Consider the following 113,517-nt stretch of genomic DNA (forward strand, 5'->3'; position numbering starts at 1 on the left):
AGAACGGGCATGTCGTCTACCGCGAATTGATCGCGCGCGGCGTACATCCCGACGAAGCCAGGCGAGTGGCCATCAACAGACGGCGCTGGTGGCGCACCTCGAAGGTGGCGCTCAACAAAGCGTTGCCAAATGAACGCTTCAGACGGCTGGGAGTCCCCTCCCTCGCAAGCTAACCTCAACCCATCGAACCGCCCGGTGCGGACCCGCATGCCGGGTGGTGTGGCAGGGGACGTGGAGCCAAACTCCACGCCTCTATGCCGATCGCCCTCTTCACCGAAGAGGGGCACGGAATAGAGCAAAACTCGGGCACTTCACGCCGCGAGAACGCCTTGTCATGTGTGGAACACTGGTGCTGCCGGACAGGATTGAACTGTCGACCTCTCCCTTACCAAGGGAGTGCTCTACCACTGAGCTACGGCAGCAAATGCTGGCACAGAATCGGGCCGCGACTGGGCCCGCCAAGCGGGGCGATGGATGCCACAAGGCCCCCTCATGTGCAAGCTTGCCGGCCCCGCCAAATCGAGAAAATCGGCCCGCTGCCTGGCGGAGACGGCCTTTTTGCCCCGAAATGACCGATTTTGGACGATTTTGGTCCCAGTGCCGTCCCCAGCCAATTGGCCAGTTGGCTGTGCGGTCAGATTCGGCCCATTTTGAAGTTCGCACGATCGGATCGCGCGGGCCTCTTGAGCTGTCGTATTCCTTGGGCATGCTAAACCGCGACGCGGCCCCTTCTTGATGAGCCCGGATGATGATCGACGAGACCGATAAAGCCGCAGCACGCGGCCATGACGGACGACAGGACCGGCTGAAATCCGCCCTGCGCGAAAACCTGAAGCGGCGGAAGGTGCAGGCGCGCGAACGCGCCGCAATGGCCGAGCCCTCGCACAACGACGACGAGTCCCTAAATGAGGGGCCCGCCGGCAAGGCCGACGGCTAACATTTTGGAGTGCATGACAGTGGCAATGGGGCAGGACGGACAGCAACGAACCGATCGCGACGCGCTGATGTCGCGGTTCACCCGCCCCGAGCAGACCTTTCCGGCGCTGACGCCTGCCGAGATCGAACGTATCAGGCATTTCGGCGAGGTCCGCCGCTATGCCGACGGCGAGTTCCTGTTCGAGACTGGCAAGCCGGGACCCGGCATGTTCGTCGTGCTGAAGGGCCATGTCGCCATCACCCAGCGCGATGGCCTTGGCCATGTCACCCCGGTGATCGACCAGGGGCCGGGGCAATTTTTGGCCGAGCTCAGCCAGCTCTCGGGACAGCCGGCGCTGGTCGACGGCCGCGCAGAGGGCGATGTCGAGACGCTGCTGCTGGCGCCGGAGCGGCTGCGCGCGCTGCTGGTCGCCGAGGCCGAGCTTGGCGAGCGCATCATGCGGGCGCTGATCCTGCGCCGGGTCAATCTGATCCAGGGCGGCATCGGCGGTCCCGTGCTGATCGGTCCGTCGCATTCGGCCGGCGTGGTGCGCCTGCAGGGCTTTCTCACCCGCAACGGCCAGCCGCATCATCTGCTCGATCCCGAAAACGATCGCGATGCGGCCGAATTGATCGCGCGCTATTCGCCCAAGCCGGAGGACTGGCCGCTGGTCGTCGCCGCGAGCGGCGCGGTGCTGCGCAATCCCGATGAAACCGAGCTTGCGCGCGCCATCGGCATGATCGGCGGAGCAAAGGGTGACCGCATCTACGACGTTGCTGTCGTCGGCTGCGGACCGGCCGGGCTCGCTACCGCCGTGTATGCGGCGTCCGAAGGCTTGTCCGTCGCCGTGCTCGACACCCGCGCGTTCGGCGGCCAGGCCGGCGCCAGCGCGCGCATCGAAAACTATCTGGGCTTTCCGACCGGCATTTCCGGCCAGGCATTGACCGCGCGCGCCTTCACCCAGGCCCAGAAGTTCGGCGCCGACATCATGATTCCTGTGACGGTGAAGTCGCTCGACTGCACGCGCAAGGACGGCGCATTTTCGGTGGCACTCGACGGCGCCGATCCCTTGCGCTCACGCGCGGTGGTGGTCGCGAGCGGCGCGCGTTATCGCCGGCCGGAGATCGCGAACCTCGACAAGTTCGAGGGACGCGGCGTCTGGTACTGGGCCTCGCCGGTCGAGGCGCGGCTCTGCGCCGGCGAGGAGGTGGCGCTGGTCGGTGCCGGCAATTCGGCAGGCCAGGCCGCCGTGTTCCTGTCGGGTCATGCGAAGAAAGTCTTGATGATCATCCGTGGCGGCGGCTTGGGGGCCAGCATGTCGCGCTATCTCATCGAGCGCATCGAAGCGACGCCGAACATCGAATTGATGTTCAACACCGAGATCACGGCGCTCGAAGGCGATGAGGCCGCGCTGCTGCGGCGCATCCGCTGGAAGAGTCGCTTGTCGGGCGACGAGGACGCCGCCGATATCCGCAATCTCTTTTTGTTCGTCGGCGCGGATCCCGCAACCTCCTGGCTCGACGGCTGCGGCGTCACGCTCGATCGCGGCGGCTTCGTCGTGACAGGCGCGCAGTCCGAGCAGAACCAGGGCAAGCTGGTGGCGCCGCTCGAGACCTCGGTGCCCGGCGTCTACGCCGTCGGCGACGTCCGCTCCGGCTCGGTCAAGCGCGTCGGCGGCGCTATCGGCGAAGGCGCGCAGGTCGTGGCCTCCTTGCACGGCTATCTCGGCGACGCCGCAAAACCGGCGCTTTAGGCAAGGACAAGACAAGGGAATGGCAAGACGAATGTGGCTTGCCATCGCGCCGCTTGGTGCAGACTATCCCCTCGTCGCGAGGCGTATTGCTCGTGGAACGAACAAAAGATTCATTGGGAGGACTAAATGGCTGAAATCGTCGTGCTCTACAAAACGCCCAAGGATGCTGCTGCCTTCGACAAGTACTATGCCGAGACGCACATTCCACTCGCGAAGAAACTTCCCGGCCTGAAGAAATACGCCGTCAGCAAGGGACCGGTCAGCTCCCCCACTGGGCCTTCCGGAATTCATCTCGTCGCCGTTCTCACCTTTGACAGCGTGGCCGACATCCAGGCCGCATTCGGCAGCCCGGAAGGCAAGGCGACCGGCGCTGACGTGCCGAAATTCGCCAGCGGCGGTGCCGACCTCCTGATCTTCGACACCAAGGAAGTGTGAGCCGCGTCGCATCGGCCCGCCGATCGCGGGCCGATGTTGCAACGATCGATTGAAAGCTCGTAGCCCGGATGGAGCGAAGCGTAATCCGGGACAGCAGCATCTACAAGCGAGATCCCCGGATTTCGCTGCGCTCCATCCGGGCTACAAACTGCCGTCGTTCGTGACAGCGCTGCAAGAAATCGGAACATGCGTTTGTCAATTCGCACGATGACGCATGGCTGCGCGCACATGTGGGACACCAACGCACGTGACAATCCCATGAGGACCGTCATACTACTCTGATCGTCTCAATGCGGAGAGTAGGAGAGATGCCATGGTGCTTGGATTGAGCCTGCCCGCGCTTACACTGATCCATGTCATCATCAGCCTGATCGCCATCGCCGCCGGCCTCGTCGTGATGTTCGGCCTGCTCGGCTCGAAGTCGATGCCCGGCCTCACCGCGATCTTCCTGCTGTTCACGATCCTCACCAGCGCAACCGGCTTCCTGTTTCCCTTCAAAGAGCTGCTGCCCTCGCACATCATCGGTATCATCTCGCTGGTGCTGCTCGCGATCGCCTGCATCGCGCTCTACGGCATGAAGCTCCAAGGCGTCTGGCGCCCGGTCTACATCGTGACCGCGATGGTCTCGCTCTACTTCAACGTCTTCGTGCTCGTGATCCAGTCGTTCCTGAAGGTGCCGGCGCTCGCCGCGCTTGCACCCGCCGTGCCGCCGGCGCCGCCGTCGGGGCCGGTCTTCGCCGTGGTGCAGGGCATCGTGCTGGTGTTCTTCGTGCTACTGACCATCGGCGCCTGGCGCCGCTTCAGGCCGATGGCGTTTGCCTGATCACACGATTCTCAACGTTCCCAGTTGACGCGATGCATCGCATTCGGAGTCTCGCGCAACTATCTGCGGATCATCGGCGCGTGCTTGTTCGCGCGTCGCGCAGATGATTTTCACCGAAAGAGAGCAATCCATGCCCACCATCACCACCAAAGACGGCGTCGAGATTTTCTACAAGGACTGGGGCTCGGGCCAGCCGATCGTGTTCAGCCACGGCTGGCCGCTCTCGGCCGACGACTGGGACGCGCAGATGTTGTACTTCGTCACGCACGGCTACCGGGTCATCGCCCATGACCGCCGCGGCCACGGCCGCTCGACGCAGGTCGCCGACGGCCATGACATGGATCACTACGCCGACGACCTTGCCGCGCTCACCGCGCATCTCGACCTCAAGAACGCCATTCATGTCGGCCACTCCACCGGCGGCGGCGAGGTCGTGCACTACATCGCGCGTCACGGCGAAAGCCGCGTCGCGAAGGCGGCGATCCTGTCCGCTGTGCCGCCGCTGATGGTGCAGACCCCTGCCAATCCCGGCGGCCTGCCGAAGAGCGTGTTCGACGGTCTCCAGGCGCAACTCGCCGCTAGCCGTACGCAATTCTATCGCGACCTCCCCGCGGGTCCTTTCTATGGCTACAACCGTCCCGGTGCCAAGCCGTCGGAGGCGGTGATCCAGAACTGGTGGCGCCAGGGCATGATGGGCGGCGCGAAAGCGCATTACGACGGCATCGTCGCGTTCTCGCAGACCGACTTCACCGAGGATTTGAAGAAGATCACGGTGCCGGTGCTGGTGATGCACGGCGATGACGATCAGATCGTGCCTTACGCCGATTCCGCGCCGCTGTCGGCCAAGCTGCTGAAGAAGGGCATCCTGAAAACGTACAAGGGCTTCCCGCACGGCATGCCGACCACGCACGCCGAGACCATCAACGCGGACCTCCTGGCCTTTTTCAAAGAGTGAGCTTCACGACTCTTACCCTCTCCCCTTGCGGGAGAGGGTGGCATAGGCGGCCTTCGGCCGCCGTCCTTAGAACGCCGATGCTTCGCATCGGCTATGGCGTAGCGGCGAGACGGGTGAGGGTTGCGTCGCCCGGGAGGGCTATCCGCTGAACGTGCTGGAGATGGGAGGATATCAATAGCCTCAAGTGTACGGGACAGTTAGCTTGCAGCGGAAATTTCGGCGCCCGCGCGCGTTGAGTCCTGTCCGCCCTGAAGGAGAAGCGCCGGCGATGTGTCCCCAACTCAAACTGATCGCACTCGATGCTGACGATCTCGCGGTGATCTCGACCCATGTCCAGGACGCCCGTGTCCAGGCCTCCGACATCATCTGGCGGCAGAGCGAGAAGCGGCTTGTCATCGGCATGAGCCGGCTGGACTGGGAGCAGACGCTGGAAGGCGAGGCCGAGCCGCGCCGGCTGGTTGCCGCGCTCCGCTTCGATCGCGTGCTTGCCTGCAAATCGCGCAACATCGACCTCGCCACGCCGGACGAGATCCTGGACCTCGTCGGCATCGAGTTTCACCCCCAGGACGGCCGCAGCGAGGAGCCCGGCGGCAGCGCCCTGCTTTTGTTCGCCCAGGGCGGCGCCATCCGCCTCGACGTCGAATGCCTGGAATGCGAGCTGACCGACCTCGGGGCGGACGCGCTGGGAACGGGACCAGGGATCGCGGGGGAGGGGTGAGGTGGCATGCCAAGGCCACGCAATCCGCTGTCGTCCTGGCGAAAGCCAGGACCCATAACCCCAAGGCTTCGTTGTTGAAACGAGATGTGGCCCAATTGCGCCTCCACACATCCGCTGGTGGTAATGGGTCCTGGCCGTCGCCAGGACGACGCCGGAGGGGAACGGCCGGGCCCAAGGGTTGACGCCGCTTCCCGGCCGCGCCATTGAGCAGGGGGTCGGGTGAGCCAATCCCCCCAAAAGACCAGCCAGAAGCCAAGCCAATATGCCCGTTCGTCTCGACCGCAGCAGCGCCGATTTTGACCAGCGATTCGCGGCCTTCCTCGCCGCCAAGCGCGAGGTCTCGGCCGACGTCGAGGCCGCCGCGCGCGCGATCGTCGACGATGTCGCCAGGCGGGGCGATGCAGCCCTGCTCGAGGCCACGGCAAAGTTCGACCGGCTGACGCTGGATGCATCGGGGCTGCGCGTCACCGCCGCCGAGATCGAAGCCGCGACAAAGGCCTGCGATGCCGCGACGCTGGATGCGCTGAAGCTCGCGCGCGACCGCATCGAGACCTATCACCGCCGCCAACTCCCGGCGGACGAACGCTTTACCGACCCGCTCGGCGTCGAGCTCGGCTGGCGTTACACCGCGATCGAATCCGCCGGCCTCTACGTGCCCGGCGGTACCGCGGCCTATCCGTCCTCGGTGTTGATGAACGCCGTGCCTGCGAAGGTCGCCGGCGTTGCGCGGCTCGTCATGGTGGTGCCCTCGCCCGACGGCAAGCTCAATCCGCTGGTGCTGGCGGCGGCTTCGCTCGGCGGCGTCACCGAGATCTACCGGGTTGGCGGCGCCCAGGCCGTGGCCGCGCTCGCGCACGGCACCGCGACGATCGCGCCGGTCGCCAAGATCGTTGGCCCGGGCAACGCCTATGTCGCTGCCGCCAAGCGGCTGGTGTTCGGCAAGGTCGGCATCGACATGATCGCCGGTCCCTCCGAGGTGTTGGTGATCGCCGACGACACCGGCAATGCCGACTGGATCGCCGCGGACTTGCTGGCACAGGCCGAGCACGATGCCAGCGCGCAATCGATCCTGATCACCGATTCCGCGCGGCTTGCCGCCGACGTCGAGAAGGCGGTCGCAGCGCAGCTGAAGACGCTGCCGCGCGCCGCGATCGCAGTCGCCTCGTGGGCCGATTTCGGCGCCATCATCATGGTCAAGGATCTTGCTGACGCCATCCCGCTCGCGGACGCGATCGCCGCCGAACATCTCGAGATCATGACTGTTGATCCCGATGCGCTCGCCGCAAAGATCCGCAACGCCGGTGCGGTGTTCCTGGGGGCGCATACGCCGGAGGCGATCGGCGACTATGTCGGTGGCTCCAACCACGTGCTGCCGACTGCGCGTTCGGCGCGATTCTCCTCAGGGCTGTCGGTGCACGACTTCATGAAGCGCACCTCGATCCTGAAATGCGGCCCGGATCAGCTGCGTGCGCTGGGCCCGGCCGCGATGACGCTCGGCAAGGCGGAGGGGCTGGACGCCCATTCGCGCTCGATTGGATTGCGCCTCAATCTGTCATGACAAAGCCGCCCGAACAGGACGACTCCAACAATCGCATCGTCGGCGTCACGCTCGACGAGGACTCGATCGGCCGTTCCGGGCCTGACATCGAGCACGAGCGCGCGATCGCGATCTACGACCTGATCGAGCAGAATTTGTTCGCGCCCGACGGCGCCGACGGGCAGGGCCCGTTCACGCTGCATATCGGCATCACCGGCAACCGGTTGATGTTCGACATCCGCCGCGAGGACGGCACGCCTGTCGTCGCGCATCTGTTGTCGCTGACGCCGTTCCGGCGGATCGTGAAGGACTATTTCATGATCTGCGACAGCTACTATCAGGCGATCCGGACCGCGACGCCGGACAAGATCGAGGCCATCGACATGGGCCGCCGCGGCATCCATGATGAGGGATCGCGCACGCTCCAGGAGCGGCTGAAGGGCAAGGTGCGGGTCGACTTCGAGACCTCGCGCCGGCTGTTCACGCTCATTACCGTCCTGCATTGGAAAGGATAAAAGCGGATGGCTGCGCCCCCACGCGCACGCGATCCGCAATCGGTGCTGTTCGCCTGCGCGATGAACAGCGTGCGCTCGCCGATGGCTGAGAGCCTGTTGCAGCACATGTTTCCGCAGGGCCTCTACGTGAGGTCGGCCGGCACCAGGAAGGGCGACCTCGATCCGTTTGCGGTGTCCGTGATGGCCGAGCTCGGCCAGGACATCTCCGCCCATAGGCCGCAGACCTTCGAGGAGCTGGAGGACTGGGAGGGATTGAACTTCGACCTCATCATCACGCTGTCGCCGGAGGCGCACCACAGGGCACTGGAGCTGACCCGCACGCTCGCCGCCGACGTCGAATACTGGCCGACGCAGGATCCCACCACCATCGAAGGCAGCCGTGACCAGAAGCTCGCCGCCTATCGCGAGGTCTGCGATCAGCTCTTGATGCGCATCCGCCGGCGATTCGCAAAGGCGGGTGCGGCGAGCGGGTAGCATGCGGCGACCGTAACACCCGCGTCACAGAGCGCAGGCACACGCGTGTTGGCAACCTCGAATCACCAAACCTCCGGTTCCCGGGTTGTGAAACCGGCCCCCTTCCGATAGGTTCCGCGCGAAATTCACTCCCTGCTTCATCCCCCAAATCACCTGATGCTCGGCCGCCCCAAATTCGTACTTGCCTCCGGTTCGCCGCGACGCCTGTCGCTGCTCAACCAGGCCGGCATCGAGCCGGATGCGCTCCGGCCGGCCGACGTCGACGAGACGCCGAAGCGGGGCGAGCTGCCGCGCGCCTGCGCCAACCGCCTCGCCCGGGCCAAGGCCGATGCGGCGCTGAAATCGGTGCAGCTGGATGACGAGCTGCGCGGCGCCTTCATCCTCTCTGCCGACACCGTGGTGGCGGTCGGCCGCCGCATCCTGCCCAAGGCCAACCTCGTCGACGAAGCCGCGCAGTGCCTGCGGCTGCTGTCGGGCCGCAACCACCGGGTCTACACTGCGATCTGCCTCGTGACGCCGCGCGAGGCCTTCCGCCAGCGCCTGGTCGAGACCCGCGTCCGATTCAAGCGCCTCTCGGAAGACGACATCCAGGCCTATATCGGCTCCGGCGAATGGCGCGGCAAAGCCGGCGGCTATGCCGTGCAGGGCATCGCCGGCTCGTTCGTGGTCAAGATGGTCGGCTCCTACACCAACGTGGTCGGCCTGCCGCTGTACGAGACCACGGCCCTGCTCGGCGGCGAGGGCTTTCCGACCCGCTTCGGCTGGCTCAACGGCACCGCGGTGTGAGCACCACAGCGCCGCCGACAAAAAACGCGAAAACAACCCCATGCATGCGCCCTCGCCCGAGGAACTCGTTTGCCGGCCGGCGCTTGACCTGCCTCACCTCGTGTAAGCTGCTCCGACCATGAACGATCACGTCAAAACGCCCGCCGCCCCCCTCAAGACCTGCCCGATCTGCGGCAAGCCGCAGTCAGAGGCCACCCGCCCGTTCTGCTCCTCGCGCTGCCGCGACGTCGATTTGAACCGCTGGCTGAAAGGCTCCTACGTCATCCCCGGCCGCGACGACGAGACCGATGACGTGGAATAACAAGCGATATCAATGATTTGGTGAGCTCAAGAAGCGCCGCGTGCCAGCCGCGGCGAGCCCGCCCCACCTTGTGCACAGCCGGGCCACGCCCGGCGCAGCCTTCAGGCGAAGCCGGGTGGACAGGCCGCTTCTAGCCCACTATAAACCGCCCGCTCGATGGGCTTTGGCCCCTCTCTTGGAGCACGCCCAGGTAGCTCAGTTGGTAGAGCATGCGACTGAAAATCGCAGTGTCGGTGGTTCGATTCCGCCCCTGGGCACCACGATCTTCGTGCGGCTACCACGCCGAAATAGATGAATCGCAACTCGCGGACAGCTCCGTAGGTGCATTCGCTCCGCCTTAATGCGTCAGAAATGGGCTTTCGTAGACCGCCGCAGGGCCAAGTTCGCGCTCGATTTCGAGCAGGCGATTGTATTTTGCGAGCCGCTCGCTGCGGGACAGTGATCCAGCCTTGATCTGTCCACCGCCCATGGCAACCGCAAAGTCGGAAATGAACGTGTCCTCGGTCTCGCCCGATCTATGCGAGATTACGTAGCCCCAACCAGCATCGCGGCACATCTGCACCGCCTTCATGGTCTCGGTAACCGTGCCGATCTGGTTCAGCTTGATCAGAACCGCATTGGTCGCTCTGCTATCGATACCCTTCTGGATAAAACGAGGATTGGTGACGTAAAGATCGTCGCCGACGATCTGGATTCGGTCGCCGCAAGCGGCCATCTGCAGGCGGAATCCGTCCCAGTCATCCTCGGCGAATCCATCCTCGATCGAAACGATAGGATAAGCGTCTAACAGGCCGTTGTAGAGAGAAAGCAGCTCGTCTCGCGAGAGGGTCTTGTCACCGGATTTGGCGAAGACGTACTTGCCATCATTTGCAAAGGTGCTGGCTGCGGGATCGAAGGCAAGGGCAACGTCGGTGCCGGGCTGCAACCCCGTCTTGCGGATCGCTTCAACGATCAATTCGCAAGCCTCTTCGATAGTCCTCAAGTTGGGCGCAAACCCTCCCTCGTCGCCGACCGCAGTCGAGTGCCCCGCCTTGTGTAGGAGCTCGTGGAGCGCGTGGAAGGTCTCGGCCCCGTAGCGGACGGCTTCCGCAAAGTTTGGGGCGCCATGGGGCACTATCATGAATTCCTGGAAGTCGAGCGAATTCTGGGCATGCCGCCCGCCGTTGATGACGTTCATCATGGGGACGGGGAGCCTCGTTGCTGAGACGCCGCCCAGATAGCAGTAGAGCGGCACACCTGCCGCCGAAGCCGCGGCACGCGCGATGGCCATGGAGACACCAAGGATCGCATTCGCACCCAGCTTGATCTTGCTCTCGGTGCCGTCGAGCACGATCAATGCCGTGTCGATGGGCTCCTGGGGGCAGGCAGCCATCCCCATGAGGCGATCCCGAATGATCCCATTGACGTGAGAAACGGCCTTGAGCACGCCTTTGCCGCCGTACCGCGCCATATCGCCATCGCGCAGCTCCAGCGCTTCGTAGCGTCCAGTCGAGGCGCCGGACGGCACCGAAGCCGTGCCGGCGTGCCCATTGTCGAGCCTTGCCACGACGCGAAGCGTGGGATAGCCGCGCGAGTCGAGAATTTCGAATGCATCGAGAGCTTGGATGGCCGGAAGCGGACTATTCATCTTTGTCTCCATGATCGACCGAACTCCAGGTGAGTGAAGAGTGCTCGGAATTGTCGGCGTGCATCGACCGCGAATTCGCTTCGGCCTGGTCGCGGGGCATCTCAAGCGACAGCGAGCGTTCGAGTGCCGCCTCCTGCGCGCGCAGCCAGTCGAACAGGTCGCTTCGCTGGCCGCCGAGGGGGCGCGCCCATCGCAAGTTCTTGAACGGCGTAGCCTCCGGTCCGGCCCACCAATACTCCTTCGTGACCATCAGCGACCAGCCGGGGCGACCTGACCGGGACAAGGTGAAGATCTCGATGACGATTCCATGTCTGGAGCTCGAAAAACTATGGCGCTCCCGCTCGAATTCGACACCATCATGCGTCCAGCGGGATCGTTTCATGCCCGGATTCGTGCTGGTTATGAGGAGGTCGAACATCCGGAAGAATGAGGGGCGTGCCAGGCTTCTCATGGCTCTGTGCCCCCATCTTGGTCCGCCTCGCTACGTGAGCAGACGACCATGGACGCGGAAAAAAGCACGCGTGGGCGCTCCGCTTGCGAAGGCCGGCAACCATCAGATCCTAAGGGAACGCCGGCCATTGTGTCTCCTACCACCGAGATGGTGCGCGGTAGGAGTCATCAGCCTGCGGCGGTTTCGGGGGCACTCCATCCCCGTCGATATCGTGCATAGTCTAATTGCGCCGCCCGCTTGGGGCAAGAAAATGGAGGGGCGGCTAGTGGCTCGTTGACCGGAACCAGATCGGACGTATACTCGTTTGCAATGTTGGCGATGGGGTTCGCCTGAACCGCCCCGAGGGGCTGATGACTCCTACCGAAGCACGGCTTTGGAGGAGTTTTATTGTGTCTTATCCGCGCCCCCAACCACCGCTTACGGCCGAGTCTGACGGACGCGAACGCCATCCAAGCGCGCCGGATATCGTGCCAAGCGTCCTCTTCGATCGGCCCGAGGACTCTACGGCCGCTCCGGAAAGTGCAGCGCCAGAATTCTTCGCTGATCTGAATCTGGATCAGCTGGTGGCCGCGATAACGGCCGGCTTTGAAGAATACGCCATCAAGCCTGTTTTTCACGTCCCGCTGCAGCGGGTTGAAGCCATTGAATATCGTCACGAAGTCTTCCGCGATCTCGAAGACCCGGCTCTCCTCGACAACATCAGACACTTCGCCGAGCGAATGAGGGATGCCCGGATCCACAAGGCGCTATCGGCCAAGCTCTACGACCGATTTCACAAGCAGATGTGGTTTCTCCACGCAATAGAGATCTACTGCAATGCGGTCGATCAATTGGCGACGGATCTGACGCGATCTCAGATGAAGTCCCGAGCGCTCCTGAGCATTCGCGACTATCTGACCGGCTACATTGCGCAGGACAATTTCGTTGCTCTCCGCGATGAAGCCAAGAGCATCTCTGACCAACTGTCGCAGGTCAGATACGGCATCGTGATACGTGAGGCCTCGTTCACGGTGAAGAACCTCCAGGATGAGCCGGACTACAGCGCGGAAGTTGAGGCGACGTTCGCGAGATTCAAGCAAGGCGCCGCCACAGACTACCGCTCGAAATTCAACGATGCGCCGGAGGACATGAACCACATCGAAGCCAAAGTGCTTCAGTTGGTGGCGCGCCTCAATCCGGAGCCGTTTGCTCGCCTGCTAGCGTTCTGCGCTCGGCAAGTCGAATTTCTCGACAAGGCCATCGTAGGATTCGATAGGGACGTCCAGTTCTATCTCGCTTACTTGAAACAGACGACGAGGCTCGAACAGGCCGGACTACGGTTGTGCCTGCCCGAGGTTTCCGACAACTCCAAACAGGTCCATTGCCGGGAGGGGTTCGACCTTGCGCTCGCGCTGAAACACGTCGGTGAGCAGAAACCGGTTGTCTGCAACGATTTTGATCTGACGGGCAGGGAGCGGCTCATTGTGGTGTCCGGACCCAATCAGGGCGGCAAGACGACCTTCGCCCGCATGGTCGGACAATTGCACTATCTTGCAAGCCTGGGATGCCCGGTCCCGGCGCGAGGGGCCAAGCTTTACCTGGTCGACCAGATCTTCACGCACTTCGAACGGGAAGAGAAGGTCGAAAACCTACGCGGCAAACTGGAAGACGACCTGGTTCGGATCCGTTCGATCCTGAAGCGGGTCACGCGGCGCTCCATCGTGATTTTGAATGAGATCTTCACCTCCACGACGATTCGCGACGAGACATTCCTCAGTCAGAAGGTCATGACGAAGCTCGCGGCCATGGATGTGCTCGGCGTCTGGGTCACGTTCGTCGACGAGCTGTCGACGTTCGGTCCGGAGACCGTTTCGATGGTGAGCACGGTTGTACCGGACCAGCCGGCAGTCCGCACGTTCAAGATCGAGCGGCGGACTGCCGATGGCCTGGCTTATGCGATGGCGATCGCCCAGAAATACGGTCTGACGCATCAGCGCGTAAAGGAGCGCATCAAGCCATGAAGGCGTTCCTGCTGTATCCAGCGCGATTTCGACCCGACGCTGCTGCTATCGCGGCGAGATCGATCCTATGCCCGGCAGAAGGAGCCGGGACTGGATCTCAATCAAGCCTTGCCCTGGAATCATGCCGCCCTGAACCAGGATCTCGGACTTGATATCCTCTTGAACACGATGGCCGGTGGTGACGCCTTCCTGTTGGAAGTGGCCTTGGTCGGGCTGCTCAACGGAGTTTGCGAACTCGACGTGATCGAATATCGCCAGGACGTGCTGCGAGACTGCCTGCAGCACGGGCCGACTCTCAGACGGGCATACGACATCGTGGTCGAGGCATTGAAAGCCGAAAGAAAGCACTATTGGTCGCCGATGTCGCGCTACCCTACCGGCACGCTGTCGCATGCCGTCGAAATATTGGACATCTTCGTTCCGGCCTTACGGAAGCTCCGAGCCTTGGCCGACCGGAACATTGGACGGTTCAACTCACGAGGATTCTCCAGATTATTCGAAATGCTCCGGGCTGAACTGAGCGATCCGTATTTTGAGGAGATCGAGGATCATCTGAAGCGGCTGAAATTCAAAGGTGGGGTTCTGGTCAGCGCCCAACTAGGTAAGGGCAATAAGGCAACCAACTACGTCCTGCGCAAGCCGCATAGGAAGGATCTCGGCTGGTTCGCCCGGCTGTGGCCGACCACCGAAGGATACACGTCCTATCTGAATCCGCGAGACGAAGCCGGCGCCCGCGCTCTGTCCGAATTGCGGGATCGGGGTATCAACCTGGTGGCAAATGCGCTCGCCCAGTCAATGGATCACATTTCGAGCTTCTTTCAGATGCTGCGGACTGAGCTTGCTTTCTATGTGGGCTGCTTGAACCTTTACGAACACCTTCAAAAGCTCGGCACGCCCACCTGTCTTCCAAGGCCCGTGGAGCTGGACGGCAGCGTATTGTCGTTCTTGGGTCTCTACGACGTTTGTCTTGCGATCAGCATGAACCGAGTGCCTGTCGGCAACGATCTGGTGACCGCCGGCAAAGATCTCATCGTGATCACGGGCGCCAATTCGGGAGGCAAATCGACGTTCCTGCGTAGTCTGGGCCTCGCCCAACTGATGATGCAGGCGGGCGTGTTCGTCCCGGCGGAGACGTTTTCGGCCGAGGTCCGGACCGCGCTGTTCAGCCATTTCAAGCGCGAAGAAGATGCCGCGATGGAGAGTGGAAAGCTCGACGAAGAGCTGAGCCGGATGAGCGAGCTCGTTGAGCATCTTGGTCCGGGCGCGATGATGCTCATGAATGAGTCGTTCGCGGCGACCAATGAACGGGAAGGATCGGAAATCGCGATGCAGATCACGACCGCCTTGCTGGAGAAGGGAGTGAAGGTCGGCTACGTGACGCATCTGCACCAGTTCGCGCATCGTATGCATCAGAAGAAGCTTCCGAATGCGCTGTTCCTGCGGTCGGAGCGCCAGCCGGACGGCACGCGGACGTTCCGGCTGATCGAAGCCACGCCGCTGCAAACGAGCTATGGGGAAGATCTCTACGCGAACGTATTTGGAGGGGACGAGCAGTCGACGCAATCCCGTCGGCTGTCAGCGGCTCAATAACCTGGGCGAGAAGAGGCGGTGTGCTGAGCTAGGCCGGATCGATCCCGTCTAAATGGGCGGTCTCGTTGATCGCAAGAACACGAATCCGATCGCTGGTTATCTCGATCTCGTTGATGCAACAGGGCTCTTGCGTGAGCCGCCAGTAGGAGGAGAGCGGCAGGTCCGCGACCTGCAAAAGCAGCGCCCGGTTCACGCTATCATGCGAAACCAGAACGACGGTGCCAGAGGGGTGTCGTTCGAGCGCGAGCCGGACTGCGTCCGCTGCGCGCGCAACGACGTCCTGAAGGGAGTCGCCTCCCGGAAATCGCATCAGGTGGGGCGTATTGAACCAGGTCGCGTGAAGCATCGGCTCGGAAGCTGCCATTTCCTCATGGGTCTTCATCCTCCACGCGCCGTAATCGATGTCGTTGAGCGCTTCAATGCTCTCCGCCTCGATCTCGCACGCAGTGGCGATGGCCGCGCCGGTGGCGACGCAGCGCGACAGCGGGCTGGTGTAGACCCGCTCCGGCCGCCATTTGGACGCGATCCGCTGCGCGACAGCGAGCGCTTCGGCTTGGCCTCGCCCGGTCAAAGGCAGGTCCTCTCGTCCGCGAAAGCGGGCAGGACGAATACCTTCGACGTGACCGTGACGGACCAGCAGGATTTTGGTCAAGTTCAACCCCGTAAGTGACGCTCGCATTTTACCTCTTCCATTCGCGAGCGCGAAGGATCGTTCAGCGCCTGGTCGGAGCCTTTCGTGGTATCGTCCTGATCCTGACGGCGGCTTTCCGCGCTTGCTATGGCCTGATTCCCAGTTACAATTGACGAAAATTCAGGGGATGGGGTCCCCCGTAACCGCCGATGAGGCTGATGACTCCTACCGGACGCTTGCCGTCGGTGGGAGCGCTTGCTTCAAATCCTTCCAAGCATCCAGCACGTGAGTTCTCCGGACGGCGCATCGCCGTCGTGTTCTTGGAGGCGCTGATGACGGGTGTTTGGGCTCTGGCGGCATTGTGGTTGGGCTTGGCGCTGATCGCCAGCCTTCTGTCGATCTGGCTCCGGATCTCGACCGCTCTGTCGGAGATCGTGGTCGGAACGATCGCACAACTCATCATCGGTGCCGCCATTGGATCGGCGGTGCTCGGGACCGAAGAGTCCTGGGTCAAATTCCTTTCGGGCGTCGGCGCGATTGTGCTGACCTTCCTAGCAGGTGCGGAACTTGACCCCGTCGTATTCAAGCTGAAGTGGAAAGAGGCGGCAGCCGTGGGGCTTGCCAGCTTCTTTTTTCCATTCATCGGATGCACCGCTGCGGCGCACTACTTGCTCGGCTGGGACGTTATGCCGAGTTGGCTTGCAGGTGTCGCCATGTCGACCACCTCGGTGGCGGTGGTTTATGCCGTGATGATCGAATTCGGCTTCAACACCACCGAGTACGGCAAGACAGTTCTGGCCGCCTGCTTTGTCACGGACCTCGGGACGGTGGTTGCGCTCGGCCTGATCTTTTCTCCGTTCACGATAAAGACACTGATCTTTCTCGGTACTGGCGTGGTGGTCTTCGGCGTGCTGCCCTGGCTGACCCCCCGGTTCTTCCGGCTGTATGGGGGACGCCCGTCCGAACTGGAGACGAAATTTCTGCTGCTCTGCCTGTTCGGAATGGGGGCGCTGGCGACGTGGGCGGACAGCGAGGCCGTTCTTCCGGCCTACCTGATCGGGATGGTACTCGCAGGCACTGTTGGAAAGGACCACGCCCTGGTGCGCCGGCTGCGCACTCTTACCTTCGGATTGCTGACGCCGTTCTACTTCATCCGAGCCGGTTCGTTTGTGTCTGTGCCGGCGCTGATTGCTGCACCGGCGGCATTCCTCTTCTTCCTGGTGATCAAGATCGCAACCAAGGTCGTGGGTGTCTACCCCGTCACCAAGTATTTTGGCTCTCCCAACAGAGAGGCGATGTACACGACGCTTTTGATGTCGACCGGGCTGACCTTTGGGACGATCTCGTCACTCTTTGGCCTTTCACATGGCATCATCAACCAGGGCCAATATTCCGCGCTCGTCGCCGCAGTCATCGGCAGCGCCGTGATACCCACAGTCATCGCCAATGCATTCTATCTTCCTCACCATCTGCTGCCCGACACCAGTTCGCAGCACGCTGAGGAGGAGCCCCTAAGACCTCTTCGGCCCGCTGCGCGCCGCGCCGAATGATGGAGGCAGCTATGTTCAGCAGAATTCTGCATGCCAACGACGGTTCCGAGCACGCATTCCACGCCTTGGCGTTTGCCATAACGATGGCCACACAGAACAGCGCCGAACTTCACATGATCTGCGTGGAGGAGATTGACTACATGCCCGAATTTATCGAGGAGGTTCGGGAGGAGACCGGCACGGCGGCGCGCCGCTATCACTCGGTCATTCAGCGGGCGCGAAGCCTGGCCGAACAGAGCCACGTCGAGCTTCACACCCATGTGGTGGCCGGCCATCCGGTGCGGGACATCGTGGACTTCGCAGCCAAGCTGAAAGCCGATCTACTGGTCATTGGCGCCACGGGACACTCGGCGCTCTACGAGCGGCTCATCGGCAGTCGAGCCGATCGCATCGTGCAACTCGCCGCGTGCCCGGTGCTGGTCGTGAAATGAGAGGGTCTTGACGCAGCAATGGGGTTTGAACATGCAGCTACCGCGAGAAGCCGTCCTACTCAGGATCTTCTTTGGTGAAAATGATCACGCGGGCCATCACCCGTTGCACGAGGCGATCGTGCTGAAGGCAAGGGAGATGCACTTGGCCGGCGCGACAGTGCTACGAGGCGGGCTGGGGTTCGGCCATTCCGCACGCCTGCACACGGCGAAGATACTGCGTCTGTCGGAGGACCTTCCGCTCGTTGTCGAGATCGTCGACACCCAGGAGAAGATCGATGCCTTTCTCCCCGTCCTCGACGGCATGATGAGCAGCGGGCTGATCACGATGGAGAAGGTGCAGGTCCTGCAGTACGGGACCGAAATGAGACCCGTGCCAGGTTGAAATTCCGCCGCGGAGCAGGAAAGCAGGGCTCCTGCGATGGCGGTGCAGCCGGCCACTATGTCAAGCGCTCACGCCACCAAACCTAGGATAAATAGCGGTTCGTCGCGTCGGTGATTGCGTCTGGTTCCCTGAGTGGACCAGCGCCCGGTGCTCCCCGCTGCGCCTCAACTCGCGTAGAGATAGTTCGGCAACCACAGCGTCATGCCGGGCCAGAGATACATGATCACCATGCACAGGATCACGATCAGCATGTAGGGCATCATGCCGGCGAAGATCTGGTTGAGCGTAACGTGCTTCGGGGCGACGCCCTTGAGATAGAACGCCGACATCGCGACCGGCGGCGACAGGAACGCGGCCTGCAAGTTCACGAACACCAGCGTGCCCCAAAGGATCGGATCGATGTTGAAGTGCTTCAGCATCGGCAGGAAGATCGGCACGAAGATGATGATAATCTCGGTCCATTCGAGCGGCCAGCCCAGCACGAAGATGATCGCCTGCGACAAGATCATGAACTGCACGGGCGTCATGTTGAGCGACAGCACCCAGCTTTCCAGCAGCGCCTGACCGCCGAGAATGGCGAATACCGCCGAGAACAGCGCCGAACCGACGAACAGCCAGCACACCATCGCGGTCGTCTTTGCGGTCAGGAACACTGCTTCCTTGGTGCGCTTCCAGTCGAGCGTCCGGGCGTGGATAGCGAGGATGAAGGCCCCGGCGGCGCCGACTCCGGCGGACTCGGTCGCGGTCGTGATGCCGAACAGGATCACCCCCAGCACCACGACGGTGAGGATGCCGAGCGGCATCACCGACGACGTCAAGAGCTTCAACACTTCGAAGCGCTCGCCGTCCATGCGCAAGTAGGAGCGCGCCGTCCACGCCGCCAGCACGGCGGCTGATATCGCGAACCAGATGTAGAACTGGGTGTCCGGTCCCTTTTCGGCGGGCGACAGCTCCTTCGGCTCGACCGGGCTGCCGAGCTGCTGCAGGCCTTCGACGGCTTCGCTCGCGGCGCCGGGCTGCTGGTGGATCACGACGTACCACCAGACCGTGCCGAGCGCGGCTGCGGTCATCAGGAACGGCACCAGCGAAATGAGGAAGTGTTGCACGATCGCGCCATAGCCCATCGGCTTGCCGTCGATCTGGAGCATCTTCGCCTTTGCGGGCGAGAGCAGCGCCTTGAACAGGCCGACGAACAGGTTCGGCGAATACAGCGTCGCGAAATTCCTGATCCATTCCGGCACCTTGACGCGGGTCTGTTCCTCCGGCAGCGCCGGGGCGATCTTCGGGTTGATCATCGCCCAGGCCACGACATAGACGAGGTAGAGGAAGGCCAGGAAGAAGCCGGGAAGCATCGCCGCCGCATAGAGCTTGACCACGGACTGGCCGGCGACCGCGGCATAGACGATGATCATCACCGAAGGCGGGATCAGGATGCCGAGCGTGCCGCCCGCGGTGATGACGCCGGAGGCGAGCTTCACGTCATAACCGGCGCGCAGCATCGGGTTGAAGGCGATCACGCCCATCAGCACCACCACCGCGCCGACGAGCCCGGAGGCGATGCCCCAGAACGTGCACACGATCAGGGTCGTGACCGCGAGCGAGGCGGGCAGGCGGCGGAAGGCGAGCTGGATCGAATAGAACATCTTGTCGACCAGCGCGCCGCGCTCCATCACATAGCCCATCAGCACGAACAACGGGATGGAGATCAGTACGTCGTTGGTCATCGCGCCGTAGCTGCGCTGGACCATCAGCTCGAAGACCTTGTTGTGCGTCCAGTTCTGCGACGGGTCGTAGAAGGCGATGAAGCCGAAGAACATGCCAAGGCCCATCAGAGTGAAGGCCGTGGCGAAGCCCATCATGATGACGACGACGATGAGCGTCAGCATCAACAGGCCGAGTGCCGGATCGCTCATGTGTTCAGGTCCCCGCCCATGCCGCGCTGCCGCGCCAATTCATCGATGCGCTGCGCGCCCTCGATGGCGAGCTTGCGTGATTCCTCGTCCACGAATTCAGAGTGCGCGAGCTGCTCCTCGATGACGTCGGTCTCGGCGACGTCGGCAAGTCGGCTCGGCCATTCGCCGGTCTTCAGGCACACGATGCAGCGGATGATCTCGGCGATCCCCTGCAGCATGATCAGCGCGCCCGCGATCGGGATGACGGTCTTGAAATGGTAGACCGGCGGCCCCTCAGCCGTGACGTTGGAATGCTCGTTGATGGCCCAGGAATCCGCGGCGTAGAAGTAGCCGGCATAGATCAGCGCGGCGATGCCCGGGATGAAGAACACGAAGTAGAGAACGAGGTCGAGCGCGGCCTGCGTGCGCGGACGCATCGAGGAGTAAAGGAAGTCACCGCGGACATGGGCGTTCTGCGCCAGCGTATAGGCGCCGGCCAGCATGAACAGCGACCCGTACATCATGTTCTCGGCGTCGAAGATCCACGCCGTCGGCATGTTCACGGCGTAGCGCTTGAACACTTCGATGCAGACCACGCTCATCAGCAGGATCATCAGCCAGGCTGTCGCCTTGCCGACCCAGGTGGAGATGCCGTCGATCGTGTGCAGTAAGCGCCGTACACTCATGTGATAAGGTTCGGCATTAAATATGACCCCCAACATAGCACAAGGCACCGTCCGGCGGGTGGTCCGGACGGCGCCTTGCCAGCTTTATTTCGTCATCAGATCTTCTTGGCCGCAGCGTTCGGCCCGAAATAATGATCGTAGGCCATGCGGCGGTTCACTACGGTATCCTGCTCCCACTGCGTGGCACGCTTGGCGAACTCGATCTGCGACTGCACGATCTCCTTGAACAACGGGTTCTCCGCCGCCTTCTTCTTCGCCACATCGTCATAGATCTCGAGTTGCCGCTTCAGGATGGCGTCGGGGGTCTTGTAGAACTTGACGTTGTCCTTGGTCTGCAGCTCGACATAGTCCTTGGAGTAGCGGTCGATCGCCTTCCACGACATGTCGGCCGAAGCCGCGTCCACCGCATTGGCGATGATCGCCTTCATCTTGTCCGGCAGCGCGTTGTACTTGTCCTTGTTGAACATGATCTCGAGCTGCTCGGCGTTCTGGTGGAAGCTCTGCAGCATGCAGACCTTCGAGACGTCGGGGAAGCCGAGCACGCGGTCGGAGGTGGCGTTGTTGAACTCGGCCGCGTCCAGGAGGCCGCGGTCCATGGCAGCTACGATTTCGCCGCCGGGCAGCGCGTTGACGGCTGCACCCATTCCCGAATACACGTCGATCGAGATGCCGACGGTGCGGAATTTCAGGCCCTTGACGTCCTCGACCTTTGCGACCGGCTTCTTGAACCAGCCGAAGGGCTGGGTCGGCATCGGACCGTAGGGGAACGAGACAACGTTGGCGTTGATCGACGCGTAGAGCTTTTCCAGGAGCTCCTTGCCGCCGCCATAGCGGTGCCAGGCCAGCAGCATGTTGGCGTCCATCGCAAAGCCCGGTCCCGAGCCCCAGAGCGCCAGCGCCGTCTGCTTGCCGTAGTGATAGACCAGCACGCCATGGCCGCCGTCGAGCACGCCCTTGGACACGGCATCGAGCAGGCCGAAGGCGGGCACGACAGCGCCTGCCGGCAGCACTTCGATCTTGAGATCGCCGCCGGTCATGTCGTTGACCTTCTTGGCGTAGTCGAGGGCGTATTCGTGGAAAATGTCCTTTGACGGCCAGGTGCTTTGCCAGCGCATGCTGATCGGCCCCTGGGCGCTGACGACGCTCGGCGCGGCTACCGTCGCGGCGGCCCCCGCAGCAGCGACCTTGAGAAAGCCGCGGCGACTCGAAGTGCTGCCCTTCTTTGATTTGGTCATGGTTGCCTCCTCCCCTTTGGAATAGCGATCCCTTGCGGATCAGCTGCTTTTTTATTGGAACAAGTCAAAGTCTTGCGCAGGGGGTTTGGCAAGAATGTTCCGAATGATGCGACGCTACGACGCGGACTGCGGCGATGACGCGCCGCAGCGCTCGCCGCCGAGTGCGGCGAAGCCGAACTGCGGTGAACAGTGCGCTCAATGCAGGCTCGAGAGAACTCGGCGCGCGCCGGATCTGCGAGCGATCCGACGAAGGTTCGGAATCGAGCCGGCGTTGCCCTCAATGATGATGGGCCGACACGCTCTTGACGCATTGCGTCAACAGATCAGGGGTGGCGGATTGGCCGATATCACCGAGACTGATCATGCCGACCATCCGCTTGCTCTTGTTGATCACGGGTAGCCTGCGGACTTTCAGCGTCTCCATGTGATGCACGGCTTTCGCCAGATCATCGTCTTCCCGGCAGCAATGGATACCTTCGGTCATCACATCCCGCGCCGTCATGCGCGCGGCGTTGAAGTCCCTGCTCGCAAGACCTTTGCAGACGATGTCGCGATCGGTCACCATTCCGACCAAATGGTCGCCTTCGCCGATCGGAATGCAGCCGATGTCGTGCCCTTGCATCAACTTCGCGATCTCGATGATCGGGGTGTCGGGGCTGACCCAATCGACGCCCTTGTGCATCACGTCTCTGACTTTCATGGAGGACCTCCGTTGCGAACGCAGCCCCCGCTGAATTGACTATACATCGAACCGGACGCGGCCGCACGCACGCCGTGACGGTGCGTACCGGGATTATCTTGCCGCCACGCCGCGTCAGTCATGCATGCTGAAGCGTCCATGCGGTGCACTGGCCGTCAGGCGCTCGAACTGCGCATGGGTGAGCTGGAGCAGCGTCTCGTGATCGCCGGCTTCGATATAGACCTCGGGCTGGGCCCGGATGCTGTCATCGACGATGAGATCGAGCCCGTAACACCGACCGACCGCCGGAATGGCTCCGTGCGCGCAGTCCATGAACAGCTGGTTGATCTCGGTTTCGTTGGCCATGGCGAGATCCTCGCCAAGCCTCTCCTTCAAGTCCGGCAGGTTGAGATGGTGCGATGCCGGCACGACCGCGAGCATATAGCCGCCGTCGTGCCGCAGCACGACGGCCTTGGCGAGACGATCGCCCGAGACGTGGCAAGCCTGCGCCGTGCGCGTGGATGACATGGTGAGATCGTGCGGGATCTCGGCATACTGGATGTTCTCGGCAGCCAGATACCGATGCAGTGTGGGGGCGATGGACATGGCTTCGCCTTTCGGATGGATGCAACCATCCACCGTGAAGCTGCCCCCGCCGCACGATGGGCGGCTGCGTGATTGCCGGCCTTCAGCATAGGCCTTGCCCTCGAATGCCGCAACTGAGTCGGACGTTCGAAGCGCGCCGCGCTCACCTCATCCGTGATCTCAGGCGCGGCGGCCGCAACGCACGCGCCACGCCAGCGCTATCCAAGCACGCCGCCGCTGCACGGACTTTTTTGCCAGGGACGGTTCGGTGTGATGGCAAGACGAGGCCAATCCCGCCTTCATGGAAAGCACTCGCCGTCGCTACGGCCGTGAGCGGGGAGGCGGTTGGTTGGAATTATTTAGATATTTCAATCGCATGGGAGTTCGCAGCCTTATTTTAAATGGAGCTCCATTCCTCTGATTTCGGACGTCCTAAAAGCCCGGCTGCTCTGCCGCGTCCGTTCGCTGTACGCGCCCGGCTGCCGCTGATATGCTCTTGGCCATAGGGACAGTGAATGGCAGCTGGCCACAGACTTTCCCGCGATGCCGGCCTTCTGATCGGACTCGATCCCGCTCGCGCTTTTTCGCATTGCCTCGACATAACGCTGAACAAAATCCTCTACGGCTGCCGCGTTCCCCGCTCACATTGGGAGATGTGCCATGGCTGCATCGGACTGGCGTCTCGAAGGCGAATGGATGAAGAATTGCAACTGCGCGTTTGGCTGCCCCTGCGATTTCAATGCTCCCCCCACCCACGGATACTGCAAGGGCATGGTCGGCATGCGGATCACCGCGGGACATTTTGAGGGCGTCAAGCTCGATGGCCTCTGTTTCGCCGTGGTCGTAGATTTCCCCGGCGCGCTACATGAAGGCAACGGCAAGATGCAGCCCATCGTCGACGAGCGCGCCACACCGGAGCAACAGCAGGCGCTGTTCAACATTCTGTCGGGCAAGCATTCGGCCGAGGGCACGCTATTCCACATCTTCAGCCTGATCGTGACCACCATTCACGATCCGATTTTTGCGCCCTTCGAATTTTCCTTCGACAAGGACGGACGCGTCGCAAAACTCGTCGTCACGGGCGTGCTCGAAACCGACGTCGAGCCGATCAAGAATCCGGTGACGGGTCAGCCGCACCGCATCCAGGTGGTGATGCCCGAAGGGTTCGAGCACAGGGCTGCCGAGGTCGCGTCCGCCAACATCCGCTCGACCGGTGCGATCCCGTTCGAGACCAAGGGCACGCACAGCTCGCTCGCCAATGTCGTGCAGACGCCCGAGGGCGTTGCGGCATGATGCGGCGCTGACATCGAGACAAGATCTCGGTGTCAGCTCCTCATCACTATGCTGGACAAGTCCATGCAGGGGCGCTTGATGCTGGAACACCTGCTCCACCGCGACCGGCTGATCGTCGCGATCGGGACCGCCGCAGTGGTGGCACTCGCCTGGGCCTATCTCGCCGGCGGCGCCAGCATGGACACCGAGATGATGGCCGACATGCCGGACATGGCGCCAATGCCGTGGACGCCGCTCTATGCCGCGCTGTTGCTCGTGATGTGGTGGGTGATGATGATCGCGATGATGGCGCCGAGCGCGGCGCCCACTGTTCTCTTGTATGCGACCGTCAAGCGCAAGCAGGAGACTGCGTCCCGGGCGGCAATCGATGCCTGGATCTTTCTCGCCGGCTATCTCGTGACATGGGCCGGGTTCAGTGTCGTTGCGGTCCTGGCGCAATGGGCGCTCGAATATTTCGGGTTGTTGTCGATGGCGATGGCCAGCACCAGCGCGGTTTTGGGCGGCATCATCCTGCTTGCCGCCGGCCTCTATCAGTTCACGCCGCTCAAACATGCCTGCCTGCGCTACTGCGAGAGTCCGCTGCTGTTTCTCAGCCGGCATTGGCGGCCCGGCACGCGCGGAGCATTCCGCATGGGACTTCGCCATGGCAGCTACTGCGTCGGCTGCTGCTGGTTTCTGATGGTATTGCTGTTCGTCGGCGGCGTGATGAATATGGCCTGGATCATCGGCATCGCGCTCTATGTCGCCGCCGAGAAACTGCTGCCGTTCGGCCAACGATTGAGTCATGCGGCAGGCGCGGTCCTCATCCTGTCCGGCACGATCGTTCTTGCGCGCGCGGTGTGAGCGGCCGGTACAGACGACCAAAGATATCGCCCTGCCAATACCGCGTGGTTGCTCAAAAACAGCCGACCTCCGTGGTCATACGGATGTTGTAAGCTAAAGAATTGAGCATTATCAAAACAGAAACTTAAGGCTGTCCCGCCTAGCTTCGGGCTATGAACAGCACCCGCGCCGCTTCCGGCCGCGGCGGTCTCAATCGAGGCGGAGACAGGCGATGCCATCACTGGCGGCGAGCGCAGTTCTGCCCTGGCGGCTGAGGCGAGGGCGCGTGTCGTGATTCCCGCAAGTTCCGTCCGCAAAGCCGGAAGAACGATCCTGCGGAATGCTCCGCTGCAGATCGCATTGTTCTTCCTGCCCCTGGTCTGGATCGGCTATTTCGCGATCACGTCGTCGGAACGGACGGATGCGGTCCAGCAGGCGCGGTCGCACGGCAACAGCGTCGCCGAATTGTTCGAGGAAAACACCGAGCGCATCTTCGAGCGTGTGGACCAGTCGTTGCTGGTGGTGCGAGCGCTCTACGCCCAGGATCCGTTGACCTTCAGCCTGAAGTTCTGGTCCGAGAAGACCCGCATCGCCACCGGCGACGTGGTCCAGTTCGCCCTGATCGGGTCGGATGGCTACATGACGGATACGACGGTGGGCTATTCCGGTCCGCCGCTCTATCTCGGCGATCGCGAGCACTTTATTCAAACCATGTCGCAGGCCGACGATCGCCTCTACGTGGCGAAACCGGTTCTGGGCCGCGCGTCCAACAAATGGACCATACAGCTCGCAAGAAAGCTCTTCGATCTTGCCAGGAATCCCGTGGGCGTGGTCGTCGGCTCGATCAGCGTCGATGTCGTCGGTCGATTCTACGACACCGCAAAGCTCGGCGCAGGAGGAACGCTGGTCCTCAGAAATGCAAACCAGGTCGTGCTCGCCGCGCGGGGCATCAACCAGGACGCGGTGTTGGGGCAGCGTGCGCCGAACCGCGTCGAAGGCGAGCTGCGGGGCGGCTTCTACGCCCAATATTGGAACGAGAACCATCCCAACCGCGATGACCGGCTGGTGACAGCGCGCAGATCGCGGCTGTTTCCACTCATCTTCACCGTAGGAATCTCGGAGCGCGAGATCTATTCGCGCGCGGATACCAGGCAGAAGGTCTATCTCGGCGGCGCGCTACTGCTCACGTTCATTATCCTGACTGCGACGATGTTCCACTGGCGACGCCGACAGGCGCTGGATCGCGCCCAGCGCGAGCTGCGCGAATTCGCCAGCAAGTTCGAAGACGCGCTCAGAAACCTTCCCCAGGGCTTGAGCATGTTCGACGGCAGCGACCGCCTGATCGCATTCAATCAACAATGGCTCGAACTCTATGGCCTCGTGCCGGAGGAGATTCGGATCGGCATGGACTTCCGCAAGGTGTTTGCAAAGCAGACCGCCGTTCTCGACGTCGAGGCTTACCTGGTCGATCTGAAGAATCGGCTCGCCAAGTCGGAGCAAACCTCGAACACCGTGCAGTTTCCGGATGGGCGGGTTGTCTATATCTCCTACGGACGGCGCGAGGGCGGTGGCTGGGTCGCCACCCATGAAGACATCACCGAACGCAAGGCATCCGAGGACCGGATCGAAAGGCTCGCCCATTACGACAGTCTGACCGGATTGGCCAATCGCAATCTGTTCAAGGAGCGCATCGACGAAGCACTCGCGACGTCCGGCTCCTCGGGAGCTCCTTTGGCCGTACTCCTGCTGGATCTCGACAAGTTCAAGTCCGTCAACGACGTGCTTGGTCACCAATGTGGCGATGCCTTGCTGAAGCAGGTCGCGGGCCGGATCAAGGCGCAGATCCGTGACGCCGACACGGCGGCGCGGATCGGCGGCGACGAGTTTGCCGTGATCGTCGCGCCGGGCCGGGGCGCGATGCAGGACGGCGCCGCCAGCCTCGCTGCGCGGCTGGTTCAGGCCATTGCCGAGCCTTATCAGATCGACGATCATCCCATCGTGATCGGCTGCAGCATCGGCATCGCCGTGGCTCCCGAGCATGGCAGTCGCGTCGATGAGATCCTTCGTAACGCCGACCTTGCGCTCTACAAGTCGAAGAACGCCGGCCGAAACTGCTTCCACACCTACTCGGTGGAGCTCAAGGCTGAAGCGGATCAGCGCAACGTGCTCGAGATCGAGCTTCGTGAGGCGATCTGGCGCGAGGAAATCGAAGTGTTCTATCAGCCTGTGACCGAGCTCGGCACCGGCCGTGTGAAATCGGTCGAGGCTCTTGCGCGTTGGCATCACGGCACCAGGGGCTTCATTTCTCCCGCCGAGTTCATTGCGGTTGCAGAGGCGGGTGGATTGATCGTTGAACTCGGCAATCAGGTGCTGACCAAGGCGTGCCGGGATGCGATGACCATGCCGGACGACGTCAAGGTCGCGGTCAACCTGTCCGCCCTGCAGTTCGCCAGCACCAACCTCGTCGACACCGTGACGTTCGCACTGGCGCAGAGTGGACTTCCGCAAACCCGGCTCGAGCTCGAGATCACCGAGAGCGTTTTCCTCGCCGATACCCAGGAAAATCTCAAGACGCTCCAGCGCCTCAAGGCGCTCGGCGTCTCCATTGCGCTTGACGACTTCGGTGTCGGTTACTCGTCATTGTCCTATCTGACGGCCTTTCCGTTCGACAAGGTCAAGATCGACAAATCCTTCATCGACAGGATTGACCGCCGCGAGACCGTCGCCGTGCTGAAATCCATCGTGCAGCTTGCCGAGACCCTGAAGCTCTCGATCGTCGCCGAGGGTGTCGAGACCTCCGAACAGCTCAGACAGCTCCATTCGCTCGGAATTCCGCTCGGCCAGGGCTACTACTTCAGCAAGCCCGTGCCGCTCGCCGGCTTGTCGTGGCAAGCTCCCGCCACGCGGCGGAGGCGACGGGCGGCAGCGTGAGGAGAAGGGCAGGGCGCGGATCTTAAATTCGCGTGTGCTATCCTCCCCTTCGGGGATGGAATTGACCGTCCCGGCTTCGCTGCCTTGGCGAGCTCCTTCCCACAACCGTCTGCGCGTGGCGCCTATGTCCATTCGCAATTGTGAGACTTGAGCACGAGCCGCGTTCCCGCCTCCGTGCTATTGCTGCCCTCGCAATCTACGCGAGGACATCCATGCTTCCCCTTCCTGCCGACATCTTCACCGAGCCCGAGGACGTCTCGCCCGACGGCCTTGCCAATCTCGGCCCGCTCCGCTGTCTCGCCGGCAGCTGGCAGGCGGACAAGGGCATCGACGTCAATCCGAAGGCAGAGGGGCCGGAGCGGCGCACCTTCATCGAGCGCATCCGCATGGATCCCATTGATCCGCAGGCCAACGGGCCGCAGCTGTTCTACGGGCTGCGCTATCACATCCACATCAATACGCCCGAGGAGGACATCACCTTCCACGACCAGGTCGGCTACTGGCTGTGGGAGCCCGCGACCGGGTTGATCATGCAGACGCTGGCGATCCCGCGCGGACAGGTGCTGCTGGCCTCGGGCAAGGCCGGGCCGGACGACAGGAAGATCTCCGTCACGGCAAAACGCGGCGATACCGCTTACGGGATCTGCTCGACCGACTTCCTTGAGCAGGCCTTCCGCACCGATTCCTATCGCTGCGACATCAGCTTCAACGACGACGGCAGCTGGACCTATCTGATCCAGACCGAGTTGTTCGTGCGCGGCGCGCCGTTCAATCACCACGACACCAACACGCTCAAGCTGGTCGCGCCGCCAAAGCTCAATCCGCTCGCCGTGATCGTGAACGATCGCGCCGAGGGCGGCGGATCGGCGGCCTGAGATCGGAGATTCACATGAAGCCTTATGTCATCTGCCTGATGCACGCCAGCCTGGATGGCCGCACGCATCCCAGCCGCTGGCGCCCGAAGGGTGCGGGCACGGACTGGTTCGAGAAGATCCATGACGAGCTCGGCGGCGATGCCTGGGTGATCGGCCGCGTCACCGGCTCGGAATTCGCCAAGGGCAAGCCGTACCCGACCGGGACGCGCGAGAAATTTCAGCGCGAGAGCTGGTTCGCACGACGCGATGCGAAAACCTATGGCGTCGTGCTCGACGCGCAGGGCAAGATCGGCTGGGGCCGCTCCGACATCGGCGGCGATCCAATTGTCGTCGTGCTGACCAAGAGCGTGCCGGATTCGCATCTCGCAGGGCTGCGCGGCGAAGGCGTGTCCTACATCTTCGCCGGCGAGTCCGAGATCGATCTGGCGCTGACGCTGGACATTCTCAGCCGTGAGCTCGGCGTGAAGCGTCTGCTGGTGGAGGGCGGCGGCGTTGCCAATGGCGCGTTCCTGCGCGCCGGCCTCATCGACGAATTCAACCTGATCCTCAGCCCCGCGGTGGATGGCGCGAGCGGCGCACCGTTCGTGTTCGATTCGACGGCAGCGGACAGCGACAAGCGCGCGCCGATCACGGCGATGACGCTGGAGAGCACGCGGGAGCTCGGCGGCGGCGTCCTGCTGCTGCGCTATCTGATCAAGAACGATCCGCAGGCCGCGGTCAAGTAGCGCGCCGGCATGTCGGGACCCTCGGAGCACATCGTCATCGTCGGTGCCGGCGCCGCCGGCCTGATGGCGGCGCGGGAGCTAGCGCTTGGGGGTAGACGCGTGACCATCCTGGAGGCGCGCGAGCGCTGCGGCGGGCGCATCCATCCGCTGCCGGCGGCGCAGTTCGGCTACCCCGCCGATGGCGGCGCCGAGTTCGTCCATGGCGAGGCACCGGTCACGCGGGCTTTGCTGCGTGAGGCCGGGCTGTCGCTTCAGGCGATCGAAGGCACGCAATGGAGCTTTGACGGCGCAAGCCTCTCGCGTGAGGACCGCCACGATCCGCACGAGGCGGAGCTCCAAGCCGCGCTGCGGGACTTGAAGGACGATCTCGCTATCGCCGATTTCCTGCGCCGCCATTTTGCCGGAGAGGACTATGCGCGGCTGCGCCATTCCATCGGGCGGATGGTCGAGGGCTATGATGCGGCGGACCCCGCGCGTGCCTCGACGCTGGCGTTGCGCGAGGAGTGGATGGACGGCGGTCACTTTCCGCAGGCGCGCATCAACGGTGGCTATGGCGCGCTGATCGATTTTCTGGCGGCCGAGTGCCGCGCCTGCGGCGTTGCGATCCGACTCGGTTGCGCCGTGTCGGCGATCGTGGAAGAAGGCGGCGCTGTGGTGGTTCGCTGCGTCGGCGGCGATGGGCTTGCGGGCGACCGCGTCATCCTCACCGTGCCATTGCCGCTGCTGCGCGAGATCGCGCTGCCAGCACACGTCAGCGCGAGGCTTGCTGCCGCCGACGATATCGGCTTCGGCAACGTCATCAAGATTCTGCTCCGCTTCGCGCGGCCATGGTGGCGCGACCGACAGGACGACCTCGCCGACATGACCTTCCTGCTGTCGAACGAAGTGATTCCGGTGTGGTGGACGCGATATCCGGACCAGCATCCGCTGCTCACCGGCTGGTTCGGCGGCCCGCGGACGGCGGAGCTGTCGCATCTCGAGCCGCAAGGACTGATCGAGGCCGGACTCGATTCGCTCGCCACCATCTTCAAGCGGTCACGCGATGATATCGCGCGCGATCTCGTGGCGGCGGCTGCAACCAATTGGGCGCAGGATCCCTTCGCCCGCGGCGCCTATTCCTGGGCGACGCCGCGGACGCGAGAGGCGCAGACGATTCTCGCGCGCGCCGACGGCTTGGTGCTGTTGTCCGGCGAAGCGCTCTATCGCGGCCGCGACATGGGCACGGTCGAGGCGGCGCTGGCGAGCGGCCTGGAGACGGCGAGGACGATCTTGCGGAGCTAAGAAAGAAGGCCCGCATCTCTGCGGGCCTTTTGTCTCACCAGCGTCCGCCGCCGAAGCTGAATGTCACGCCGGGACCGCCGCCGTAATATCCGTACGGGCCGCCGCCATAATAGCCGTGGTGCCGCGGGTAATAGCCGTAGCTGCGGTAATACGGGCGATAATGGCCGTAGTGATGGCGCCAGTGATGATGGTGCCGATGGCCATAATAATGGTGCCTGTACTGCGCGCTGATGTCGGTCGATCGGCTGTCTTGCGCGTTCTGCTTCGCGCTCGAACTATTGGCCGCGTTCGCCGCGGATCCGCCGGCGAGCGCCGCGGCACCGATGGCTATCGCGACAAAGAGATACTTCATGTCGTCACTCCAGTTGAACGTCGTGTGACAACAGATGAACATCCGGCGCGTTCCGGCCAGCGCAGGCGTCGAAACGACGCAGCATGCGACGTCCGGTTCGCGCGAAGAATTGCGTGTCGTGGGATTTATTGCCGCAGCACCGGCCTCGATCGCGATGCTGCCATCACCTCGCCTCGATTGACGCGTTGGCGACATCTTTGATGACGACGCGAGCGCGGCAAGGGTACCGTTACTTGAACGGATCCTGGATCGACGGCGCCGACTGCCGGATGCGGCGCACGCTGACCGGCGTGCCGTCGGAGACGAACAAGAGCTCGTATTTGCGGCCTTCGCTGTCGGTGGCGGAGCAGGTGACGTCGTTCACCTTCCTGGCGGCGAAATTGCCGGTCTGGCGGCAGACCCCGGTGGAGGTCTGCTCGGCCGGCACCGGCAGGCCATCGACCTTCGGACGGTCCTTGGAGTTGAGCAGCATGCGGTCGATCGGCAATTCGTAGGAATTGTCGTCGGCGCGCTTGCCGTTCTCGCCGGAGAACGACACCACGTGATTTGCGTCGGCGGGATCGTCGACCGCGACCGCGAAATTGACCCGGCCCTTGTCGCCATGGGCGTAGGCCACCGTCTTGCAGCCATAGGTGCGCCCGGCGACCTTGAGCGTCTTGCACTTGCCCGACATCAGCGCCAGCAGGTCGATAAAGGAATTTTGCTGCACCAGCGGATTGTTGACCGGGATGGCGGAAGTCTCGGCAAAACAAGGGCTTGCGAGGGCAATGAGAGCGGCACCGAGGGCGGGTCGGCGGATGCGCATCGGAAGGCTCACATGCCGGGGAACCACAGAAAAGTTCCATCCGATAACCATCGTACCGCAAATTGGTTGCGATCCCGTTTGTCTTGCCGAACCCGACTGGAATACCACCGCGCCACCCCAACGGCGATTCGCGAGATCGCCCCATATCCTTCCGGTGGCACTTGCCGTCAGGCCGGTGTTTTTTTCGTGGCAGGGCTAGCCCATCGCCGCCTGCCAGCGCCTATCGCGCAGGGACGGGCGGCGGTGCAGGCGAGCCTCAAGCAGGGCGCGGGCACGCGGCAGCTCTCCGCTGCGCATGAGGGCGACGACGTAGGTATCCTCGATCAATTCGCGCTGGGCGTGACTGCCGCCGATGCGCACGACGTCAGTGAGAACCGGCGCGAGCGTTTGCACGCAGGCCCTGTAATCCTCGTTTGCAAAGGCTAGAAGCGCGCGACAGATTGCGGGCACCACCGGGCCGGCCGGCAGCTTGCCGTCCGCGAGCCGCTGCTCGATCACCGCAAGGCGCGCGGCAAGCGCCTCGCGGTTCTGCGTTGCGGCGGCGAACAGCGCCATGTGGACGTCGGCGAACGGCAGGCCGGATTTCGGGAATAGTTTTTGCGCGGCGGCGTCGGCATCGCGCCAGAGCGCCTCGGGCACGGCATGGCCGTAGGCCGACAGGCGCCACAGCAGCGAGGCGCCGTCGGTGACGGCGTTGAGCGGAGGCGCCTGCGCGACTGACGGCTGAAGCACGTCGGCATAGATCGACAGCGCCCGCGCTGCATCGCCGTGCTCGAGCGCGCCGAGGGCCTGGTGCCAGCGGATGTGGCCGTGCAAAATTCCGGCGCGGTCGTAAGCGGGGATCCAGTCGTCGACGAGACGATCGGCGTCTTCGATCGAGCCGTCCTCGAACATCGCATGCAGCATGGCATGCGCGGCATGGGCATTGGCGCGGCGCAGATTGAAGCCGCGCTCGGTGACGCTGCGGCCATGCGCGACATCGCCGTTCTCCGTCATCGCCCAGCCATACATGGTGAGGAACCACCAATCCTCGCCATAGTGCTGCGCGACGCGCTCGCAGAACTCATGCCGGGCGCGGTCGTGATCGGCCATGCCGGAGAATGCGAACAGACCGAACGCGCCGAGTGGCAGCGACAGCACCAATGCATCGCGCGGCCATGTCTCGATGTGCTTGCGCATCGTTGCGATCGCCTCGGGCAGCCGACCCTCGATCGCCAGCGCCAGCGTCTCGACATGGGAGCGCTCGCGCTCCGTGCCGCGCTTCGCAACGAGTTCGCGCGCGACCGCCGCCTTGCTGCGCGCGAGATCGCCCTGCTGATAGAAGGCATGCACGCGGGCGCGGGCGATATGGGCCAGCGCAAAATCCGGGTCGGCCGCAATCGCGCGCTCCAGCGCCTCCGCCGTGCCGGTCCACCCCGCGAGCATGAGGTCGACACCCTCGCGATAGGCGGATGCTGCCGCATCGGATGTGGCGGAGAGTGGCAGGCCGTAGCGGTCTTCAAGCGCCATGGTCGTCTCCGGAGTTCAAGCCGTCCGCGCGCGGCGTCCTTCGATCGGATAGGCCGGATCGTTGTAGCCCGGCGTCGAGGGATGGCCCGGCACGACCAGCCGGTCGATCAGCGCCTCGTCCTCCGCGGTGAAGCGATAGTCCAGTGCGCGGATGTAGTCGTCCCATTGCTGCTCGGTGCGGGGACCGGCGATGATGGAGGTTACGAAGGCGGAGTTCAGCACCCAGGCGACCGCGAACTGGCCGGCGGTGATGCCCCTCTTCTCGGCATGGGCCTTGATCTCCTGCGCGAGCTGGAGCGATTCCGGCCGCCATTCGGTCTGCATCATGCGGGTGTCGTTGCGGCCCGCGCGCGTCTCCTTGTCTGGCGTAGCATCGGGCTTGTACTTGCCGGTGAGGACGCCACGCGCGAGCGGGCTGTAGGGCACGATGCCGAGGCCGTAATAGGCGCAGGCCGGGAAGTGCTCGACCTCGGGCATGCGGTTCATCGCGTTGTAATAGGGCTGGCTCACCGCGGGCCGGTCGATGCCAAGCCGGTCGCAGATGTTGCAGATCTCGGCGACGCGCCAGGCGCGGTAGTTCGAGACGCCGAAATAGCGCACCTTGCCCGCGCGGATCAGGTCGCCCATCGCGCGTACCGTCTCCTCCAGCGGGGTCGCATGGTCTTCCTTGTGCAGATAGTAAATGTCGATGTGGTCGGTGCCGAGCCGCGTCAAGCTTTCGTCGGCGGCCTGCAGCACCCAGCGCCGCGACAGGCCGCCGCGATTGGGATCGTCGCCCATTTCGTTGTTCATGGGGTTAGCGAGCTTCGTGGCGAGCACCCAGGCGTGACGATTGCCGGCAATGGCGCGGCCCACGACCTCTTCGGACGCGCCCTTCGAATAGGCGTCCGCCGTGTCGATGAAGTTGATCCCGGCATCGAACGCTTTCGCGATGATCTGCTTGGACGCGGCTTCATCCGTCGGCCCGCCGAACATCATGGTGCCCAAACAGATCGGCGACACTTTCAGGCCGCTGCGGCCGAGCTGGCGGTATTGCATGGGCTGCTTCCTCAACGCTTGCGTTGGTGCCAGCATAGCCAGCTACGTCAGTCATTGCGAGCGCAGCGAAGCAATCCAGAGCTGCGTCCGCGGAAACATGCTGGATTGCTTCGCTGCGCTCGCAATGACGGTGTGGGGTACGCTCATGCCTCACAATCGGTGTCATCGCCCGCGAAGGCGGGCGATCCAGTACTCCGAGACGCCTGCAATTGATCGAGACGCCGCGGCGTACTGGATTCCCCGCCTTCGCGCAGGGCTGTCCGGGGAATTCTATGCATAACAGAAGCTGATCTGGTCGGGGGAGCTTCTGTCGCGGGCAGCGGATGGGTTCACCTTGGGAGGTCGGTCGATGTCGGCGATTGGTTTTCGTGCGAACAGCGACGCGGCGACAAGACCTGCGAAGCGGATAGCCGGCATGATTAGACGACTTTCGCGTGCGGCGATCCGCAGCAGCAGATAGGCGATCATGGCGGCGAGGATTTGCAGACGGACCGCGTTCTCGGAGCGGCCGAGAAATTTGCGAAGCTTGAGGTGCTGCTTGATCCAGCGGAACAACAGCTCGATCTGCCAGCGTGTTTTGTAAAGCGCAGCGATTTCGATGGCCGAACGCTTCAGATCGTTGGTGATGAGGGTCAGTTTTGTACCGTCATCGCGTTTGAGGCGTATGCGGCGCATCGGAACAGCAAGTTTGGAGCTGCTGAGGAGCTTTACCTCAGCATCGTCGATGATTTTAAAGCCCTTCCCCTTTTGTTTCCGCAGCTTCCGCCAGCGTGTAGCTCTGAAGCGCAGATTCTTCTTCTGGCGGGTGACGAAGCAGGCGCCCGCGTCGTGAAGCCGTGTCCACCAGGCATAACTGCAATAGGCCTTGTCGAACACATAGGTGGCGCCGGCCTCGATCGGGAATTGCTGGGCTGGTGTGACGTCATTGACCGTCGACGGCGTGATCGCCAGACGGCGCGGATGATCCGAGCCGGGATCGTAAACCACGTGAAGCTTGAGACCACGGGTACGTCCGTTCCAACCGGCCCAGGTGCTGAGTTGATCCAGCGGCACCGGCGTCGCATCGATCAGCCGCAGCATCTCGGCACCCTCCCGCTTCAGCGCTCGGTCGGCATGCCCAGACAATCGCTCAAAGACTTCTGCGAAGATACTGACCGGCCGTCGGGCATTGGCATCCGCAAGCGTCGAGCGCGCCAATTTGCCGACACCAAGATGGTAGTGATGATGCGAATTGGCGTTCCAGATCGCCTCAAGGGCACGCAAGCTGTCGACGCCACTGAGCTGGGAGAATATCAATGCGACAAGATGATCCCAGCTGTCGAACGTCTTGTCGTAGGCATCGCCATCCAAACGATCCACAGTCGTCTGAAACTGCCGCCGATTGATCGGTTCAAGCAGCCTTCCAAAAATGCTATCGCTAAACCGCATGCCCGGCCCCTTTCTGAGTCTCGACAACCAGAAAGTACCTGCTTCAAGCCGGGAAAACCCGGGCATGCTCCGCGACACAGTGAATCATTCCCCGGACAGCCCTGCGCCTTCGCGGGGAATGACAGCGGTGGGTGTGGTGCGCAGCGGCGGTCCGACGAGACGCGCTTTACCCCGGCCCCTTCAAGATCTTGAACACGCCATTGGCCATCACGATGCAGCGATCATCCACCGTCACCTCGGTGCTCATGAAGATGAGGCTGCGGGTCGAACGCACGGCGCGCGGGCGGGAGATCAGGATGTCGCCGATCTGGCCGGCCTCGACGAAATGGGTGTCGAGCTGCACCGTCGCCATGAACTCCTTGCCGGAGAGGTAGCGGGCGGTCATGCCGCAGGTGCGGTCGGCGAAGGTCATCATCACGCCGCCCTGGACCATGCCGCGGCGGTTGTGGTGCTTGTCTTCGGTGGCGAGGGCGAACTCGTAATGGCCGTCGATCTTGCGCTCCCACAACGGGCCGATCAGGTGCATGAAGCCCGTGGTCTCGAGGATGGTCCAGCCGTCTGATTTCAGCCTTGCGGCGGCCTTGTTGGTCATGTCGTCGTCCATTCCGGTGCGGACCTTCGATCTCATTTCATCGAGGCCGGACGTGGTGTAGTCAAGCATCATGAGACCGTTCGACGATGCCACACGGCGGAATATCGCGGATGCCTGCGCGGCCTTTGCGCGGCTGCCTGAGGAAGAAGCGCAGCCGGCATTGAAGCGTGCCGCGGTGGCGGTTGCGCTGACCGCAGCAGGCGAGGGCGACGACACTGCGCTGCTGCTCACGCTGCGCGCATCGCACTTGCGCGCCCATCGCGGCCAATGGGCCTTGCCGGGCGGACGCTGCGACGCCGACGAGACGCCGATCGAGGCGGCGCTGCGCGAGCTCGACGAGGAGCTTGGGCTTCGCCTCACCGGCGCCGACGTGCTCGGCACGCTCGACGACTATCCGACACGCTCCGGCTATCTGATCACGCCGGTCGTGGTCTGGGCCGCCGAGAGCGCCGCGATCAGGCCGAACCCGGACGAGGTCGCGTCTGTCCATCGCATCGCGCTCGCCACGATCGAGCGCGATGACGCCTTCGACTTCATCGCGATCCCCGAGAGCGCGCGCCGCGTGATCCGCTTCCATCATCAGATGAGCCTGATCCACGCGCCGACGGCGGCGCTGATCTACCAGTTCCGCGAAGTGCTGGCGGGCCGGCACACCCGCGTCACCGAGCTGGAACAGCCGGTGTTCGCCTGGAAGTGACGATGGTAAACGGCGCGTTAACGTGACGGTTACCGGATGCCTGCTAAGAGGGCAGCATGCATCACACACCGATTCGACGCGCCCTGACGCTGGTTCCATTCGCGCTCGTGCTGTTCGCGCCCGCCGCGCGCGGCGGTGGCGCCGACGCGCTGCCGCCCGCCGTCAGCAATGCCAATGCTCAGCTGCTGTCGCAGTTTTTCGCACAAGGCGGGGCCTCGCCGGCCGTGCTCGAATATCGCCGCAAGCTCGCGGAATACCAGGCGGCGCGCGCCGCCTTCGACGCCGAGGCGGGCGCCTATTGGAGCCGGATCTCCGAGAAGCGGAAAACCCGCAACGCCAAGCGGCGCAGCGGGCAGCAGGTGACCCTCGATGATTACGTGCTGGAGCATCCGCCGCTTTATACCGGGCCGAAGCGGCCGGTGAACCCGGAGCCGGAGGAAGCGCCAGAGCGTCCGCCCCGAAAACCCATTCCGGTGGTCGCTGATTTCCTGCGCGCGGCGCAGGAGCTCTATCAGTTCACGCCGCAGCGCCCGACCAGTGAGGTCGAGTTCAAGCGCGCCTATGCGCGCTATGCGCTCGCCTCGGGGCTGACGCGCGAGCAGGCGGTGCGGGTCTATTCGTTCGAGACCGGCGGCACCGGCAGTTACGACGTGCAGGCGGGCATCGAGCATGGCGGCAAGCGCGCGATCTCGACTGCGATGGGCTACAACCAGCTCCTGACCACCAACAGCGTCGAGCTGCTGGCTGAGCAGGGCCATGAATTCGTCCGGGCGCTTTCGGACAGGGTGGCGCGCAGCTCAGGGCCGGCGCGCCAGTCGCTCGAGCACAAGCTCGCAGTGCTGAAGAAAATGGTCGCGCATGCGAAGTCGGTGCCCGACACCTGGTCGGAGCACGAGAAGATCGGCAATACCGCGCAGGGCTGGGCCATGCATGCGATGGTGCTCGACGTCGACGTCGGTCCGATGCTCCAGACCCACAAGCTGCTGACCTCGGTGCTGTTCGCGCGCGCCAAGGGCTATACCCGTCCGCTCACCGCGGCCGAGCTCGAGATGATGAACCTCACCGGCGACGGCACCGGCCTCGACATGGTGACGATGCCGCAGGCGATGCGCGAGCAGGTGCCGACCTCGAACTTCTTCCAGCGCGGCGGCTACGAGCGCAACCCGGTCGCGATCCGCCACAACACGGTGGCGAAGCTGCTGGCCGTGACGGATGATCGGATGGATTCGAACGGCAGCAAAGCCGGCGCAAGGGAACTGGCGGGGGTGTTTTAAGAGCGTTCGCTCTTGCCACATCTTCCGCTGTCATGCCCCGGCTTGACCGGGGCATCCAGTACGCTGCGGCATCTCCGTATTCCATCGCGGCCTCTGGAATACTGGATCACCCGCTTTCGCGGGTGATGACACCGCGTGTGTGGCGGAACGGTCTGTCTGGCGACGCTGTGGCGCGCGCAGCGTGCGTCCTATTGATCCGGCCCGAACTTGAACTTGCCGTCGCCTTCGAGATACGGACCGGTGCGCATGTAGAGCTGGCCGTTGTGGCCGATGAAGAACAGCGTGCCCTTCGGCACTTTCTTGGCGCCCTTGAGCAGCTCGCCGGCGTTGCTGGTGCCCATCTTGTAGGAATAGGTCTTGCCGTCTCTGTCATAGGCGTAGCCCATGTCGGGCTTGAGCTCCCACGGCGTTGCCGGGACTTGCGCCAATGCGGGCACGGCAAACGCGCCGAGCATCGTGACGAGTGCTGCTGAAGCAAGTGCAAATGTCTTCGTTGAAAATGCCATCATCCATCCTCCCCGTCGCTGGGGTGTCGGCTTGAACAAATCACGAACGGCATTTCCGGGTCAATTTGCGAAAGCGCCGCAGCGCATCACGTCCTGCCCAGCAGTTTGTGATTTTCCCTTCGTCCCCTCGCGACTATGTTCCGCTTTCCGTCTAGAACGCAACTCGACAAAATGATGCGTAGGGGATGATTCGGATGCGCCATGTGATCAAACTTTGCTGGGCTGCTGCATTGTCGTTGACGGCGCTGGCGCCGGCCGCGCGGGCCGATGACTACCAGCTCAGCCACAACCAGCGCATTTCGTGCAGCCGCGGCCTTGCCCCCGGTAAGCTGAACACCGCCACCTGCAAGTCCTACACCTATCTCTTCAACACCAAGACCTCGGAATATTTCCGCTGCCAGGTCTCGCTGGCGCTGACCCGCGACAACAAGGAAGTCATCAACGTGCAGACCGACGGCGGCTGCACCAAGAAGCCGCGCATCTTCGAGACCGACGGCAAATACGATTTCGACGCCACCGAGACCGAGCCGCCGAACACCAACTCGTTCTTCGGCCCCGGCGGCTATTCGGTCTGGGCCACCGACGTCAGCGCGCAAAAGGTGCGCGGCTGCATCATCATCTCCTCCGGCCTCGGCTCCGACATCTCCAAATGCCTGGACATGACGTTCCAGTAAGTCCTTTCCGGCGACGGTGTGCTCCCTCCCCCGCCTGCGGGGGAGGGTTGGGGAGAGGGTGTTTCCACGACGGGACAATCCCCTAGAAGAGAGAGCCCTCACCCGCGCCTTCGGCGCGACCTCTCCCGCAAGCGGGAGAGGTGAGCGAGCCTGCCGCGCGCGAGTGATTGAAACTCATCTCGGTTCGTTCTGCTGCGCCACCTCGCCGCACCGCCGGGTTCCCAAAAATCCAGCCGGAACGGCCATTTACCGCAGTCCTGTTTTGCCTTTTGGATGGGTTGACCCGCTGCCCTCATCCGGCCAATTTCGCCGCCGGTTTGGGGAGTACAACAACCATGAAACGGACGTTCTTCGGCGTGGCCGCGGCTCTTGCTCTGGCGGCGTCGGCGCCTTGCGCACATGCGCAATCCTTCATCAACGTGCTGACCGGCGGCACCTCCGGCGTCTACTATCCGCTCGGGGTCGCGATCGGGAAGATCTACGGCGACAAGATTCCGAACGTGAAGACGCAGGTGCAGGCCACCAAGGCGTCGGTCGAGAACCTCATCCTGCTGCAGCAGGGCCGCGGCGAACTGGCGTTCACGCTGGGTGACTCGCTGAAAGCGGCCTGGAATGGCGAGGAGGAGGCGGGCTTCAAGACCAAGCTCGACAAGCTCAGGACCATCGGCGCGATCTATCCGAACTACATCCAGATCGTCGCGACCACTGAGTCCGGCATCAAGACGCTCGCCGACCTCAAGGGCAAGAGCCTGTCGGTCGGGGCGCCGAAGTCGGGCACGGAGCTGAATTCGCGCGCGATCCTCGCGGCGGCCGGCATGAGCTACAAGGATCTTGGCAAGGTCGAATATCTGCCCTTCGCCGAATCCGTCGATCTCATGAAGAACCGCCAGCTTGCCGCGACGCTGCAATCGGCCGGCCTCGGTGTCGCCTCGCTGAAGGACCTGTCGACCTCGAGCCCGATCACGGTGGTGTCGGTGCCGAAGGAGACCGTCGACAAGATCGGCCCGCCCTTTATCTCGGCGATCATTCCAGCCAACACCTATACCGGGCAGGACAAGGACGTGCCGACGGCTGCCGTGGTCAATTATCTCGTCACGAGTTCCGCGGTATCTGACGATCTCGCCTATCAGATGACAAAACTGGTCTACGAGTCGCTCCCCGAGCTCGCCAACGCGCATGCGGCCGGCAAGGAGATCAAGCTCGAGACTGCGGCCGCCGGCAGCCCGGTTCCGCTGCACCCCGGCGCGATCCGCTATTACAAGGAAAAGGGGCTGATCAAGTAGTCAGCCTCATCCACCGACGTCATGCCCGGGCTTGTCCCGCCTGCGCGGCCGAAGCCGCTTCGGCGAGGCGAAGGCCCGGGCATCCACGTTCTTGGAGATAGCGTAAGCCGTGGATGGCCGGGACAAGCCCGGCCATGACGTATGCAGCGTCGGTGCCGATGTTATTATTGCCCGCACGGGGCTGAGGACGAATTAAATGTTGGAAAAGACAGAGGGCACCGAAGCTGCGCCCATCAAGGTCGAGTTCGACAATTTCGAGCACGGCTTTCCGGAAGGCTTTGGTCCGGGCTGGTGGGGCCATCTCGCCTACTGGATCGGCATCGCGTTTGCGACCTTCCAGCTCTATGTCGCCGCCTTCAACTATTTGCCGAGCCAGGTGGTGCGCGGCGTCCATGTCGGCTTCCTGGTTCTGCTCACCTTCGGCCTGATCGCGAATTTCACGGCGAAGAGCAATTTCGGCCGTGCGCTCGGATGGGTGATCGGCGGCGCGGGTTTCTTCTGCGGCCTCTATCAGTGGATCTTCTATGCCGATCTGATCGCCCGCGACGGCGATCCGACGCGGCTCGATCTCGTGGTCGGCACGCTGCTCGCCGTGCTGATCTTCGAGGGCACGCGGCGGCTGATGGGCGCGGCACTGCCGCTGATGTGTGGCGCGTGTCTCGTCTACTGGTTCTTCGGCCAATACCTGCCGTCGCCGCTCAACCATCGCGGCTATGATTTCGATCAGATCGTCACGCATCTGTCGTTCGGCACCGAAGGTTTTTATGGCGTGCCGATCTACGTCTCGGCGACCTACATCTTCCTGTTCATCCTGTTCGGCTCCTTCCTGGAGCGCGCCGGCATGATCCAGCTGTTCACCGATGTCTCGCTCGGTCTGTTCGGCCGCACCCGTGGCGGACCTGCCAAGGTCGCGGTGTTCGCTTCGGGCATGATGGGCACGATTTCCGGTTCGGGCGTTGCCAACGTCGTCACCGTCGGCCAGTTCACGATTCCCTTGATGATCAGGTTCGGTTACCGCCGCGCGTTCGCCGCCGGCGTCGAAGCGACGGCCTCGATGGGTGGACAGATCATGCCGCCGGTGATGGGCGCGGTCGCCTTCATCATGGCCGAGACGCTCGGCGTTCAATATTCGGAGATCGTCAAGGCGGCGGCGATTCCTGCGATCCTCTATTTCGCCTCCGCCTTCTGGATGGTGCACCTCGAAGCCGGCAAGCATGGTCTCACCGGCATGAAGCGTTCGGAGACCCCGAGCGCCTGGAAGGCGCTGGTGAAGGGCTGGTATCTCGTGCTGCCGCTCGCCGCCCTCGTCTACATGCTGTTCGAAGGCTTCACGCCGCTCTATGCCGGCAGCATGGGCCTTGCGCTGACGGTGGCACTGATCCTTGGCACCAGCATCACGGCCGGCGTGTCCGCGACGGTCATCCGCTACATCTTCTGGATCGGCCTCGCGCTGGTCGTCGCCGCGCTGTCGCGTGATGGGCTTCAGATCGTGCCGGTTGCTTGTGTCGTGGTCGGGCTGATCGTGATCACCGCCTTCGTGCGCGGCGGCTTTGCGGCGTTGCGCGCCTGCCGCGATGCGCTCGCCGAGAGCGCCAAATCCGCCATCACCGTCGGCATGGCCTGCGCCATCGTCGGCGTCATCATCGGCATGATGTCGCAGACCGGTGTCGGCACCATCTTCGGCGGCTGGGTGATTGGCCTCGGCGAAAAGAGCCTGTTTCTGGCACTGATCATGACCATGCTGCTGTCGATCCTGCTCGGCACCGGCATCCCGACCATCCCGACCTACATCATCACCGCCGCGCTCGCCGCGCCGGCGCTTGCGAAACTCGGCGTGCCCCTGATCGCGAGCCACATGTTCGCGTTCTACTACGGCATCATGGCCGACCTCTCGCCGCCGGTGGCGCTGGCTGCGCTTGCGGCGGCGCCGATCGCGAAGGAGAATCCGGACAAGATCGGCTGGGAGGCGATGCGCATCGCGCTCGCCGGCTACGTCATCCCCTTCATCTTCGTCTATTCGCCGGCGTTGATGCTGCAAGCCGGCGATCCCATGGCCGCCAAGCTCGGCTTCTACGGCGCGGTCGCGCTCGCGAGCTTGAAGGCGCTGGTGGCGATCGCGCTGTTCGGCATGGTCGCGATCGGCTTCCTGTTCACGCGGCTGACGCTGATCGAGCGGCTGGTCGCGCTCGGCGCCGCGTTCTGCCTGCTCGGCGATTTCCCGTTCAGCGATACCGCCGGCTTCGTGCTCTCCGCGGCGCTCGTGCTGTGGCAATGGCGGCAGCGTCCGCCTGTAACGGTCGAGGCGGTGTGAGCCTCTGCTTCGCAACGGCAGGCGGTGTGAAGGCGCTGGCGCTGTCCGCCTTCACGTTGGCCTGGACCCATTCGATCGCGAAGGTCGAATGGCAGGAAGACTGGCGGGTCACGCCCGCCGGCCTCGAATTGGTACAGGCCCGCGTCAAGGGCACCGGCCCCGGCATGGAGCCGCCGTCCGAAGCGCGGCTGATTGGCGGCTGGTTTCAATGGCGGCCGGACCGCGCGCCGATGCGGGAGGTCGTGCTTGGAAATTCCGGCGCGGCGGGAGAGTGGCAGCTCTGTCATGACGGCAAGTGCCGGACGTTGTCGGAGATTGTGGGGCATCCGATCGGTGCTAACGTCACCACGATGAAGATTTGCAACGATCCGTAGCCCGGATGGAGCGCAGCGCAATCCGGGGACGGTGATCCCGGACTACGCTGCGCTCCATCCGGGCTACAAGGACAACAAAGGAGAAACACGATGGATCGGCTCAAGGGCAAGGTTGCGATGGTGGTGGGCGCCGGCTCGATTGGACCCGGCTGGGGCAACGGCAAGGCGACCGCGGTGACCTTTGCGCGCGAGGGCGCGCAGGTGTTTTGCGTCGATCGCAACGGCGCGGCCGCCGAGGAGACCGCGAAGATCATCAATGACGAAGGCGGCAAGGCGACGGCGTTCACGGCCGACGTCTCGCGGTCTGCCGAGATCGAGGCGATGGTGGCGGCGTGCCTGAAGGCCCATGGCCGCATCGACGTGCTCGACAACAATGTCGGCATCGCCGAGATGGGCAGCGTGGTCGAGGTGACCGAGGAGAGCTGGGATCGCGTCTTCAGCGTCAACCTCAAGAGCGCCTATTTCGCCATGAAGCACGTCATTCCCGTCATGGTGAAGCAGGGCGGCGGGTCGATCATCAACATCTCCTCGATCGCCTCGATCCGCCACATGGGCATCTCCTACGTCACCTACGGCACCTCGAAGGCGGCGATGAACCAGATGACGCGCACCACCGCGATCGAGTTCGCGCGCCATCATGTGCGGGTCAACGCGATCCTGCCGGGCCTGATGAAGACGCCGATGGTCGAGCACTCTGCCGGCCTCGCCGCGAGCTATGCCAAGGGTGACGTCGAGGCGATGTGGCGCGCGCGTGACGCGCAAGTGCCGATGGGCCACATGGGCGATGCCTTCGACGTCGCCAACGCCGCGCTATTCCTGGCGTCGGACGAGGCGAAATATGTGACGGGGATCGAGCTGGTGGTGGACGGCGGGATCACCTGCAAGGCGGGGGCGTAGCCTCAACCTCCGCCGTCGTCCCGGACAAGCGCGCCCAAAGCGCGCGCCGATCCGGGACCCATACTCCCAGGCCGGAGTTGTTTTGCTAAACGGTAACTCCGAGTCATCGTAACCACATCTGCCTGTGGTTATGGGTCCCGGATCGGCGCTCCGCTCCAGTCAACGCTGCGCGTTGTCTGGGGCTGCGCTTGTCCGGGACGACACGGAGTGTTGGGTTGCTTACTGCGCCAGCGCCAGAATCCCACCCGCGAACGCGTGCCAGGCCGCCGTCTCGCTGACCGGCCAGTTCAGCACCTTCACCGCCAGCAGCGCGAGCGTGCCGTAGATGTAGACCGGGTGGACGCGGCCCTCGGTGCGCCAGTCGCGCACCATGGCGACGACGAGCAGAAGCGAGGCGACGACAGCCGGCGCGATCGTGACGGGCACCGGCGGCGGGCCCGGCGGTCCGGGAGGGGCGAGGAAGGTGAGGAACCAGCGCGCGATCGCGGCATCCAGAATCGAGACCGCAGCGAGCAGCATCAGGCGCTTGTGGATCTCGGGCCTGCGCGTGTTCATGATCGCGAGCACGAACACCATCGCGAAGAACGCGATCCCGCTCATGGGCACGATCGAGAATGCGATGCCGGCCTCCTTCTGCCCGAGCGCGGCGGAATGCTGCATCACATGGACGGAGGCGAGAAAGCCGAAGATCGTCATCGCGGTCGCCAGCGACACACCGGCGATGCCAAGCGAGCGGTGGTTGACCACGCGGCCGGACGCTGCGAGCCAGGTCTGAAGCACGAAATAGAGCGACCAGGTGAAGAACAACAGTCCGTGAAAATGAATCACGGGGCTTGCAGAGAACGTTCGGTTGGCGAGTGGCACCCAATAGGTCGGTGCAAAGCCCAGAAACGCGGTGGCGGCGCAAGCAAGCGCCATGTGGAGATAAAAATATCGTGCAGGCGACGCATCTCGCGCGCGGACACGACGGTCGTCGATCAGGGTCGTCATCTGGAATGAGTCTGGGGAGGAGCGGTTTGGTTCAATCCCCGCTGTCGTCCCGGACAAGCGCGCCCTCAAGCGCGCGCAGATCCGGGCCCATAACCACAGGGTTGAGTTACCGCACGAGCTGGTAACTCCGAGTCTTCGTCAAACCACATCCTGTGGTTATGGGTCCCGGATCGGCGCTCCGCTCCCGTCAACGCTGCGCGTTGTCTGGAGCTTCGCTTGTCCGGGACGACGGCCGATTTGGCCTATCCCCCCGCGCTCAATTCGGCGCGATCGAGCTCTTCCTCGAGTTTGTGGAAGGCGTCGTCGCCGATCACCTCGGTGGCGCGCAGATCGAAGATGGATTTGCGCGCGGCTTCGATGGCGCGGCGGCGCAGGGGATCGGCGGGCAGCTCGCCATTGGCGATGCCGCCGTTCGGATCGGTCTCGGCCTGCATCAGGATGGCGCTATATTCGAGCCTGAGGATCTCCGCTTCCTCCGATGGATCGCTCTCGATGGCGTCGAGCGCGGCGCGATAGGCGATGGCGCGCCCGCGCGCGACTTCGGTGCCGACCGGATCGTCGTCCTTGAGGCCGAAGGCCAGGATCAGCGGCCGCAGCGTCAGGCCCTGGATCACCAGCGATCCCAGCACCACTGCAAAGGCGATGAAGACGATGAAGTCGCGGTAAGGAAAGTTCTCCGGCAGGGCGAAGGCGGTGGCGAGCGTAACGAGGCCGCGCATGCCGCACCAGGAGATGATGAGACCGCCCTTGGCCGAGGCGACCTGTTTTGGATCCTTCGGATGATAGATGCCGCGGGCGACCAGCACGCGCAGCGTCGTGCGGTAGAACGTCACCCATAACAGCCGGACCAGGACCACGGTGAGCAGGATCCAGGCGGCGGCGACGCAATATTCCCAACGCACGTCGGCATCGAGCCGCGTCCAGATCGGCCGCATCTGCATGCCGATCAGCATGAAGGCGAGCACGTTGAGCACGAACACCGTCGTCTCCCAGACCGCATAGGATGGCACCCGCAGCCGCGCCGGGATGCGCGCCGGCGCCGTGCGCGCGACCGTGATGGCGTAGACCACGATGGTAAGGATGCCGGAGAGGCCGAGATGCTCGGCGGCGATCCAGACCAGGAAGGTGGTGGCGAACTGCACGATGATGGCACTCGGCGCCTCCGTCACCCGCTCCATGAACAGCGGAATGATGCGCCCTGCGAGCAGGCCGGCGATGACGCTGCCGACCAGCGCCAGTGCCATGGTCGGTGCGACCTGGCTCCACGTCAGGTGCTCGGTGGCGATCGCGCCGACCGCGATGCGATAGATCAGGAGCGCGGTCGCGTCGTTGAGCAGGCTCTCGCCCTCCAGGACCTTGACCATGCGGTGGGGCAGCTTCACCTGGCTCAGGATCGCGACCGCGGCTGCGGCATCCGGCGGCGCCACGATGGCTCCAAGCGCGACCGCAGCGGCCCAGGGCATGTCGGGCATGAGCCGGTGCGCGACATAGGCCACACCAACCGTGGTGAGGCCGACCGCGGCGACGACCAGGGTCGAGACCGGAACCCAATTGTTGCGCAGATCGCGCAGCGAGGTGTCGAACGCGGCATCGAGCAGGACCGGTGCGACAAAAAGCGCCAAAGCCAGGTCCGGCTCCAGCGTCCAGGACGGGCTCGACGGCACGAAGGCGATCAGCGCGCCGCCGATGGCGAGGAAGGTCGGGTAGGGGACCTTGATCCGCCGCGCCAGCGCCGATAAGCCAACAGCGCCCAGCAGAAGCACGATGATCCATTCGAATGTCGACACGATGATCCCCGAAACCGATTTGAGCGACGCCACAAGCTAGCACCAATCCGGCCGTAATGATGGATAGTGGGGCGGCAAGGCAAGATTGAAGGTGAGGCCGACCACAAGGCTGACGATAAGGCTGAAGGCAAGACTTTCCGACTGCAGCGAGCATGCGTTCTTTTCTCATTCAACTGTCAGGCGCCGGGCTGCTCTGCGCGCTCTCGCTCGCCGCAGCCCATGCCGCGACGGGCGGCGAGCCGGTCGCGGTGCCGCAGGTCGACGTCGCGCCATGCCTCGCGGCGACCGCGGCCGACGAGATGGACAAGGCCGTCACGGCCTGCGCGGCCGTGATCGACAATGAGAAGACGGCGAAGGAAGATTTGATCAAGGCGCTGATCGCGCGCGGCGCGCTTTATGCGCGGCACGACCAGGTCGACCGCGCGATCGCCGACGACAGCCGTGCACTCCTGCTCGATCCCGCCCTCGCGGACATCTTCAACGCGCGCGGTGAGCTCTGGCTGAAGAAGGGCGACAAGCCCAAGGCGGTGCAGGATTTCGGCGCGGCGCTCAGAATCGATCCCAACCACGAGAAGGCCAAGGCCAATCACAAGGCGATGGCGCGCGAGCTCGAGCGGATCGGGGCGCAGATGGCGGTCGCCGGCAAGCCCAGCTTCAATTGCGCGCGAGCGCGCCGTGCGGTGGAAAGGGCGATCTGCGGCAATCGCGAGCTCGCCGATCTCGACCGGGAGATTTTTGCATCAAATGCCCGCGCGATCCGCGAGGCGCGCAATGCGGGCGAGGCCAAGGCGCTCCAACGCGAGCAGGACGACTTCATTGCCCGCCGAAATGCCGGGTACGGCCGGCCTGGGTACGAACTGAAGAAGGCGATGCAGGAGCGGTTGCAGCGGTTGAACGGGGTGGACGGATATTGAGCCCTTCCTCTCCCCGCGTGCGGGGAGAGGCCGAAATGCGCGCGAAGCGCGGATTCCGGGTGAGGGGGACTCTCCGCGAATCTCACTGCTAGCTTCCCCGCGGAAGCTCCCCCTCACCCCACCCTCTCCCCGCAAGCGGGGCGAGGGAGAGAAGCGCCAGTGCTCCCCTGACGGCCCTCATTGAACCCATCCCTTGCCAGCCGCGACAACGGTGAGAACCCGACGTCACGGAGCCCTATGCCATGTGCGGCACGCCTTTTTCCGCGCAAATGCCCTCGTTTGCCAAAATCTCGCTGCGCGCGTTCTTCCTCGGCGCGGCAATGAGCCTTGCCCTCGTCGCTCCAGCCGCCGCCGAAACCGATTGCGTGCTAGGCAGCAAGGCTGCTCCTGCGGACCTGATCTCCGCGTGCAGCGCCATCATCGACCAGAGCGCAAATCCGGCGTCTGAACGCTCCATGGCGCTCGTCGCTCGCGCCGAAGCCAATGCGCGAACCTCCGGAGGCCAGTCGCAGGCGCTGCGCGATCTGGACCGCGCCATCGCGCTCGACGGCAAGAACGCAAAGGCCTGGCGCGTGCGCGGCAACCTCTTGCGCGAGGCCGGCGGCGACCTCAATCGGGCCGCGGCGGATCTGACCAAGGCGATCGAGCTCGATTCGCAGGGTCCGGAGGCTTACGAGCTGCGCGGCGTCGTCTACACTAACCAGCATCGTTTCGACCGCGCCATTGCAGACTACGATCAGGCCATCAAGCTGAAGGTGGATTTCGCCCAGGCCTGGTCCGACCGCGGCGCGACCTTCTATCTGCGCGGCGACTACGACAAGGCCGTCGCTGACCTCAGCGAGGCGCTGCGCCTCGATCCGAGCCGGGCGCGCAGTTACACCAACCGCGGCGCCGCCTACAAGAAGCTCGGCGAGCTCGACAAGGCGATCGCAGACGACAGTGAGGCGATCCGGCTCGATCCAAAGGTGCCGGAGTATTTCGACAACCGCGGTCTCACCTATGCCGCGATGAAGGAGTACGACAAGGCGATCGCCGATTACGATCAGGCGATCCGTCTCGAGCAGCGGGTGAACTTCCTGACCAACCGCGGCGACTCCTACCAGTTCAAGGGCGAGCTCGGTGCTGCGCTGTCGGACTACAACGACGCGCTGAAACTCGATCCGAATTTTGCCAAGACCTATAACAACCGCGCCGTGCTCTACAAGAAGATGGGCGAGCGCAAGAAGGCGCTGGCCGACTACGAGGCGGCGTTGCGGCTCGATCCCGCCAATGAGAACGCGCTCAACGGCCGCCGCGCGATGATCGCCGAGATCGCAAAATTCGGCGGCGAGCCGCGCAGTGTGCTGAACGCCGCCCCCAGCGAACCGTCGTTCGACTGCGCCTCCGCCAAGCGCGAGGTCGAGAAGGTGATCTGCGCCGATCCGCAGCTCGGCGTGCTCGACCGCCAGATCGCCGAGGCCTACGAGCGGGTGCTGAAATCCGCGAGCAAGCGCTCGGCGGATGGCCTGCGCAAGTCCCAGCGCGATTTCCTCGTCACGCGCGATGCGAGCTTCCGTCGCCCGGGCTATGATCTGAAAAAGGTCATGCAGGAGAGATTGCAGAAGCTGAATGCGATGGAGGGGTAGTCGGGTTCTCGCCTCTCCCCGCCTGCGGGGAGAGGCCGGAATGCGCGCTGAAAGCGCGGATTCCGGGTGAGGGGGACTCTCCGCGAACTCATTTCGTCTTTGCGGATGCAGCCCCTCACCCCAACCCTCTCCCCGTAAGAACGGGGAGAGGGGGCGCACCGCCCGCGCGGCCGGCAGCGTGCCTCCTCCAAAAGGCCCATCCTTTTCGGCTTGAACCGCGGCCCGTTCCCGGGAAAATAGCCTCAAACAAGGCCGGTACTTGATCCTGGTCATGGCGGGGCGCTCGTCCTGCCACAAGGGTCAGGGCCAGGCCAGAAAGGGAACGGGAGCGCGGGAATGAACATCCAGGGCAAGAGTCTCTATCACGAGGTCCATGCGCGCTCGCTGGCGGACCCTGAGGGCTTCTGGGCCGAGGCGGCCAAGGAGATCGACTGGATCGAGCCGCCGAAGGCCATCTTCGATTCCACGCAAGGAACCTACGGCCGCTGGTTCGCCGGCGGCGTGGTCAACACCTGCTACAATGCGCTCGACCGTCATGTCGAACGCGGCCGCGCCGACCAGGTCGCGCTGATCCATGATTCGCCGCTGACGGCCAGCGTCACCAAATTCACCTACGCCGAGCTCTTGAGCGAGGTGCAGGCGCTTGCCGCGATCATGCGGGATTTTGGTGTCGCCAAGGGCGAACGCGTCATCCTCTATATGCCGATGGTGCCGGAGGCGGTGGTCGCAATGCTCGCCTGCGCGCGCATCGGCGCGGTGCATTCCGTGGTGTTCGGCGGCTTTGCCGCCAAGGAGCTCGCCACCCGCATCGACGACGCCCAGCCGAAACTCATTCTCTCCGCGAGCTGCGGCATCGAGCCCGGCCGCATCGTGCAGTATAAGCCGCTGCTCGACGAGGCGATCAAGCTCGCGAGCACGAAGCCGAAGGCCTGCATCGTGCTGCAACGTCCGCAGCACACCTGCGACCTCACGCCCGGCCGTGACTATGATTGGGCGAGCCTGCGCCGCAAGGCGATGAACGACGGCAAGAAAGCTCCTTGTGTGCCGGTCGCGGCCACCGATCCGCTGTACATCCTCTATACGTCAGGCACCACAGGCATCCCCAAGGGCGTGGTGCGCGACAATGGCGGGCACCTCGTCGCGGTGAATTGGTCGATGTTCAATCTCTATGGGGTCAAGCCGGGCGAGGTCTGGTGGTGCGGCTCGGACATCGGCTGGGTGGTCGGCCACAGCTACATCGTTTACGGTCCGCTGATCCATGGCGCGACCACGATCATGTATGAGGGCAAGCCGGTCGGCACGCCCGATGCCGGCGCGTTCTGGCGCGTCATCAGCGAGCACAAGGCGGTCGCCTTCTTCACGGCACCGACCGCGTTCCGCGCGATCCGCAAGGAGGATCCCGAAGGAAAATTCATCCGGCAATATGACCTTTCGAAATTCCGCACGCTGTTCCTCGCCGGCGAGCGCGCCGATCCGCCGACGGTGGAATGGGCGGAGCAGCAGCTGAAAGTGCCGGTGATCGACCATTGGTGGCAGACCGAGACCGGCTGGTGCATCGCCGGCAATCCGGTCGGCCTCGGCATGCTGCCGGTGAAGCACGGCTCGCCGACGGTGCCGATGCCAGGCTACCAGGTCGATGTCGTCGATGAAGCGGCAAAGCCAGTGGGCCCCAACACCATGGGCTCGATCGTCATCAAGCTGCCGATGCCGCCGGGCTGCCTGCCGACGCTGTGGAATCAGGACGAGCGCTTCAAGGAATCTTACTTGAGCGAATTTCCCGGCTATTACAAAACCTCGGACGCCGGCTACAAGGACGAGGACGGCTATGTCTTCGTCATGGGCCGCACCGACGACATCATCAACGTCGCCGGTCATCGCCTCTCTACCGGCGGCATGGAGGAGATCCTGGCCTCGCATCCGGATGTGGCCGAATGCGCGGTGCTCGGCGTCAAGGACGCGATCAAGGGCGAGGTGCCCTGCGGCTTCCTGGTGCTGAAAGCGGGCGTGACGCGTGCGCCCGCCGAGATCGAGAAGGAGATCATCGCGCTGGTGCGCGACAAGCTCGGCCCGGTCGCCGCCTTCAAGCTCGCGGTCACCGTCGGCCGCCTGCCCAAGACGCGCTCCGGAAAGATCCTGCGCGGCACCATCAAGAAGATCGCGGACGGCGAGGCCTGGACCATGCCGGCGACGATCGAGGACCCCAAGGTGCTCGACGAGATCGGCGCGGCGCTGAAGGGGAGGGTGTGAGAGAGATTTGCGCCGGTCGTTCTGCCTGTGAGGCGCAATGCCGCCCTCTCCACCTTCCGCTGTCATCGCCCGCGCAGGCGGGCGATCCAGTACTCCGCGGCGGCAGTTGTGTGACCCAATGACCGCCGCGGCGTAGTGGATTCCCCGCCTCCGCGGGGAATGACAGCGAGAGGGACGGTATCCAAGGACTTACATTCTCCGCATTCCGCGCTAAACAGTGCCGGCCAATAGGGGACCTCGTATGCCACTCGCCGCCACGTCGCGTCTGCTTGCAGCCGTCACTCTCGCCATCGCTCTCTCCGCCTGCTCTGCGCGTTACCAGACGCCGGTGGCGGTGGGCGGCGACGACGACGACGCGGTCTGTCAGAGCCGCGGCTATGCGCAGGGCTCGCCGGAATACGTCGCCTGCCGCAAGGACCGCGACGTCCAGCGCAATGCGGCCACCGCGCGCGCCGACCGCCGTCAGCGCGATCTCGGCGAATACATGCTGAACCATCCGGAACGGCCGTGAACGCTGGCGCGGAATTATCATGCCGCGCCGTTTGCCTCACTCACGTTTCCCGTGACACATCTGCCACGCCGCGACCAAATCGCAGGCGGCCTGTCCTGATTTGATCGGCGTCAAATCCTTCATCATCTCCTTTCTGCTCTGACGCTCATATCGCGCAACGACGCGCGAGAGATGCTGAAGGGGAATGAAGATGGACGGAACGATAAGAAACTTGGCACGGCTCGCAGCGATTGGCGCGATGCTCGCGGCGACTTCTGCCTCAGTGCAGGCCGCCGATCTGCCGGTGTACAAGAAGGCGCCGCCACAGGTGGAAAGCTTCAATCCCTGGATGGTGCGCCTGCGCGTGCTTGGCGTGTTGCCGGATGCCGGCGGCAGCACTGTCAACGTTGCGGGCGTGCCGTCGCTGTCGTCGCCGAATTCGGGCCTCTCGATCAGCGACCAGGTCGTGCCCGAGCTCGATATCAGCTATTTCTTCACCAGGAACATCGCGGCCGAGCTGATCCTCGGCGTGACCAGGCATTCGATCAGCGGCACCGGCTCGCTCGCGAACCTGCCGATCGGCAAGACCACCCTGCTGCCGCCGACGCTGACGCTGCAATATCACTTCGACAATTTCGGCGCGTTCAAGCCGTATATCGGCGCCGGTGTGAACTACACCGTGTTCTTCAACAATTCGGCCGCCAACACGCCGGCCGCGATCGTCGGGCCGCCCGCGATCGTCGCCACCACCACGAGCCTGCACGTCAGCAATGCCTGGGGTGGGGCCGTGCAGTTCGGCTTCGACTACATGCTCGACCGGCACTGGGGTCTCAACGTCGACGTGAAGAAGCTCTGGCTGCGGCCGGACTACTCGGCGACCGTCTCTGGCCTGCCCGTCACCGGCACTGCGCATATCGACCCGTGGCTGGTTGGCGCGGGCGTCACCTACAAGTTCTGACGGCGTTTCGCGGCGCCGGGTCGGGCCCCGGCGCCGCGGTGTAGTTTCCGTTTGATTGTTATGGGATCGCCATCGCCGGGTCCTGACATTGACGGTGCGGTTGGCGTTGTCACACCAGCGAATGCGATAACGGTGGAAAGCGGCTATCCCGCGTGCGCCGTCCGCGGATGCCGCTCATGCAGCAGCTTCGCCAAATCGTCGCGATCGCCAGGGCGGTCCGTCAGGGCAATCTCGAACAGGGCTTCCTGGATATCCCGGGGCATGTCGCCCCACGCTGCCAGGACAGCGCGCCCCAGCATCAACGCAAAATGGTTCTCGTCCCGCATCGCTGATCCTCCGCGCTGGAAACAATGCGACGTCAGCTGCATCGTTCCGGGAGCGGTGTCGCGAAAGTTCCCGCCCGCAAACAAAAACGCGGCGGAGCGATCCGCCGCGTTCGAACCGGATGCGGTGCAGGGAAGGAAGCCTACTCCTCCTCGTCCTCCTGCTTCTTGCCGCCGAGCGTCTTCAGCTTGGCGAATACGGCGTCGACATTGAGGTCGTCGCTGGACTTCTCCGCGGGCTCGTACTCGTCCTTCTTGGTGGTCTCGGAGGCCGGCAGCAGAGTGGCGCCGCCATAGGCTGCGTCGATCGGCTTTTCCTTGGCGGCGCGCTGCACCTCGAAATCGAGCTCGATCTGCGAGCAGAGGCCGAGGGTGACGGGGTCGATCGGGGTCAGGGACGATGTGTTCCAATGGGTGCGGTCGCGCACGCTCGCGATCGTGCTCTTGGTGGTGCCGACCAGGCGCATGATCTGGGCGTCCTTCAGCTCCGGATGGTTGCGCAGCAGCCAGAGGATGGCGCTCGGGCGCTCGTGGCGGCGCGAGACCGGGGTGTAGCGCGGGCCCTTGCGCTTGGGCTGGGGCGGCAGCACCACCTTGCTCTCCTGGAGACGAAGCCGGTAGTCCGGGTTCTTCTCGCCTTTCTCAATCTCCTCGCGGGTCAACTGACCGTTGGAGAGGGGATCCATACCCTTAATGCCCTGGGCAGCGTCGCCGTCGGCGATCGCGCGCACTTCGAGGGGATGCATTTTGGTGAAATCGGCGACCTGGTCGAAGGTCAGCGCGGTGTTGTCGAGCAGCCAGACGGCGGTCGCCTTGGGCATCAGAGGTGCGTTGCTCATGGCAAATCTCCTTTGTGCTTCGCCCACCCCTCTGGAGGCGAAACCGGTGGTCATCAGCGATGACAGGGAATTCGCGCTATATAAGCCCGGAGGGGGTAGCCACGCAATGGTTCTGCTATAGATAGTGCCTTGACAGCGCCCGAAAGGGGGCCCAATTCCTTTTAAAGTCGCTGTAAGGTCCAAGCAGCTGTTTTAAGCCCAATTCCATCCATCGACCGCCCCCGCCAGAAGGCGAAACGGGTGATTCGGTCCCGAGATCGCTCAATGTCAGCCAAACCAGACCTCAAGATCGTGCTTTGTTCTCCCCGCGGCTTCTGCGCCGGGGTGGTCCGGGCGATCGACACCGTGGAACGGGCGCTCGATAAATACGGCGCCCCCGTCTATGTTCGCCATGAGATTGTGCACAACAAGTACGTCGTCGATGGGTTGAAGAAGAAGGGCGCCATCTTCGTCGAGGAGCTCGCCGAAATACCTGACAACACCACCGCGCCGGTGGTGTTCTCGGCCCATGGCGTGCCGAAGTCGGTCCCGGCCGATGCCCAGTCGCGCAATTTGTTCTCGCTGGATGCGACCTGCCCGCTTGTGACCAAGGTGCATCGCGAGGCCGCGATCCACTTCAAGCGCGGCCGCGAGATATTCCTGATCGGCCATTCGCATCATCCCGAAGTGGTCGGCACCCTCGGCCAGCTTCCGGTCGGCGCCGTGACCCTGATCGAGACCGCCGAGGACGCCAAGACCATTACGCCGAAGGACCCTGACAACCTCGCCTTCGTGACCCAGACCACATTGTCGATCGACGACACCGCGGAGATCGTGGCGCTGCTCAAGGAGCGCTTCCCGAACATCAACGGGCCGCACAAGGAAGACATCTGCTACGCCACCACCAACCGCCAACTCGCGGTGAAGAAGGTGGCGCCGGTGGTGGACGCCCTGATCGTGGTCGGCGCGCCGAATTCGTCGAACTCGCAGCGCCTGCGCGAGGTCGCCGAGCGCGAGGGCTGCAGAATCGCGGTGCTGGCGCAGCGCGCCACCGACCTCGATTGGGACAAGTTCGGCAACATCACGAGCCTCGGCATCACCGCGGGCGCGTCGGCGCCGGAGGTGATCGTCGAGGAGATCATGGACGCGTTCGCCGAGCGCTACACGCTGCATGTGGAGACGGTCTCGGCTGCGGAAGAGAACGAGTTCTTCCCGCTGCCGCGCTCGGTGCGCCCCGAAGCCGCCGCAGAGTAAATCTGCATGGCGGTCTACACCGACGTTGCCGCCGACGAGCTTGCGGATTTCCTGAAGCAATATGACCTCGGCGAATTGCTCTCCTACAAGGGCATCGCCGAGGGCGTCGAAAACTCCAACTTCCTGCTGCATACGACGACCGGATCGTTCATCCTCACGCTCTATGAGAAACGCGTGGCGAAGAACGACCTGCCCTACTTCCTCGCGCTGATGACGCATCTCGCCGAGCACGGCATCAACTGCCCGTTGCCGGTGAAGGCGAGGGACGGCGAGGCGCTGCGCGAGCTGTCGGGCCGGCCGGCCGCGATCATCACCTTTCTCGAAGGCGTGTGGCCGCGCAAGCCGAACGTGGTCCATTGCGCCGGCGTTGGCGAGGCGCTGGCGAAGATGCATCTGGCTGGCGTCAACTTCGCGATCAAGCGCGCCAATACGCTCTCGGTCGCTGGCTGGCGGCCGCTGTTCGATGCAGCTTCAAACCGTGCCGACGAGGTGCAGCCGGGCCTGCGCGCCTTTCTCGCCGCCGAGCTCGATCATCTCTCGAGCGGGGTCTGGCCGACCGACCTGCCGGAGGGCGTGATCCACGCCGACCTCTTCAACGACAACGTCTTTTTTCTCGGCGACCGGCTCTCGGGGATCATCGACTTCACCTTCGCCTGCAACGACATGCTGGCCTATGACATCGCGATTTGCCTCAACGCCTGGTGCTTCGAGCCGGATCATTCCTTCAACGTCACCAAGGCGCGCGCCTTCCTCAATGCCTATGGCCGGGTGCGAAAGCTTTCCGACGCCGAGGAGGCGGCGCTGCCGCTGCTCGCGCGCGGTGCTGCGATCCGTTTCCTGCTGACGCGGCTGGTCGACTGGCTCAACGTGCCGCCGGGCGCGCTGGTGAAGCCGAAGGATCCGCTGGAATATGTCCGCAAGCTGCGCTTCCATCAGAGCGTGACGAGCGTTCGCGACTATGGGCTGATGCCCTCAGGACTGGTGGCGTGAGCGAGCTTCCCAATGTCACGATCTATACCGACGGCGCCTGCTCGGGAAATCCCGGGCCGGGCGGCTGGGGCGCGATCCTGAAGTTCGGCGACAAGGAGAAGGAGCTGAACGGCGGCGAGCGCCACACCACCAACAACCAGATGGAGTTGATGGCGGCGATCTCCGCGCTCGAAGCGCTGAAGAAGCCGTGCACGGTCGATCTCTACACCGACAGCCAATATGTCCGTCAGGGCATCACGGGGTGGATTTTCGGTTGGAAGCGCAACGGCTGGCGCACCGCCGACAAGAAGCCGGTGAAGAATGTCGAGCTATGGCAGCGTCTCGATGCCGCGCTGAAGCAGCACGAGGTCCGCTGGCACTGGGTCAAGGGCCACGCCGGCCATCCCGAAAACGAGCGCGCCGATCAGCTGGCGCGAGACGGGATCGCGATGGCGCGGTTGCAGCAGAGGGTGAGGGAGTAGGGGCGCCGTCATCTCGGGCGTCGCCAAGCTCTCCGGCGTCATCGCCCGGCTTGACCGGGCGATCCAGTATCCAGAGACGGCTGTGATTGAGCCGAGAGGCCTCGGCGTACTGGATCGCCCGCCTTCGCGGGCGATGACAGTTGCGCAAGTGGCGCGAGGATGTCGTGCCCTACAGCTGCCCCAGCAGCGTATCGCCGCCGGAGACCTCGACCTTGCCGGGCATCGCCTCGAGGTTCAGCTTCTTGACCACGCCGTCCTCGACCAGCATCGAATAGCGCTTGGAGCGGATGCCGAGGCCGTTGGCGGAGGCGTCCAGCTCCATGCCGATCGCCTTGGTGAAATCGGCATTGCCGTCGGCGAGGAAGATGGCCTCGTCGCGCTGGTCGGTGTCGCGCTTCCAGGCGTTCATGACGAAGGCGTCGTTGACGGAGACGATGGCGATGGTGTCGACGCCCTTGTCCTTCATGGCGTAGGCGTTGAGGAAGATGCTCGGCAGATGCATCTTGTGGCAGGTGCCGGTATAGGCGCCGGGCACCGCGAACAGCGCCACCTTCTTGCCCTTGAAGATATCGTCGGTGGTCTTCACCTGCGGACCTTCCGCCGTCATCACGCGGAATTTCGCCTCGGGCAGCTTGTCGCCAGTCTGGATCGCCATCATCAGTCTCCCTGAATATCGGTCCCGCTTTTTAGACCGTAGCGCCGGCCTGCACAATATTGCCGGCGGCGGAAGCGGCGAAGGCAGCAGCTGTTCACCGTGATGTCATCAGCCCGTAAAACCGCCGCCGTCGAGGAAGACCTGCTCTTCCTCAGTTGTGTCACGGCCGAGCAGGCGATTGCGGTGGGGAAAGCGGCCGAACCGTCGGATGATGTCGGCGTGCTCGCGAGCGTATTTCAGGTTCACGGCATTGTCGGTGTTTTGAAACAGCGCAACGCAATGCAGCTGGTCAGCCAGGTGCTCGGAATGCATGAAGGGCAGATAGAGGAATTCGAGCAGGATGGGATCGACCCTGCGATCTATGCCCCTTTCGATGGCGCGGCGGGCAACATCGCGCGCCTGCGCGTCGCTGGCAAAAGCCTCCGGCGTGTCGCGGAACATGTTGCGGGGAAACTGATCGAGCACGATGACGAGCGCGAGCGCGCCGTCGTCGCTCGTCTCCCATGATGCAAGCTCGCCGGCGGCCGCCTTCTGCCACAGGGCGAGAAAGCGGCGCCTGACCTCTGCGTCGAAAGCGTCGTTGCGCTTGTACCAGCGCTCGCGGCCGGCCTCGCGCCAGAAGGCGAGAATGTCCGATGGCGTGATGTCGCCGGCTTCCAGCATGAATGGAAAGCGGCCTTATGCCGCCGCCGCCTTCTTCTCATCGCGAAGCTGCCGGCGCAGGATCTTGCCGACATTGGTCTTCGGCAGGTCGTTGCGGAATTCGATGTGCTTGGGCACCTTGTAGCCGGTGAGCTGCTCCTGGCAGAACTTGATCACGGCTTCCGCCGTGAGGTTCGGGTCCTTCTTGACGATGAAGGCCTTCACCGCCTCGCCCGACTTGGAATCGGGGATGCCGATCACCGCGCATTCGAGCACGCCCGGATGGCTCGCGATCACTTCCTCGATCTCGTTGGGATAGACGTTGAAGCCGGAGACCAGGATCATGTCCTTCTTGCGGTCGACGATCTTGGTGTAGCCCTTCTCGTCCATCACGCCGATGTCGCCGGTGCGGAAATATCCGTCAGCGGTCATCACCTTCGCGGTCTCCTCCGGCCTGTTCCAGTAGCCGGACATGACCTGCGGGCCCTTGGCGCAGATCTCGCCCGCCTGGCCGAGCGGGAGTTCGTTGCCGTCGTCGTCGCGGATCGAGATCCAGGTCGAAGGCACGGGGATGCCGATCGTACCCGTGAACTCCGTTGCCGTCGCGGGATTGCAGGTCAGCGTCGGCGAGGTCTCCGACAGGCCGTAACCTTCGGCGATGAAGCAGCCGGTGATCGCTTTCCATTGATCGGCCACGGCGCGCTGAACCGCCATGCCGCCGCCGTTCGAGATCTTCAGCTTGGAGAAGTCGAGCTTCTTGAAGTCGGGATGATGCATCAGGCCGTTGTAGAGCGTGTTCACGGCGGGGAAGCTGTTGACCTGGTATTTCGCCAGCTCCTTGACGAAGCCGGCGATGTCGCGCGGATTGGGGATCAAGAGATTGCAGCCGCCGGCGCGCACCGCGAGCAGGTAGCAGGCCGTCAGTGCGAAGATGTGATAGAGCGGCAGCGCACAGACGATCATGAGCTGATCGACATGCGGCGGTGCGGCGAGCGCCGGCTGGAGCCAGGCGTCGTTCTGCAAGACGTTAGCGACGATGTTGCGGTGGAGCAGCGTGGCGCCCTTGGAGACGCCGGTGGTGCCGCCGGTATATTGCAGGAAGGCGACGTCGCCCGGCGAGAGCTTTGGCTTGTTGAAGGTCATGCCGCGGCCGGCGGAGAGCGCGTCGTTGAAGGACACCGCGCCAGGCAGCGACCAGGCCGGTACCATCTTCTTGACGCGGCGGACGACGAGATTGACGATCACGCCCTTGAAGCCGAGCAGGTCGCCCATGCTGGCGACGATGACGTGCTTCACCGGCGTCTTCGCGATCACCTGCTCGACCGTGTGGGCGAAATTCTCCAGCACGATGATGGCCTCGGCGCCGGAATCCTTGAGCTGATGCTCGAGCTCGCGCGGGGTATAGAGCGGATTGACGTTGACCACCGCGAAACCGGCGCGCAGCACGGCAGCGGTCGCGACCGGATATTGCAGCACGTTCGGCATCATGATGGCGACACGAGCGCCGCGCTGCAGCCCACGGCCCTGCAAATAGGCGGCGAGCGCGACCGACATCTGATCGAGGTCGCGATAGCTGATCGACTTGTCCATGCAAATGAACGCCTTGCGGTCGGCGAACTTGGTGAAGCTCTCCTCCAAAAGGTCGACCAGCGAGGCGTATTGCGTCGGCTCGATATCGGCGGGCACGCCGGGCGGATATTGCTTGAGCCAGATGCGCTCCATGGAAACTCCCCTCATCTAACTGAGCCCGTTGTGTCTCGGGCTTGCCTCATTGCCGCCAGTATCGAGCCTGCCGGAACGGGTGGCAAGCCGTCGAGGCTTAGGGCAAAGGTCCGGGAGTAGCTACTGGAATCATCACAGACCGCGCTGCCGCAGGTGCGAAGTGCGGGCGCGGTCCAGCCTAAGGGGCCGTTAACTGTTGTTGGCCGGCTTGGTGGCGGCGGGCTTGGTCGCGGCCTTGGGCTTGGCGGGCTTGGGAGCCTGATCGCCGGTTGCCGCCGGTTTCTCGGCGGGTTTTGCCGCCGCATCGTGCTTGGCCGCGGCATGCTTGGTCCCGGCCGGCTTGGCTGCGGTCTTGGTATCGCTCTTGGTGTCGGTCTTGGCGTCAGGCTTGGCAGCCGGCTTCGCCGCCGCCGTCTTGGATTCCTTGCCCGCGTCCTTAGTCCCGTCCTTCGGCTTGTCGGCGGCGTCAGGCTTCTTGGCGACGCGCGACTTCTTGCCACGCGGCTTTGCCACCGTCTGTTGGTCGGCATCGGCCGCGACCGCTGCGATCAGGGCCGTGCCGGTGCGGGTCGGGCCGGTATAGACCAGCACGGCCTCGGCAGCGGCCGGAGCAGAGGCCATCAGCTCGGAAGCCTTCATCATGGGCGGCTGCAGACCGGCCGTGAAGAAGGTGACCTGGGCTTCGCCGCCGGTGGCCGAGGCCGATCCGGTCGGGCTGCCATTGGCCGCGATCAGCGCATCGTCGTCGTCGCTGGCCGGCCGCTTGCGGTTGGGCCCGCACATCTCGTCGCGCAAATTCGGCGGCGAGGCGTCGACCGGCACGAGATTATCGACGGTGCCGAGCGAAGGTCGCAGCCATGTCAGATTGTCCTGGCCGAAGCCGCGCTCGAGCAGCTGCGCCGCCTTCACCGCGCGCGCAGTGCCGGAATTGGCGCCCAGCACCACGGCGATCAGCCGGCGACCGTTGCGCGTGGCCGATGCCACGAGATTGTAGCCGGAGGCGCAGATGAAGCCGGTCTTGAAGCCGTCGGCGCCGGGATAGCGGCCGATCAGCTTGTTGAAATTGCCGGTGATGCGCTTGCCGAAGCGGATCGCCGGGATGTGCACGAAGTACTCGTACTCCGGCAGGTCGCGCAGGAACGCGCGCGCCAGGATTCCGAGATCACGCGCGGACGTGATCTGGCCGTCGGCGGGCAGGCCGTTCGGATTGACGTAGCTCGTCTGCGTCATGCCGAGCTTCTTCGCGGTGTCGTTCATCATCGCGGAGAAGCCATCGATCGAGCCGCCGACGCCTTCGGCAAGCACCACGGCCATGTCGTTCGCCGACTTGACCATCATCATCTTCAGCGCGTTGTCGACGGTGAGCTGCGTTCCCGGGCGGAAGCCCATCTTCGATGGCGATTGCGAGGCTGCCGTCGGCGACACCGTGAGCAGCGTGTCGAGCGTGAGCCTGCCGTCCTTGACCGCCTTCAGCGTCACATAGGCGGTCATGATCTTGGTGACGGAGGCGGGGTACCAGGGAATGGTCGCGTTATCGGCCTGCAACACCTTGCCGCTGTCGGCTTCGATCAGCAGCAGCGCTTCGGCGCGCGCTGCGCCCGGCGCGAGCAATGCGGCGCATGCGAGGCCCGCAGCGAACAGGTTGAACAGCGATTTGCGAAGCAGCGGGCGAAGGGCGTGCACTATCCGATTCCGGTCCTTGGAGACCCGCCGATTCCCTGCGGTTCTCGTGATCTGATGGTCGGTTTTGAAATCCAGCGCCGCCGCTTGCGGCGTCGCAAACCTATACCGGCTGATGCGTCGAGAATAGGGGGACCGGTGCGGTATTCCGCAATGAAATAGGCCGAATTTCGACGGGCCTATGGGGACTTGCTACTGGGATTTGACCGGAGTCGCGGCAGTCTCGGCCGCCGTCACGCTGGCCCGCGCGTTTTCCTGGACCATGAACTGGGCCCTGGCGAGCTCGGCGAAATGGCCGCCTTTGGCCACGAGTTCATCGAAAGTTCCGCTTTCGGTCACCCGGCCGTTCTCGAACACCAGGATCCGCGTGGCGTTGCGGATGGTGGAGAGGCGGTGGGCGATCACGAACGTGGTCCTGCCCTTCATCACTTCGTCGAGAGCGGCATTCACCTTGGCCTCGGTGACGGCGTCGAGCGCGCTGGTCGCCTCGTCCAGGATCAGGATCGGCGGATCCTTCAACAGCGCGCGGGCGATCGACAGCCGCTGCCGCTCGCCGCCGGAGAGCATGCGGCCGCGTTCGCCGGCGTTGGTCTCGAAGCCGCCGCTGCGCTCGATGAACTCGAGCGCCTGCGCGCGCGCGGCCGCCTTGCGCATCTCGTCCTCGGTCGCATCCGGCTTGCCGACCTGCAGATTCTCCGCGATCGAGCGGTTGAACAGCAGCGCCTCCTGGAACACCACGCCGATGTTCCGCCGCAGCGACGTCAGCGTGATCCCGCGCACGTCCATGCCGTCAATCTTGATGAAGCCGGATTGCGGGTCGAAGGCGCGGTGCAAGAGCGCGATCGCGGTCGACTTGCCGGCGCCGGTCGGACCGACCAGCGCGATGGTCTGGCCGGGCAGCGCCGTGAACGAGAGGTCCTCGACCGCAGGGCGCTTGCCGTCATAGGAGAAGGTGACGTCGTGGAACTCGACGAGGCCGGACAATCTGCCGGCATCGATCGCGTCGGGCCTGTCGTGCACCGCGGGCACGGCGTCGAGCACGCCAAAGAACTCGCGCAGACGCGGCGCTTCCATGAACACGTTGTTGATGAAGCTCACGACCTGCTCGAGCTTCTGGATCAGCAGCGTCGCAAAGCTCACGAACATCACGATCTCGCCGACCGAGGTGAGCCCCTGGTCGTGCAGCGCGATGCCGAGCGTGAAGATCGCGAGCACGGTGATGGTTGTGGAGGCGCGCGTGATGACGGTGACGAGCGCCCACCACGACAGCACCGGCATCTGCGCGGCCAGCAGCTCGTCGGCGACGGAGCGTAGCCCTTTGACCTCGGATTCGACGCGGACGAAGCTCTGCACCAGCGCGACGTTGCCGAGCGCATCGGAGGCGCGCGCAGAGAGCTCGCTGTAGTGCTCCTCGACCTCCATCTGCATACCGAAGGTCTTGCGCACCACGAAGGTCGTCAGCGCGGTGAAGACGATGCAGAGCACGAACAGCAGGATCGCGAGCCGCCAGTTCAGGTAGAGCGACAGCGGCATCAGCACCACGACCGAGAGGATCGCGGCAAAATGCTCGCGGAAGAAGCCGAGCCATAGCCGCCACAGCGCGTCGGTGCCGTTGAGCATCACCTTCATCAGCCGGCCCGAATGGGTGCCGGAGTGGAAGGTCAGCGGCAGTTGCAGGATGTGCTCGAAATAATCGGTCAGCACCGCCTGGCGCTGGCGGTGCGAGAGCCGATCGGCCTGCAAAGCCACGAGCGCGCTGCATGCGATGGTGAACAGCCCGAAGGCGACCCAGGCGGCCAGGAATGGCCAGGCCGAGTTCGAGCCGGCTACGGTCTTGCCCGAGAGCACGTCGACGATCCGGCCGAACAGCACGGGCTCGGCGAATTGCGAGCCTGCCAGCAGCAGATTGGCGACCGCGAGCAGCCAGCCCAGCCGCGCCTCCTTGCCGAGCAGCTCGAGAACACGGGTGTAGAGACGGAGGATGGACATGCGGGCAAGGAACTCGGCGACGACGGAGCCCGTATTCTAAGCAGGGATCGTACGCGAGATACAGCGGAAGCTTTCGGTTTTGCTCAGTTGATCAGCCGCCCCGCCAGCGGCGGCAGGAATTGGTCGTCGAAGATCTCGGTCGCTGTCGGTCGTTTGCGGAATTTGAAGTCCTGCGCGACCTGGCCGATCGAGCGCTCGAGGCGCGCCGGGTCGACGCCGCCGAGGCCGTTGCGCCTGACCTCGTCGGTCAGGATGTTGTCGGCGAGAGCGGTGCGCAGGCGCTCCAGCTCCAGGTTGCGGTCGCCGTCCTCGATGCGGCTCGCGGCCTCCTCCGCCGCGCGCCCCGGCTCCATGACGGTCGCGTTGATGCCCGCGATCAAGGCGCGGACGAAGCCCTTGACGCCGTCCGGCTTTGCTGCGGCGAAGGCGGGATTGACCACCACGGCAAAGCCGTAGGCTTCGCAGCCGTAATCCGCATAGCGCAGCACGACGAGATCGGCTTCGGGCACGCCGCGGTCACGCAGGTTCACCGCCGACAGATAGCTGAAGCCGGCGACCGCATCGACCTGGCCCGCGGAGAGGATCGGCTCGCGCACCGCCGCGCTGATCTTGTGAAATTTGACGTGCGATGCATTGATGCCGTTCTGCTGCGCCAGTGCGGGCCACAGCCGCATCGACAGGTCGCTGTCGGCAACGCCGACGGTTTTGCCGTCGAGATCGGACAGAAGGTGGATGCCGCGGCTCCTGCGCGCGACGATCGCGTAGGGTGCGCGGTTGAACAGCACGAACACCGCCTTGACCGGCGCTGCCTGCTCCTTGTCGCGAAAGCGGATCAACTCGTTGATGTCGACCAGAGCGAGCTCGCTGTCGCCCTTGGCGACACGCGCGAGCGCTTCCGACGATCCGGCTGCGGTGTTGAAGGACACGCTGAGATGCTCGGCGCCGAACCTGCCGTCCTTTGCGGCCAGGAAGAACGGCGCCATGCTCGCATCCAATGGCCGGTCGAAGGTGAAGTGAATCGCAACGGATGGGGCGGCGGTCTCGGCCATGCTGACATCGCGTGCAATCAGTGTCGCAAGCGAGATCACGAGAGCCAGCAGGCAACGAAGGGCGATCGTCTTGAATTCCGACATCGGGTGCGCCGGTCCCGCATTGTTATGGTTTCGTGACGCTCGCAGCGCCGGCTGGCAGTCAGTCTGTCCGCGCCAACATGAACGGCGGATGAGCGGAGGTTGCGTCACGATTACGCAACCCCGTTCAGCTTGTGTTGGGGTTGGGGAACCCAACATGGGATGCGGGTGTTTGACAGACACGAGCCTGTCTATAGGCACCATTCGAGGTCCCAAGGAGGGTCCACATGTTTGACAGTTTTTCGAAATTTGCCGGCCGCAAGGCCGTTCTTGCCACCGCCGCGGTGCTGGCACTGACCGCAATTGCCCCGACCGCGTCATACGCCGGCGGCCGCCACTGGCATGGCGGTGGAGGCGGCGCGGCCGCAGCTGCGGCTTTCGCAGCCATCGGCACGGGTCTCGCCATCGCCGCAAGCCGGGACGCCTACGCCTATGACTACGGTCCGGGCTACGGCTATTACGGCGGACCTGCCTATTACAGCGGTCCTGCTTACGGGCCCTATTATGGTCCGGGCCCCAACTACCAATATCAGCGCTACGGCGGTACGGCTCCGTCCGAATACTGCGGCCAGGGCTATTACACCAACTGCTACTAGCTCCGGCTACCAAAGGTTGACTACAACGGGCCGTCGCGCTTGCCGCGCCGGCCTGTTTTTCGCTTTTATTGTCGCGCGTTAACGCGCTCGCCATGGGTTTAGAGTAGTTTGAGTACCATGAGTGATTCGCTTGAGCGGCTATATCTGGCTGTGCTCGCGGCCAGAGATCTTGATCCGGCAACATCGCGCACGGCCCGGCTGTTTCAGCGCGGGCCTTCCAAAATGGCGAAGAAACTGGCCGAAGAGGCCATCGAAGTCGTGATCGACGCGGTCAACGGCGATAGCGAGGCCGTGATCCGGGAGAGCGCCGACCTGCTCTACAATCTCACCGTGCTGTGGGCTTCGGCCGGGGTCCGTCCCGAGGACGTCTGGCGGGAGATGACGCGGCGTGAAGATATGCTCGGCATCGCCGAGAAGCTGCCGAAATCGCGGATGAAGCTGCCCAAGGTCGCGTCACCGCGAATTGCCTCAAGGCGGCCAATTGTCGCGCTCGAGGGCCGTGCCGCGCGCAAGCGCCACTAGAAACGTCATAATTCGCCTCAATCTCGGCATGGACAAATCCGTCCCATGGTGCTTCATCGCGGCGCCATGCTGAAACGTATCTACGACTGGTGCATCGACGCCGCCCACAAGCCCTACGCGCTCTGGATCATGGGAGCCGTGGCGTTCGCAGAAAGCTCGTTCTTTCCGGTCCCGCCGGACGTGATGCTGATCCCGATGTCGCTGGCGCGCCCGCAGCGCGCCTGGGTCTATGCTGCGATCTGCACCGTGACCTCGGTGGTCGGCGGCATGGTTGGCTACGCCATCGGAGCGCTGCTGTTCGACTCGGTCGGCCAATGGCTGATCCAGGTCTACGGCCTCGGCGACAAGGTCGATGCCTTCCGCGCCTCCTATACGGAATGGGGTGCGATCATCATCCTGCTCAAGGGGTTGACGCCGATCCCCTACAAGCTCGTCACCATCACCTCGGGCTTTGCCGGCTACAATATTCTTCTGTTCATCCTGTGCTCGATCGTTGCGCGCGGCGGACGCTTCTTCGTCGTCGCGATCCTGCTCAACCGCTATGGCGATTGGATCCGCGTCAGGATCGAGAAGCATCTCGGCCTCTGGGTAGCGATCGGCGCCGCCGTGCTGGTGCTCGGCTTCGTGGTGGCGATCAAGCTGATCTAGCGTTTGCGCGAGGACCATGCTCGCTCAATAACCTCGCGGCGCTTTGCCGTCGCGCCGGCATCGGCTACGCTTGCCGTCATGATGGTTCGATCCGGCAAACCGGCCATGCGGTTCGGGACGCTGATGTCAGCAGTGCTGCTCCTGGTTTTCGCCGGCGGGACGGCATGGCCGCAAGCTGCGCCGCCCGCGCTCGGCCTCCAGGAGCAGGGGACGCAGGCCGCGCGGCCGCCGTCGACACCCGCTCTTTCGGCGCCGCCGGCGCGCGAGGAAAATCCCGGGCTGATCAACGAAATGGGCAAGCTGTTCGACAAGTTGCCCTCGATCCTGCCGCCGATCAAAAGCCCGAGCGAGACCATGAACGATTTATCGCGGCTGGCGAAGCCGTCCACCATGGTCTCGGGGCGCGTGGCCTGTCCGGCCTCCGCGAACGGCGCGCCCGACTGCAAGCAGGCCGCCGACCAACTCTGCCAGAGCAAGGGCTATCGCGAAGGCAAGAGCCTGAACGCCGACTCAGCCGAGAAATGCTCGGCCAAGGTCCTGATACCGGGCCGGCAACGCAGGCCCGACGATTGCCGCACCGACACTTTCGTGACCAGCGCGCTTTGTCAGAACTGACGTGATGGCCCGCGCGCATGCAACAAGGAGCGCCCATGAGTCGTACGGAGCAGGACTTCCTCGGACAGCGTGAGATCGCCGACGACATCTATTACGGCGTCCAGACCATCCGCGGGAAGGAGAACTTCCACATCACCGGCATTCCGATGAGCCAGGAGCCTTACTTCGTGAAGGCGCTTGGTTACGTGAAGAAAGCGGCCGCCATGGCCAACCGCGAGCTCGGCGCGATCGACGCCAAGGTCGCGGACGCGATCATTCTGGGCTGTGACCGCGTGATTGCCGGTGACATGATGGACCAGTTCGTTACCGACTTCATTCAGGGCGGTGCTGGCACATCGACCAACATGAACGCCAACGAGGTGATCGCCAACCTCGCGCTGGAATCGCTCGGCTTTGCGAAGGGCGATTACCAGCAGGTCAGCCCCAACGATCACGTCAATTACGGCCAGTCCACCAACGACACCTATCCTACCGCCTTTCGCCTGGCGCTGATCCTGCGGCTCGAGAGCTACATGACGGCGCTGCGCCAGCTCCAGGAAGCTTTCTTCGCCAAGGGCCGCGAGTTCGATCGTGTGCTGAAGATGGGCCGCACGCATCTTCAGGACGCGGTGCCGATGTCGCTCGGCGCCGAATTCCGGGGATGGGGCACCACGATCGGCGAGGAGGTGGATCGCATTTCGGAGGCCCGTGCGCTGCTGCGCGAGATCAATCTCGGCGCCACAGCGATCGGCACCTCCGTGACCGCGGCCGTCGGCTATCCCAAGCTCGCGGTCCGGCATCTGAGCGCGCTGACCGGCGTCGAGTTCGTTCTCGCCGGCGATCTTGTCGAGGCGACCTCCGACACCGGTGCCTATGTGCAGCTCTCGGGCATCCTCAAGCGCACCGCCAGCAAGCTGACCAAGATCTGTAACGACATCCGCCTGCTTGCCTCCGGCCCGCGTGCCGGCTTCAACGAGATCAACTTGCCGCAGCTTCAGCCGGGCTCCTCGATCATGCCCGGCAAGGTCAATCCGGTCATCCCCGAGGTGGTCAACCAGACCAGCTTCCTCGTCATCGGTCTCGACACCACGGTGACGCTGGCCGCCAGCGCCGGCCAGCTCCAGCTCAACGTGATGGAGCCGGTGATCTCGTTCGCGCTGTTCTTCTCGATCCGCACCATGGAGCGCGCGGTCAACAGCCTGCGCGAGCATTGCGTCGTCGGCATCACCGCCAACGAGGAGCACACCCGCAACATGGTGCTGAACTCGCTCGGTATCGTCACGGTGCTGAAGCCGCTGCTCGGCTACAAGCAATGCGCCGAGATCGCGCGCGAGGGCTACAAGAGCGGCAAGTCGCTGCACCAGATCGTGGTGGTCGAGCGCCAGCTGCTGACGCAGGAGAAGTGGGACGAGATGTTCTCGTTCGAGCGGCTGATCAACCCGGATTTGATCGGGTGAAGTCATCGCGTCGACTTCCGGTGCGCATGGGAGATCGATGCTTTTTCTGCACGTCATTGCGAGGAGCCCTTGCGACGAAGCAATCCAGAATCCTTCCGCGGAGAGAGACTGGATTGCTTCGCTGCGCTCGCAATGACGAAGAAGACGGTTAGATTGTACGGGTAAGAATTCCGCGCGTTGGAAATTGCGGTAACGGCATCCGCCGCGGCGTCACAACGCAATACTTGACAGTGGAAAGATTGCCTTGTTGGTATGATCCCAGCCTTCGTTTGACCGCTAACAGAGGACCGTTCCGCAATGTCCATGCCTGCCTTGTTCAAAGGACGCCTGTCGATCCCCGTGATCGGTTCGCCGCTCTTCATCATCTCGGTGCCCGATCTCGTGATCGCGCAGTGCAAGGCGGGTGTGGTCGGCTCGTTTCCGGCGCTGAACGCGCGGCCGCCGGAATTGCTCGACGAATGGCTGGCGCGGATCACCGAGGAGCTCGCGGCCTATGACCGCGCGCATCCCGATAAGCCGTCGGCGCCGTTCGCGGTCAACCAGATCGTGCACAAGTCGAACAACCGGCTCGATCACGACATGCAGCTCTGCGCCAAGTACAAGGTGCCGATGATCATCTCCTCGCTCGGAGCGCGCGAGGAGCTGAACCAGGCCGTGCACGGCTGGGGCGGCATCGTCTTCCACGACGTGATCAACCAGAAATTCGCGCACAAGGCGATCGAGAAGGGCGCCGACGGCCTGATCCTGGTCGCAGCCGGCGCCGGCGGCCATGCCGGCACCATCTCGCCGCTCGCCTTCGTCGCCGAGACGCGAAAGTGGTTCGACGGCCCGATCGCGCTGTCGGGTGCGATCGGCAACGGCAAGGCGATCCGCGCCGCGCGCATTCTCGGCGCCGACTTCGCCTATATCGGCTCGGCCTTCATCGCGACCAAGGAGGCTAACGCGGTCGAGAAGTACAAAGAGATGATCGCCGGCTCGAGCGCCGACGACATCGTCTATTCCAACCTCTTCACCGGCGTGCACGGCAATTATCTGAAACCCTCGATCCTCGCCGCCGGCATGGATCCGGAAAACCTGCCGACCTCCGATCCCTCCAAGATGAACTTCGGCACCGACGCCTCCGGCGAGCGCGCCAAGCCGAAGGCTTGGAAGGAGATCTGGGGCTCGGGTCAGGGCATCGGCAGCGTCGAGGGCATCCTGCCCGCCGCCGACCTGATCGCGCGCTTCAAGAAGGAATACGACGAAGCGATCGATCCGCCGTTGTGATGGGCGGCTGTTGTGGCACGCCTAGTTCTCATTCGTCGTCCCGGCGAAGGCCCTAGGGCATGCACATATCTCTGAGGCTCCATCCTGCTGCGACGGCGTGGAAGTATTCGAGGCCGTTCTTGAAGGTGATCGGGCCCGGCGGCTTGGACGATGGGTAGCCGTCCCAGCCGCCGAGGCGACCAATGATCCAGGCGGCCCAAGCGAGGCTATCGGGCGGATGTGGGTTCTTTAATCGCTTGCTCCCGGCTTCGAGTTGACGGTTGAGGGCGGTGAGCACGTTAATTTGGCCGTTGTCGAAGGCAGCGAGAATGGGTTGGCGACTGCCATTGCGGGCCTGCAGAAGTTGGATTGTGATGACGGCCGCCTTAGCGGCAATCGCGACCAGCTTGAGAAGGCGATCGGCGGTTCCGATCTGGCTGTCTTCGAGCTTGAAGCCTTGTGTCTTCAGGATGCGGAAGAACTGCTCGATGATCCAGCGTTGCTTGTACCATTGGACGATGCGCCAGGCGTCCTCGATGCCGGTAACCTCGTGAGAGGTGAGAAGCCGCCAGTGCAGCGGCTCTACCCCGGTTTCGGCATTGATCTCGCGCACATCGACCACCGCCAATGGCAAGCTTTCCGGCAGATGGCGCAGGAACTTACTCTGTGGGCGGGCGAGCTCGATTGCGCCAAAGCGAAGTTCGAGGTGAGCCAGGCGGGCGGGCCGCGCGGCGCGCGCAGGCAATTGGATCGCACGCCGATCCACCGCGGCCATGGCATCGCTGACCTCATACAAGCCGCTGCGGTCGGCAAGCTTGCGATCATGCATGCTGCGCGCGATGACGTGGAAGTGTTGCTCGGCCGAGCTGGCATAAAGGGCAAAAATATCGCTCTCGCGGTCACCCAGCACCGTCACCGCTGTGGCCTTGGTGAGGAGCGGCTTGGCCGCCATGGCAGTGGATATCCAGCGCTGCGATTCCTTGTCCGATAACTCCCGATCGTCGTGCGAGGTCGTGCGGCGACCTGTGCGCGTCCATATCTGCCCGCTCAAAAGTCCAAGACAGTTGCCGTCATCGGCATCCACAGCCAGCAGCGGATGCAGCAGCACGCCGTGGTTATTGCCTTTGCCGATTTCTCCGAGCCCGCGCCGGCGTTGCGGTGTGGTGTTGAAGTGGATCTCGCTGGTGTCCTGGATGGCCAGCACGTGGCGGCCCTCTACCGCAGCGACCGTGCTTTCGCTCCAGCTTTCGATGATCCGCTCCACCGTCACCTTGTCATGGCCAAGAAAGCGGTTGAACCGCACTTCCAGCGCGCGGTTCCCCCTGGAGAGCTGCCGAAGGCAGACAGTTTTGCCCACAACCATGCGTTCGACGAACGCCGCCCCCCTTTATCGAGACGACGATCCCCGAACCGGCCCAGCGTCCAGTCAATCCGTGACAACATCGCGGCACCCCGTCCAAATCATGGAGTGCCGCAATACGAATCACACAGAACTCTGATTCTGGAATCCTCCCAGGCCGATCCGAGTCAATCCGCCGCACCAGATATGTGCATGCCCTAGGGCGTAGGCCGGGACCCATACCCCCGATAGGTTGTTGTTGCGGCTGATATCAGCCCCGATCTCGCTTCACCAAGTTCGGTCTGTGAGTATGGGTCCCGGCCTCCGCCGGGACGACACCTGTTTTTGAACTGCGAATGTGTGCCACGGAGCGACCATGCCCCCCATCTACCGCGTCGACGGCAACAGCGTCGTCACCAGCCCGGACGCCGCGGGGCCTTGGGACCGCCGCATGCAGCATGGCTCGGCGCCGGCGTCGCTGGTGACGTGGGCGGCCGAACGCATTCCGACGCCTGTTCCGATGGAGATCGCGCGGGTCACAATCGATCTGATGCGCCCGGTGCCGGTGGCGCCACTTACGATCGCGACCGAGGTCTTGCGTGAGGGCCGCAAGATCCAGCTCTGCGAAATCAAGCTGCTCGCCGACGGCGTGCAGGTGGTCGGCGCCACCGTGCTCAAGATCAGGCGCCAGGCGCTGAGCCTGCCCGACGACGTCAAGGGGCTGCCGGTTGCGCTGCCTTCGCCCGAGGACTCCCTGATCGAGGATGGCCACGCTGCCACCAGCCCGTTCGTGCGCTCGGTCTCGATGCGTGCCGCGCGCGGCCGCTTCGGCCAGGCCGGTGCCGGCGCGATCTGGTTTCGCGTCGATCATCCCTTGATTGCAGGCGAGGCGATCTCGCAGGCGATGCGCGCCGTGGTCGCCGCCGACTTCTCCAACGGCACCGCCTCGACGCTCGACTTCCGCGCCTGGACCTACATCAACGCCGATCTCACCGTGAGCTTTGCGCGGCAGCCGGTGGGCGAGTGGATCCTGCTCGACGGCGACTCCTGGATTGGTCCCGACGGCGCGGGCCTTGCAATGTCGCGGTTGGCTGACCGGCAGGGCTATTTCGGCCGGGCGGTGCAGAGCCTGGTGATCGAGAAAAGGTCGTAGCTCGCGGGTCCGCGCCTCAATCTCGGTGTCATGCTCCGCGAAAGCGGTTCATCCAGTACGCCGCGGCCTATCGACTCCATCGCAGCCGTCTCGGATTACTGGATCGCCCGGTCAAGCCGGGCGACGACGGCCGATCGTGGATGCAGCCTCGCGCATCTCGCAGCCGTCACCCCACCATCCGGTCCCGCCCGCTCCAGAAGCCCGCGCGCAGCACCTTCTTGTCGACCTTGCCGACGCCGGTCATCGGCAGCTGTTTGACGAACTGAATCTGCTTGGGCGCGTGCGCCGAGCCCTTCCGCATCTTCACCAGGTTGATCAGCTCGTCTGGATCGGGCCTTGCGCCCTCGCGCGGCACGACGATGGCGGTGACGGCCTCGCCCCACTTCTCGTCGGGAATGCCGACGACAGCGACCATGGCGACGTCGGCATGCTGCGACAGCACGTCCTCGACCTCGCGCGGGAAGATGTTGAAGCCGCCGGAGACGATCATGTCCTTCTTGCGATCGAGGATGAACATGTAGCCGCGCTCGTCCTTGCGCGCGATGTCGCCGGTGTGGACCCAGCCGTTCTTCAGCGTCTCGGCGGTGATGTCCGGCCGCTTCCAGTACTCCGCCATCACGTGCGGCGCGCGCACGCAGATCTCGCCGGCTTCGTCCGTCCTCACCTCCTGGTCGTCGTCGTCGAGGATCTTGACCTCGCAGGCCGCGATCGGGAAGCCGCAGGACAGGAACAGCTCCGGTGTCTTGGGATCATGATCCGCCTTGCGCAGCACCGAGACGGGATAGCATTCGGTCTGTCCGTAAAGCTGCGAGAACACCGGCCCGATGCGCTCGATGCCCTCGACCAGCCGGCTCGGCGACATCGCGGAGGCGCCATAGAGCACCAGCTCGAGCGAGGACAGGTCGGTCTTGCTGAGCGCGGGATGATCGAGCAGCACATAGATCATGGTCGGCACGAGCAGCGTGAAATTGATGCGCTCGCGCGCGATCGTCGCCAGCATCGCCTCGGGATCGAAACTCTTGAGCATGTGCACGGTGCCGCCGCGCATCAAGGTCGGCAGCACCTTCGTGCCGGCGACATGGCTGATCGGTGCGACCGTGAGATAGCGCGCGGCCTCGGGGATCTCGAAGTCGGCGAGGATCGCGGCGGCGGCTCCGGCATTCTCGCGGTGATGGCGCAGCGCGCCCTTGGATTTACCGGTCGTGCCGCCGGTGTAGTTCAGCGTGGCGAGATCGTCGGGGCCGGCGAGGCACAGCGCGCTGGCGTGTCCCGCAGTCTCGATCGCCGCCAGCAGATCGACGCCGTAGCTGGCTGGTCCCATGGTGAAGACCGCCTTGAGCCGGCCGGCCTTCGCGGCGAGGTCGCCGCCGCGATCGCGGAAGGCGGCCGCGTCGACCACCAGCATCTCGGCGTCGGAATCCTCGAGTTGAAACAGCTGGTCCTCCAGGGAGCCCAGAGGATGCAGCCAGGTGATGCAGAGCCGTGACAACTGCGCCGCGACGCCGGCGCACCAGGTGTCGGCGCGATTGGCTGTGAGGAAGGCGACGCGCGCGCCGGGCTGCAATCCAAGCCGCATGAACACGCCCTGGATTCGTCCGATCAGGTCGATGGTGCCACGATAGCTCAGCGATCCCTCAGGCCAGGCGAAAGCGGTGCGGCCGGGATAGCGCGACAGCGCCCGTAGCGTCTGCGCACAAGCCGGGGACGATGCGTGGAGCGGATCGGACATATGTTTCCTCGTTGCTTTGTCATCGGCTTCTGGCGTGCCAATGTTGCTGATGACGCTAGCACAGCGAATGCGGGATGGAACGACAAAGCCCGCGCAGGGCGGCAAGAATGACAAGGAGATTGGCGTGCCATCAGACCGACTGCAGCGTTTCCGCGATCGTCTTGATCTGCCGCTGATCGCGGCGCCGATGTTTCTGGTGTCGGGCGTCGAGCTCATGGTCGCGGCCTGCCGCAACGGCGTGATCGGCAGCTTCCCAACCGCGAATTGCCGTAGCGCGGAACAGCTCGACGAATGGCTCACTGCGATCGAAACCCGGTCGCGGCAGCACGAAGAGCAAACCGGACGCAAGGCGGCGCCGCTGTGCCCGAACCTGATCGTGCACCGTTCCAACGTGCGGCTGGAGCAGGATCTCGCCGTGCTGCTGCGGCACAGGCCGGAGATCGTCATCACCTCGGTCGGCTCGCCCGCGCCTGTAGCGAAGCCGCTGCATGATGCCGGCGCATTGGTGTTGGCGGATGTCGCCTCGATCCGCCATGCCGAACGCGCGGCGGAAGCCGGTGCCGACGGCCTTGTGCTGCTGACCGCCGGCGCCGGCGGCCAGACCGGCTGGCTCAATCCGTTCGCCTTTGTCCGCGCGGTGCGCGCATTCTACGACGGCATCATCGTGCTCGCCGGCGGCATCAGCGACGGCCGCGCGTTGCACGCCGCTGAAGTGCTCGGCTGCGATCTCGCTTACATGGGCACGAAGTTCATTGCGACGCGCGAGAGCATGGCGGATGACCGTTACAAGCGGATGCTGGTCGAGAGCAGCGCCGACGACGTCCTGCTCACCACCGCCTTCACGGGACTGCAGACCAGCATGCTGAGGCCGTCGATCGTGGCCGCGGGTCTCGATCCCGACGACCTGCCGGCGCGCGGGGCGATCGACATTGCCAAGGACATCGACGTCGCCGCGCGCGAGAGCCGGCCGAAACGCTGGCGCGACATCTGGAGCGGTGGGCATTCGACATCGGGGGTGACGGACGTGCTCACTGTCGACGATCTCGTTGCGCGGACGGTTACCGAATATCGCGAGGCGGGCGGACAGTAGGCTTGTTCGCCTCTCCCCGCGTGTGGGGAGAGGCCGACGCGCCGCGCGATGCGAAGCATCGTCCGAAGCGCGGCGGGTGAGGGGGAGCCTGAATCCAACTGTCACCTTGATTGTGGAGAGAGCCCCTCACCCCGACCCTCTCCCCGTAAGGACGGGGAGAGGGAGAAGAGCCTCCGGCGCACCGCTCACGGTTAATCCCGCGCTCTTCCGCCCCGCTCACTTAACGGCAGATTAACCATCGCCCGCCAAGAATCCTCTCAAGGCCGCCAATCAGGACCGAGAGGGACAGGCGATGGACTTCAACTATCTCAACGGCAAGACAGCCGCGACGTTGGACGAAATCCGCGTTCGCGTGGCCCACGCGCTGGCCCGCCATCCGCTGTGCCGCAACGTGCGCTTCGACATCGTCAGCGTCCCCCGTACTCGCCGAGGCGGCAACTGGACGGTGGCGCTGCAATCGGTCGAGCCGCGCGCGGTCTGGGAGGCCTCGGAGATCGTGGCCGACATCCAGGATGCCTACGAACTGGCGGCAGCTGCCTGATTTCGTTGAGCTTTTCAGGCGATGTCGCCGCAGTCCGCGCGATTGCCGCCGCAATTGCACGGTTAAGCCTTAATTATCGCCCAGTTTCCGGGCAGTGATCACGTGGACTTGAAAGTTGGGCGCGGAGAGACGTTTGTCCAAAGCCATCACCATCGTCGCGCTGACCTGTTTTCTCGTCCTTGGCGCTGCGACGACCGCCATTCTCGGCCGCGACAGCGTGCCCAGTGTCAGCGCGGAGATGATCACGCAGGCACCTGCGGCCAAACCGCTCGCGACCAACCGTGCCGCCAAGGCCGACCGTCTGGTTCCGACGCTGGCGCTTGCCTCGGCCGCAATCGAGCCGGTGCAGGTCGCCGCCGACAAGCTCGCTCAGACGCCGGTGCTGACCGAGCCGCTTCGCCAGGCCTTTGCCGCCGCCACGCCTTCCGATTTTCCGATGCCGAAGGCCAGTTCGCACGAGGCGCCTGCCGCCGCGGAAGTCCCCGCCGTCGAAGTCCCGGCCAAGCCGAAGGTCGTGGCCAAGCCGCAGCCGCAGAAATCCTATGCGCTGCTGTCCGACGCACAGATCGCGGGCATCAGGGATCGCCTGAAACTCTCGTCGTCGCAGGAATATTATTGGCCCTCGGTCGAGACGGCGCTCCGCAACGTTGTCCGCAAGATTTCGGCAAACAAGCTCTCCAATCCGAACGCGCCGGGCGTGCCGATCGATCCGAATTGCGACGAGGTTCAGCAGTTGAAGTCGGCCGCGATGCCGCTGCTGTTCCAGCTGCGTGACGACCAGAAAGAGGAAGTGCGCAAGCTCGCCCGCATCATCGGGCTGGAGAAGGTCGCGCAGCAGATCTGACAGTTCCTTTGGGAACTGCCGCCGCATCAGGAACATCCGGCAATCAACGTGCGTTGCTCGCCCCAAAGAGGGAGTGGATCAATGCGCGCCTCGACAGCCTATTTCGTCGGTGCCGGAACCATTGTCGCGGCCATCGCCATTGGTCTCGGCGGCGGCATCGTCGCCGGCAACATCATGAATCCGATCGCGCCCAAGCAGGGGCCGGACACCAGCAAGCGCGCCGACGCCGCTGGCACAGCGGCGGCGATGAACGCACCGTCCGAGCGCGTGAATTATCTCACCGGTTCGCAGGCTTTTGGCGCGATCATTGCCGCGCCGGCGCAGGCCGAGGCAAAGTCTGAACCCGCCAAGCCCGATACGCGGACCACTCAAGCGACCGCTGAACCGCCAGCACCGCGGCCGTCGCAAGCAGCCGCGGTCGAGCAGTCCAAGGAACAGTCCAAGCCGGCACCAGCCGCGCCCAGGCCTGCAGAGCAGCAGGCGTCGACAGAGCCGGCCGCTTCGCCGGACAACGCCTATGCCAAGGCACGGGATTCCGACGTGAAGCGCGCCGCGTCCGAACGGCGCCGGATGGAGCGCCGCGAACGCTGGGCCGAGCGCCGCCACTATTACGAGTCCCGCGAGATGCGCGGCCCGCGCGACCGCACCGATTGGGACGACGTCGCGCGCAACATCCGAGAAGACTCCGATGCCCGCGATATCGCAAGCCGCCCACGCAGCGGCTTCCCGCAGATCAGGCTGTTCGGGCCCGACGACGACTAAAGCATGATCGGCAAAACAGAGTCCGGGTTCGCTCCGCTGAAGCGCTCCCGGACTTGAGGACCGGCTCAGCCGCCGTGAGATTCCACGACCTTGCGGCAGGAGTCGGAGAGCTTGGTCTTGTTCTGGCGCAGGCAGGCATTCATCTCCGGCGGCTTGCCGATATGTTCGGCGCAGAATTTGCTGGCATCGCCGCGGCAGGCCATCTGCTCCTGCGGCGTCGGACCGGATTGCGCGGCGGCGGACATGGCGGTGGCGGCGAGCAGCAGCGCGGCAAGAACCGAAATCTTCATAAAACACCTCTTTGGGATTGTCGTTGGTCCCGCCTGGGATCAAGCGGGCCGGACGATCTCGCGAAGGCCGGGCGCAAGTCCATGCCATGTTCATGGCACCGGGTGCGCCCTCCTGCCCGCGGCACCCCCATCTTCATGGCATGTATCCGTGCCCGGTCTTTTGCCATTCAGGCTGCACCTCGGCTGCGAAACCCGGTGATTGCACCGGGACGCCGAACGGGAAGCAGGAGAGCAAGATGTCGAAGAGAGCGGGAGCGCTGAGCGCCGGGCTGACGATCATGGCGCTGGCGGGTGCGGCGATGGTGTCGCTGGGCACGAGCCCGGCGCAGGCCGTGGTCTATTGCAAGACGGTCGGCGTGCCCAAGGGCTGCGTGGTGCGGCCGACTGCGGCAGTGGTGGTCGCGCCGGGAGCTCCGGTTGCGCGGGCCGCGGTCGCGACACCCGGTGTCGGCGCGCCCGGTGTCGGTGTGCGCGCAGGTACGCCGATGAATCGCGGCGGCCCGGTCAACCGCGTCGGCGTGCGCTGATATTCCATTCGATTGATTTGATTGCATTGCTTCGGGCCAACGGAGCCCCTGCGGACGAACACCCCCCGTCCTCCGCAGAGGACCCGGCCCGTCCCCTCTCTCCGTGCGCCCCACACGTTCGGGGAGGGGGCTTTTCAGCCCGCAGCCGCATCGCTGTCGGGAAAACACTGCGGCAATTGCAGCCGCACGCACGTGCCTGAGGCATCCGAGCTCAGGTCGAGCACCGCGCCGCACCGTGCGGCGCGGCTCCTCATGTTGCGCAAGCCCCGCGCGGTCTGGCCGGCGCTCGCGCAATTGCCGGCGAGGGCAAAGCCCTTGCCGTCGTCCGTCACGCTGATCACGCCATACGGCCCGTGATCGTCGTCGAGCGTCTCGATGCTGACCGCGATGTGGCGCGCCTCTGCGTGCTTGACGGCGTTGGTCACGGCCTCGTCGAGGATGCGGACGATCTGGATGACGTGCCATGGCCGCAATTCGGGATGCAGCGGCAGGCCCTGCGGCGTTGCCACGCGCCAGTCGAGCGCGATGTCGTGCGGCCGCAATTGCGCCGTCGCGCGCTCGCGCCAGGAGCCGAGCGCGAGCATCAGGTCGCCGCCGATGTCGTCCATGGAATCGATGACGAGGCGCAGATCCTTCAGTGCTGCGCGAGCGGCCTCCGTGATGGTCGCGCCCTCATGGCCGCGCTCGGAGAGCGCGACGATGCTGACGAGCTGGCCGCCGAGTCCGTCATGCAGGTCCCGCATCAGCCGCGTGCGCTCATTGGCGAGCGCAGCGGCGCGGGCGCGCGCCTCTTCGCGGGCAAAGCTCGCCTTCAGCCGTTCCTCGGCCTCGCCCACCCGTGCAACGAGCTGGCCGGCAAAGCTGTCGACCTGGTTCAGCGCGCGCGCGAAGCGCCAGGTCAGCCCGGCGCCGATCGCGACCAGCATCGCCGAATAGGACAGGCGCGAGACGAAGATGCGATCGTTGGTCGCGATCTCCAACACCGTGAGCATATCCTGGACCCAGCAGACCAGCACGATGGTCACGGCGCAGCCGATCGTGAAGCTTGCCGCGTCCTGCCGCCGGACCACCGCGGCTGCGGTCACGCAGGCCATCAGGAACAAGCAAAGCCCGACCGTGGGAATGCCGAGCACCAGAAAGAGAATGCGTGGCAGCGGCGGGCCCCCGATCAGCCCGACCACGAACACGACGAGGCCCGGCACGAACAGCAGCGTGCCGTAGCGTGGCCAGCGCCAGCCGAAGAACAGCATGCCGAACACGACGATCAGCGCGCTCTCGATCGGTGCTGATGCCAGCAGCACGGCGGCGAGCCGCGACGTGGTGGCCGGCGGCACCGGCGGCGGCACGAACGCCTGCACCACGCCGAGCACCATCGCCGCCGCCAGCACGCCGTAAACCGGCTCGTGGCGCCGCATCAGCCACATGATCGCAAGGATGACCGCGAGAATCGATTGCCAGGCGGAGAACACGACGGGCAGCGTGACGAACAGCAGCGTGCGCGTCTCGTAGGCGGGACGCAAGCCGGCGTCCGGCCCGACATAGACGGTATCGAGGAAGCCCTTCAGCGGCCCCCATACGAACAGCCGCACCGTGATATCGTTGGCGCCGTCGCGCAGCAGCGAGGACGGAATCGCCGCGATCTGCGGCGTGTTGCGGTCTGGCCGGTTGGCATTGGCGTCACGCCGGGAATCCAGCACCACGACGCCGTTGACGGCGACCTCCACCGCGTTGCTGAAGCGCGGCAGATACACCGACCATCCCGATCCCGCATTGCTGGGCCGGAATGTGAAGGCGGCGGTGTAGAGCGGCGGGTCGGCCAGCGAATAGCGCGATGCGGTGAAGTGCGGCAGCGTCACCGCACGCATCATGCGGTCCTCGCGCGCCGAAAAATCGTTCAGCGCGAAGTCTTCGGGATCGCCGGGTTGCAGCAGCCGGAGCCCAAGGATGGTGACGATGACGATCAGGGCCTGGAGCAGTAGATAAGGCACGAGGCGCGACACGATCAGCCGGCGCCGCGGGCGCGTTGTTGTCCTCGCCGCAACCTCGCTCACAGCTTGATCAGGCCCTGCTGCACGGCTTCGAACACGGCCTCGCTGCGGGTGTGCACCTCGAGCTTGCGATAGATGTTCTTGATGTGGCCGGGCACGGTCTGCCTGGACAGGCCGAGATGGCTCGCGATCTCGGCATAGCTGAAGCCTTTGGCGATGCCCCAGAGGATGTCGATCTCCCGCGGGGTCAGCTTGGCCGTGTTGAGCACGGGGCCGGGCGAGGGCTCCGCCGAACTCTGCGTACGCCGGACGATGAAACGGGCGATCGAGGCCGAGATCGGCGAATGGCCGGCGACCAGATCACGTACGGTGGTGGCGATATCGGTCGGGAAGGCATCCTTGAGCAGATAGCCGGTGGCGCCGACCGTGATCGCCGAGATCACGCTTTCCTCGTCGCCGAGCGCGGAGATCACCATGATCTCGGTATCGGGAAAGCGCTGCCGGGTTTCGCGAATCAGCTCGATGCCATGGCCGTCGGGCAGCCTGAGATCGGTGAGCAGCACGCGCGGCGTGCCTTCGCCGAGCGCAGAGCGGGCCTCTGCGAGCGTGCCGGCGCTACGCACCTCATAGCCGGCCTTGACCAGCGCGTCCTGGAGCCGCCAGCAAGTCGGCGCGTCGTCCTCGACGAGGAGGATGGTGATGGCCTCACCAGTCTCGCCCTGTTCGCTCATGTTCATCGTCCCGCGACCCGCGTGTCCCCCGCGGCGCGAGGCAAGTCTAACCGCAGCACGGACGCCGTGACACCCATAATCATGGGGGCGATCATGACACAGGCCCGCGCCAGGCGCGGACAGACGGTCGTGGCTTGCGCCCAGGCCAGAGCGCGTGCTCATAATCCGCGCTGCACTCAGGGCGCGGATGGAGGTCCGCTCCGCCTCTGACACCGACCCGTTACGGCAGCCAACCAGACGTCCGAGTTGGGCCAGATCCGGAAGCCGCAGCTTGGGCGGCGAAATCCCGTTCGCTCCGGAATGGCGTGCTATCGAATGTGATAAAGATGTACGCCGTAGCCTTCAAATTGGTCCTCGAAAGAACCTTGCGCGAGGGATACGCTACGATCCTCGCCGATGACACGAGCGGTGGTCTGGTGAACGTTATTGACCGTGATCCGCGCTATCGACGGTGAGTTCTGCATCGCGATGGCAAAGACATACGTATCGCCCTCGTACACCTTCACCATGGTTGCAATCGGGACCTGCGAGCTTACGGATACAGCCCCGGATACGCTTGGGCTCTTCAACGCTGGCGAGAGAGACCGGATCAACTGGTTCGTTCTCGTGACCTCCTCCACGATATCGGGGTAGCGGAAGATGGCGTCTTCCCGGAAGGTTGGTTTAAACTCATGCACGAAATAAAAAATTCCCGTCGCGCCATGAATCAATGCCATCCAGATCTCCGCCCGAACCTCCGCCGCAGTCGGTCGACGGGTCGGATCTAGTGCTGTCGTCTCGATTGCCATCCATACGCTTTGCCCATCGGCAGCCCGCTTCGCGAGATTAGTGACGCCACGTGCAACATATTCCAGCCTTCCTTTAACTTGAGGAGTAGTGGATCCCACTGGATAGATGTCGTACGACAAGATGTCTGCCCCCTGGATCGCAATATCGTAGTAACCCTGATCACCGTTGCAGCTGCCACGACCGCGCCAGAATTCGTTGGCCACACCCTGTCCGAAATTGATCATCACCGGTCGCGTTGGATCCCGCGCTTTCATCTCTTGCGTGCGCCGAGCGACTTCAATTGCTGGGACGCATGTTCCGTGCAGCCTTGGCCCGATCGGTTGAGCATTGTCCGGTTCGTCTTCTTGCATCCACGCTTTGATAACGTGGCGGTTGACCGATTCCAGCGCAAGGTCGTTTTGGCCGGCAACGGCGAACATGTGCTGCCGCGCCAATGCGGCGAGTTGCTCTTCAGTGGGGCCTTCGGGCAATCCCACAAAGGTATTGATCCCGATTGCCTTGTAATTGACAGCGCGAGTCGGCGATTGCAACCAAACGCCTATCGAGAAGAAATCGGCAGATCCATTTACCTGCAACTCGCCGCCCGATACGGAAGTGCCCACGAGGAGCAAGATTCCCACAACGATCCTACAACCGAACGGCATAGCGCGACCTCCGGCCAAGTGTGTGACACCAACGAAGCTGTCCAATTCATCGCGTCGGTCCTAGAGCGTCCGATGAAGGCTAGCATATTCAGCCTAACTTCCCGCACAGATGATGCAGGCAGAACCGTTCTGGACGCGGCGCGGCGGCCTAAGGTCCGCTAAGTGTCGGAACCGGCGGTCTGCGCCGTTGTGAGGCCTTTCGGTTCTACACCCAACAGCCGACACTTGGACCAGCATCGAGCCATGGCAGCTTCGGGGCCAAAAGCTGACTTAACCGGCGGTTGCGCGGGAGAGCGCCGCTAGATACGCGGACCAACTAAAAGCGAACGGTCCTACGTCGGTAATCTTCGTTTCGGGTTCGAAACCCATTCTCGTATGCAAAGTCGGACCACTGCACGGAAGCATCATCTCGACGCGAGACAAAAACCGTGATGGCCCGCGCAAGCGAAATCACCACATTCGGGGCAACTGAACAAAACGGCACGGTGGCCGCCTCCAATGCGCACCTCGGACGTCAGCATATTCATTGAAACGAGGATCCGAAGGGCACCCACACATGTCGGAGGTGGACGCCTGAGGAGCTCTAAAGAGGGACACGCCATTGACGACGAAATCAAAGGTGTGCCGCTCGATTGAGTCTGTCCGATGTAGGGTCGCGAGTCGGAGTTGATCAGCCATTCGCACCGCGGTCAATCTGTGTATTTGATCCAGCGTCCCCATAAACATTTTGATCGTGTATGCCCAGACCGCCAAGTCCGCTACGGGTCTTGGCCGTGTAAAAACGGCTTCAAAGGGCATCGGTCCGGAAGCTAGGAACCGCGCCTGTCTCAGGCCGCGATCGCAGTGATCAGTGGCTTGGCCCCGACGATGTTCATGACCCGTGTAAGATTATAGGCCAAGACCGAGAGTGCCATCTCGGCCGCTACTTTTGGGAGCGTTTTGGTGAGGAAGTGTGTCGCTCCCATGCGGGCCTTCATCGTGCCGAACGGATGCTCGACCGTCTCCCGACGCTGACGCATGGCTTCTGGGTTTGCGTCAAGGCGCTGCTGCACAGCCTCAAGCAGATGCTCGTGCTCCCAGCGTGTAATTCGCCGCTCTGGTCCTGTCGTGCACTGCGATTTGAGCGAACAACTTTGACAGGCAGTGGTCCAGTAGCGCCGCAGCATCTTGCCGTCTTCTTCGTTTGTGTAGCGATACGGCAATCGCTCCCCAGCCGGACAGCGATAGGCGTCCTCCTCTGGCAAATAGGCAAAGTCCTGCTTACCGAAGCGCCCCTCCGATTTGGCACCCGACGTCAGCGGCTTGGGCAGAGTTACGGTGATGCCGGCCTCGTGGCACGCGAGGATCTCCGGGCTGTTGAAGTAGCCGCGATCGGCTACAGCTTCGAGCGTCTCGGTCTCGAGAACAGCCTTCGCCTGCTTGGCCATATTGGCGAGTTGTGCCCGATCTGAGCCGCTGTTCGTCACCTCGTGCGCTACGATCAGATGGTGCTCGGTGTCGACGGCGACCTGCACGTTGTAGCCAACGGTGCCGGAGCCCCGGCCGCTTGTCGCCATCGAACGGCTGTCGGGATCGGTCAACGAGATTTGCTGATCGGGTGACGCAAGCATCTGCTTCTCGTAGACGGCAAGCTTGCCCATTTCCTCCCTCAGCTTCGTCAGCTTCTCGGTTAGCCTCGTCACCTTGGCGGCCAACGCCTCGCTCGGCTCCTGCCGGTCGGCCGTGTCCAGTTGGCTCAGATAGCGCGCGACGCTCTCCTCCAGCTGCGCGCGCCGCCGCTCCACCTTCGCGCGTGTGAAGTTCTTGTCCCGGTTGTTCACAGCTTTGAACTTGCTGCCATCGATGGCGACGCTCGACGTCGCGAGGAGACCCATTTCACGGCAGAGTTCGACGAAGCGTGCGCATACCTTGCGGAGCGCCAGGCCATTGTCTTTGCGGAAGTCCGCGATCGTCTTGTGATCAGGTGCGAGCCGGCCCAGCAGCCACATGGTCTCGACATTGCGTCCGGCCTCTCGTTCGAGCCGCCGGCTCGACTGCACCCGGTTCAGATAGCCGTAGATGTAAAGCTTCAGGAGAACCGAGGGATGGTATGACGGCCGACCGGTCGCCGCCGGCTTCACCCCCTCGAAGCTTAGCTCGGCCAAATCGAGCGCATCGACAAACACGTCGATCACGCGAACAGGGTTGCTCTCGTCAATGAAATCATCGAGGCACTCGGGCAATAGCGTCGATTGCCCACGATCCGCCTCCGCAACGAAGCGCTTCATTCCAGCCCCCCGCAAATCGTGCGGGAATCATATCGCGCGAATCACATCAAGCGCAGCGTTTTCACACAGCCAGGGTCACAAGCCGCCGAGCGCGCTCAAGCGGGGTGACTTCCGCTTTGCCTTGCGGCGCCGACGTTTATGACCCTAGCCCGGCTCACGAAAGATCATCCCGCGGCGGTGGATAGCGCAGGGCCAGCACCGACAGGGATAGATGCCGTTCGTCCTCCGGCAGTTCCAGATAAGCCAGCACGAGCGGCCGCTTCCAATCGCCGACGCCGAAATCCATAGTCATCCATTTCTGCGGCTCGGGGCCGTCGAGGCCCCGGACCCAGACGAAGAAGCGGGGCAGGTCGTCGGCGTCAATATCCGTCGTGCGTCTCCTGGCCATCGAAGCTGTCCGCTGCATCACATCAATTGCCACAGGATATAGGTACTGGCACGGCGAAGTCGAACGCGTCGCGGCGGTGCCGGACGCGTAGTCTCTCCTCCTCGTCATTGCAAGGAGCTCTTGCGACGAAGCAATCCAGACTATCTCCGCGGATGCATTCCTGGATTGCTTCGCTGCGCTCGCAATGACGATGTGGATAGAGCCGGGGCGAGAATGAGGCTATCAAACTGCTGTTGACTTAACTTTCGCGGCTTGCTCGCGCCGCCAATATTTATCTTCCGCTAAGCGGAGCGCGAGCGATTTGCCAAGTTGCCATTTATGCACCTACCGACCGCCGCTCACATTTCCTGAGCTGGACTGCGGCATCAATGGCAGGCACGTCGCAGGTGACAATCGTGTGTATCGATTGGAGAAATTGTCCGAGCGCGAGTGTGCTTCGAGAAATTCTTCGCCGTACCTACTTAGGGTGGTAGTTGCGAGCGCAAAACATTCTGTGCTTGAAACGAAAGCGCGGCCCAGTGCCGCTTGTTGTGAAGTGGCGCAACCGCATTCAGTGCGCAGGCGCGTGTGCTCACTCGGCGCGGGCCAACGCGAAATCGAACGGCGGCATATTGAGGGAAGTGGCGATGATCAGTTGCCCGGCTCCGATCTCGCTCTCCACTTATGACCAGTCGTTCGGCTTGGCACCGTCGGTCATTCGTGTGCTCAGTTAAAGATACGTGCCCGACATCGAGCGGTTCAACTTCGCACTTGGTCGGGCATTCGAAAGATTTCCGCAATTTGCGACCGCACTCGCTCGATCGCACCGTGGATCGTCTGAGCTGGTACCGCTGCAGCGCCCGCAACGCTTGATAGTACGATCGCCAGTAGACTGGGACCCCGATTCAGTTACTGCGAACCACCTTCCACTTTTCGTAACTGGGCTGGATCTGGGGCCAGGAGATCCGATTTTCACCGCAACTCTGACCCCCGTGACGGGCGGAGCTGTGATTGGATTGAGCATGTCGCACGCGGTCGGCGATGGTTATTCGTTCTATCTCTTTATGTCGTATTTGCTCGAGCAGTTGGCAGCTGCGCCTCAGTCTCGTTTGTCCGCCGAACAACAGCTAGACCACATAATCCGTTCTAATGCGCCGGCATCACAGGTCGCATCCCGACAACAAGACTTCCGCGTGAAGCGTGCGTTTAGCGTAAAGGCTTTCGGAAGGGAGTTCTTGGATTCGTTGCGCGCCGAGCTTGCGACAGATCAGTTCGTGCCGACACTCAACGAAGCACTGACCGCGTTTTTGTTTCACCGTTACGGTCCAACACTCCTGAGGGGTGCTACGGCGCTCCGTCTTCGTGTTCCGGTAAACGTGCGGGATGTACATCCAAATATTGCGCGCACGTTTATTGGCAATGCGTTTTTGGAGTCGATCGTGCCCGTTGCAGACGTGATCGACTCGCCGTCAGCGGCACGTGACACCGCGAGGAGAATACACGAGGCAGTGACTAGCGTGCGAAATCCGGACTATCTGTCATCGGCTATTCATATCCGGAATGATCGGATCGAGCTGAGCGCTCCAGATAGTTATATATTCAACAATCAAGCGGACATCGTCTCAACGAACTATGCGCGAATGCCGGTTCACACGATTGACCTTGGCAAGGGGCCGCCGGTTCGCATCTTTTGCGCACTAACTGCGCCAACCGGCTTTGTCCTTGTTCCAACATTTGATGGACTCGAGGCGCACATGTGTCATCGCGCATGACGGCGTCCACGCGTGCTCCGATCGACAGAGATCGGATCGCTGCAGTAAATCCGAAGCAACGCAACGATCTCTTGAAGGAATGGTGCCCACGCAATGACTCAACATCGCAACAATAAGATCGACAACCGTGACGTGGCATTTGCCACTCCTCCGCATTTAGATCACGTCTTTCTGACGGTGGGCGCCGAAGCGTTGAAACTGATCAACGAATGCGAATTCCTTCGCGGTGAACAGTTCAGTCGATTTGCAACGCGCTCTTCAGAGAGCTCACTGCTGTCGTCTTACACCGCAACGCGAGTCTACGGCAAAAATACAGTTGTCGAGATATTTCTCGACCGATTCGGAGGCAACGATACGTTTATTGAGCACTGTGCTGGCATTGTGCTCAGCTTTGATCACCCGGGCGAAATGACAGGAGCCCATAGAGAACTTCATTCGGCGGGAATTCCGTTTAGCAGCGAGATTGTGCAACGGGTTACGCCAACGGCTGATGGCGGCCGGAACCAAAGCCCTTGGTACGAATTCACCAGACCCGAACTGGGCGGGATCAGCCCGGTCGCTCTATTCCTGCATGAAATGCAACCCGGCTTCTTGGCAGAAATCGGTGCGAAGGCCGGGCCTGGTGGTCGGCAGGATCGGTCGGAACGTTTCAACGCAGCCCTCGGCCGGTCGCATACGCCTGACCATATTATGGAAGACATTGCCGTTGTGACTGTCCGACTGCGTCCCGCTCGAATCGAACGGGCGTCGGCCATCCTCTCGACCTTGGGATATGAAGTGTCGATCATGGAATCCGGCATCCGTGTGCGTGGAATAGATGCCGAATTTGTCTTCCTCGCGGATGAGTCCCCACGAGAAGGAGCCGTGGAGCTGACGATAAAGATGGCCAGACCGGCACCTGGCCGCCGCTTTGACTTCGGACCCGAGTCGTCCCTCGTGCTGTCGCCCGCAGGTCCTTACGATTGCTCGGCCGTGTGGACGTTTCTTCCTCACCGCAAGACGTCGTGAGGCTGTCATGACAGACCACTTGCAACCGGCTGGAGTTGATTGCGCTATTGCCGGACAAGCGCGCTCGCATGATAGAGGACCAGAGTCGCCGGCGCTGCTCTCGGCTTCGTGGGATGAGGCGCCTAGGCGGACATTGTCATCCTTGTGGTTGAGACGCATCGAGAAGAGCCCTGAAACGATCGCGCTCCGATGCGAAGATATTGCCCTTACGAATCGCACGCTTAAGGAGAGAGCCAGCGCAATCGCTGATCGTGTTTTGGCAGTTGCCCAGAACGGGCAGGAAATTGCCATTGTCGCTGGTCGAAGTCATCATCTCGTGGTTGCGATCATCGCCGCAGCCTTGTCGGGGCGGAGTAGCTCAGTGCTGTCGCCCTCGATGTGGCGACGCGATCTTGTTGCGGCGACCTCCGGAAAGATCGTTCTCACCGAACGAACCTTACTGGCGAGCTTTCCATCCTCGTCGGTCATCGGCGTAGACGATTGGGACAACATCGAGCTGTTGGATGGCGCCCCCCACATCGAAGCAGGGCTACCACAATCCGACAAGGTTTTGGCGGTCGGATCAAGCAAGGCGATCGTCGCGGATCCAATTGTGACCTTTGTTCACGGCTTGGAGCAACACCGCTTCCATCCGACGCGAATTGCACTGTTCTCGGATAGTCAATCAAAAGAGTTCCTGGCGGAGCTCTGGGCCGGATTACTTTTTGGCTCCGTCACCCATTTGATGCCAGCCGCGAACGAGTCTTTGGCGGCACTCGTTAAGACGTTCTCTTCTGGGACGGATGCGCATGGAAGCATGTCCATCTTTTTGACGCCGGCTACGGCGGATACCCTACTGGCTGCGATCCCAGATCTACTGAGGGCCACGGACGGGATTATAGTCCACGGCACCGGGCTTAATCCCGCACATTCTGCTGCGGTCGCTGCACACGCGGCAAGCCACAGCACCCTTGTCGCACTCACGGCAGTGGGACAAACACCCGTGTTTCTGCCGATCAGCGCAGCGGATGCCGACCCGTTGGTCGCGATTCACGAAGCTAACGGCGATGCATTGTTGGTTATTGCCGACAGAGTCGGCGAACCAGTCGCGCCCGGAGCGATTGGCCATGTTTGGCTGCGCTCACCTTCCGGAGCGCTCGTACAGATAGACGCGCAAGGCTGGAAGACGCCAGCCGGCCGTGAAGAGATCTTTGTTTCTGCCGAGTGGCACATCTCGCACGTATTTGAACCACAGCGGAGCCAACTGATTACCTACTGGCGCGAGCGCCTAGCAGGCCTCGCCCCGTGCATCGACCTGCCAGAAGACAGGCCTCGTGCGCCAAAAGTAAACACTGGATACGCAAGCATCACGAAAACCCTTCCCTCTGAACTGGAAGCTCGCGTCACCGCGTTTGGCAGGAGACAGAACACGTCCGTGCAGACGACTTGTCTCGCGGCTTTCGCCTTGGTTCTACAGCGATACAATCGCGATACGGATATCGCAATTGGCACGTTGTTCCCGCGGAAGCAGGGCGCTTTAATTCAATCGAACGGTGGCGTCTTCACGGATGTCGTCGTGGTGCGGCCTGCGGTCTCAATGTCGCGCTGCTTTTCGGAGTTCACCGACCGCCTGACGGCAGAGGTGATCCGCGATGAAGAACACCGAATGCCGTTTGCGGACCTCGTCGAGGTTTTGCGGCCTGATTCCGATGCCGCACACGGCGCGGTTTGCCAGGCATTCTTCGCATTTTTGCAAGACCAACCTGATCTGATAGAGGACGAAGCGACGGGCGATGGACTTCGACCCATGGGTCTGGGCGGTGCGGCCCATGGAGATCTCGCACTGAACGTTATCCGTAAAGGCTCGTCACTCATTGTTCGACTCGCCTATTCGACGGTTCTATTCGACGAAGCGACGGCAAGCCGTATCGTCGGGCACTTCGTAACTATGCTCAGCGAAGGCGTTAGCCGCCCGGAAGTCGATCTTGCACTTCTGGAGATTTTACCGGCGACCGAGCGTGATCTTCTCCTCACAGAGTGGGCCTACGGCACAGTTGAGGTGGAAAATCGCCATCTCGTTCACGAACGCATTTTGGCTCAGGTCGAGCGTACTCCAAGTGCTCCGGCCGTCGTCGATGCTGTGCGTACGATGTCATATCGAGAACTCGACGAGGCTGCGAACGCCTTGGCAGTACACCTGCAATCTCTCGGCGTTGGTCCGGACTCCGTGGTCGGCGTTTACATGGGACGCTCCGTTCAAACGGTCGTCGCGTTGCTCGGAATTCTAAAGGCTGGCGCCGCGTACCTGCCCCTCGATCCTGAATACCCGAGCGACCGCTTGTCCTTTATGATTTCCGATTCAGGAGCCGCGATCGTCGTTTCGACGGTATCAATGCTTTCTGCGGCTCGTTCCCTAGGAGCCAGCGTGGTCCCGGTCGATGCGGTCATGAATTCGAGCGTCGAACTAAAGCCCGTCAAGACCGCTTCGGCACACCTCGCCTATCTGATTTACACCTCCGGTTCGACAGGACGACCAAAGGGCGTTCGCGTCACACATGGAAACCTCGCGACATTCCTCACGGCGATGGATTCCCAATTCGGCGGCGACGCGCCAGGCACGTGGCTCGCGGTTACAAGTATCTCTTTTGACATCTCAGTACTGGAGATTTTCTGGACATTGACAAAAGGCTTTCGGGTGGTGATCCGAGCCGATCAAAAGCTCCAAAGGTCTACGTCCTCGCCACCGTTGCCTGCACGTCCGGCTTCCGCTTCGGAGCGGTCGATGGAATTCAGTCTCTTCTTTTTCGGCAATGCCACGTCTGACCAGGATATCAAAGCCGATCGTTATCGTCTGTTGTTCGATGCTGCCAAATTCGCAGACCAAAACGGCTTCACCGCCATATGGACTCCGGAGCGCCACTTCCACGCCTTCGGTGGACTCTATCCGAATCCGTCCGTCCTGTCGGCGGCGTTGGCCGCCACAACTCAGCGGATCAGCATTCGCGCGGGAAGCGTCGTGCTGCCACTCCACGACCCCTTACGTGTCGCCGAAGAATGGTCGCTCGTGGACAATCTATCCGGCGGCCGTATTGGCGTAGCCTTTGCGTCGGGTTGGCAGCCCGATGACTTCGTGCTCGCCAGCGATCAATACGAAGGCCGAAAGCAGAAGATGCTCCACAGTATTGGAGAGGTTCGAAAGTTGTGGAAGGGCGGGACGGTACGTCGGCGGAACGGTGTTGGTAAGGAGATTGACGTTTCCGTATACCCGCGGCCGATTCAGGCCGAACTGCCAATCTGGTTGACGAGCTCGCGTCACCCCGAAACGTTTATCGCTGCAGGTGAAGCCGGCGCCGGAGTTCTCACCCATTTAATCGGTCAGAGTCTGGATGAACTTGCCGGGAAAATTGCGCTCTATCGAGATGCATGGAGCCGGAGCGGCCGGCCGGGGCGTGGACATGTCACCCTGATGGTACATACCTTCGTGGGTAATGACGTGCACCGAGTTAAGGACTTGGTGCGCCAACCACTCAAAGACTACATCCGGTCTTCATATGATCTGATGGCGGGTTTGGGCGTTGCACGTGGGGTCAATATACGAGACCTCCCAGAGCAGGAATTGGAGGGTCTGCTCGACCTTGGGTTCGAGCGCTTCTTTAAGGAATATGGACTCCTCGGCTCGATCGGCGACGCCGCGACGACCGTGGCAAGGCTGTCCGAGATCGGTGTCGACGAAGTCGGGTGCCTGATCGATTTCGGAATCGACGATAAGATCGTCCTAGAGGCCCTGTCAGATTTGGCCTCAGTTAGAGAATTGTACCTGAACAAACGAGCGGCAGACAAGGCGGCGTACCAAGGTGACAGCAGTGTTGTCGACGATATGCGACGTCATGGCGTCAGTCACATCCAGTGCACCCCCACCCTTGCAAGCATGCTCTTAGCGGAGCGCGACTCGGGCGCTCAGATGCAACATCTGCACCGACTCCTAGTCGGCGGCGAAGCACTACCGCCGGATTTGGCTTCTGCCCTTGCTAATGCCGTTGGTGGCACAGTTCACAACATGTATGGGCCGACTGAGGCGACCGTGTGGGCAACCTCTTGCGCTGTGTCACCCGGTCAAGCGCCAAAGATTGGCCGACCGCTGCCAGGCTATCGCGCCTATGTCGTCGATGCCGCGATGCGGCCAGTTCCTATCGGCGTAGCGGGTCAATTGATGATCGGAGGCGGAGCCGTTGCTGACGGTTATCATGCCCGGCCCGAACTAACGAGCGAACGGTTCACACCAGGCCATCTCTCAGCCGACGGCGATGGGCGCCTCTATCACACGGGTGATTTGGTCCGATGGCGCCCATCCGGGGACCTGGAGTTCCTCGGAAGAGTTGACCAACAAGTCAAGCTGCGAGGCCGGCGCATCGAGTTGGGAGAAATCGAAGCTGCGATCGGTGCTCACGAAGCGGTTAAGCGTGTCGTCTGTGACGTGCGTGGAGACGGCGATGGACGGCGAATTGTTGCCTACGGCGAGATTGTTACCGGGCGTGCGCCCCCAACTGTTGCTGAGTTGCGCATTCTCTGTTCACGCACCTTACCGGACTACATGGTCCCGTCGGACTTTGTCTGGATTGACGCCCTGCCGCAGACGCCCAACGGAAAGATCAACCGGCAGGCGCTCCCAAATCCGGTCGTGCGTCACGATGTTAACGAGGGGGATATAGCACCGCTTGGCGATCTCGAGGAGAAGATCGCAGCGATTTGGCGAGAGGTTCTAGACATCGATAGAGTCGGTCGGAACGACAACTTCTTTAGCCTTGGTGGAAATTCCGTACTGATTGTTGGCGCTCGGAGTCTGCTACTCGACCGCGTCGGGGACATCTCTCTCGTTGATTTATTCCGCTACCCGACGGTCGCGAAACTCGCGGGCCTATTCGCGGCGCGCGCTCAACCACAAGAGGCCAATGACAGCGCGGCGTCTCGCGCTGCGGAAGCGGCGGCGCGCCGCCTCGCCGCTTCACGCGGCCGACGAACACGGATCGGTACTACAGGAGAATCAGCGTGAGCTACGAGGATATAGAGGCGATTGCAATCGTCGGCATGACAGTGCGCGTCCCCGGAGCGCGGACCACCGACGAACTTTGGCGCAACATTTACGGAAAGGTTGAATCGGTGGCATGGTTCAACCCCGCCCAATTGGAGGGTGCCGGAGTTCCGCGCCAGCTTTATAGTGATCCCGCCTATGTTCCAGCCGCGGCAGTCCTCACCGATGCCGACCAATTCGACGCGGAATTCTTTGGCATCAGCCGGAGCGAGGCGACGATGCTTGATCCGCAGCATCGGATGTTCCTGGAATGCGCTTGGGAGGCGCTTGAGGACTCTGGTTATGACCCTCACCGATTCGAAGGAATGATCGGCGTCTATGGCGGCTGCTACGTGAACCGCTACATCTTCAACCTTTATACCAACGAGGAATTCGCACGGTCGCCTCTGGTCCATTACGCGTGGCGTTACAACGACAAGGACTTCATCACGGGGCAGGTGGCCTATCAGTTCAATCTTCGAGGTCCGGCCATCACCGTCCAGACTGCCTGCTCGACCTCGCTGGTCGCAACGCATTTGGCATGTCAGGCGCTGCTTTCTCACGATTGCGATATCGCGCTGGCAGGGGGCGTTACCATACGAGTGCCGTTAAGCGCCGGCTACTTGGCGCCGGAAGGGGCGATGTTTTCGCCGGATGGCCGTTGTCGACCGTTCGATGCTGCTGCCAACGGAGTGGTTCCGGGTGAGGGCTGCGCAATTGTCGCATTGAAGCGGCTGAGCGACGCGATCGCCGATGGCGACAACATCCGGGCGGTAATCCGAGCAACGGCAATCAACAATGACGGACGTAACAAGGTCAGCTTCGCAGCACCTAACCCGGAGGGGCAGATGCGGGCGATCATCGCGGCGCACACCATGGCCGCGGTAGACCCAGACACAATCGGATATGTGGAGGCGCACGGGACTGGCACGCGTCTCGGAGATCCCATCGAGGTGTCGGCATTGACGGATGCCTTTCGCCTCCACACGAAACGCCGGAATTTCTGCGCTCTGGGTTCGGTAAAGGCCAATATCGGGCACCTCGATGCCGCAGCCGGGGCGGCTGGACTAATCCGGGCGGTGTTGGCACTCGAGCGAAAATGTATCCCGCCACAGGCGAATTTTGTAGAGCCGAACCGCGAACTCAAGCTCGATACCTCTCCCTTCTATGTGCCAACAGAACCCCAGGAATGGAATTCTGTTGATGTGCCGCGCCGAGCTGCTGTCAGCGCGTTTGCTGTAGGCGGCACGAATGCCCATATTATTCTCGAAGAAGCGCCCCCAAGAGCCGATGTCGCCGAGCGCCGCCGAACGCACGAATTACTCGTATTATCCGGGCGCGATAAGAAGGCAGTCGATGCGGTGGCAGCGCGTCTCGCCAACCACATCGATGAACATCCCGATCAGAACCTTGCGAGCGTGGCCTTCACCCTCTCGGAGGGGCGATCGAAACTGCAATCGCGACGCTTCGTCGTAGCAGCAGACGCGGCCAGCGCAGTGCGCGCCTTGCGTGAGCCCGCACAGGCGGTCACCCCCGAAGGGGCAGAGCCCCGAATCGTATTCATGTTTCCCGGGGTAGGCACCCAGTACCCTGACATGACACTCGACATCTATGAAACTGAACCTGAATTTCGGAAACAGGTTGATCTATGCGCCTCTCTTGTGTTGCAGCGTCTTGGTATGGACGTCCGCCACTACCTGTTTCCCTCTCGTTATCCGGGCGTCGAGGTGGATCGGGAGTCGGTGCCGCACGTGCTGTCGGCTATCTTCACCGTCGAATACGCCCTTGCTAGGCTTTGGCAGTCTTGGGGAGTCAAGCCCGACGCCATGCTCGGTCATAGCCTGGGCGAGTATGTTGCCGCATGCATGGCCGGAGTTTTGTCGCTACCCGATGCGCTAGGCCTAAGCGTGAGGAGAGGGCGCCTTTTTGACCTCATTCCGGAAGGCCGCATGATGGGCGTTCCTCTTTCGGCATCTGAGATCAAGCCGTTCCTTGGCGATAAGCTATCCTTTGGGGCGGTAAATGGCCCTGGACTCTGTCTGGTCTCTGGACTCAACGCCGATCTCGAAGCCCTCAGCGAGAAGCTGGCGCAGCGCGGGATCACGTGTCGCGTCTTGCCCGTGCGAATGGCAAGCCACTCCTATTTGGTTGATCCTTATCTCGAGGATTTCACGAAGACTGTGGCTGAATATCACCTTTCGCCGCCGACAATTCCCTATATCTCCTGCCTCACCGGGAATTGGATCGGACCGGAAGAAGCAACAAATCCTGGCTATTGGGCTCGACAACTTCGATCACCCGTTCAATTCGAGTCCATGGTCCGCACCGCTCTCTCTCAACCGAACACGGTGTTGCTCGAGGTTGGACCCGGCAATACGCTCTGCACGCTTGCCAGCGCACAACGTCTGGAATCGCGCCCGAATGCCATACCATCGTTGCGTCACCCCAATGATCCGCGTACCGACTTCGAAAGCCTGTTAGGTGCAGCCGGCCGGTTGTGGCAGTCTGGCGTAGCCGTTGACTGGAAATCCGCGACCGCGGCTGACACGCCGCACCGCGAATCGCTGCCGACCTATCCTTTCCAGCGCAAGCGGTATTGGATCAACCGTGGCAGAGCTATCGGCCCTGGATCAAGCGCCGACGAGTCAGGTCATACAGAAGGAACATTCTCTTCCGAAGCCAATCCGATCGATGTAGTGGATAATATCGCGAACGTACATATGTCCGAACGCGAGCGAGCTGTCGCGGAGATTTGGCGGAGCCATTTAGGTTACAACGAGATCGGTCTTGATGACCATTTCGAGTCCGTCGGCGGCCATTCGCTGCTTGCGGCCCAGATGCTGCCACATCTTCGCGCACTAAGCGACGCGCCTATCAAGGTGACGGATTTCTTCGGCTCACCAACCATCCGCAAATTAGCTGCACTGATTGATGCCGCAGGGACCCGATCCACCGTGGATTTGTCCGCGGAAGTGGTTCTAGATCCGGCAATTCGAGCATCCGGCCTTCCCGTCACCGGTCCGGGACCAGCATCAGCAGTTCTGCTCACCGGCGCTACGGGATTCCTAGGTGCGTTCCTGTTGTCTGAACTTCTTCAGCAGACGGAAGCAACCGTCTATTGCCTGGTCAGGGCGGCCGATCCGGTAGAAGGGGAACAGCGGTTGCTGGAGACATTACGAAGCAACCAGTTGCAAGCCCCGAAGCCCGGTCGGCTTGTCGCCATTCCAGGAGACCTCGAGAAGCCCAGGTTGGGCGTGCCCGCCGCAGACTACGAGGTCCTGGCTGGTCGTCTCGACGCAATATATCACTGCGGAGCACGTGTAAATTTCGTCCGGCCATATTCGGTTCTAAAGACCGCAAACGTCTTGGGAACCGAGGAGATTTTGCGCTTGGCAACTCGTCGTCGTCTCAAGACCGTCCACTACGTTTCGACGCTTTTCGTCAACACGGGAGCAATTGCAGCCGGCGCGAAGTTCGTTGGCGAAGAAGATCCGCTTTTTCCTCCGGTTGGACATTCATCGTCTTACACAGAGAGCAAATGGGTTGCCGAAGGCCTCTGTCGTCTAGCCGCTGCACGGGGCGTACCCGTCGTGGTCTATCGGCCAGGTAACATCCTTTGTCATCAGCACACCGGGGCTTGCAATCCGGAGGATTTCTTCACCAAGTTTGCTCAGGGGTGCGTCGACCTCGGCTTAGCCCCGCGCCGGCGCGCAGCTTATCCGGTCGGCGCGGTAGACGACGTCGCACGGATGGTGGTGTTGTTCTCGCTGCAAGAAGATGCGATCGGCCGCACGTTTCATCTTGTCCATCCCGAAACGCTGGAATGGGAAGACATGTTCGGTCATTTGGATGAGTTTGGATATGAAGCGCCACTCGTGTCGTGGGAAGAGTGGCACGCGGCCTTCGCCCGAAAGGTTGACTCGGGGAGTGACAATGCTCTCCTGCCTCTGACCGATATGATTGACAACGTGAAAGTCGATAATCACGATTGGCCTCGGTTCGGTGTAGACAATTCTAGACGCTTCCGAGAACGACTCGGGCAGCCATATCCGGTACTCGACCGCAGCTACTTTGCAAGAATGTTCGGACATCTTGCCGAACGAGGCCTGTTGCCTACTCCAAAGCTGAAAGCAGCGAGACGTCCACCCGTCCTCGCTCCTGTGAGATAGGCGTCCTAGATCTGAGCTGTTTCAGCGATTGAAGCCGGTTCGAGTCCAGATTCTGTTGTGCACTTGTCTCGCGTCCCGAACAGGCTTCCATCGCTTCGAATGCGTCGCCTTCCGCCTTCCGGAAGTTCTAACAACGTACATGCTCTGTGATGGATCCGCTCATCCGCCAGTGCTCCGTAACCCACACGAATGTAGTAACACCTTCAGATAGGGGACGACAGTGACCGTGGAAAGTTCGGCCCGCGCAGACGAAGCGACATCGCTGGTGAACATGTTGGTTCTTACGATTGTCGGAATGGTCTTATTCGTCGTGAATTTCGATATCACAGCGATCGTTATGGTGATGCCCCTCGTAAAACGGGATCTGGCACTCGATGTCGGCGGCTTCGCTTGGGTCATGGATTCCTACAGCATTGCACTCACGGCCTTTTTGCTAACCGCCGGCATTCTCGCTGACCGTTTTGGCAGACGCATGATGTTGCTTTGTGGCAATGCCGCCTTCCTTCTCGCGTCCCTTCTATGTGCCTTTGCAGGAGATCAACCGCTTCTCATCATTGGCCGCGTAGGCCAGGCTGTCGGTGCGGCCTTTATGATGTCCTCTGGGCTCGCAATAATTGGCAACCGCTATACGGATGCAACTAGTCGCGCGCGCGCGTTCGCCTGGACAGGAACAATGTCAGGAGCCGCAACTGCGCTGGGCCCGGCCGGCGGAGGCCTGATCGCCGACCTATTGGGGTGGCATTGGGTGTTTTTGATCAACATCCCCATATGCCTATTTATTGCAATCGCCGCGATCGCAGCAATCGACGAATCTCGCGATCCAACTAAGCGGAAGATTGATCTGCGCGGCATCGCGACGTTGAGTGCACTACTTGTCTCGGTCGTCTGGCTCCTACTCCATGGCCCACGCATCTCGACGTTCGAAGTTCCCAATTGGCTTGCAGTTCTCTTGGTGGTCGCGCTCTTTGTTGCCTTCTGGTTAACTCAGCGCTTCGGAACTCAACCGCTTATAGAACTCGATTTGTTTTCCAGCCGTACGTTTGTTGGATTTTGTCTCGTGCCAGTTGCGTTGTCGGTCGCTTACTGGGCGGTGCTGATTTATCTACCCCCCTTCCTGCAGGAGCGGTTGGGTCGTTCGTTTAGCGAAGCGTGGGTTTTGATGCTCGCTGCAACGATGCCGATGGTTGCATTGCCAATGTTTTCCGCTCGAATTGCACTGGCAGTGGAAGCGAGAGTCTTTTTTGGTGTCGGGCTTCTGATCGTCGCGATCGGGGCCTTTGTCTTGGCTGCGGCGGCACAGATGCAGCATCTCGTCATAGGCCTTATTGGCATGGCCATCGCGGGGTGTGCAAACGGTGTACTCAATCCGCAACTAACGGCGAGGATTGTCGGATCGGTACGTCGCGAGCAGGCGGGAGCGGCTTCTGCGATAAGCGTAATTCTCCGTCAGGGAGGATTCGCTATCGGGATTGCGATCTTCGGTGCTGTGCTGCGAACATCGCTGGAACAGCCCAATTCAATTTTGACCGGGTCCAATGTATTTACCACGATCTTTGCAATTGCCGCGATCGCTGCCCTGGTCGGCTCAGCGGCGGTGTTTGTCCTAATTGGACGGCATTCTTCGGATCGAGAATTGCCGTCCCCAGCGGCAGTCAGCTGCATGGATGACGATAGTCAGGGTAAGGCTCGGTCAGGGTAAGATTTATCGGGACGCGTTAGTGCAATCTTCCAGACCCAGACTCGGAAGAATCCCCAACGCCATGCGAGTGTTGGCAGTACTGCTTCAGCGACGAGTATTTCGTCGCTGTTTGGCCCGCGGCCCCCGGTACTCGGACGCCAAGTTGTTCCCTTAGCGTCCGAAGCAACTAAGGATATGCACCTCATCAGAGTTTCAGATGACGAATTGCCTGGCCATGCCTGGTGGTAAGTCATGGCGGTGTCGCGGCGATGTGTAATTCCATCCACATTCCCTCGCAGGCCATTCTTTGCAGATTTCCGTAGGATGCCGATTCTGTTGAAAAAGGCCGGCAGTATTTCGTTGTAATAGGTCGTCGCGACGTGGCCGAACTGCTTTACCGACCCTATGCGAGCCTCGGGGTAGGCATCGGGATCAGCTTGGCCATCTTTCGAAGGTTCTGGGCGGTGGCTGCGAGGATGAACTCGTCGCGCGCGCCGTTTGGACCTCGTAAACGCAAACGATCGAGCTTGAGAATGCGCTTGAGGTGCGCGAACAACATCTCGATTTTCTTGCGGAGCCGGCGCGAGGTGCCTCCCTCCCACGATCTCGCGATCTGGCGGGCCATGTCGCGAGCGCCCTCGTAGATCGAGCGCGGCACTCTCCGTGAAGCCTGCTTGGGGCAACACCGAGCCTTCAGTGCGCATCGATCACAATCGCGCTTGCTGGCGAGGTAAAGCATGGTGGCACCATCATTCACCAACGTTCCGGTCGTGGTAAGAACTTTGCCACTAGGGCAACGATAGATGTCCCCAGCATGGTCATAGGTGAAGTCGTCGCGCGAGAAGATCCCGTCTGTGCGGGCCGACTTGTCGAAGACTGTAACGTGCGGCTCGATCCCGTGCTCATAGACCAGCCAGGCGAGCATCTCGGCCGAGCCATAGCCGCTGTCACCGAGCAGCCGGCTCGGATAGAGATCAAACCGCTCCAGCGAGCGCTCAATCATGCGCTTGGCGGCCAATACCTCCGCCTGCCGGATTGCCGTCGTTGCCTCAACATCGACGATGATCGCGTTCTCGATGTCGACCAGATAGTTCGTCGAATAGGCGAAAAATGCTTGGCCGCCGTGCGCCCCCGTCCAGCGCGCCGCCGGATCGGAAGGTGATACGAACTTCGGGGTAACCTCGGTCGCGGCTCCGAAAGCGGCATCATCAAGGACAGCCAGATACTCATCGATTGCTCGGCCGGCAGCCTCCGGCGGAAGTCCCTTGTCGCCTTCGATCCCCTTCTGCCGATTGGCATCGGCCTTGATTAGGCTCGCGTCGACGGCAAATCCTTCACCCCCGACCAGTCGCTCCTCGATGCAGCGGCTCAAGACGCTCTCGAACACACGGCGGAAGAGGTCGCTCTGCCGGAAGCGGCCATGCCTGTTCTTGGAGAATGTCGAATGATCCGGCACCGCTCCATCCAGACCGAGCCGGCAAAACCACCGGTAGGCCAAATTGAGGTGAACCTCATCGCACAAGCGCCGCTCCGATCGGATGCCGAAGCAGTAACCGATCAGGAGCATCCGGATCATCAGCTCGGGATCGATCGAAGGCCGACCGATGCTGCTGTAGAAAGGCGCCAGGTCCCGCCGGACCTGTTCAAGATCGACAAACCTGTCAATCAACCGCAGCAAGTGATCAGTCGGGACATGTCTTTCGAGCGAGAACTCATAGAACAACGCGACCTGTTCGACTTGCCGATGCCCCATCATGATCTTCAGTCCTGCCAATTAGACAGACTGAATCACCGATATCTCTGCGTCGCAACAGCTGCCTTTTTCAACAGAATCTGCCGGTCAGAGAAGCGCCCCATTTTAGCTTGCAGACACGTTAGCTACTGCATGTCGTGCACGGCCGCCGGCGCAACAATGAGCCCCAGGCGGACTGCATGAAGACAAGCAGTCGTTCGAGAATTGACGCCGAGCTTTTTCATCGAGTTCTTAAGATGAAAATTAACGGTGTGGACACTTATCGACACAATGTCCGCGATCTCTGACGATGATTTCCCTTGAGCAGCCCAGTTGAGGCATTCTTTTTCTCGCGCAGAAAGACTGATGTTCATTGACGACGTCCAAACCTTCCAACTTAATGACGCACCTTATGGTTGTACACTGTGACGTGTCCAGATACCCGGTGAGGAATCATTTTCTACTCGCAGATGGTCAGCTCGAACGTCATCTGTTTTGAATACGCCAGATAGTACGTCGCCAATTGAGCGCTCATTCGCCATCTGCTGTCTTGCAAGCCGGCCCTTCTCCCCAGTAGCGAACAACCTTGCGAGAAGCCCCACGCGATTGTTACCAGTCAGGTCAACGCGATTTGTAGAGGCTTTTGGTGGGGCCGTGAGCGTAGCGGAGGCGCGATGTTCATGTGGACGGTTGCGCACATGACTTTCGCCGATGCATACAGAATAGCGCCGGTCGCGAACGAGCGCCGTTGTCAATATCTGTCGGCGAATGGACGCTCTAGCAGAAGCGCTAATATTCAACGCCGGACTGGATACGTTGATCACCTGGGTTTGGTCGGTAACTCGCGTGGAAAGGCTGACTGCAATTTCCGTCAGCTCAGCCGATGGCGCGGTGAGCTTCAATTGGGCGAACAAAAGACGCTCACGCGCGAAAAAGGCGGGTGAGGTCCCAGTTGGAGGCCGCTTAGCCCGCATCGCCTTCTGCAGTTGCATACAATGGAAGTTTGGTGACCGATGTTCGTTCGTTGAAGGAGCAATAGTCATGCGACCTTAATGCCGCACACCTCCGGGGCGAGGCGAATGATCGTTTCTCAAAACGGCATGAATCTGTATCATGCCACCGGAGGTTTCCAATGATCCGTCGCATGCCACCTTTCGGACCGCTTGTCGCGTTCGACGCAGTCGCCCGCCATCGCTCGTTTACGCGCGCGGCCGACGAACTGGGGGTTACCCAGAGTGCAATCAGTCATCAGGTGCGTCGCCTTGAAGAATTCTTCGGTACGCAACTTCTGATACGCCGCAATCCGGGGGTCGAATTAAGCGATGACGGGGCAAAGTTAGAAAGCGAGCTCGGGCCGCTCCTCAACGAGATGGCGGGTCTTGGGCCCAGTTTAAGAAATCGACCGGCCCGACAGACGCTGCGCTTGGGAGCCGGCTCATCGTTAGCCGGATGGTGGTTGGGGCGTCGATTGAGAAGCTTTCGCCATTTCAACTCGAAGATAGAGATCGATTTCCGGCTCGTCGAGTCCGAGGCTGTCGGTGAACCACCGCTAGACGTGCGGATATTGTGGACTACTCTCGCAGAGTCGCGTGCGACGCCATCGCAAGAACCGCTTGTACGCGAACGTATCTTTCCAGTCTGCGCGCCGTCTCTGCTTCCTCAGGGCATGCCTTTGTCGGATCCGACGGCGCTGCTCGATCTTCCGTTGATACAGAAAGGCCATCCCCCTGAGGGTGAATGGAGTTGGGGTTACTGGCTTGAAAAGCTCGGGCTTAAGCGAACCGAGCCGCGCGGTCTTTTATTGGGGGACATGGGCCTTTGCCTGACCGCCGCCGTGGAGGGGGCTGGCGTTGCCATCGGCCGCTCTCTCCTTGTCGCCGATGCAATCAGCGACGGGCGCCTCGTCCCGGCACTTACAAACGCTCCCCATGTGCTGTCAAACAAGGTTCACATTGTGCGTTGGAGCCAGGATCGCATTGGAGATCCACACATCAAAGTTCTGGTAAACTGGCTCGCGCAAGCCGCCGGGGACACGGATCGCGCTATCGCAAACGCCTCACATTCGTTGTAGAAATCTATTGATTTGTGAGGTGCTCTATTGCCAATTCATTGATCCGGTGGTGCCAACGAAACTAGGGAGTCGTCATTCGCCATCGGTCCCTAAACATCTCGCCGCTGGCCAGTGAGTTCCTCGATTCTTGTGACTAGGCACCTTGGTAACGAGCCGATGGGCTGAGGGATACAGTGCCGGATGTAAGTCGGGCAACAATCCTGTTGCAGATTGATGTGCTGGCAATATCCTCGCGCATCAATCTTGTTTCGTTCTTCCGCTGCAGGCAGTTTATGACGCTTGGACCGCTCACGCCTTGTTGAACAGTTTCACCATGTGCGCCGAAGCTTGCTAGAGCTTGATTTGCACATGACGTAACTCGATTGAAATTGCCACAGCTCAGTTCGCGAACTTTCGGAGCCGTTGAACTGCCTTCACTATTGGGTTTTTCTAATCCGATCTGTCTCCCGCGCGCTGTAACCAAGCGACTGCTTTCGTGACAAGGAGAGGCTATGACGGATGATCTGTTGGAAGAGGATGGGCGGAGCCCGCCCAGAAGCTCGCTTTCGTCTACGAACGATCGCGACGGGAAAGTGGTCCCGTTTCGGGAGCGACTCAGCTGCACGGTGGACGAAGCTTGCACAGTAACGGGCTTGGGACGCACGAAGCTTTATGAGTTGATTGGATCAGGCCAACTTGTCACGACAACGATCGGGCGTCGGCGCTTGGTGATAGTGCGATCGCTTCTTGAACTTGTGGGCACAACTATTTCGGCGTGACCAAGCCTTAATCAGCCTGATAGGCGCGCTCAGCGCTGCGCGCCTCCCTTGATCGAAATGACCCTCTTGGCATCGAGCCAGTGGTCGATCCGATCAGCCCAATGCTGCATCAGCTTTGTGCGCGAGCCGATCAGCGCGAGTGGGCCGTGCTTCTTGTAGAGACCTTCGACGGTAGAGTTATCGAGATGCGCGAGCTGCAGCTCGACGACATCACCATCCCATGCCTTGGCGTCCTTGATCTCTTCGTGGTGAGACAGGGTCGAGAAGGTGGTCCGGAATCCGTGGGCACAATGTTCAGTCTTGGTGTCAATGCCAAGCAGTCGCAAGCGCTTGTTGAGCGTGTTGTTCGACAGCGGCGTGTCCCTCGAACAGGAGAACGCGTACCGGCGATGGCCGGTTAGCTTCTGAACGCTCCTAAGAATTGAAAGTGCCTGGCGTGACAGAGGCACGACGTGGTCCCAGCCGGTCTTCATCTTGGCGGCTGGAACAGTCCAGCGTTCGGTGTTCCAATCGACCTCGGTCCACTCCATTTCATTGACCATCCCGGGGCGAGGAACGGTCAGCGCGTCGAAGCGCAAGGCAAGGCCAACAACGTCACTAAACCTCGCTCTCGTCCACGGTGCGCTGATGAGCTTAAAAACGCGCGTCACGTCGCGTGGTTCGGTGACGCCGGGACGTGGCGTCGAAATGTTCGTAATCATCTGCCCATTCAGGTTACGGAATGGATTGTAGCCGTCTCTTTCGACGTCGGCATAGTCGCAGATTTGCTCACCGATGCTGCGCACGCGGTCGCGGGTTTCCAGCTTCCCGTCGGCTTCATATGCACGCATGAAAGCGAGCACGTCCGGACACTTAATGTCCTGCCTGCATAGCTTGCCGAAGCGACCCTTGACTTAGCCGACGCGAAGCTCAAGCACCTCGATGGTCTTGGGATCGCGCACCGCTACGATCCTGCCGCGTTTGACTTTCTCCACTTTTTTCTTCGCAAGCCACTCGTCCGCCCATTGCCCGAAAGACCGGGCGGCCGCCTGCCTGTGCTTGTCCAGCTGCTTCTCGGTGCTCGGATCTTTTCCTTCCTTAAGCTGGTCTTTGGCCTTGTCGCGCTCGCGCCGCGCGTCAGCAAGAGAGAACGAGCCATCGCTGCCATTGCCGTAAGGGCCATGGAGTAGGTTTTCTGACGGCCGTGGAAGCGGTAGCTCATCCGCCAGAGTTTGGAAGCAGCGTGGCCGGGCCTGCTCACGTCGGGCGTGACGAATAGATAGAGGCCGCCGCCGGTCACGTCGGAAATCTTGGCCGGGCTCCACGCGCCCCCACCGAATTTCGGTCGGACGGCGCGGCAGTCGACGTCGGTCCTGATTTGTTTGGGGTTTACGTGCGCGCCGTCGTTCTTGCGGGCCATCTGCTCAATTCCTTCGTTCGGAATAGCGGAAGTCACCGTGAACGTCTGTTCTCCCGATACCAACAAAAATACCAACAAATCGAGCGGCTGGGGTCGGATGAGAACAAACGGTGACGAACACCGACTTATGCAGAAGTGCCTATTTTTCAAGGGCTTGGAGTGCTGCGCGGACGGCTGCGGACGCTGACGAATGGGCCCGAACAACCTAGTTGGTGCCCCTGGCCGGAATCGAACCAGCACTCCTTGCGGAACTCGATTTTGAGTCGAGCGCGTCTACCAGTTCCGCCACAGGGGCCTTCGGTCGGCCCAAGGGACGTCGCGAAGCCGGCGGACTATAGCCATGGACAGGACGGGGTCAACCCGCGCCAAAGTGATCCCCGCCGTTCTCGACAGCCGCATGGGCCGGCGTTAGAGGCTAGACGCGCGACCCATCGGAGAGAGGCTGCCGTGACGACCCGGAGTGCTGCCATACCAGCGTTCAAGCCGGCCAGCGCCGGTCCCGCGCTGACCGCCTCACTGCTCGTCACGCTGATCGCCGCCGCCACGATCGCGGGCGCCTGGTTCTTCCAGCTCGTGCTTGAGATCCTGCCCTGTCCGCTCTGCCTGGAGCAGCGCTACGCCTATTATCTCGCGATCCCGCTCGGTGCCCTCACGGCGCTTGGGGCCAGAAGCGGCGCGCCGCGAGCGCTGCTGCTCGCTGCGTTGGCGATCCTCGCGCTGGCGACGCTCGCCAATGCCGGTCTCGGCACCTATCACTCCGGTGTCGAATGGGGATTTTGGCAGGGGCCGACTGACTGCTCCGGTCCCGTGGTCAATCTCGGCAACGCCGGCGACCTTTTCTCGCGGCTCGACACCGTGAAGGTGGTCCGCTGCGACGAGGTGCAGTGGCGCTTCCTCGGCCTCTCGCTTGCCGGGTACAACGTGCTGATCTCGCTGCTGATGGCCGCGATCGCCGCATGGGGATTTGTGCGGACGGCGAAGCGCTAGGTAGCTGCCGTAGGGTGGCAAAGCCACTTGTCCGCCGTAGCTCGAAGAGCGAAGGCGGAAGCGTGCCCACCATCTCTAGCAACACTGCCGTAAGAATGGTGGGCACGGCGCTAATGCGCCTTTGCCCACCCTACGAGAGCTGCACCCCGTCAATCATCCACATCGTCTTGCGTGCGTCCGAACAAGTGCACGATGCCGGGTGTCGCGATCGTCACGAAGACGAAGCGCGACAGGTGATGGGCGCCGACAAAGATCGGGTCGATGTGCAGTGTCAGGGCCAGCGCCAGCATCGCGTCCATCGCGCCTGGTGCGAAGGCGACGACGACATCGGAGAATTTCACCGGCGTGGTGAGCGCGACGATGCCGACGAAGATGGCGGAGACGGCGATGGCCACTGTAAACGAGCCCAGCGCTGCGTTGATATGGCCGGCGAGCGTCTTGATCCGCATCCGCGCGAAGCGGCTGCCGATCAGGGCGCCGATGCCGACCAGCGCCACGCCGCGTACCCAGTTTGGCAGGCCGCCCTCGACCCAGCCCGCGCCATGCAACACGCTGGAGGCGATCATTGCACCGAACATCCAGCTCGCCGGAAACTTGATCAGCCGCAGGACCAGCGCCGCAGCCAGCGAGGCTGCGGCCAGCACCACGAGGCCGAGCGGCGAGGCGATCGTCGTCGTCAGCGACGGTGCTGCGGAGGGCGCCACGCCCGCGATCGCCAGCACCATCGGCAGCGCCGCGGTGAGGATGATGACGCGCATGGTCTGCACCACCGCGATGCCCGGCAGGTCGGCGCCGCGCTCGACCGCCAGGATCGTGATCTGCGACAGCGCGCCGGGACTGCCGGCAAGGAAGGCCGAGGTGCGGTCCCAGCCATGGACGCGCTGCAGGTAATAGCTCGATCCGAAGGTCGAGCAGAAGGTCGCGAGCGCAAGCAGGCCGATGGTGACGGGATAGGCGCTGACCTGCTGGATCAGATGGCGCGAGACCACCGAGCCCAGCGAAATGCCGAGCAGCACCAGCACGGTCTGGGTCAGGATCGGCGGCAGCGCCAGCTGGCGGCCGGCGATTGCGGCGATCCCGACCGCGATCATCGCGCCCGAGATCAGCCCGCCGGGAAGGCCCGCGACGAGAAACACGAGGCCACCGGCGGTGCCGATGACAAGCGTCTCCATCGTGCTCAAGACGTTGGCACGGCTCGGCCATTCGAACGGCAGGGAGGCGACGATTTGTTTCACGCCACCTTATCGCAAATCAGCGAGAGGCGCACAATTGCAGGCTCGTCATGCCGCAATGCGCATGCCTCTCACTGATGTTCGCGGAGGTCGGGACGGACTTACTTCTTGTCGGCGGCAGGGGCAGCGGGCGTGGCGGTGCCGGCCTTCGCTTCCTTCATGCACTCGCGGCGAAATTTCTTGCGCTCCTTGCCCTTCAATCCCTTGGCGTCCGCCTGCTTGGAGCATTCGAGCAATTCGGCCGAGCGCTCCTTCGGCGCCTTCTTGTCGGCGGTGGCAGCAGCGTCGGTTTTGGCGGCCGGCGCGGCGGTCTGTGCGAAGGCCGTGCCGGTGGCGAGCAGGGAGACGAGAGCGAGGGCGGCGAGGCGGGAGGTGAAGGTCATGTGTTGCACTCTTCTTGGGAAAATTGCGAAGGTTTGGGAACGTCGGCTCGCTTTGCTGAACGCGACATGAATGAGTTGAGCGACGGGATCACTATATTTTGCCGGCGCAACCCATCGCATCCTTGTCGCAAGCGGCCGACACGCTAGGATAGCAATCCTCGTTTCACTTCCCTCGAGGAAGATCAGGAGGAGACCCAGGGATGACCATTCAGACAAAATTGTTGTGTGCGATTGCAGCGTCAGGTGTCGCGGCATTGGTAGCGAGCGCGCCGGCGCAGGCACTGACCGCGCAGGAGTGCAGCGCAAAATATCAGGCGGCCAAGAAGGGCGGCTCGCTCGGCACCATGAAGTGGAATGACTTCCGCAAGGCCCAGTGCGGTGCAGACGCAACGCCTGCCGCTGCGCCCACGGCGGCTGCTCCGGCTGCGCCCGCCGCTCCTGCCGAGCCGAAGCAGGCGAAGAAGGAGGCCGCGCCCGCCGCCGCGCCGACGCTGCCGGCTGGACCCGCGATCTATCCGAACGCGGTCGATCCGAAATACGCCAAGGAGACCCCTGGCAAGGCGCGACTCCACACCTGCGTCGACCAGTACAATGCCAACAAGACGACCAATGGCAATGGCGGCTTGAAGTGGATCCAGAAGGGCGGCGGCTATTACAGCGAATGCACCAAGAAGCTGAAGGGCGCCGCCTGAACTTCGAATTGATGCAACGGCCGGAGCAACGCTCCGGCCGTTTTGTCTAGTCCAACAGCTTCTCGGCCGATTTCGCCACGAGCTGCGACCGCTTGCGCGGGCCGCGCTCGACGAACAACAGGCTCTGGCCGAAGATGAAGCAGTAGAACAGGAAGGCCTGCGCCTCGGCGTCCTCGGCCCCAAGGCCGGTCGCGCGATAGAGCTCGGCGACGTGCTTGAGCCGCGCGGCGTCCACGCTCGCCACCGCCGCCGCCGCGCCCTCATCCGAGCGGGCCCATTGCCGGATCGCGAGCTCGATCGCCATGGCTGCCGGATTGAGCCGCTCGGAATAGAGCTGGATCACCGCCTTCAGTCGCTCGCGGGGCTGTTGTCCGTCGAGACTCGTCTGTTGCGCGATCGCCGCGGTACGTCCCTCGCGCCAGCGTTCCAGAATGGCTTCGAGCAGTGCGGCCCGGTCGGCGAAGCGGCGATAGAAGCCGCCCTTGGTGACGCCGAGATTCTTGGCGAGCACCTCAACCCGCACGCCCTCGACCCCCGAGCGGGCGAGCTCGGTAAACCCCGCCTCGACCCAGACATCGCCCTTGCCGTCGCTCATGAAGGAAGCCTCGCCGGATTCTTGATACGGTGCCGTATTGCTAGCGCGACGGAGCTGTGATACGCTACCGTATCAATCCGCAAAAGGCGGAAGAAAATGCCAGGGAGCGAATTGCGATGGAGGAGGCGACCTATCGCGGCACGGTCTATCCGTGGCAATGCGATCATGTCGGCCACATGAACATCATGTGGTACGTCGGCAAGTTCGACGAGGCCAACTGGAATCTGTTCGCCCGGCTCGGATTGACGCCGAGCTATCTGCGCAGCTCGGGCCGCGGCATGGCCGCGGTGCAGCAGAACATCGCCTACAAGCGCGAGCTGCTCGCCGGCGACATCGTCGAGATCCGCAGCCATCTGCTCGAAATTCGCGACAAGACGATCCGCTTCCGGCACGACATGGCGAATGCCGAGACTGGCGAACTCGCGGCGACGTGTGAGATCATGGGCGTGCACTTGGATCGCCAGCAACGCAAGTCCATACCGTTCGCCGAAGCCATCCGAGAGATCGCCATGAGGCACCTTTCCGTGCCGGCGGAGGCGTGAATCATGGTCGCATTCGAGCCGAAAAACCCGGATTACCGCGCGGCGGCCATGGCGATGTTCGCGGCCCAGCCGGCAATGCACACGCTCGGCATCTCGATTGTCCAACTCGCCCCGGGCGAGGTGGAGCTGGCGATGCCGCATTCGGCTGCCTTCACGCAGCAGAACGGGTTTGTCCATGCCGGTATCATCACCGCAGGCCTGGACAATGCCTGCGGCGTCGCCGCCTTCACGCTGATGCCGCGTGAAGCGGACATCCTCACCGTCGAGTTCAAGACCACGCTGCTCGCACCTGCTAGGGGCTCGCGCTTCGTCTTCAGGGCCGAGGTGGTCAAAGCCGGCCGCACGCTGACTTTCTGCGAGGCCAGGGCCTTTGCCGAGCATGGGGGCAAGACGACGCTGATCGCTGCCATGACCGGCACGCTGATGGCGATGCTGCCGCGCGCTGCGGCCTCGCAAGCGCCGGCCGCGATCCGCGCATAGCATGGCGATGACATCGCGCCCGTGACGCTCTATATCAGCCGTAACAATTCCCGGTCCCGAATCGTATTTGCGGCGATGGGACCGAAACGGGACGAGATATGGCTGGATCTGGGAATAAGCGCCTTGTGACGACGCGGCGCGCGGCGTTGACGTTGATCGGGGCGGGCGCCTTGGCGGCGGGCGGGATCACTTTCGCGCGCGCCGCCGCCGATGACGACGAGGTGCTGACCGAAACCAAGGTGCTGCGCGATCCCGACACGCCGGTTGCCGGCAATCCCGACGGCAACATCACCATCGTCGAATGGTCCGACTACAATTGTCCCTATTGCCGCAAGCTCGAGCCCGAGCTGCGCCAAGTCGTCCAGGACGACGGCAAGGTGCGGCTGGTGATGAAGGATTGGCCGATCCTCGGGCCGGTCTCGGTCACGGCGGCGCGGACCGCGCTCGCGGCGAAATTCCAGGGCAAGTACCATCAGGCCCACGATGCCATGATGGGCGTCAGCTCGCACCTGACCGAGCCGCGCATCAACGAGCTTCTTGCTGGCGCAGGCGTCGACATGGACCGCCTGAAGCGCGATCTTGCCGGCCACGCCAAGGACATCGACGCCATCCTCAAGCGCAACAACGAGCAGGCCGAAGCCTTTGGCTTCCGCGGCACGCCGTCCTTCATCGTCGGCAAGTACCGCGTACCGGGCGTGCTGAGCATGAACGAGTTCGAGCAGGTCATTGCCGACGCACGCAAGGCCAAGATGAACTGAGCCGAGCGCTAAAGCATGATCCGGAAAAATGCGCAGCGGTTTTCCGAAAAGATCATGCTCAAACAATAACCTAGAGCGCGATGACAATTCATCCCAATCTCATCGCGCTTTAGTCATCACGCAACACAAAGGCGCCGCCGCGGAGTTCGCGACGGCGCCTTGTTCATGATGCGGCGTCGCTACTTCGACGAGATCCGGACCCAGTCCCTGTGCGCACGGTCGCGCAGTGCGTCCCAATCGGCCTTAGCGACATCCCAGTTCACGATGGTGCGATTGGTGATCGCGACCTCGCCATTGGCGACCGACGACGTCTGCATGGAATCATAGACGTAAACGCCGCCCGCGAGCAGCAGCGCGCCCAGGATCATTCCAAAAAAAGTCTGCATAGCGAACCTCCGGTGACCGGCGATAACGTCGGCCCGGAGCAATGGTTCCCGCGGCAGTACGGCACAGATAAGGACGGATCGTTCATGTCCCATTCAGCCACTGCAGCAGCTCCGCGTTGATTTCGCGCGGATAGGTGTGACTGAGGTCGTCGATCTCCCGATAGGTGACGTCGGCGCCAGCGGCAGAGAGCGCCGCCTGCGTCTGCCGCGCGGTCTGCACCGGAAACATCCAGTCGAGCCTACCGTGGATGATGAAGACCGGCAGGCGCTGGAGGCGCGCGGCGTCCGCCATTTCCGCCATCAGCGGATGGAAAGTCGCCGACACCGGCGCAAGATGCGTGAAGGGCGAGGCGGCGTCGAGGCCGGTGACATAGCAGAAGGTGCCGCCGTCGCTCATGCCGGTCAGCAGCATGCGCGAGGCATCGATGCTCCAGCGGCCGCGCACGGTCTCGAGGATACGCATGAGGTTCGGCGTGTCGCCATCATCGCCCATCAGCGCCCAGGTCGGGCCGGTTGCCGTCGGCGCCACCAGGATTGAGCCAAGGCTGCGCGCATCGCGCAACCAGCTCCACAGGAAACCGCGCCCGTTGCCACTGCCGCCATGCAGCGCCATCACCAGCGGCATGGCGCGATCGGGCGTGTAATATTCGGGCACATAGACCGAGAAGCCACCGCGGCTGCCGGGCTCGTTGTGATCGTGGAAGATGCCGGTATTTTCGCTCGCGCCGACTTCGAGCCGCGACAACAGGTCGGCATTTTCGCGATTGGCAGCGTTGAGAAAGAAGCTGCTCACGGGCGGAAACTGCAGCGCCAGCGGATAGAGCGCCTCCTGTGCCCGCGGCAGGTGGCGCAGCGCGCGGAACACCGCGACGAGATCGCCATTGCCGCGCTCGATCTCGCGAATGCCGGCAAAGGCGGCGAGTGTCTCGTCGCAGGCGCGATCGAGCCGACCGCGTAGGCCGGTGAACTGCTCCGGCCAGTCGCCGATCGCTGCCTGCGCCGCTTGCAGCGCCTCGTCAGGCGCGCCGATCGCGTTCATCACCGACGCGAAGGCCGGCGGATGCAGATGCCGCTGGAAGAAACCGAGCGCCTCCAGCGCATTGAGCAGCGGCGGCAGCACGGCCACAATGTCGTCCACCACGGCCTCGGTCATCGCCGCTTCCTCAAGCCTTGCGTCAGTGCAGCTTCGGCGCCTTCAGGAGCTTGAAGCGATCGGTCGAGGTCACCGTGACGTCGAAGGTGACGCCTTCGTGATGCACGGTGAGCGGCACGTCGACGCCAGCGGCGCCGAGCGCCCACATCTTCTTGTAGAAGCCGGTCTGGCTCGTGACCTTGTCGCCGTCCACGGCGAGGATGACATCGCCGGTCTTGAGCTCGGCGCGCGCGGCCGGACCGTTGGCGGAGATCCCGATCACCACCACGCGGTTGTCGATCTCGGTCGAGTAAAGCCCGAGCCAGGGCCGTGCCGGCTTGTTGACGCGGCCGAACTTGCGCAGGTCATCGAGGATCGGCTTCAAGAGATCGATCGGCACAATCATGTTGACATGCTCGGCCTTGCCGTCGCGTTCGCGCTCGAGTTGGAGCGAGCCGATGCCGATCAACTCGCCGCGTTCGTTGAGAAGCGCGGTGCCGCCCCAGTTCGGATGTGCGGGATAGGTAAAGATGGCCTCATCCAGCAGATATTCCCAATAGCCGGCGAATTCCTGCTTGGCCACGATCTGGCTCGCAACCGAGCGCGTGCGGCCGCCGGCGCCGCCGACCACGACGCGGTCGCCGATCCGCGTTTCCGCCGAGGTGCCGAGCGGCAGGGGTTCGACGTCGAGCTGGCCGAGCGCCTGTACCAGGCCGAAGCCGGTGACGGAATCGAAACCGAGCGCATGCCCTTCGACGACACGCCCGTCGGCGAGGTGCAGCCATACGGATTCCGCCTCGGTGATGAGGTAGCCGATGGTGAGCACCAGCCCGTCGTCGATCACGACGCCGTTGCCGGCGCGTTCGGTGCCCAGCGTCTCGGCGCTGAAGGCGTCCGGCGGGATGATGGCGTGCAGGCCGACGACGGAGCCGAGCGCGCGGTCGAGATCGAAACCATAATCGCTCGCACGCGGCTGATTGGCCGGCGGCACTCTCCATTCGGTCAGGGCGGGCATGGAGTTCTCCTGGCTGAGAGCATCGCTCCGCCGTGGCCGGCGGAACGAGGTGCGAAGCACGCATAATTTAGGCCGGAGGACGCCGTCTTGAAAGCCTCGTTCCCAACTATTCCAGAGAACGCCGCGTGAAATCTTCGAAAGGCTTAGCGACGGTTCGTGCACAGATGGCAGGCGGCCCTTCGATCCGGCAGCCGCCGCATGGCTGGTGTCCGGCGAGGTGCTAGGCGCCGTGCAACGAAGCTGCTAACCATTGCCGCTTCGTTT

At 62.8% G+C, this 113,517-nt stretch carries 105 protein-coding genes, 3 tRNA genes and 3 riboswitches (1 of these 111 only partly in view); of the genes, 63 read left to right on the plus strand and 45 right to left on the minus strand.

Translation table 11 applies throughout. The features are described 5' to 3' along the window. Nucleotides 1-173, plus strand: partial view of a group II intron reverse transcriptase/maturase gene (ltrA, locus tag ACR9YP_RS08095; RefSeq protein WP_474217016.1) — the final stretch only. Its footprint begins 1,183 nt before the window's first position; the window shows 173 of its 1,356 coding nt (coding positions 1,184-1,356); the start codon falls outside the window, past its left edge; it ends in the stop codon at nt 171-173. 174 nt (nt 174-347) lie between these two features. On the opposite strand, the gene ACR9YP_RS08100 is transcribed toward ltrA, so the two are convergent. Next, nucleotides 348-422 (minus strand) — tRNA-Thr (locus tag ACR9YP_RS08100). A gap of 326 nt (nt 423-748) precedes the next feature. Between ACR9YP_RS08100 and ACR9YP_RS08105 the strand changes: the two genes are divergently transcribed. The 12 genes from ACR9YP_RS08105 (at nt 749) to ACR9YP_RS08160 (ending at nt 9,473) form a co-directional block, all read left to right on the plus strand. Beyond that, complete coding sequence (locus ACR9YP_RS08105; protein ID WP_438110437.1) at nt 749-937, plus strand: hypothetical protein; 189 nt, start codon at nt 749-751, stop codon at nt 935-937. 25 nt (nt 938-962) lie between these two features. Beyond that, nucleotides 963-2,669, plus strand: coding sequence for an FAD-dependent oxidoreductase (locus ACR9YP_RS08110; RefSeq protein WP_438110435.1), 1,707 nt, complete (start codon nt 963-965; stop codon nt 2,667-2,669). Nucleotides 2,670-2,795: 126 nt separating this feature from the next. After that, on the plus strand, nt 2,796-3,104 hold the full coding sequence (locus tag ACR9YP_RS08115; RefSeq protein WP_438103302.1) for an EthD family reductase: 309 nt from the start codon (nt 2,796-2,798) through the stop codon (nt 3,102-3,104). 313 nt (nt 3,105-3,417) lie between these two features. Further along, complete coding sequence (locus tag ACR9YP_RS08120; RefSeq protein ID WP_091895184.1) at nt 3,418-3,927, plus strand: hypothetical protein; 510 nt, start codon at nt 3,418-3,420, stop codon at nt 3,925-3,927. A 130-nt stretch (nt 3,928-4,057) separates the two neighbouring features. Beyond that, on the plus strand, nt 4,058-4,882 hold the full coding sequence (locus ACR9YP_RS08125) for an alpha/beta fold hydrolase (protein WP_438103300.1): 825 nt from the start codon (nt 4,058-4,060) through the stop codon (nt 4,880-4,882). Nucleotides 4,883-5,150: 268 nt separating this feature from the next. Then, nucleotides 5,151-5,600: a DUF2948 family protein gene (locus ACR9YP_RS08130; protein ID WP_438103298.1), complete on the plus strand. Its 450-nt coding sequence runs from the start codon at nt 5,151-5,153 to the stop codon at nt 5,598-5,600. Between the two features lie 262 nt (nt 5,601-5,862). After that, on the plus strand, nt 5,863-7,158 hold the full coding sequence (hisD, locus tag ACR9YP_RS08135; RefSeq protein ID WP_474219346.1) for a histidinol dehydrogenase: 1,296 nt from the start codon (nt 5,863-5,865) through the stop codon (nt 7,156-7,158). Further along, nucleotides 7,155-7,652, plus strand: coding sequence for a UPF0262 family protein (locus ACR9YP_RS08140; RefSeq protein ID WP_091895172.1), 498 nt, complete (start codon nt 7,155-7,157; stop codon nt 7,650-7,652). Before hisD ends, ACR9YP_RS08140 begins: the two co-directional genes overlap by 4 nt. Nucleotides 7,653-7,658: 6 nt before the next feature. Then, complete coding sequence (locus tag ACR9YP_RS08145) at nt 7,659-8,126, plus strand: arsenate-mycothiol transferase ArsC (RefSeq protein ID WP_128942888.1); 468 nt, start codon at nt 7,659-7,661, stop codon at nt 8,124-8,126. Nucleotides 8,127-8,282: 156 nt separating this feature from the next. Then, the gene (locus ACR9YP_RS08150) at nt 8,283-8,912 is read left to right on the plus strand and encodes a Maf-like protein (protein WP_370989174.1); all 630 of its coding nucleotides are present in this window, start codon (nt 8,283-8,285) and stop codon (nt 8,910-8,912) included. Between the two features lie 118 nt (nt 8,913-9,030). Next, entirely contained in the window at nt 9,031-9,213 is a 183-nt protein-coding gene (yacG, locus tag ACR9YP_RS08155) for a DNA gyrase inhibitor YacG (protein WP_130215572.1), read from the plus strand. A 184-nt stretch (nt 9,214-9,397) separates the two neighbouring features. Next, nucleotides 9,398-9,473: transfer RNA gene (locus ACR9YP_RS08160), tRNA-Phe, on the plus strand. A gap of 77 nt (nt 9,474-9,550) precedes the next feature. On the opposite strand, the gene eno is transcribed toward ACR9YP_RS08160, so the two are convergent. Then, nucleotides 9,551-10,840, minus strand: a complete 1,290-nt coding sequence (eno, locus tag ACR9YP_RS08165) for a phosphopyruvate hydratase (RefSeq protein WP_474219347.1) — start codon at nt 10,838-10,840, stop codon at nt 9,551-9,553. Beyond that, nucleotides 10,833-11,291, minus strand: a complete 459-nt coding sequence (locus tag ACR9YP_RS08170) for a hypothetical protein (protein WP_474219348.1) — start codon at nt 11,289-11,291, stop codon at nt 10,833-10,835. The genes eno and ACR9YP_RS08170 overlap by 8 nt, the downstream gene beginning before the upstream one ends. Before the next feature lie 151 nt (nt 11,292-11,442). Continuing rightward, nucleotides 11,443-11,502, minus strand: a riboswitch (Fluoride riboswitch). 94 nt (nt 11,503-11,596) lie between these two features. Continuing rightward, nucleotides 11,597-11,658: riboswitch (Fluoride riboswitch) on the plus strand. Between ACR9YP_RS08170 and ACR9YP_RS08175 the strand changes: the two genes are divergently transcribed. Both ACR9YP_RS08175 and ACR9YP_RS08180 read left to right on the plus strand, forming a co-directional pair. After that, complete coding sequence (locus ACR9YP_RS08175; protein ID WP_474219350.1) at nt 11,642-13,291, plus strand: MutS-related protein; 1,650 nt, start codon at nt 11,642-11,644, stop codon at nt 13,289-13,291. (Overlaps the previous riboswitch by 17 nt.) 108 nt (nt 13,292-13,399) lie before the next feature. After that, entirely contained in the window at nt 13,400-14,881 is a 1,482-nt protein-coding gene (locus ACR9YP_RS08180) for a MutS-related protein (RefSeq protein WP_474219351.1), read from the plus strand. A gap of 28 nt (nt 14,882-14,909) precedes the next feature. Here ACR9YP_RS08180 and ACR9YP_RS08185 read toward each other — a convergent pair whose 3' ends face one another. Continuing rightward, nucleotides 14,910-15,533 carry a histidine phosphatase family protein gene (locus ACR9YP_RS08185; RefSeq protein WP_438103287.1) on the minus strand — a complete coding sequence of 208 codons (624 nt, stop codon included), beginning with the start codon at nt 15,531-15,533 and terminating at the stop codon, nt 14,910-14,912. A 153-nt stretch (nt 15,534-15,686) separates the two neighbouring features. After that, a riboswitch (Fluoride riboswitch) is annotated at nt 15,687-15,747 on the plus strand. Here ACR9YP_RS08185 and ACR9YP_RS08190 point away from each other — a divergent pair. The 3 genes from ACR9YP_RS08190 (at nt 15,731) to ACR9YP_RS08200 (ending at nt 17,875) form a co-directional block, all read left to right on the plus strand. Further along, entirely contained in the window at nt 15,731-17,062 is a 1,332-nt protein-coding gene (locus tag ACR9YP_RS08190) for a cation:proton antiporter (protein WP_474219352.1), read from the plus strand. Its footprint overlaps the riboswitch before it by 17 nt. Nucleotides 17,063-17,073: 11 nt before the next feature. Continuing rightward, nucleotides 17,074-17,493 carry a universal stress protein gene (locus ACR9YP_RS08195; RefSeq protein WP_438103285.1) on the plus strand — a complete coding sequence of 140 codons (420 nt, stop codon included), beginning with the start codon at nt 17,074-17,076 and terminating at the stop codon, nt 17,491-17,493. A 31-nt stretch (nt 17,494-17,524) separates the two neighbouring features. Continuing rightward, nucleotides 17,525-17,875 (plus strand): DUF190 domain-containing protein, encoded by a 351-nt coding sequence (locus ACR9YP_RS08200; protein ID WP_438110433.1) that lies wholly within the window; start codon nt 17,525-17,527, stop codon nt 17,873-17,875. A 164-nt stretch (nt 17,876-18,039) separates the two neighbouring features. Here ACR9YP_RS08200 and ACR9YP_RS08205 read toward each other — a convergent pair whose 3' ends face one another. The 5 genes from ACR9YP_RS08205 to ACR9YP_RS08225 all read right to left on the minus strand — a co-directional run bounded on the left by ACR9YP_RS08205 (nt 18,040) and on the right by ACR9YP_RS08225 (nt 22,973). Next, nucleotides 18,040-19,788: a TRAP transporter large permease gene (locus ACR9YP_RS08205; RefSeq protein ID WP_474219353.1), complete on the minus strand. Its 1,749-nt coding sequence runs from the start codon at nt 19,786-19,788 to the stop codon at nt 18,040-18,042. Beyond that, nucleotides 19,785-20,453, minus strand: coding sequence for a TRAP transporter small permease subunit (locus ACR9YP_RS08210; RefSeq protein ID WP_091895166.1), 669 nt, complete (start codon nt 20,451-20,453; stop codon nt 19,785-19,787). The genes ACR9YP_RS08205 and ACR9YP_RS08210 overlap by 4 nt, the downstream gene beginning before the upstream one ends. A 95-nt stretch (nt 20,454-20,548) precedes the next feature. Continuing rightward, on the minus strand, nt 20,549-21,688 hold the full coding sequence (locus ACR9YP_RS08215; RefSeq protein WP_370989184.1) for a TRAP transporter substrate-binding protein: 1,140 nt from the start codon (nt 21,686-21,688) through the stop codon (nt 20,549-20,551). Between the two features lie 277 nt (nt 21,689-21,965). Beyond that, nucleotides 21,966-22,388 (minus strand): CBS domain-containing protein, encoded by a 423-nt coding sequence (locus tag ACR9YP_RS08220; RefSeq protein ID WP_370989185.1) that lies wholly within the window; start codon nt 22,386-22,388, stop codon nt 21,966-21,968. A 114-nt stretch (nt 22,389-22,502) separates the two neighbouring features. Beyond that, nucleotides 22,503-22,973 (minus strand): aminoacyl-tRNA deacylase, encoded by a 471-nt coding sequence (locus ACR9YP_RS08225; RefSeq protein WP_128947201.1) that lies wholly within the window; start codon nt 22,971-22,973, stop codon nt 22,503-22,505. Nucleotides 22,974-23,612: 639 nt separating this feature from the next. On the opposite strand from ACR9YP_RS08225, the gene ACR9YP_RS08230 reads away from it, so the two are divergent. The 6 genes from ACR9YP_RS08230 (at nt 23,613) to ACR9YP_RS08255 (ending at nt 30,879) form a co-directional block, all read left to right on the plus strand. Further along, nucleotides 23,613-24,245 (plus strand): DUF1326 domain-containing protein, encoded by a 633-nt coding sequence (locus ACR9YP_RS08230; RefSeq protein ID WP_438103281.1) that lies wholly within the window; start codon nt 23,613-23,615, stop codon nt 24,243-24,245. A 63-nt stretch (nt 24,246-24,308) separates the two neighbouring features. Next, the gene (locus ACR9YP_RS08235; protein ID WP_438103279.1) at nt 24,309-25,088 is read left to right on the plus strand and encodes a DUF2182 domain-containing protein; all 780 of its coding nucleotides are present in this window, start codon (nt 24,309-24,311) and stop codon (nt 25,086-25,088) included. 339 nt (nt 25,089-25,427) lie between these two features. Then, nucleotides 25,428-27,998: a bifunctional diguanylate cyclase/phosphodiesterase gene (locus ACR9YP_RS08240; RefSeq protein ID WP_474219354.1), complete on the plus strand. Its 2,571-nt coding sequence runs from the start codon at nt 25,428-25,430 to the stop codon at nt 27,996-27,998. Nucleotides 27,999-28,210: 212 nt separating this feature from the next. Further along, nucleotides 28,211-28,873, plus strand: coding sequence for an FABP family protein (locus tag ACR9YP_RS08245; RefSeq protein WP_438103276.1), 663 nt, complete (start codon nt 28,211-28,213; stop codon nt 28,871-28,873). A 14-nt stretch (nt 28,874-28,887) separates the two neighbouring features. After that, entirely contained in the window at nt 28,888-29,598 is a 711-nt protein-coding gene (locus tag ACR9YP_RS08250) for a RibD family protein (RefSeq protein WP_438103274.1), read from the plus strand. Between the two features lie 9 nt (nt 29,599-29,607). Beyond that, entirely contained in the window at nt 29,608-30,879 is a 1,272-nt protein-coding gene (locus ACR9YP_RS08255) for a flavin monoamine oxidase family protein (RefSeq protein ID WP_474219357.1), read from the plus strand. A gap of 34 nt (nt 30,880-30,913) precedes the next feature. Here the strand turns inward: ACR9YP_RS08255 and ACR9YP_RS08260 are convergent, their stop codons facing one another. The 6 genes from ACR9YP_RS08260 to ACR9YP_RS08285 all read right to left on the minus strand — a co-directional run bounded on the left by ACR9YP_RS08260 (nt 30,914) and on the right by ACR9YP_RS08285 (nt 36,603). After that, nucleotides 30,914-31,231 carry a hypothetical protein gene (locus tag ACR9YP_RS08260; protein WP_438103271.1) on the minus strand — a complete coding sequence of 106 codons (318 nt, stop codon included), beginning with the start codon at nt 31,229-31,231 and terminating at the stop codon, nt 30,914-30,916. 229 nt (nt 31,232-31,460) lie between these two features. Beyond that, a complete protein-coding gene (locus ACR9YP_RS08265; protein ID WP_474219359.1) occupies nt 31,461-32,036 on the minus strand; it encodes a hypothetical protein in 576 nt (191 codons plus the stop codon). A 195-nt stretch (nt 32,037-32,231) separates the two neighbouring features. Then, nucleotides 32,232-33,545, minus strand: coding sequence for a tetratricopeptide repeat protein (locus tag ACR9YP_RS08270; RefSeq protein WP_438103267.1), 1,314 nt, complete (start codon nt 33,543-33,545; stop codon nt 32,232-32,234). A gap of 15 nt (nt 33,546-33,560) precedes the next feature. Then, nucleotides 33,561-34,583 carry an aldo/keto reductase gene (locus ACR9YP_RS08275; protein ID WP_474219360.1) on the minus strand — a complete coding sequence of 341 codons (1,023 nt, stop codon included), beginning with the start codon at nt 34,581-34,583 and terminating at the stop codon, nt 33,561-33,563. Between the two features lie 270 nt (nt 34,584-34,853). After that, the gene (locus ACR9YP_RS08280; protein ID WP_438103250.1) at nt 34,854-36,011 is read right to left on the minus strand and encodes an IS4 family transposase; all 1,158 of its coding nucleotides are present in this window, start codon (nt 36,009-36,011) and stop codon (nt 34,854-34,856) included. A gap of 166 nt (nt 36,012-36,177) precedes the next feature. After that, nucleotides 36,178-36,603: a PaaI family thioesterase gene (locus ACR9YP_RS08285; RefSeq protein ID WP_438110431.1), complete on the minus strand. Its 426-nt coding sequence runs from the start codon at nt 36,601-36,603 to the stop codon at nt 36,178-36,180. Nucleotides 36,604-36,670: 67 nt separating this feature from the next. Between ACR9YP_RS08285 and ACR9YP_RS08290 the strand changes: the two genes are divergently transcribed. Together ACR9YP_RS08290 and ACR9YP_RS08295 are read left to right on the plus strand one after the other, a co-directional pair. Beyond that, nucleotides 36,671-37,300, plus strand: coding sequence for an NUDIX hydrolase (locus tag ACR9YP_RS08290; RefSeq protein WP_438110429.1), 630 nt, complete (start codon nt 36,671-36,673; stop codon nt 37,298-37,300). 56 nt (nt 37,301-37,356) lie between these two features. Then, nucleotides 37,357-38,574, plus strand: a complete 1,218-nt coding sequence (locus ACR9YP_RS08295) for a hypothetical protein (RefSeq protein WP_474219361.1) — start codon at nt 37,357-37,359, stop codon at nt 38,572-38,574. A gap of 188 nt (nt 38,575-38,762) precedes the next feature. Here the strand turns inward: ACR9YP_RS08295 and ACR9YP_RS08300 are convergent, their stop codons facing one another. Further along, the gene (locus tag ACR9YP_RS08300) at nt 38,763-39,080 is read right to left on the minus strand and encodes a hypothetical protein (RefSeq protein WP_091895202.1); all 318 of its coding nucleotides are present in this window, start codon (nt 39,078-39,080) and stop codon (nt 38,763-38,765) included. A gap of 194 nt (nt 39,081-39,274) precedes the next feature. Here ACR9YP_RS08300 and ACR9YP_RS08305 point away from each other — a divergent pair, with 194 nt between their 5' ends. The 5 genes from ACR9YP_RS08305 (at nt 39,275) to ACR9YP_RS08325 (ending at nt 44,619) form a co-directional block, all read left to right on the plus strand. After that, on the plus strand, nt 39,275-39,754 hold the full coding sequence (locus ACR9YP_RS08305) for a hypothetical protein (protein WP_091895130.1): 480 nt from the start codon (nt 39,275-39,277) through the stop codon (nt 39,752-39,754). A 335-nt stretch (nt 39,755-40,089) separates the two neighbouring features. Then, entirely contained in the window at nt 40,090-41,037 is a 948-nt protein-coding gene (locus ACR9YP_RS08310; RefSeq protein ID WP_091895128.1) for a TAXI family TRAP transporter solute-binding subunit, read from the plus strand. A gap of 196 nt (nt 41,038-41,233) precedes the next feature. Beyond that, nucleotides 41,234-43,348, plus strand: coding sequence for a TRAP transporter permease (locus ACR9YP_RS08315; RefSeq protein ID WP_438103261.1), 2,115 nt, complete (start codon nt 41,234-41,236; stop codon nt 43,346-43,348). Next, nucleotides 43,309-43,722, plus strand: coding sequence for a DUF1850 domain-containing protein (locus ACR9YP_RS08320; RefSeq protein ID WP_438103259.1), 414 nt, complete (start codon nt 43,309-43,311; stop codon nt 43,720-43,722). Before ACR9YP_RS08315 ends, ACR9YP_RS08320 begins: the two co-directional genes overlap by 40 nt. 90 nt (nt 43,723-43,812) lie before the next feature. Beyond that, complete coding sequence (locus ACR9YP_RS08325) at nt 43,813-44,619, plus strand: SDR family NAD(P)-dependent oxidoreductase (RefSeq protein WP_438103258.1); 807 nt, start codon at nt 43,813-43,815, stop codon at nt 44,617-44,619. Nucleotides 44,620-44,838: 219 nt separating this feature from the next. Here the strand turns inward: ACR9YP_RS08325 and ACR9YP_RS08330 are convergent, their stop codons facing one another. After that, the gene (locus tag ACR9YP_RS08330) at nt 44,839-45,609 is read right to left on the minus strand and encodes a hypothetical protein (RefSeq protein ID WP_438103256.1); all 771 of its coding nucleotides are present in this window, start codon (nt 45,607-45,609) and stop codon (nt 44,839-44,841) included. A gap of 242 nt (nt 45,610-45,851) precedes the next feature. Continuing rightward, on the minus strand, nt 45,852-47,429 hold the full coding sequence (locus ACR9YP_RS08335; protein WP_438103254.1) for a cation:proton antiporter: 1,578 nt from the start codon (nt 47,427-47,429) through the stop codon (nt 45,852-45,854). Nucleotides 47,430-47,548: 119 nt separating this feature from the next. On the opposite strand from ACR9YP_RS08335, the gene ACR9YP_RS08340 reads away from it, so the two are divergent. From ACR9YP_RS08340 to ACR9YP_RS08360, 5 genes are all read left to right on the plus strand, one after another. Next, nucleotides 47,549-48,310 carry a tetratricopeptide repeat protein gene (locus ACR9YP_RS08340; protein WP_438103252.1) on the plus strand — a complete coding sequence of 254 codons (762 nt, stop codon included), beginning with the start codon at nt 47,549-47,551 and terminating at the stop codon, nt 48,308-48,310. Between the two features lie 242 nt (nt 48,311-48,552). Beyond that, a complete protein-coding gene (locus ACR9YP_RS08345) occupies nt 48,553-49,935 on the plus strand; it encodes a tetratricopeptide repeat protein (protein ID WP_474219364.1) in 1,383 nt (460 codons plus the stop codon). 336 nt (nt 49,936-50,271) lie between these two features. Next, entirely contained in the window at nt 50,272-52,182 is a 1,911-nt protein-coding gene (locus tag ACR9YP_RS08350; RefSeq protein WP_474219366.1) for a propionyl-CoA synthetase, read from the plus strand. 241 nt (nt 52,183-52,423) lie between these two features. After that, a complete protein-coding gene (locus tag ACR9YP_RS08355; RefSeq protein WP_130213412.1) occupies nt 52,424-52,693 on the plus strand; it encodes a hypothetical protein in 270 nt (89 codons plus the stop codon). Nucleotides 52,694-52,883: 190 nt separating this feature from the next. Continuing rightward, on the plus strand, nt 52,884-53,630 hold the full coding sequence (locus ACR9YP_RS08360) for an OmpW/AlkL family protein (protein WP_438103248.1): 747 nt from the start codon (nt 52,884-52,886) through the stop codon (nt 53,628-53,630). Between the two features lie 143 nt (nt 53,631-53,773). Here ACR9YP_RS08360 and ACR9YP_RS08365 read toward each other — a convergent pair whose 3' ends face one another. Both ACR9YP_RS08365 and ACR9YP_RS08370 read right to left on the minus strand, forming a co-directional pair. Then, complete coding sequence (locus ACR9YP_RS08365; RefSeq protein ID WP_091895111.1) at nt 53,774-53,956, minus strand: hypothetical protein; 183 nt, start codon at nt 53,954-53,956, stop codon at nt 53,774-53,776. Between the two features lie 140 nt (nt 53,957-54,096). Then, nucleotides 54,097-54,792 (minus strand): DUF1013 domain-containing protein, encoded by a 696-nt coding sequence (locus tag ACR9YP_RS08370; RefSeq protein ID WP_164935139.1) that lies wholly within the window; start codon nt 54,790-54,792, stop codon nt 54,097-54,099. A 264-nt stretch (nt 54,793-55,056) separates the two neighbouring features. On the opposite strand from ACR9YP_RS08370, the gene ispH reads away from it, so the two are divergent. From ispH to rnhA, 3 genes are read left to right on the plus strand one after another with little or no spacing between them, the layout of a single operon-like run. Beyond that, nucleotides 55,057-56,025, plus strand: a complete 969-nt coding sequence (gene ispH / locus ACR9YP_RS08375) for a 4-hydroxy-3-methylbut-2-enyl diphosphate reductase (RefSeq protein ID WP_091895109.1) — start codon at nt 55,057-55,059, stop codon at nt 56,023-56,025. A gap of 6 nt (nt 56,026-56,031) precedes the next feature. Then, complete coding sequence (locus ACR9YP_RS08380) at nt 56,032-57,015, plus strand: homoserine kinase (protein WP_438103245.1); 984 nt, start codon at nt 56,032-56,034, stop codon at nt 57,013-57,015. Beyond that, nucleotides 57,012-57,476 (plus strand): ribonuclease HI, encoded by a 465-nt coding sequence (gene rnhA, locus ACR9YP_RS08385; protein WP_091895107.1) that lies wholly within the window; start codon nt 57,012-57,014, stop codon nt 57,474-57,476. The genes ACR9YP_RS08380 and rnhA overlap by 4 nt, the downstream gene beginning before the upstream one ends. A gap of 169 nt (nt 57,477-57,645) precedes the next feature. On the opposite strand, the gene ACR9YP_RS08390 is transcribed toward rnhA, so the two are convergent. The 6 genes from ACR9YP_RS08390 to ACR9YP_RS08415 form a co-directional block, all read right to left on the minus strand. Next, entirely contained in the window at nt 57,646-58,131 is a 486-nt protein-coding gene (locus ACR9YP_RS08390) for a peroxiredoxin (RefSeq protein ID WP_091895200.1), read from the minus strand. A 108-nt stretch (nt 58,132-58,239) separates the two neighbouring features. Then, nucleotides 58,240-58,794, minus strand: a complete 555-nt coding sequence (locus tag ACR9YP_RS08395; protein WP_438103242.1) for a DUF924 family protein — start codon at nt 58,792-58,794, stop codon at nt 58,240-58,242. Nucleotides 58,795-58,809: 15 nt separating this feature from the next. Then, entirely contained in the window at nt 58,810-60,495 is a 1,686-nt protein-coding gene (locus tag ACR9YP_RS08400; RefSeq protein WP_474219369.1) for a long-chain-fatty-acid--CoA ligase, read from the minus strand. A gap of 189 nt (nt 60,496-60,684) precedes the next feature. After that, a complete protein-coding gene (locus ACR9YP_RS08405) occupies nt 60,685-62,178 on the minus strand; it encodes a D-alanyl-D-alanine carboxypeptidase family protein (RefSeq protein WP_474219370.1) in 1,494 nt (497 codons plus the stop codon). Nucleotides 62,179-62,367: 189 nt separating this feature from the next. Continuing rightward, entirely contained in the window at nt 62,368-64,164 is a 1,797-nt protein-coding gene (locus tag ACR9YP_RS08410; protein ID WP_438103236.1) for a glucan ABC transporter ATP-binding protein/ permease, read from the minus strand. 83 nt (nt 64,165-64,247) lie between these two features. Continuing rightward, nucleotides 64,248-65,297, minus strand: coding sequence for an ABC transporter substrate-binding protein (locus ACR9YP_RS08415; protein WP_438103234.1), 1,050 nt, complete (start codon nt 65,295-65,297; stop codon nt 64,248-64,250). A 224-nt stretch (nt 65,298-65,521) separates the two neighbouring features. Between ACR9YP_RS08415 and ACR9YP_RS08420 the strand changes: the two genes are divergently transcribed. From ACR9YP_RS08420 to ACR9YP_RS08445, 6 genes are all read left to right on the plus strand, one after another. Further along, nucleotides 65,522-65,890 (plus strand): hypothetical protein, encoded by a 369-nt coding sequence (locus ACR9YP_RS08420; protein ID WP_128931160.1) that lies wholly within the window; start codon nt 65,522-65,524, stop codon nt 65,888-65,890. A 117-nt stretch (nt 65,891-66,007) separates the two neighbouring features. Then, a complete protein-coding gene (hisE, locus tag ACR9YP_RS08425; protein ID WP_091895100.1) occupies nt 66,008-66,412 on the plus strand; it encodes a phosphoribosyl-ATP diphosphatase in 405 nt (134 codons plus the stop codon). Between the two features lie 45 nt (nt 66,413-66,457). Then, nucleotides 66,458-67,060 (plus strand): YqaA family protein, encoded by a 603-nt coding sequence (locus ACR9YP_RS08430; RefSeq protein WP_438103229.1) that lies wholly within the window; start codon nt 66,458-66,460, stop codon nt 67,058-67,060. A 78-nt stretch (nt 67,061-67,138) separates the two neighbouring features. Further along, the gene (locus tag ACR9YP_RS08435) at nt 67,139-67,675 is read left to right on the plus strand and encodes a hypothetical protein (RefSeq protein WP_438103228.1); all 537 of its coding nucleotides are present in this window, start codon (nt 67,139-67,141) and stop codon (nt 67,673-67,675) included. A gap of 35 nt (nt 67,676-67,710) precedes the next feature. Next, nucleotides 67,711-69,111, plus strand: a complete 1,401-nt coding sequence (locus ACR9YP_RS08440) for an aspartate ammonia-lyase (RefSeq protein WP_370989221.1) — start codon at nt 67,711-67,713, stop codon at nt 69,109-69,111. A 297-nt stretch (nt 69,112-69,408) separates the two neighbouring features. Beyond that, entirely contained in the window at nt 69,409-70,377 is a 969-nt protein-coding gene (locus ACR9YP_RS08445) for an NAD(P)H-dependent flavin oxidoreductase (protein ID WP_091895091.1), read from the plus strand. Nucleotides 70,378-70,429: 52 nt separating this feature from the next. On the opposite strand, the gene ACR9YP_RS08450 is transcribed toward ACR9YP_RS08445, so the two are convergent. Continuing rightward, complete coding sequence (locus ACR9YP_RS08450) at nt 70,430-71,719, minus strand: IS4 family transposase (protein ID WP_438103448.1); 1,290 nt, start codon at nt 71,717-71,719, stop codon at nt 70,430-70,432. 352 nt (nt 71,720-72,071) lie between these two features. Between ACR9YP_RS08450 and ACR9YP_RS08455 the strand changes: the two genes are divergently transcribed. Beyond that, entirely contained in the window at nt 72,072-72,848 is a 777-nt protein-coding gene (locus ACR9YP_RS08455; RefSeq protein ID WP_474219372.1) for a thioesterase family protein, read from the plus strand. Nucleotides 72,849-73,014: 166 nt separating this feature from the next. On the opposite strand, the gene ACR9YP_RS08460 is transcribed toward ACR9YP_RS08455, so the two are convergent. Continuing rightward, the gene (locus ACR9YP_RS08460) at nt 73,015-74,577 is read right to left on the minus strand and encodes an AMP-binding protein (protein ID WP_438103221.1); all 1,563 of its coding nucleotides are present in this window, start codon (nt 74,575-74,577) and stop codon (nt 73,015-73,017) included. Between the two features lie 124 nt (nt 74,578-74,701). On the opposite strand from ACR9YP_RS08460, the gene ACR9YP_RS08465 reads away from it, so the two are divergent. From ACR9YP_RS08465 to ACR9YP_RS08480, 4 genes are all read left to right on the plus strand, one after another. Continuing rightward, on the plus strand, nt 74,702-75,667 hold the full coding sequence (locus ACR9YP_RS08465) for an NAD(P)H-dependent flavin oxidoreductase (protein WP_438103219.1): 966 nt from the start codon (nt 74,702-74,704) through the stop codon (nt 75,665-75,667). A gap of 292 nt (nt 75,668-75,959) precedes the next feature. Beyond that, the gene (locus ACR9YP_RS08470; RefSeq protein WP_091895088.1) at nt 75,960-76,208 is read left to right on the plus strand and encodes a hypothetical protein; all 249 of its coding nucleotides are present in this window, start codon (nt 75,960-75,962) and stop codon (nt 76,206-76,208) included. Nucleotides 76,209-76,341: 133 nt separating this feature from the next. Further along, nucleotides 76,342-77,052, plus strand: a complete 711-nt coding sequence (locus ACR9YP_RS08475) for a hypothetical protein (protein WP_438103217.1) — start codon at nt 76,342-76,344, stop codon at nt 77,050-77,052. 81 nt (nt 77,053-77,133) lie between these two features. Continuing rightward, nucleotides 77,134-77,814, plus strand: coding sequence for a hypothetical protein (locus ACR9YP_RS08480; RefSeq protein ID WP_438103215.1), 681 nt, complete (start codon nt 77,134-77,136; stop codon nt 77,812-77,814). 65 nt (nt 77,815-77,879) lie between these two features. Here ACR9YP_RS08480 and ACR9YP_RS08485 read toward each other — a convergent pair whose 3' ends face one another. Next, nucleotides 77,880-78,104 carry a hypothetical protein gene (locus tag ACR9YP_RS08485; RefSeq protein ID WP_091895085.1) on the minus strand — a complete coding sequence of 75 codons (225 nt, stop codon included), beginning with the start codon at nt 78,102-78,104 and terminating at the stop codon, nt 77,880-77,882. Nucleotides 78,105-78,340: 236 nt separating this feature from the next. Between ACR9YP_RS08485 and ACR9YP_RS08490 the strand changes: the two genes are divergently transcribed. Further along, entirely contained in the window at nt 78,341-78,631 is a 291-nt protein-coding gene (locus ACR9YP_RS08490) for a hypothetical protein (protein WP_060737488.1), read from the plus strand. Between the two features lie 134 nt (nt 78,632-78,765). On the opposite strand, the gene ACR9YP_RS08495 is transcribed toward ACR9YP_RS08490, so the two are convergent. The 5 genes from ACR9YP_RS08495 to ACR9YP_RS08515 all read right to left on the minus strand — a co-directional run bounded on the left by ACR9YP_RS08495 (nt 78,766) and on the right by ACR9YP_RS08515 (nt 85,438). After that, nucleotides 78,766-80,682, minus strand: a complete 1,917-nt coding sequence (locus ACR9YP_RS08495; RefSeq protein ID WP_438103213.1) for a sensor histidine kinase — start codon at nt 80,680-80,682, stop codon at nt 78,766-78,768. Continuing rightward, complete coding sequence (locus ACR9YP_RS08500; protein ID WP_370989229.1) at nt 80,679-81,350, minus strand: response regulator; 672 nt, start codon at nt 81,348-81,350, stop codon at nt 80,679-80,681. Before ACR9YP_RS08500 ends, ACR9YP_RS08495 begins: the two co-directional genes overlap by 4 nt. A 308-nt stretch (nt 81,351-81,658) precedes the next feature. Beyond that, nucleotides 81,659-82,741: an alpha-amylase family protein gene (locus tag ACR9YP_RS08505; protein WP_438103211.1), complete on the minus strand. Its 1,083-nt coding sequence runs from the start codon at nt 82,739-82,741 to the stop codon at nt 81,659-81,661. Nucleotides 82,742-83,610: 869 nt separating this feature from the next. Further along, the gene (locus tag ACR9YP_RS08510) at nt 83,611-85,050 is read right to left on the minus strand and encodes an IS1182 family transposase (RefSeq protein ID WP_474217821.1); all 1,440 of its coding nucleotides are present in this window, start codon (nt 85,048-85,050) and stop codon (nt 83,611-83,613) included. Between the two features lie 154 nt (nt 85,051-85,204). Further along, nucleotides 85,205-85,438 (minus strand): hypothetical protein, encoded by a 234-nt coding sequence (locus ACR9YP_RS08515; RefSeq protein ID WP_474219376.1) that lies wholly within the window; start codon nt 85,436-85,438, stop codon nt 85,205-85,207. A 719-nt stretch (nt 85,439-86,157) separates the two neighbouring features. On the opposite strand from ACR9YP_RS08515, the gene ACR9YP_RS08520 reads away from it, so the two are divergent. From ACR9YP_RS08520 to ACR9YP_RS08540, 5 genes are all read left to right on the plus strand, one after another. Next, nucleotides 86,158-87,189 (plus strand): acyltransferase, encoded by a 1,032-nt coding sequence (locus ACR9YP_RS08520; RefSeq protein ID WP_474219377.1) that lies wholly within the window; start codon nt 86,158-86,160, stop codon nt 87,187-87,189. A 93-nt stretch (nt 87,190-87,282) separates the two neighbouring features. Continuing rightward, nucleotides 87,283-88,197: a DUF5829 family protein gene (locus ACR9YP_RS08525; RefSeq protein WP_438103206.1), complete on the plus strand. Its 915-nt coding sequence runs from the start codon at nt 87,283-87,285 to the stop codon at nt 88,195-88,197. Between the two features lie 148 nt (nt 88,198-88,345). Then, nucleotides 88,346-93,226: a MupA/Atu3671 family FMN-dependent luciferase-like monooxygenase gene (locus tag ACR9YP_RS08530; protein WP_474219378.1), complete on the plus strand. Its 4,881-nt coding sequence runs from the start codon at nt 88,346-88,348 to the stop codon at nt 93,224-93,226. Beyond that, nucleotides 93,223-97,413: a type I polyketide synthase gene (locus ACR9YP_RS08535; RefSeq protein ID WP_474219379.1), complete on the plus strand. Its 4,191-nt coding sequence runs from the start codon at nt 93,223-93,225 to the stop codon at nt 97,411-97,413. Before ACR9YP_RS08530 ends, ACR9YP_RS08535 begins: the two co-directional genes overlap by 4 nt. Nucleotides 97,414-97,633: 220 nt before the next feature. Continuing rightward, entirely contained in the window at nt 97,634-99,112 is a 1,479-nt protein-coding gene (locus ACR9YP_RS08540) for an MFS transporter (RefSeq protein ID WP_474219380.1), read from the plus strand. Between the two features lie 382 nt (nt 99,113-99,494). Here the strand turns inward: ACR9YP_RS08540 and ACR9YP_RS08545 are convergent, their stop codons facing one another. Continuing rightward, entirely contained in the window at nt 99,495-100,847 is a 1,353-nt protein-coding gene (locus tag ACR9YP_RS08545) for a transposase (protein WP_438111506.1), read from the minus strand. A gap of 122 nt (nt 100,848-100,969) precedes the next feature. Continuing rightward, on the minus strand, nt 100,970-101,197 hold the full coding sequence (locus ACR9YP_RS08550) for a response regulator transcription factor (RefSeq protein ID WP_438103198.1): 228 nt from the start codon (nt 101,195-101,197) through the stop codon (nt 100,970-100,972). Between the two features lie 758 nt (nt 101,198-101,955). On the opposite strand from ACR9YP_RS08550, the gene ACR9YP_RS08555 reads away from it, so the two are divergent. Together ACR9YP_RS08555 and ACR9YP_RS08560 are read left to right on the plus strand one after the other, a co-directional pair. Beyond that, nucleotides 101,956-102,894 (plus strand): LysR substrate-binding domain-containing protein, encoded by a 939-nt coding sequence (locus ACR9YP_RS08555; RefSeq protein WP_438103196.1) that lies wholly within the window; start codon nt 101,956-101,958, stop codon nt 102,892-102,894. A 491-nt stretch (nt 102,895-103,385) separates the two neighbouring features. Then, nucleotides 103,386-103,652, plus strand: coding sequence for a helix-turn-helix domain-containing protein (locus ACR9YP_RS08560; protein WP_438103194.1), 267 nt, complete (start codon nt 103,386-103,388; stop codon nt 103,650-103,652). Between the two features lie 29 nt (nt 103,653-103,681). Here ACR9YP_RS08560 and ACR9YP_RS08565 read toward each other — a convergent pair whose 3' ends face one another. From ACR9YP_RS08565 to ACR9YP_RS08575, 3 genes are all read right to left on the minus strand, one after another. Further along, complete coding sequence (locus ACR9YP_RS08565) at nt 103,682-104,494, minus strand: tyrosine-type recombinase/integrase (protein WP_474219383.1); 813 nt, start codon at nt 104,492-104,494, stop codon at nt 103,682-103,684. 51 nt (nt 104,495-104,545) lie between these two features. Beyond that, on the minus strand, nt 104,546-104,956 hold the full coding sequence (locus tag ACR9YP_RS08570) for an integrase arm-type DNA-binding domain-containing protein (RefSeq protein WP_438103188.1): 411 nt from the start codon (nt 104,954-104,956) through the stop codon (nt 104,546-104,548). A gap of 305 nt (nt 104,957-105,261) precedes the next feature. After that, nucleotides 105,262-105,346 (minus strand) — tRNA-Leu (locus ACR9YP_RS08575). A 152-nt stretch (nt 105,347-105,498) separates the two neighbouring features. On the opposite strand from ACR9YP_RS08575, the gene ACR9YP_RS08580 reads away from it, so the two are divergent. Continuing rightward, nucleotides 105,499-106,038, plus strand: coding sequence for a disulfide bond formation protein B (locus ACR9YP_RS08580; protein ID WP_474219384.1), 540 nt, complete (start codon nt 105,499-105,501; stop codon nt 106,036-106,038). Nucleotides 106,039-106,187: 149 nt separating this feature from the next. Here the strand turns inward: ACR9YP_RS08580 and ACR9YP_RS08585 are convergent, their stop codons facing one another. Then, entirely contained in the window at nt 106,188-107,273 is a 1,086-nt protein-coding gene (locus ACR9YP_RS08585) for an AbrB family transcriptional regulator (RefSeq protein ID WP_438103184.1), read from the minus strand. A 98-nt stretch (nt 107,274-107,371) separates the two neighbouring features. Continuing rightward, complete coding sequence (locus ACR9YP_RS08590; RefSeq protein WP_474219385.1) at nt 107,372-107,653, minus strand: PsiF family protein; 282 nt, start codon at nt 107,651-107,653, stop codon at nt 107,372-107,374. A 200-nt stretch (nt 107,654-107,853) separates the two neighbouring features. On the opposite strand from ACR9YP_RS08590, the gene ACR9YP_RS08595 reads away from it, so the two are divergent. Next, a complete protein-coding gene (locus ACR9YP_RS08595) occupies nt 107,854-108,345 on the plus strand; it encodes a hypothetical protein (protein WP_474219386.1) in 492 nt (163 codons plus the stop codon). A 46-nt stretch (nt 108,346-108,391) separates the two neighbouring features. Here ACR9YP_RS08595 and ACR9YP_RS08600 read toward each other — a convergent pair whose 3' ends face one another. Continuing rightward, nucleotides 108,392-108,940, minus strand: coding sequence for a TetR/AcrR family transcriptional regulator (locus tag ACR9YP_RS08600; RefSeq protein WP_438103182.1), 549 nt, complete (start codon nt 108,938-108,940; stop codon nt 108,392-108,394). 116 nt (nt 108,941-109,056) lie between these two features. Here ACR9YP_RS08600 and ACR9YP_RS08605 point away from each other — a divergent pair, with 116 nt between their 5' ends. From ACR9YP_RS08605 to ACR9YP_RS08615, 3 genes are all read left to right on the plus strand, one after another. Further along, the gene (locus ACR9YP_RS08605; RefSeq protein WP_474219387.1) at nt 109,057-109,482 is read left to right on the plus strand and encodes an acyl-CoA thioesterase; all 426 of its coding nucleotides are present in this window, start codon (nt 109,057-109,059) and stop codon (nt 109,480-109,482) included. Nucleotides 109,483-109,485: 3 nt separating this feature from the next. Then, a complete protein-coding gene (locus tag ACR9YP_RS08610; RefSeq protein ID WP_438103180.1) occupies nt 109,486-109,962 on the plus strand; it encodes a PaaI family thioesterase in 477 nt (158 codons plus the stop codon). Nucleotides 109,963-110,060: 98 nt separating this feature from the next. Further along, nucleotides 110,061-110,720 (plus strand): DsbA family protein, encoded by a 660-nt coding sequence (locus tag ACR9YP_RS08615; protein ID WP_438103178.1) that lies wholly within the window; start codon nt 110,061-110,063, stop codon nt 110,718-110,720. Nucleotides 110,721-110,899: 179 nt separating this feature from the next. Here the strand turns inward: ACR9YP_RS08615 and ACR9YP_RS08620 are convergent, their stop codons facing one another. The 3 genes from ACR9YP_RS08620 to ACR9YP_RS08630 form a co-directional block, all read right to left on the minus strand. Continuing rightward, nucleotides 110,900-111,106 (minus strand): hypothetical protein, encoded by a 207-nt coding sequence (locus tag ACR9YP_RS08620; RefSeq protein WP_091891332.1) that lies wholly within the window; start codon nt 111,104-111,106, stop codon nt 110,900-110,902. Between the two features lie 82 nt (nt 111,107-111,188). Next, nucleotides 111,189-112,259 carry a carboxylesterase family protein gene (locus tag ACR9YP_RS08625; protein WP_370990190.1) on the minus strand — a complete coding sequence of 357 codons (1,071 nt, stop codon included), beginning with the start codon at nt 112,257-112,259 and terminating at the stop codon, nt 111,189-111,191. Nucleotides 112,260-112,281: 22 nt separating this feature from the next. Next, complete coding sequence (locus tag ACR9YP_RS08630; RefSeq protein WP_438103175.1) at nt 112,282-113,253, minus strand: S1C family serine protease; 972 nt, start codon at nt 113,251-113,253, stop codon at nt 112,282-112,284. Between the last annotated feature and the right edge of the window lie 264 nt (nt 113,254-113,517).

The organism is Bradyrhizobium sp. BR14999, from assembly GCF_056106085.1.

Coding starts and splice junctions, on each gene's coding strand:
- ACR9YP_RS08105 (WP_438110437.1), top strand. CDS start 749: ATGATCGACGAGACCGATAAAGCCGCAGCACGCGGCCATGACGGACGA.
- ACR9YP_RS08110 (WP_438110435.1), top strand. CDS start 963: ATGGGGCAGGACGGACAGCAACGAACCGATCGCGACGCGCTGATGTCG.
- ACR9YP_RS08115 (WP_438103302.1), top strand. CDS start 2,796: ATGGCTGAAATCGTCGTGCTCTACAAAACGCCCAAGGATGCTGCTGCC.
- ACR9YP_RS08120 (WP_091895184.1), top strand. CDS start 3,418: ATGGTGCTTGGATTGAGCCTGCCCGCGCTTACACTGATCCATGTCATC.
- ACR9YP_RS08125 (WP_438103300.1), top strand. CDS start 4,058: ATGCCCACCATCACCACCAAAGACGGCGTCGAGATTTTCTACAAGGAC.
- ACR9YP_RS08130 (WP_438103298.1), top strand. CDS start 5,151: ATGTGTCCCCAACTCAAACTGATCGCACTCGATGCTGACGATCTCGCG.
- hisD (WP_474219346.1), top strand. CDS start 5,863: ATGCCCGTTCGTCTCGACCGCAGCAGCGCCGATTTTGACCAGCGATTC.
- ACR9YP_RS08140 (WP_091895172.1), top strand. CDS start 7,155: ATGACAAAGCCGCCCGAACAGGACGACTCCAACAATCGCATCGTCGGC.
- ACR9YP_RS08145 (WP_128942888.1), top strand. CDS start 7,659: ATGGCTGCGCCCCCACGCGCACGCGATCCGCAATCGGTGCTGTTCGCC.
- ACR9YP_RS08150 (WP_370989174.1), top strand. CDS start 8,283: ATGCTCGGCCGCCCCAAATTCGTACTTGCCTCCGGTTCGCCGCGACGC.
- yacG (WP_130215572.1), top strand. CDS start 9,031: ATGAACGATCACGTCAAAACGCCCGCCGCCCCCCTCAAGACCTGCCCG.
- eno (WP_474219347.1), bottom strand. CDS start 10,840: ATGAATAGTCCGCTTCCGGCCATCCAAGCTCTCGATGCATTCGAAATT.
- ACR9YP_RS08170 (WP_474219348.1), bottom strand. CDS start 11,291: ATGAGAAGCCTGGCACGCCCCTCATTCTTCCGGATGTTCGACCTCCTC.
- ACR9YP_RS08175 (WP_474219350.1), top strand. CDS start 11,642: ATGACTCCTACCGAAGCACGGCTTTGGAGGAGTTTTATTGTGTCTTAT.
- ACR9YP_RS08190 (WP_474219352.1), top strand. CDS start 15,731: ATGACTCCTACCGGACGCTTGCCGTCGGTGGGAGCGCTTGCTTCAAAT.
- ACR9YP_RS08195 (WP_438103285.1), top strand. CDS start 17,074: ATGTTCAGCAGAATTCTGCATGCCAACGACGGTTCCGAGCACGCATTC.
- ACR9YP_RS08200 (WP_438110433.1), top strand. CDS start 17,525: ATGCAGCTACCGCGAGAAGCCGTCCTACTCAGGATCTTCTTTGGTGAA.
- ACR9YP_RS08205 (WP_474219353.1), bottom strand. CDS start 19,788: ATGAGCGATCCGGCACTCGGCCTGTTGATGCTGACGCTCATCGTCGTC.
- ACR9YP_RS08210 (WP_091895166.1), bottom strand. CDS start 20,453: ATGAGTGTACGGCGCTTACTGCACACGATCGACGGCATCTCCACCTGG.
- ACR9YP_RS08215 (WP_370989184.1), bottom strand. CDS start 21,688: ATGACCAAATCAAAGAAGGGCAGCACTTCGAGTCGCCGCGGCTTTCTC.
- ACR9YP_RS08220 (WP_370989185.1), bottom strand. CDS start 22,388: ATGAAAGTCAGAGACGTGATGCACAAGGGCGTCGATTGGGTCAGCCCC.
- ACR9YP_RS08225 (WP_128947201.1), bottom strand. CDS start 22,973: ATGTCCATCGCCCCCACACTGCATCGGTATCTGGCTGCCGAGAACATC.
- ACR9YP_RS08230 (WP_438103281.1), top strand. CDS start 23,613: ATGGCTGCATCGGACTGGCGTCTCGAAGGCGAATGGATGAAGAATTGC.
- ACR9YP_RS08235 (WP_438103279.1), top strand. CDS start 24,309: ATGCAGGGGCGCTTGATGCTGGAACACCTGCTCCACCGCGACCGGCTG.
- ACR9YP_RS08245 (WP_438103276.1), top strand. CDS start 28,211: ATGCTTCCCCTTCCTGCCGACATCTTCACCGAGCCCGAGGACGTCTCG.
- ACR9YP_RS08250 (WP_438103274.1), top strand. CDS start 28,888: ATGAAGCCTTATGTCATCTGCCTGATGCACGCCAGCCTGGATGGCCGC.
- ACR9YP_RS08255 (WP_474219357.1), top strand. CDS start 29,608: ATGTCGGGACCCTCGGAGCACATCGTCATCGTCGGTGCCGGCGCCGCC.
- ACR9YP_RS08260 (WP_438103271.1), bottom strand. CDS start 31,231: ATGAAGTATCTCTTTGTCGCGATAGCCATCGGTGCCGCGGCGCTCGCC.
- ACR9YP_RS08265 (WP_474219359.1), bottom strand. CDS start 32,036: ATGCGCATCCGCCGACCCGCCCTCGGTGCCGCTCTCATTGCCCTCGCA.
- ACR9YP_RS08270 (WP_438103267.1), bottom strand. CDS start 33,545: ATGGCGCTTGAAGACCGCTACGGCCTGCCACTCTCCGCCACATCCGAT.
- ACR9YP_RS08275 (WP_474219360.1), bottom strand. CDS start 34,583: ATGCAATACCGCCAGCTCGGCCGCAGCGGCCTGAAAGTGTCGCCGATC.
- ACR9YP_RS08280 (WP_438103250.1), bottom strand. CDS start 36,011: ATGCGGTTTAGCGATAGCATTTTTGGAAGGCTGCTTGAACCGATCAAT.
- ACR9YP_RS08285 (WP_438110431.1), bottom strand. CDS start 36,603: ATGACCAACAAGGCCGCCGCAAGGCTGAAATCAGACGGCTGGACCATC.
- ACR9YP_RS08295 (WP_474219361.1), top strand. CDS start 37,357: ATGCATCACACACCGATTCGACGCGCCCTGACGCTGGTTCCATTCGCG.
- ACR9YP_RS08300 (WP_091895202.1), bottom strand. CDS start 39,080: ATGGCATTTTCAACGAAGACATTTGCACTTGCTTCAGCAGCACTCGTC.
- ACR9YP_RS08305 (WP_091895130.1), top strand. CDS start 39,275: ATGCGCCATGTGATCAAACTTTGCTGGGCTGCTGCATTGTCGTTGACG.
- ACR9YP_RS08310 (WP_091895128.1), top strand. CDS start 40,090: ATGAAACGGACGTTCTTCGGCGTGGCCGCGGCTCTTGCTCTGGCGGCG.
- ACR9YP_RS08315 (WP_438103261.1), top strand. CDS start 41,234: ATGTTGGAAAAGACAGAGGGCACCGAAGCTGCGCCCATCAAGGTCGAG.
- ACR9YP_RS08320 (WP_438103259.1), top strand. CDS start 43,309: ATGGCGGCAGCGTCCGCCTGTAACGGTCGAGGCGGTGTGAGCCTCTGC.
- ACR9YP_RS08325 (WP_438103258.1), top strand. CDS start 43,813: ATGGATCGGCTCAAGGGCAAGGTTGCGATGGTGGTGGGCGCCGGCTCG.
- ACR9YP_RS08330 (WP_438103256.1), bottom strand. CDS start 45,609: ATGACGACCCTGATCGACGACCGTCGTGTCCGCGCGCGAGATGCGTCG.
- ACR9YP_RS08340 (WP_438103252.1), top strand. CDS start 47,549: ATGCGTTCTTTTCTCATTCAACTGTCAGGCGCCGGGCTGCTCTGCGCG.
- ACR9YP_RS08345 (WP_474219364.1), top strand. CDS start 48,553: ATGTGCGGCACGCCTTTTTCCGCGCAAATGCCCTCGTTTGCCAAAATC.
- ACR9YP_RS08350 (WP_474219366.1), top strand. CDS start 50,272: ATGAACATCCAGGGCAAGAGTCTCTATCACGAGGTCCATGCGCGCTCG.
- ACR9YP_RS08355 (WP_130213412.1), top strand. CDS start 52,424: ATGCCACTCGCCGCCACGTCGCGTCTGCTTGCAGCCGTCACTCTCGCC.
- ACR9YP_RS08360 (WP_438103248.1), top strand. CDS start 52,884: ATGGACGGAACGATAAGAAACTTGGCACGGCTCGCAGCGATTGGCGCG.
- ACR9YP_RS08365 (WP_091895111.1), bottom strand. CDS start 53,956: ATGCGGGACGAGAACCATTTTGCGTTGATGCTGGGGCGCGCTGTCCTG.
- ACR9YP_RS08370 (WP_164935139.1), bottom strand. CDS start 54,792: ATGAGCAACGCACCTCTGATGCCCAAGGCGACCGCCGTCTGGCTGCTC.
- ispH (WP_091895109.1), top strand. CDS start 55,057: ATGTCAGCCAAACCAGACCTCAAGATCGTGCTTTGTTCTCCCCGCGGC.
- ACR9YP_RS08380 (WP_438103245.1), top strand. CDS start 56,032: ATGGCGGTCTACACCGACGTTGCCGCCGACGAGCTTGCGGATTTCCTG.
- ACR9YP_RS08390 (WP_091895200.1), bottom strand. CDS start 58,131: ATGGCGATCCAGACTGGCGACAAGCTGCCCGAGGCGAAATTCCGCGTG.
- ACR9YP_RS08395 (WP_438103242.1), bottom strand. CDS start 58,794: ATGCTGGAAGCCGGCGACATCACGCCATCGGACATTCTCGCCTTCTGG.
- ACR9YP_RS08400 (WP_474219369.1), bottom strand. CDS start 60,495: ATGGAGCGCATCTGGCTCAAGCAATATCCGCCCGGCGTGCCCGCCGAT.
- ACR9YP_RS08410 (WP_438103236.1), bottom strand. CDS start 64,164: ATGTCCATCCTCCGTCTCTACACCCGTGTTCTCGAGCTGCTCGGCAAG.
- ACR9YP_RS08415 (WP_438103234.1), bottom strand. CDS start 65,297: ATGTCGGAATTCAAGACGATCGCCCTTCGTTGCCTGCTGGCTCTCGTG.
- ACR9YP_RS08420 (WP_128931160.1), top strand. CDS start 65,522: ATGTTTGACAGTTTTTCGAAATTTGCCGGCCGCAAGGCCGTTCTTGCC.
- hisE (WP_091895100.1), top strand. CDS start 66,008: ATGAGTGATTCGCTTGAGCGGCTATATCTGGCTGTGCTCGCGGCCAGA.
- ACR9YP_RS08430 (WP_438103229.1), top strand. CDS start 66,458: ATGGTGCTTCATCGCGGCGCCATGCTGAAACGTATCTACGACTGGTGC.
- ACR9YP_RS08435 (WP_438103228.1), top strand. CDS start 67,139: ATGATGGTTCGATCCGGCAAACCGGCCATGCGGTTCGGGACGCTGATG.
- ACR9YP_RS08440 (WP_370989221.1), top strand. CDS start 67,711: ATGAGTCGTACGGAGCAGGACTTCCTCGGACAGCGTGAGATCGCCGAC.
- ACR9YP_RS08445 (WP_091895091.1), top strand. CDS start 69,409: ATGTCCATGCCTGCCTTGTTCAAAGGACGCCTGTCGATCCCCGTGATC.
- ACR9YP_RS08450 (WP_438103448.1), bottom strand. CDS start 71,719: ATGGTTGTGGGCAAAACTGTCTGCCTTCGGCAGCTCTCCAGGGGGAAC.
- ACR9YP_RS08455 (WP_474219372.1), top strand. CDS start 72,072: ATGCCCCCCATCTACCGCGTCGACGGCAACAGCGTCGTCACCAGCCCG.
- ACR9YP_RS08460 (WP_438103221.1), bottom strand. CDS start 74,577: ATGTCCGATCCGCTCCACGCATCGTCCCCGGCTTGTGCGCAGACGCTA.
- ACR9YP_RS08470 (WP_091895088.1), top strand. CDS start 75,960: ATGGACTTCAACTATCTCAACGGCAAGACAGCCGCGACGTTGGACGAA.
- ACR9YP_RS08480 (WP_438103215.1), top strand. CDS start 77,134: ATGCGCGCCTCGACAGCCTATTTCGTCGGTGCCGGAACCATTGTCGCG.
- ACR9YP_RS08485 (WP_091895085.1), bottom strand. CDS start 78,104: ATGAAGATTTCGGTTCTTGCCGCGCTGCTGCTCGCCGCCACCGCCATG.
- ACR9YP_RS08490 (WP_060737488.1), top strand. CDS start 78,341: ATGTCGAAGAGAGCGGGAGCGCTGAGCGCCGGGCTGACGATCATGGCG.
- ACR9YP_RS08500 (WP_370989229.1), bottom strand. CDS start 81,350: ATGAGCGAACAGGGCGAGACTGGTGAGGCCATCACCATCCTCCTCGTC.
- ACR9YP_RS08510 (WP_474217821.1), bottom strand. CDS start 85,050: ATGAAGCGCTTCGTTGCGGAGGCGGATCGTGGGCAATCGACGCTATTG.
- ACR9YP_RS08515 (WP_474219376.1), bottom strand. CDS start 85,438: ATGGCCAGGAGACGCACGACGGATATTGACGCCGACGACCTGCCCCGC.
- ACR9YP_RS08525 (WP_438103206.1), top strand. CDS start 87,283: ATGACTCAACATCGCAACAATAAGATCGACAACCGTGACGTGGCATTT.
- ACR9YP_RS08545 (WP_438111506.1), bottom strand. CDS start 100,847: ATGATGGGGCATCGGCAAGTCGAACAGGTCGCGTTGTTCTATGAGTTC.
- ACR9YP_RS08550 (WP_438103198.1), bottom strand. CDS start 101,197: ATGAACATCAGTCTTTCTGCGCGAGAAAAAGAATGCCTCAACTGGGCT.
- ACR9YP_RS08555 (WP_438103196.1), top strand. CDS start 101,956: ATGATCCGTCGCATGCCACCTTTCGGACCGCTTGTCGCGTTCGACGCA.
- ACR9YP_RS08560 (WP_438103194.1), top strand. CDS start 103,386: ATGACGGATGATCTGTTGGAAGAGGATGGGCGGAGCCCGCCCAGAAGC.
- ACR9YP_RS08590 (WP_474219385.1), bottom strand. CDS start 107,653: ATGACCTTCACCTCCCGCCTCGCCGCCCTCGCTCTCGTCTCCCTGCTC.
- ACR9YP_RS08595 (WP_474219386.1), top strand. CDS start 107,854: ATGACCATTCAGACAAAATTGTTGTGTGCGATTGCAGCGTCAGGTGTC.
- ACR9YP_RS08600 (WP_438103182.1), bottom strand. CDS start 108,940: ATGAGCGACGGCAAGGGCGATGTCTGGGTCGAGGCGGGGTTTACCGAG.
- ACR9YP_RS08605 (WP_474219387.1), top strand. CDS start 109,057: ATGGAGGAGGCGACCTATCGCGGCACGGTCTATCCGTGGCAATGCGAT.
- ACR9YP_RS08610 (WP_438103180.1), top strand. CDS start 109,486: ATGGTCGCATTCGAGCCGAAAAACCCGGATTACCGCGCGGCGGCCATG.
- ACR9YP_RS08615 (WP_438103178.1), top strand. CDS start 110,061: ATGGCTGGATCTGGGAATAAGCGCCTTGTGACGACGCGGCGCGCGGCG.
- ACR9YP_RS08620 (WP_091891332.1), bottom strand. CDS start 111,106: ATGCAGACTTTTTTTGGAATGATCCTGGGCGCGCTGCTGCTCGCGGGC.
- ACR9YP_RS08625 (WP_370990190.1), bottom strand. CDS start 112,259: ATGACCGAGGCCGTGGTGGACGACATTGTGGCCGTGCTGCCGCCGCTG.
- ACR9YP_RS08630 (WP_438103175.1), bottom strand. CDS start 113,253: ATGCCCGCCCTGACCGAATGGAGAGTGCCGCCGGCCAATCAGCCGCGT.